The sequence below is a fragment of the Enterobacter bugandensis genome (assembly GCF_900324475.1).
Classification (GTDB): Bacteria; Pseudomonadota; Gammaproteobacteria; order Enterobacterales; family Enterobacteriaceae; genus Enterobacter; species Enterobacter bugandensis.
The window spans coordinates 3,324,912-3,440,254 of record NZ_LT992502.1; the positions used below are offsets into that span (position 1 = coordinate 3,324,912).

Here is a 115,343-nt window from a genome sequence, read left to right on the forward strand (position 1 = left end):
CTGCCGAACGAACCGGAAAGAGAAAAAGGGAAAAAGCGAATTAAATGTCGAGGATATGATCGCCGTTGCATAATTGCCCTGAAACAGGGCAACGTCTCTTTTCATGCACAGCATTTGTGCACAGAATCAGGCTCCCTGCCAGCGGGTGAAGAGGTCTTCGGGCAGGTCGATGTCAAACTGATCCAGCACGCGATTGACGGTCTGATTAATCACATCGTCCAGCGACTGCGGTCGGTGATAGAACGCCGGCACCGGCGGCATGATCACCGCGCCCAGTTCGGCGGCCTGGGTCATGAGGCGCAGATGGCCCAGGTGCAGCGGCGTTTCCCGCACGCAGAGCACCAGCGGGCGGCGCTCCTTCAGCACCACGTCCGCCGCGCGCGTTACCAGCGTGTCGGTATAGCTGTTCACAATCCCGGAGAGCGTTTTGATTGAACAGGGCAGGATCACCATACCGGCGGTTTTAAACGAGCCTGAGGAGATGCTGGCGGCGATATCGCGGGCATCGTGAACCACGTCCGCCATCGCCTGGACATCGCGCAGGGAGAGATCCGTTTCAAGGGAGAGGGTTTGCCGCGCCGCCTGGCTCGTCACCAGATGCGTTTCCACTTCTGCCACGTTACGCAAAACCTGTAGCAGGCGTACGCCGTAAATCGCGCCGCTGGCACCGCTGATGCCTATTATGAGTCGTTTCATGATTTCGCCCTTGCTGAATTCTGGGCTGACTGTGCAGGATTTTGCGGGGAGTTGCAAGTGAGGGCGAGCGCCCTCACCTGCGGAGACATTAACCTTCGTTGTGCATCTCTAAGCTTTCGAGATCGTTTTGCAGCTGAACGGCTTTCGCATCGTCGTTGCGCAGCGAATCAAGGTAGTCGAGGTACTGCTGGTCAACGTCTTTCGTCACGTAGACGCCATTGAACACGGAGCATTCGAACTGCTGAATCTCCGGGTTCTCGGCGCGCACCGCGTCGATGAGATCGTTCAGATCCTGGAAAATCAGGCCGTCGGCCCCGATGATCTGGCGAATCTCATCCACTTCACGGCCGTGAGCAATCAGCTCGTTGGCGGTTGGCATATCAATGCCGTACACGTTCGGGAAGCGAATCTCCGGCGCGGCAGACGCCAGGTAGACTTTCTTCGCACCCGCTTCGCGCGCCATCTCGATAATCTGCTCAGAGGTGGTGCCGCGAACGATGGAGTCATCCACCAGCAGAACGTTCTTGTCGCGGAATTCTGCGCGGTTGGCGTTCAGCTTACGGCGCACCGACTTACGGCGCAGGTGCTGGCCCGGCATGATAAACGTGCGGCCAACGTAGCGGTTCTTCACGAAGCCCTGACGGTACGGCTTGTCCAGAATGCGGGCGATCTCCAGGGCGATATCGCAGGAGGTTTCCGGGATAGGAATCACCACGTCAATGTCGAGATCGTCCCACTCGCGGGCAATCTTCTCGCCGAGCTTCGTGCCCATATTGACGCGCGCGCTGTAGACGGAAATCTTGTCGATGAACGAATCCGGACGGGCAAAATAGACGTATTCAAACAGGCACGGGTTGCTGACCGGGTTGTCGGCACACTGACGGGTGAACAGCTGGCCCTTCTCGGTGATATACACCGCTTCGCCCGGCGCAACGTCGCGCAGGAATTCGAAGCCCAGGGTATCCAGCGCCACGCTCTCAGAGGCAACCATATATTCGGTACGGCCATCGCCGAGGTCGCGCTTGCCCAGAACCAGCGGACGAATGCCGTTTGGATCGCGGAAGGCGACCATGCCGTGACCGATGATCATCGCCACGCAGGCGTACGCACCGCGGATCTGGCGGTTGGTCGCGGCAATGGCAGCGAAGATATTGTCTGCTTCCAGCGGGTAGTGACGGAAGTTATCCAGCTCGCTGGCGAACACATTGAGCAGGATTTCTGAATCAGAGGTGGTGTTAATGTGGCGACGTTTCTCTTCGAACAGCTTCTTACGCAGCTCATGAGCGTTGGTCAGGTTGCCGTTATGGGCAAGCGTGATGCCATACGGTGAGTTGACGTAGAAAGGCTGTGCCTCAGAGGCGCTGGAACTGCCAGCAGTAGGATAACGAACGTGACCGATCCCCATATTACCTTGCAGACGCTGCATATGGCGGGCTTCAAACACATCGTTTACCAGGCCATTGGCCTTACGTAAACGGAAGCAGTTGTTTGCATCAATGGTGATGATACCCGCAGCATCCTGCCCACGGTGCTGAAGCACCGTTAACGCGTCATAAATCGACTGGTTTACCGGCATGAAACCGGCGATACCGACAATACCGCACATTCGTCTTTTCCTCGTTAAGCCACATCTCAGGGTTTATGCCCTGGGCAAAAAACTCGACGAGCTTTGCAGATAGTCAAAGAACCATCTGATGATGAAGCTGAACTCTGGAATGAGCTGCGATTTTTGCCAGTCTTCGCTTTTGGAGAACCCGGTGAAGGTATCCAGGAAGAACAGGATCGCGGCCACAATCAGCACGCCTCGTAATGCCCCGAAACAGATCCCGAGTACCCTGTCCGTTCCTGACAGACCGGTTTTCTCGACCAGCTGACCTATCACGTAATTCACGATAGCGCCGACAATCAGCGTCGCGATAAACAGCACCGCGATGGCGATTCCATTTCGGACCAGTTCATCTTCAAAGCCCGTGAACCAGACAGACAGGTAAGTGTAGTAATGACTGGCAACAAAGAAAGCACAACCCCAGGTTACCAGCGATAACGCTTCACGAACAAAGCCACGGATCAGGCTAACCAGACAGGAAAAACCAATCACCGCAATGATGGCGTAATCAATCCAGACCATATGTGTCCCACGATTAAACGCCCTGTCATCCAGTTCGGGGCGAATTCTAACAGAAAAAGAAAACGTTTGCGTAGGGATTTCCTTCCCGCGCGTAAATAAAAAAGGCGCTGAAAAAATGTTCAACGCCGTGGCTTATCGCCTCTCTCTAAAGGAGCAGGTCGTACTTAGTTCGCGCTGTAGCTCATCACCACACCACTCAGCCCGGAGATCTGCTTCAGCTCGCCCAGCGACCCTTTCAGCTTGTCTTTCGACGCCTCCGGCCCCACGAGGATACGGGTGATTTTACCCTGCACCGGCGTGGAAGGTGAAGTGTAAACGCGATAGCCCGCGCTGCGCAGTTTACCCACAACCTCGTTGACTTTATCGGCGTTTTTCAGCGCCCCCAACTGCACAACGTAGGCTTTGCCGGTCGGCGCTGCGTCTTGCTTCGCCGGTGGTGGGGTTTCAGACGCTGCAGCCAGCTGCTCTGCTGCTTTATCTCGCTGTTGCTGAGGCTTCGGCTGCGGTTTCTCTACCGGCTTCGGTTTTTCAACAGGCTTAGGCTTCTCTACCGGTACCGGATCGATCTCGATGTTGTTATTCGCCGCCAGACGCGACGGGTCGAGTGACGGTGCAGCGGCATCGCCCGCGCGAACTTCTTCCGCCGCCCCTTCAGGCGGCTGAGCAGGCAGCGCCTGAGTCGCCGCAGGCAGCATATCCGGCTCATCGCGGTCGCCCGGCTTCGGCACCAGCGGAATGGCTGCAAACTCGTCCTGATAATGTTTTTTCTGCCCGTCGAGCAGCCCGGGAAGAATAATCACCCCGAGCGCGACCAGCACAATGGTTCCTGTTAAACGGTTCTGAAACTTACTCGCCACCGGTTCTCCCCGCGTCCATCACTTCCATGACATGTGCCACCGTGTGGAAAGAGCCACACACCAGCACGGTATCTTCTGGTTTAGCATCCGCCATCGCGGCATGCCAGGCCTGCGCCACGCTACTGTAGATTGCACCTTTGCCGAGATGTTCCATCAACTGCTCAGCAGTCGCACCGCGCGGCCCCTCCAGAGGAGCACAATACCAGCTATCGACCACACTCTCCATGCAGGCTAGCGTGCCGCCGATATCTTTATCATGAAGCATACCGATAACCGCCAGCACGCGCCCGGTTTTTGGTAACGATTTGAGACGTCCTGCGAGATACGCCGCCGCATGCGGGTTGTGCGCCACATCCAGAATCAGACGCGGTGACTCGCTGACTATCTGGAAACGACCCGGCAGCAGCGCATTCTGAATGCCGTCACGGATCGCCTGCTCACTTACAGCTAATCCGCTGGCGCGCAGTGCCGCCAGCGCGGTTGCCGCGTTCGGCTGCGGTACCTGCGGCAGCGGCAGATTCTCCAGCACGCCCTGCGCATCGCTGAAGCGCCAGCCGTTGCCCTGCACCTCATACTGCCAGTCAACGCCTCGGCGCAACAGATGTGCGCCCTTCTCTTTCGCCACGTCGGCAATGGTATGCGGCATGTCCGGCTCGCCCACCACGGCGGGCTTATTCGCCCGGAAAATACCGGCCTTTTCGCGGCCAATGCTTTCACGGTCCGGGCCCAGCCAGTCGGTATGATCCAGCGCGATGCTGGTGACCACCGCCACGTCCGCATCCACCATATTGGTGGCATCCAGACGCCCGCCCAGCCCCACTTCCAGGATCACCACGTCCAGCTGCGCCTGTTTGAACAGCCACAGCGCCGACAGGGTGCCGTATTCAAAATAGGTTAATGAGATTTCCCCGCGCGCCGCTTCGATAGCCGCGAACGACGCCGTATGGGCAGATTCCGCCAGCTCGGTGTTCTGCACCCGCACGCGCTCGGTATAGCGCACCAGATGCGGTGAGCTGTAAACGCCAACCTTGTACCCCGCCGCCATCAGGACTGACTCCAGCGTGCGGCAGGTCGTCCCTTTACCGTTAGTACCTGCAACGGTGAACACGAACGGAGCCGGTTTCAGCACGTCGAGACGCGCGGCAACCTGGCTTACGCGCTCAAGGCCCATATCGATGGTTTTACTGTGCAGGTTTTCCAGATAAGAAAGCCACGCGGCCAGGGGCGACGTGGCTTGGGGAATGCTTTTATTTTCCATAATGCCCGGTTGTCATTAACAGGTTATAAAGCAAAAGGGCAGCGCCATCTGGCCCTGCCCTTTTCAGTTATCAGGCCTCGGGTTCCTGATCCGGTACCACCACGCCTTCGCGCGGCTCATCCGGGTTAGGCGCTGGCAGATTCATCAGCTTCGCCAGAATGCTGGCCAGTTTCAGGCGCATTTCCGGACGGCGGACGATCATATCGATAGCGCCTTTCTCAATGAGGAACTCACTGCGCTGGAAGCCCGGCGGCAGTTTTTCACGAACGGTCTGCTCGATGACGCGAGGACCGGCAAAGCCGATCAGCGCTTTTGGCTCAGCGATGTTCAGGTCACCCAGCATCGCGAAGCTTGCGGAGACGCCACCCATGGTTGGGTCGGTCAGCACGGAGATGTACGGCAGACCGCGCTCCTGCATTTTCGCCAGCGCCGCAGAGGTTTTCGCCATCTGCATCAGAGACATCAGCGCTTCCTGCATACGCGCACCACCGGAGGCGGAGAAGCAGATCAGCGGACAGTTATCTTCCAGCGCCTGCTCAACGGCACGCACGAAACGCGCGCCGACCACGGAGCCCATTGAGCCGCCCATAAAGGAGAACTCAAACGCAGCGGCAACCACCGGCATCTCGTGCAGGGTGCCTTTCATGACGATCAGCGCGTCTTTCTCGCCGGTCTCTTTCTGTGCAGAGGCCAGACGATCTTTGTATTTTTTGGAATCGCGGAACTTCAGCACGTCTTTTGGCTCAAGCTCGCTGCCCAGTTCTACCAGAGAACCTTCGTCCAGCAGGCTATGCAGGCGGTTGCGCGCCGACATACGCATGTGGTGGTCACACTTCGGACACACCTCGAGATTGCGTTCCAGCTCTGCACGATACAGAACCTGGCCGCAGCTATCACACTTCGTCCATACCCCTTCAGGAATGCTCGCTTTGCGCGTCGGGGTAATGTTGCTTTTAATTCGTTCAATCCAGCTCATTGATAACCTTTCTGCCTGAACCTGGTCGTATGCCAGTTTTGCTATAAGAGGCGAATAATGCCATTTTTGCCTCCAACAGACCATGAATGTTGCACATTAAAACATAACAGCCCGAAACTTTGGATAAAAAAGTGGTCGAACCGCCAGCGTGCATTTACTTCGCTTGCTTTGCTGCCGCGCGTTTGTGACGAATGATTTCGATAACACCCGGCAGAACGGAAAGCACAATAATCGCTACAATCAGTAACTTAAGGTTTTCCTGAACCACCGGCAAGTCGCCAAACAGATAGCCTGCATAGGTAAAGAGCAACACCCAAAGCAGTGCGCCCACCACGTTATACATTGCAAAATGACGATAGGACATATGGCCCATTCCCGCCACAAACGGTGCAAATGTGCGCACAATAGGCACAAAACGCGCAAGGATAATGGTTTTTCCACCATGACGTTCATAGAAGGCATGGGTCTTGTCTAAATAGCTGCGGCGGAAAATTTTCGAGTCCGGATTACTGAACAACCGCTCACCGAATACCCGGCCAATCGTATAGTTGACCGCATCCCCGACAATCGCGGCAATCACCATCAACACCACCATCAGATGCACGTTCAAATCATTGGTGGGCAGCGCCGACAACGCTCCGGCCACAAACAGCAGCGAGTCTCCCGGCAGGAACGGGGTAACGACCAGACCGGTTTCACAGAACAGAATCAGGAACAGAATGGCGTAAACCCAGACGCCGTACTGCGCGACCAGCTCCGCCAGGTGAACATCAATATGCAGAATGAAATCAATCAGAAAACGTATTACGTCCATATTGTCTAAGCCTTAATTGCACCTTTGTTTAGTCCGCTAAAAACAGCGGGCCCATTGGCGGTTTTGGCAGGTCAAACCGATCCGGATAGTCTACCGAGACCAGATAAAGCCCTTCCGCTTTCGCCGTTGCTGCCGCAAGCGTTCTGTCCTTCGCTGCCAGCAGTTCTGCAATCCAGCTCTCCGGCTGGTGTCCGGCGCCCACTTCCATCAGGCTGCCTACAATATTCCGCACCATATGATGTACAAAGGCATTGGCTTTGATATCCACCACCACATACGCGCCAAAACGACTGACGTTAATGTGCATGACGTTACGCCACGGCGTACGGGACTGACACTGCACCGCACGAAACGACGTAAAGTCATTTTCACCAATCAGACACTGCGCCGCACGATGCATACGTTCTGCATCGAGCGGTTCATAAAAATGCGTCACACCCTGGCTTAACACCGCCGGGCGCAGACGCTGGTTGTAGATGACATAGCGATAGCGACGCGCCGTTGCGCTGAAGCGCGCGTGAAAATCATCCGGCACAGCTTTCACCCAACGCACCGCGATGTCACCAGGTAAATTCGCATTTACACCCAGCGTCCAGGCGGCATCCTTACGCACGGCGGTGGTTTCAAAGTGAACTACCTGCCCCGTGCCATGAACACCCGCGTCCGTACGCCCCGCGCACAGGACGTTAATCGGCTCGTTTGCCACCTGAGAGAGCGCTTTCTCCAGCTTTTCCTGAACGCTGCGCACCTCATTCTGACGCTGCCAGCCATAATATTTACTGCCATCGTACTCAATACCGAGGGCAATTTTATGAACCGGCTTTTGATCCACTTCGGACATCAGTACAGATACTCCTGCACCAGCTTCTCGGCGATCTTGACCGCCATCAGCGCGCCGCCAAAGCGAACGTTATCGGCAACGGACCAGAACTGGACCTGCTCCGGCATACCGTAGTCGTTACGCACGCAGCCAACGGAAAGATGCGCGCTGCCGGTGGCGTCGCCCACCTGGGTCGGGAACTCGCTCTCTTCGGAAAGGACGATATCTTCACCGCGGCCAAACGCGTCGCGCGCTTCCTCTGCCGCCAGCGGGCGCAGGGCTTCAAAACCGACCATCTGCGCGTGGCCGTAGAAGACCGGGGACTGTACGACGCTGGCGGAAATTATCAGCCCCTCGTCCTGCAGAATCTTGCGCGCTTCGTCGACGAGACGACGCTCTTCGCGCACGGAACCTTCACGATCCGGCAGCAGCGGCAGCATGTTGAACGCCAGCTGGCGGCCAAAGAAATCATCTTCGTCGATCGGGATGCCATTCAGCAGCTTCGCACTCTGCCCGGCCAGCGCGTCAACGGCCTTTTTACCGTTCGCCGACGCGGACAGCAGGCTGGTGACGGTAATGCGCGACAGGCCGCCGTCGTCAATCAGCGGTTTCAGGGCGGTCAGCAGCTGGCTGGTCAGGCTGTTCGGTACCGCGATAACGTTACGGTTGCGGTAGTCAGCCAGCACAAACGGATTGACGTCCGGGACCACCAGCGGCACGTCCGGCTCCAGGGAGAACAGACCGCTCAGGTCGATCACCAGGCAGCCCGAATTGGTCGCCTCTTCAATGTAAGACGCCGTGGCTTCAGCACCTGCGGCAAAAAACGCCAGCTGCGCCTGGGTCCAGTCAAACGCGGCCGCATCCTGAACCATCACGGATTTACCGCCAAAACGCAGATGTTCGCCCGCGCTGTCGGTGCGCGCCAGCGCATAGATATCTCCCACCGGGAACTGACGCTCGGCAAGAGTTTCGAGCAGGGCTTCGCCCACGGCACCCGTGGCACCTAAAATGGCAATATTCCAGCCTTCAGACATGGTGGTTTACTCCAGAAATAAAAAAGCGTCCCTGTCGGCGTATCCGACAGGGAGCATTAAGAAGACATTAATGCGCCGGGTGATGAACGGCGTTAAAACCCAGTTTCTTGAGCAACGTCGCAGCCGCTGCGTCGTCGCACATCACATACAGGGAAGACCACTCGCGGCGCTCAACGTAGTTCTTGCGCAGCTTATCAAATTCACCCGGGATCCCCGCCACCTTACGCAGCAGCGCATCGTCGCGGCGCACATCATACACCAAATGCACCAGCCTTTTCAGCGTTGCCTGATCGAGCGGGCCATGCAGGGTAATGCGGCCAAATTCAGGCGCGGGGAGTAAAGTATCAAGCGCCACCTGCTGCGGATGGCCGATAAAGGCGCTGTAGGCTTCAAACACCTGCGTCGTGCCGCGCGCTTTGCCTTCAAGCGTATAGCCCGCAATATGCGCGGTGGCAACGTCAACCTTGTTCAGCAGCTCAACGTTGAGATCCGGCTCCGGCTCCCAGACGTCCAGCACCACGCTGAGATCTTTTCCTTCATTCAGACATTTCAGCAGCGCGGCATTATCCACCACCGGGCCACGGCAGGCATTAATCAGAATAGTGCCAGCCTTCAGACGGCGAATCAGCGCCTCGTCCGCCAGATGCAGGGACTTATACGGCCCCTCTTTAAACAGCGGCGTGTGGAACGTCAGCACATCGCACTGTTCAACCAGCTCATCCAGCGCGCGGAAATCCTCGTCGTCACCGTTGTCTTTACGCGGCGGATCGCACAGCAGCGTGCGGATACCTAACGCTTCAAGGCGCTTTTGCAGACGCCCGCCGACGTTACCCACGCCGACAATCCCCACGGTGCGGTCTTTCAGCGCAAAACCATCGCGCTCGGCCAGCATCAGCAGCGAGGAGAAAACGTATTCCACGACGGCAATGGCGTTACAGCCCGGCGCGGCGGAAAAACCGATTCCGGCCTGCTTCAGCCACTGATCATCCACATGATCGGTCCCTGCCGTTGCGGTTCCGACAAACTTAATCGCTTTACCGGCAAGCAACGCCTCATTTACTTTGGTCACCGAGCGCACCATCAGCGCGTCTGCGTCATCCAGTTCGTTAACCGGGATCGGGCGACCAGGGACAGCCTTAACGTCGCCGAGGCGGCTAAACAGCTCGCGGGCGTAAGGCATATTTTCATCAACGAGGATTTTCACGTCTGAGTACCTGTTTGAGAGGAAGAAAACCTGCCAAGTGTGCCATAATCTGGCCGCCAGGCATATACGTATGCCGGGTTTACGCTGAGTTTTGACTTTAAGGATTTTTGACGATGCAGCCCATTTCAGGTACGCCGCCACGCCCTCCGGGTGAAGGCCCTGTCACGCCAAACGTTGCCGGTGAACAGCCACTATCCACGCAACAGCGCACCGTGCTGGAGCGACTGATCACGCGCCTGATAGCGCTGACTTCGCAGCAAAACGCGGAAGTCTGGGCCGGGGTAAAGCATGATTTAGGCGTGAGGAACGACGCACCGCTGCAGTCGCGCCATTTCCCTGCCGCCGAGCAAAATCTCAACCAGCGTATTACGACCGCGCAGCAGAACCACACCACGCGTCAGATTGTCACGCAGTTGACCGAGCTGCTGGGCCAGGGAAATAACCGTCAGGCTGTCAGTGACTTTATCCGTCAGCAGTATGGCCAGACCGCCCTGAGCCAGCTGACGCCAGACCAGCTTAAAACCGTGCTGACGCTGTTGCAGAACAATCAGTTGTCTATTCCGCAGCCTCAGGTGCGCCCCTCAACCGAGCGCCCGCTGCAGCCTGCCGAGCACAACACGCTGAACCAGATGGTGACCAAACTGGCCGCCGCCACCGGCGAGTCGACGAAGCTTATCTGGCAATCCATGCTGGAACTGTCCGGCGTGAAGGCGGGCGAGCTGATTCCGGCCAAACAGTTTACCCATCTGGTGACCTGGCTCCAGGCGCGCCAGACGCTCAGCACCCAGAGCGCCCCTACCCTGCATACCGTTCAGGCGGCGCTTAAACAGCCGCTGGAACCGCACGAGTTCGAGGTGATTCGGGATTACGCCCAGCAGAACTGGCAGGCCACGCCGCAAACGGTACTGACCACCGCGCAGGTGCAGGATGTGCTGAATCAGATCTTTGTTCGCCGCGCCGAGCGGGAAGGCGGCGTGCCGGAGGTAAGAAACGTTCAGCCGATCTACAGCCCGCTGTTTGCGCCCGTTGTGGAGACGTTCAGAACGCTCTCTGCCCGCCCGGGATTAATGTTGATTGCATTATTGATTGCGCTGGCGATTTTCTGGCTGGTTGCCTGAGGATTTGCCCGGTGGCGCTACGCTTACCGGGCCTACAACGGCTCGAACCGTAGGCCGGGTAAGGCGCAGCCGCCACCCGGCGACAACAGTTAATTTCTGCGAAACGCCACCAGCGTCACCACGATCCCCACCACCGCAGAAACCGCGCCGGCCAGGAAGACGGACGGGTAGCCAAACGAGGTGGCTAACAGACCCGCCAGCGGCCCGGTTACGCCGTATGAGATATCCTGAAACGCCGCATAGCCGCCCAGCGCCGTACCGCGGACCTGCGGCGCCACGCGCTTCACCACCTCAACGCCCAGCGCCGGGAAGATCAGCGAGCAGCCGCAGCCGGTTAACGCCGCACCAAGCAGCGCAACGGAGGCGACCGGCGCCTGCCAGAGCAGCACCAGCCCAACGGTTTCAATCACCAGCGATGCCACCGCCACCTTCACGCCGCCAAAGCGATCCGGCATCCAGCCGAACAGGACACGCATCAGGACAAACGCGCCGCCAAAGGCCGTCAGCGTAAAGCCCGCCATTGCCCAGCCGCGGCTCATGAAATAGAGGGAGACGAAGGTGCCAATCACCGCGAAGCCTACTCCCTGAAGCGCCAGCCCCAGCCCTGGCTGCCAGATTTGCCCCACCACACTCCACAGCGAAGGACGTTCGCCTTTATGGGCGGGTACCTTGCGTACCGAACCGTTAAAAGCCCACGCCAGCAGCGGTAATACCATGGTGGTTGCTGCCAGTACCGCAAAACCAAACTGGCTGTGGATCAGCAAACCCAGCGGCGCGCCTGCAGCCAGTGCGCCATAAATCGCCATCCCGTTCCATGACATCACTTTGCCGGAGCGCGCAGGCCCCACCAGCCCCATCCCCCAGGTCAGGGTACCGGTCAGCAGCTGGCTTTCACCGAAGCCAAGGATTAAACGGCCCACCACCAGCAGCGCAAATTTATACGCGGCGTCGACCGGCAGGAGAGCGGCCAGCAGCCACGCGCCCCCCGCCAGACCGCAGGCAAACATGCCCTGCAGCGCCGAGCGTTTTGCACCGTGCTGATCGGCCAGCCGTCCTGCGTAGCCGCGGGTTAATACCGTGGCTAAAAACTGAATGCCCACAGCAATGCCGACCATGGTGTTGCCATAGCCGAGTTCCTGATGAACGAACAGTGGGATCACCGGCAGCGGCAGGCCAACGGTCATGTAGGTCAGGAATACCGCAAAGGCGATGCGGAAAAGAGAAAGGTTCCCGGAAGGAGTGCCCTTCTCGGGGGTAACAGCCTTCATGCATAACTCCGTGTTCAGGCATAAAAAAAGGGAGCCTTCCGGCTCCCTTCTATTATACATTCAAACGCTTATGCTTTCAGCTTGCGCATAACCAGCGTGGCGTTGGTGCCGCCGAAGCCGAAGCTGTTGGACATGACGGTGGTCAGCGTCGCTTCCGTTGGTTTGGTCACGATGTTCAGGCCAGCCGCCTGCTCGTCCATCTCGTCGATGTTGATGCTTGGGGCGATAAAGCCGTTTTCCAGCATCAGCAGAGAGTAGATCGCTTCCTGCACGCCCGCCGCACCCAGAGAGTGACCGGTCATGGCTTTGGTGGCAGAGATAGCCGGGCTGTTGTCGCCGAACACTTCGCGGATCGCACCCAGCTCTTTCACGTCACCTACCGGAGTAGAGGTACCGTGGGAGTTCAGGTAGTCGATTGGGGTATCAACACCGTGCATCGCCATCTTCATGCAGCGCACCGCGCCTTCGCCGGACGGAGCAACCATGTCGGCGCCGTCGGACGTTGCGCCGTAGCCCACGATCTCAGCGTAGATGTGCGCGCCGCGCGCCAGCGCGTGCTCAAGCTCTTCAACCACAACCATACCGCCGCCGCCCGCGATGACGAAACCGTCACGGTGCGCATCGTAGGTACGGGAGGCTTTGTCTGGGGTTTCGTTGTACTTGGTGGACAGTGCGCCCATCGCGTCGAACTCACAGGCCATTTCCCAGCCCAGCTCTTCGCCGCCGCCAGCAAATACGATGTCCTGTTTGCCCAGCTGGATCTGCTCAACCGCGTTGCCGATACAGTGTGCGGAAGTCGCACACGCGGAGCTGATGGAGTAGTTCACACCGTGAATTTTGAACGGGGTCGCCAGGCACGCGGAAACCGCAGAACCCATGGCTTTAGTCACCACGTACGGACCTACCGCTTTCAGACCACGCGGGCTACGCATTGCGTCAGCACCGAATACCTGCGCTTTAGAGGAACCGCCGGAACCGGCAATCAGGCCCACGCGCGGGTTGTTCTGATAAACCTCTTCGCTCAGGCCGGAATCTTTGATCGCTTCCTGCATGGAGAGATAAGCATAAATAGAGGCATCGTTCATGAAACGAACCACTTTGCGGTCAATCAAACCGGTGGTGTCCAGTTTGACGTTACCCCATACGTGGCTACGCATACCTGAATCTTTAAACTCTTCAGAGAAAGTGATCCCGGAGCGTCCTTCACGCAGAGATGCCAGGACTTCCTGCTGGTTATTACCGATGCTGGAAACAATGCCCAGGCCAGTAATCACTGCACGTTTCATTCAATACCTCTGTAAGTCGCACTATAAAAAGTTTCGAGTCGCACAATAGCGTACACTTGTACGCCGAACAAGTCCGATCAGACATTTTCTGCGGAAATTTGCACCGATGGACTCACATCGTTAAGATCGTGCCACTGCCTGTCAGACGAGTAACTTACGTGAAACAAAACGCTATACAACCCGCCAACCTCGAATTCAACGCTGAGGGTACACCTGTTTCCCGAGATTTTGATGACGTCTACTTTTCTAATGATAACGGACTCGAAGAAACCCGCTATGTTTTCCTCGAGGGAAACCAGCTCAGCGCCCGCTTCCCTGCGCACCCGCGCAGTCTGTTCGTTGTTGCGGAAAGCGGCTTCGGAACCGGGCTGAATTTTCTGACTCTCTGGCAGGCGTTCGATCGATTTCGCGCTGCACACCCCGAGGCTACGCTACAAAGATTACATTTCATCAGTTTTGAAAAATTTCCGCTTACCGCGCACGATCTGCGGCTCGCCCACCAGCGCTGGCCGGAGCTTGCAGCCTGGGCGGAGCAGCTTCAGGCGCAGTGGCCGCCGCATATCGGCGGCTGCCACCGTCTGATTCTGGACGGCGGGCGGGTGACGCTGGATTTATGGCTGGGCGACATTAACGACCTGACCGATACGCTCGACGACGCGATGAACCAGACGGTGGACGCGTGGTTCCTTGACGGCTTTGCGCCCGCCAAGAACCCGGACATGTGGAGCCAGCATCTGTTTAGCGCGATGGCCCGGCTGGCGCGTCCCGGCGCAACGCTCGCCACCTTTACCTCGGCCGGCTTTGTTCGCCGCGGCCTGCAGGACGCGGGCTTTACCATGCAGAAGACCAAAGGCTTTGGCCGCAAGCGCGACATGCTGGTCGGCACGATGGAACGGACGCTGGACATTCCCGCTCGGGCTCCCTGGTTTGCGCGCAGCGCCAGCGCATCGCGCGAAGTGGCGATCGTTGGCGGAGGGATCGCCAGCGCCCTGCTCTCTCTCGCGCTGCTGCACCGGGGCTGGCAGGTGACACTCTACTGCGCTGACGAGGCACCAGCCAGCGGCGCGTCCGGTAACCGCCAGGGCGCGCTTTACCCGCTTTTAAGCGCGCACGACCCGGCCCTGTTCCAGTTTTTCCCCGCGGCCTTTACCTTCGCCCGTCGCCTGTACGACGCGCTGCCAGTGGCATTCCACCATGACTGGTGCGGCGTGACGCAGCTCGGCTGGGATGAAAAGAGCCAGCAAAAAATCGCCCAGATGCTGTCGCTGGGTCTGCCGGAGGAGATTGCCCGCGCGGTCAGTGCGCAAGAGGTGGCAGACACCGCGGGCGTGGAAACCGGCTGTGGCGGCATTCAATATCCGCTCGGCGGCTGGCTGTGCCCGGCTGAACTGACCGCGGCGGCGATTAGCCTGGCGCAGTCACGCGGGCTGAGGGTGCATTATGCTCATAAGGTTGAATCGTTTAGCCGGTCAGAACGGTGGACTCTGCATTTTGCTGATGGCAAAGCGGCACACCATGCCAGCGTTGTGCTAGCAAACGGACATAACATCAGCCAGTTTATCCAGACCGAGACGTTGCCGGTTTATCCGGTCGGCGGCCAGGTAAGCCATATCCCGACCGCGCCCGAACTGAGCAAGCTGCTCCAGGTGCTGTGCTATGACGGCTATCTGACGCCACAAAATCCGTCTAACGGACATCACTGCATCGGCGCCAGCTACCATCGTGGCGAAGCGGATATGCGCTACAGCGAAGCGGATCAGCAGCAAAACCGCCAGCGCCTGATTGACTGCTTCCCGGACGCGGCGTGGGCGAAAGAGGTTGACGTGAGCGAGGGCGAAGCGCGCTGCGGCGTGCGCTGCGCGACCCGCGATCATCTGCCGATGGCGGGAAACGTGCCGGACTATGACGCGACGCTTGCGGCCTATCAGGATCTGGCTGAAAACAAGGAAACGGCGGTAAGTGCCCCGGTTTATCCGGAACTGTTCATGCTGGGCGGATTAGGATCGCGAGGATTGTGCTCCGCGCCGCTGCTGGCTGAAACGTTAGCCGCGCAAATGAGTAATGAGCCTGTTCCGCTGGACAGAACTACGCTTGCGGGGCTGAACCCGAATCGACTGTGGGTACGGAAACTGCTGAAGGGGAAAATGGTTAAGTAGGGTGCGGTCTGGTGCCCTCACCCCGGCCCTCTCCCTGTGGGAGAGGGAGATGACGCACTTACTTAGCGTTTAGCCTGCTGGAATAAATTGTCCCACATCCCCAGCACCAGAGACTGGTCGCGCGGAGAGAGCTCCCCGGCCAGAATGGCTTTTTCCAGGCTGCGCGTGACTTCAGCGTGAACGGCGTCGGCAGAGTGATCGTCACCTGCTTCCAGCTCGGCTACCGCCAGCGTCAGGTGACCACGCAGATAACCGCTGGCGAACAGCTCATCATCACTGGCGTGTTCCACCATGTCATCAATTAACGCCAGAATGCGTGATTCAAATTCTGCGATCATCTTCTTTCCTCTGTTAAAGATCTTCCGGCCAAGGGAAGCATTCCGCCGTGATCTCCGGCGTGTGGTAATAATTCTGTAAAGCCTCGATCAGGCGCGCCGGACGTTCCGGGATGCCTTTCTCAAGATACTCCATCACCTGCGCATGCACGCGGCGCTGGAAGACGATACGGTCTGGCTCAAAGTCACCTTCAAGGTTGTCACAACTCACGTTGAACGGGAAACCCGCGGCCACGCAGAACAGCCATTCCAGCGCCTGCGGCTTCACTTCCACGTCTTCAAACTGGCCCTGGGTGGCGGCGTCGCGCCCGTCCGGACAGTACCAGTAACCGAAGTCCACCAGCTCGCGACGCGCTTTCCCCGCGATGCACCAGTGCGAGATCTCGTGCAAACCGCTGGCGTAAAAGCCGTGGGCAAACACAATGCGGTTATACGGAACCTCTGCATCAGCAGGAAGATAGATCGGTTCGTCGTCGCCTTTAATCAGACGGGTATTAAAATCATCAGCAAAACAGCTATCGAAGATCTCAATCAGCTGTTCGTATTTATGCGTACTGTTCATTAGTTCATCCCCAACCAGGTGAGGATCTCCTGTCCATGGCTGTCATAAAGAAGTTTGGCGCTCATCACCGCCGAGACGACAACAATCATCGGGCGGATCAGCTTTTGCCCTTTGCTTAATACCAGACGCGAGCCTGCGCGCGCGCCCAAAAACTGCCCTGCCATCATCACAAACCCGGTTGCCCAGATAACCTTGCCGCCAATGATAAACAGCAGCAGGCCGCCGACGTTCGAGGTCGCATTCAGCACCTTGGCGTGGGCGGTGGATTTGGCGAGGTTAAAGCCGGCCAGCGTCACGAACGCCAGCGCGTAAAACGAGCCTGCCCCCGGGCCAAAGAAGCCGTCGTAAAAGCCGACGCAGCCACCGGCAATCAGCGCAAACGGCAGGCCGTGCAGCCGCCGCGCCCGGTCTTCCTCACCGAGCTTAGGCATCAGCAGGAAATAGAGACCGATGCAGATAACCAGAATCGGCAGGATCTGGCGCAAAATATCCGACTGCACGTGCTGCACCAGCAGCGCGCCCGACGTTGAGCCGATAAAGGTCATCAGGATATTGAGCTTCTGGTCGGCGAGATTCACCACCTTGCGGCGGATAAAATAGAGCGACGCCGAAAGCGAGCCGCCGCAGGCCTGCAGCTTATTGGTGGCAAGCGCCTGCGCCGGGCTCATGCCCGCCGCCAGCAGCGCGGGCACGGTTAACAGCCCGCCGCCGCCCGCGAGCGCATCAATAAAACCGGCCAGCATGGCCACGAAGAACAGCACCACCAGCAGCAGCGGTGACACCATAAACAGATCGACGAAATTATCCATTAAAGTACATGCTCATCCAGTAGCGCCTGGCAGGAAGGCGGCAACGGAGGCGGTGTCTTCTTCTCAGGCTTAGAGGTTCCAGGTTTTGCCGGCTCAAACCAGCTTTGCAGTTCGTAACCACAGCCATCGCCTGGCGGCGGTAGCGGCTGATCTTCACATTCCAGGCTGTTCGCCGGGCAGCGCAGACGAACGTGCATATGCGCACGATGCTGGAACCACGGGCGCACTTTGCGCAGCCAGTCGCGATCCGTCCCCGCATCCAGGCAAAGCTGCTGCTTGATCGCCGGGTTGACGAAAATCCGCATGACGTCGTTATCTTTCGCCGCCAGCTTGATCAGGCTCGAAATATCCCGTGACCACAGTGATGGCACCACGCTTTTGCCGTCGCGCGACACCAGATCCAGCGCCTGCGGCTTCAGCAGCTGCGCAGACGTCCAGCGCGTTTTCGGCAGCTGCAGGAAGATGTCGACATCCAGTCCGGTCTGGTGGCTGGCGTGCCCGCCGTTAAAGCGGCCACCGGCAGGCATCCCCATATCGCCAATCAGCATCGTCCCCAGCCCCAGGTTATGCACCTGGTTCCCCAGTCGCTGAATGAACAGCACCAGATCAGGGTGGCCGAAGTAACGACGCTGGTCGGTACGCATCACCTGATAGGTATCTGATTGCAGCGGCAGCTCCTGCGCGCCCACGATACAGCCGTTAGAGAAGGCGCCGATGGACTGCGCGCTTCCCGCCACCGGATGGGTGATTTTTTGCCACGGCGTGGCGGCCAGACTGGCTCCACTGGCCAGCAGCGCCAGCAGAGCAATTGCGGTTTTTTTCATGTTTACCAGCGTGGAATGGTGGTCGTCACGTCCGCGTTCTGCGCGCGCTGGCGCAGGAAGTGATCCATCAGCACGATCGCCAGCATCGCTTCCGCGATCGGCACCGCACGGATCCCCACGCACGGATCGTGACGACCTTTGGTGATCATCTCAACTTCTTCGCCTGAGCGGTTAATCGTGTGGCCCGGCACGGTGATGCTTGAGGTCGGTTTCAGCGCGATGTTGGCAATAATCTGCTGTCCACTGCTGATACCGCCGAGAATGCCGCCCGCATGGTTGCTCTGGAAGCCCGCTTTCGTGATTTCGTCGCGGTTCTGGCTGCCGCGAAGCGCCACCACGTCGAAGCCGTCGCCAATCTCGACGCCCTTCACCGCGTTGATGCTCATCAGCGCGTGGGCGATATCGGCGTCGAGACGGTCAAATACCGGCTCGCCCCAGCCAGCCGGGACGCCATCTGCCACCACGGTGACTTTCGCGCCAATGGAGTCGCCCTCTTTTTTCAGGCCGCGCATCAGTTCGTCCAGCGCGTCAAGCTTATCCGCATCGGCGCAGAAGAACGGGTTTTGCTCGACCTGATCCCAGTCTTTGATCGCCAGCGGAATGTCGCCCATCTGGGTCAGACAGCCGCGAATGACGATGCCAAATTTCTGCTGCAAATACTTTTTAGCAATCGCGCCAGCGGCCACGCGCATCGCGGTTTCACGCGCGGAAGAGCGTCCGCCGCCGCGATAGTCGCGAAAGCCGTACTTTTGCTCGTAGGTGTAGTCGGCATGGCCCGGGCGGAACACGTCCTTGATAGCACCGTAGTCCTGAGAGCGCTGATCGGTGTTTTCAATCAGCAGACCAATGCTGGTGCCGGTGGTGCGGCCTTCAAAAACGCCGGAGAGAATTTTGACCTGGTCCGGCTCGCGACGCTGCGTGGTGTAGCGAGAGGTGCCCGGACGACGGCGGTCAAGGTCGTGCTGTAAATCTGCTTCGGTCAGTTCGATGCCTGGCGGTACGCCATCAACGATACAGCCCAGCGCCAGCCCGTGCGACTCGCCAAAGGTGGTCACGCGGAATAACTGTCCAATACTGTTTCCTGCCATCACGGCTCCGATGTTGTTGTTTGTGTTTGAGCGTTGTGAAACGGGCCGAAGCCCGCTGGATTAATCTTTATAGATGCTGAAGTGTTCGCGCGCGTCGAGCAACTGCGCTTTGGTCAGCATAAAGACGCCGTCACCGCCGTTGTCGAACTCAAGCCAGGTGAAAGGCACATCCGGGTACTGCTCTATCAGATGTACCATGCTGTTGCCCACTTCACAAATCAGAACGCCGTCATCGGTCAGGTAATCCGGCGCGCAGGCCAGAATGCGGCGGGTCAGCTTCAGGCCGTCAGAGCCTGACGCCAGGCCCAGCTCCGGCTCGTGACGATATTCGTTCGGCAGATCGGACATGTCTTCTGCATCGACGTACGGCGGGTTAGTGACGATCAGATCGTATTGCAGCGTCGGCAGGTCGCGGAACAGGTCAGAGCGGATTGGCGTGACGTGATGGATCAGGCCGTGCTCTTCGATGTTGTGTTCGGTCACGGCCAGCGCGTCGGTGGAGATATCGACGGCGTCCACTTCCGCTTCAGGGAAAGCGTAGGCGCAGGCAATAGCGATGCAGCCACTGCCGGTGCACATATCGAGAATGTGCTGCGGCTGATGGTTAATCAGGCCTTCAAAGTGATTGTTGATCAGCTCACCAATCGGCGAGCGCGGTACCAGCACGCGTTCATCGACGTAAAACTCGTGGCCGCAGAACCAGGCTTTGTTGGTCAGATAGGCGACCGGAATGCGCTCGTTTACGCGACGGATCACGCGCTCAACGATGCGATGTTTTTCGCTGGAGGTCAGGCGCGCGGTGCGCATGTCTTCCGGAATGTCCAGCGGCAGGTAAAGAGACGGCAGCACCAGCTGAACGGCCTCGTCCCACGGGTTATCGGTACCGTGACCGTACCAGATATTAGCGGCGCTGAAGCGGCTAACCGACCAGCGCAACATGTCCTGTATGGTATGCAGCTCGTTTACTGCTTCATCGACAAATATTTTATCCACTCTTTCCTCCAGGGCATGCTCGCATAATTTTCGGCGGCTAGTTTGCCATGAAGACGGCGATAAATCAGCAATGACGCGTACCGCTTGAGGTTAAAAAATGCGTTTAGTCGGGTACACTATCGGAAATACGAGATGAGAATGACGAATGAAAAAGAAAACATCGCTCAGCGAGGAGGATCAGGCTCTCTTCCGCCAGCTGATGACCGGGACGCGTAAAATCGCGCAGGACACGATTGTCCACCGTCCGCAGCGTAAAAAAATCAGCGAAGTTCCGGTCAAACGGCTGCTCCAGGAGCAGGCGGATAACAGCCACTATTTTTCAGATGAATTTCAGCCGCTGCTCAATACGCAAGGGGCTGTGAAGTACGTGCGCGAAGACGTCAGCCATTTTGAGCTGAAAAAGTTACGACGCGGAGATTATTCGCCGGAGCTGTTTCTCGATCTGCACGGCTTAACGCAGATGCAGGCGAAACAGGAGCTGGGGGCGTTGATTGCCGCCTGTCGCCGCGAACACGTTTTTTGCGCCTGCGTGATGCACGGCCACGGTAAACACATTCTGAAACAACAGACGCCGCTGTGGCTGGCTCAGCACCCGCACGTGATGGCGTTTCATCAGGCACCGAAAGAGTACGGCGGCGATGCCGCATTGCTGGTGTTGATTGAAGTTGAGGAGTGGCAGCCGCCAGAGTTGCCCTGACAGAAGGGCGGGAAACACGTAGTACCCCGCCCTGTCACACGTCACGTCAGATGGCTTTTGCCATCTTCAGGTTGCACGGGCTCATTTGCCAGTTGAAGACCCCTTTGCCGGTTTCGTCGAGAGTGACGTTGGCAATGGCGGAAGTGGTGAACATTGGCGGCGTTTCGCCCGGGCACAGCTCAGATACCAGATAGCCGACCAGCGGCAGGTGGGAAATGACCAGTGCGGAAGCGACACCTTCATTGCACAGCGCCTGAAGGTAAGCGCTGACAAGACCGACATCGCCGCATGGCGTCAGCTCAGGGAGAACGTCCACGCTGGATGGCAGGTTCATACACTCCCCTACCACGTCCAGCGTCTGTTCTGCACGCAGGAACGGACTCACCAGAACGCGTTCAATGTCCACTTTTTGACCTTTAAGCCACGTCGCCATTTGACGGGATTCGTCACAGCCACAGACTGTTAAAGGACGTACTGAGTCACTGGCGGCATCGAGTGCCGCGTCGCCGTGACGCATGATAAAAACTTGCATATTGCACCGCTTTTGTTAACCAGAATCACCGGCGTTAACTACCCGCGATTAATGCTCTGAGGTAGAAAACCCGATGGCCGGGCATTGTGCCTGATCCATTCGGTGAATGAAACGCTGTTTTTTACCTCAATGGCGTAAGTATAGTCAATCTCTGTTTACAAAATCGCCAGAACAGGTTCATTCACCTCAGGATTTACCCTTCTTTGACTTCAGTTTACGAAATCAGTTTCCCTTGCAGGCCAGAATGTCTGGCCCCGCTCCGCCATCTGCAATAATTCGTCACACGGTGTAAACCGCGGACCGTATTGCGAGGCCAGACGTTGCAAAATGACAACCACTTCACCCGCACCGAGCGTATCCATGTAACGGAACGGGCCGCCAAGGAACGGCGGGAAACCAATACCAAATACCGCGCCGATGTCGCCATCGCGTGCGCTCTTGATCACCTGTTCACCAAAGCAGCGCGCCGCTTCATTGAGCATCATCATGACGCAACGTTCTGCGCACTGAACGGCAGACAGTCTTCCCTGACCGGTGGCCGAAATAAGCCCATAAACCGAAGGGTCGACCTGTTTCTTGCTTTTACGCCCTTTCGCGCCGTAAAGATAGAAACCGCGTTCATTTTTTCTGCCTTTGCGATCGTCCTTCAAAATTGCAGAAACAATGTTTGCAGGCGGGGTAAAACGATCGCCATAAGCCGCTTCCAGCACAGGTATAATTTTAGTGCCGGTGTCTATTCCCACCTCATCCAAAAGTTGGATTGGACCGACGGGGAAGCCAAACTTTACGAGCGCCTCGTCGACGTGCTCGATTTTCTCCCCTTCCGTCAGCAGCCGCATCGCTTCGTTGATATAGGGTGCCAGAATACGGTTGACGTAGAAGCCAGCCTTGTCCGCGACCACAATCGGGGTTTTACCCTGTTTTTTCGCCAGCTTCACCACGGTGGCGATGGTCTGCGGGCTGGTCGTGGCGTGCGGGATCACCTCCACCAGCGGCATTTTTTCGACCGGACTGAAAAAGTGTAGACCAATGACCTGCTCCGGACGAGCAGCTTTCGCCGCGATATCGCCAATCGGTAAAGACGAGGTGTTTGAGGCGAAAATAGTGTGCGGCGCGCAGTGCTGCTCCACGTCAGCCACCATCTGCTGCTTAAGCGCCAGGTCTTCAAATACGGCTTCAATCACCAGGTCCCGGTGCGCAAAACCGCTGTAATCCGTCGTGCCGGAGATCGTCGCCAGGGTTTTATCACGTTCGCTTGCCTTGATATGGCGGCGTTTGACCTTCCTATCAAGGTTCTGCCAGCTGTACTGCAGCGCGTGGTTGATGCCCTTTGCGCTGATGTCTTTGATGCGCACGGGCAATTTGCCTTTGCTGGCGGTAACAAACGCGATTCCGCCGCCCATGAGCCCACCGCCCAGCACGCCAACGGCACGCAGCGGAGCAGGCTCTGCCTCGCTGCCCGGATCTTTTTTCACCTCAGTACTGGCGAAGAAGATGCTGCGCAGCGCCTGCGACTGCGGCGTCATCGCCAGTTCGCCAAAGGCTTTGGCTTCAGCGGCATAGCCGCTGCTGTTGCCCTGCGACAACCCGGTTTCCATCACTTCCAGAATGCGCTTTGCCGCCGGATAGTTGCCTTTGGTTTTTTGCTCGGTTTTTTTGCCTACCATGTTGAACAGAAGCGCGCGCCCCAGTGGCCCTGCCAGCACGCGCTCGCGTACAGGGAGAGGACGTTTTGTCTGACGTCCCTTCAGCGCCAGCTCAACGGCAGCGTCCAGTAAAATGGTGTGCGGAACGACGTCGTCAACCAACCCCACTTTCAGTGCCTGACGGGGGCGTAGCTGCTTGCCGGTTAAGATCATCTCCAGGGCGGTGCTAACCCCAACCAGACGCGGCAGACGCTGTGTTCCACCCGATCCCGGCAGCAGGCCTAACTGCACTTCTGGCAACCCTAAAACGGTTTTCGGATCGTCAGTGCAGATACGGCTGTGACAGGCCAGCGCCAGCTCCAGCCCGCCGCCAAGGCAGGCACCGTGGATCGCGGCAATAACCGGAATCGGCAGAGCGTTGATTTCAGCCATCACCTGCTGCCCCTGACGCGCCAGATCTTCAGCTTCCTGCGCGCTTTTCGCTCGGGCGATCATGTTGATATCGGCCCCGGCAATAAAGTTATCCGGCTTAGCCGAGATAAAGACCAGACCACGAATCGCTTTATTTTCGCGGATCTGCTTGAGCATGGCGCGAACCTGAGTGCCGAATTCAGCCTTCAGGGTATTCATCTTTTCATCAGGCACATCAATAGTGATAACCGCGACGTTATCGAGGCGAACCGTCAGATTAAATGCAGATGGCATATCCATTATTCAGCCTCCAGAACCATTGCTGCACCAAGGCCGCCCGCCGCGCAGGCGGTGACGAGACCAAACCCGCCGCCGCGGCGACGGAGTTCGTGTAGTGTCTGGGTGATCATTCGCGCGCCCGTGGCCGCAAACGGATGGCCGTAGGCGATCGACCCACCCAGCACGTTGAATTTGCTCTGATCCACTTCGCCGGTGGCATGGGCGCGGCCCAGCACGTCGCGTGCAAAACGCTCGCTTGCCAGCAGCTGCACGTTTGCCAGGGTTTGCGCGGCAAAGGCTTCGTGCATATCAATCAGGGTTAAATCCGCCAGGGTTAGCCCCGCGCGATCCAGCGCCAGCGGCGTGGACCACGCCGGACCTAACAGCATGTCCTGCCAGACATCAATGGCGGTAAAGGCATAGCTGCGCAAATAGCCCAGCGGCGTGATGCCCAGCTCTTTTGCACGCGACTCCGTCATCAGGATCACCGCAGCAGCACCATCGGTCAGCGGCGTACTGTTGGCCGCCGTCACGGTGCCGTGCTTGCGGTCAAACGCCGGACGCAGTTTGGCGTAATCCGCCAGCGTCGAGGTACCACGAATATTGTTATCTTCAGTAAGAGGCTCTCGATAGGGAGGCGTGTAGGCGGTCATGACCTCATCGGTGAGTTTGCCCTCCGACCAGGCTTTCGCTGCCAGCTGATGCGAGCGATGCGCCAGCGCATCCTGCTGCTCGCGGGTGATGCCGTAGGTTTTGGCCATCTGCTCGGCGGTATCGCCCATTCGCAGGCCGGTAGAGTATTCCGCGACGGCAGGTGGCACGGGCATGAGATCGCGCAGGCGTAAACGCGAGAAGAGTTTGAGCTTCGCACCGGTGGTGCGGGCTTTATTGGCATCCACCAGAATGCGGGCCAGCTTTTTACTGACGCCAATCGGCAGTACGGAGGAAGAATCGGCGCCACCTGCGATCCCGGCGCGAATGGTGCCCGCCATCAGACTTTCCGCCACGTTTGCTACCGCCTGGAAGCTGGTCGCGCACGCGCGGCTGACGCTGTAGGCATCGGTATGAACGTTCATGCCGGTACCGAGAACAATCTCCCGCGCAATGTTAGGGGCTTCAGGCATCTGCACCACCTGGCCGAAGACCAGCTGTTCGATGACCTCAGGCGGAATTTCGCTGCGAGCCAGCATCTCCCCCACTACCATTTTCCCCAGATCGACAGCCGGTATACCGTGAAACGCCGTCGCCTGACGTGCAAACGGCGTACGCAGACCGCTGACAATGGCAATGCGGTCACCTTGTCGGGTGATTAGCGGTAATGCCTGACTCATAACCTTCCCCTGTGAAAAATTTTACATGATTATAAAGTGGTCTGACCTGATAACAGTCTTAACCATTTTTTTACATTCAGCCAATCGGGGAAGCTTAAAAATGCGAGGTAAAACACAGAGAAGAAAAAGAAAATGCCCCTGCATGGCAGAGGCAATTGTGCGGTTTGTTGCCGGGTGGCGACGGTGCCTTACCCGGCCTACACGATCCTAGGCCCGTGCAAGCGAAGCGCCGCCGGGCAAAAAGGATTAACGCAGACCGAGCTGGAAAATCAGCGTTTCAGCTTCGCAGGCAAACACAAAGTCGATATCCAGCTTCACGCCGCCGTCCACTTCCGTGAAGGTAGATTTGATTTCACACGGATCGGACTCCACATCACGCGCGCGCTTGCTCAGCGCGGCCAGCGTTTCTTCAGCTTCGGCGCGGTTGGTGAACACACGGCTGTAAGACGCGGTGCAATCGGTGTTGTCCATGATGGTGCCAACATCCATACAGCAGCAAACCGGGGTTTCATCAGCACTGCATTTACTCATAGCTCAATTTCCTCTGTATTCGCGCAGCGCGCGAGATAAACACGATGCTGATATTTTACGCCCCAGCGCTGGCTCTCTCCAGCCGTTAATGGCGCAAAATCGGATAAGTGACCGATATCACACTAAAAAATGATCTAAAACAAAAACCACCCTTTTGGGTTAGCCGCGATGGTCACAATTTTGCCAACCAGATCTCGTTTCAAGAAACATGTTTGAAAATATTAATAAACAAACTTGCAACATTCAGGCTGGTCGGACCTATACTCTGGCCACTGGTCTGATTTGTCTGTCATACCTCAGACCCTACACTTCGCGCTCCTGTTACGGTATGTAACAATTATTGAATAAAAATAACTCAATGAGGTTATGGTCATGAGCCAGAAAACCCTGTTCAACAAGACTGCGCTGGCAGTCGCAGTGGCAATCGTCTCTACTTCCGCCTGGTCAGCGGGCTTTCAGCTAAACGAATTTTCGTCCTCTGGCCTTGGCCGCGCGTATTCAGGGGAAGGTGCAATCGCTGATGATGCGGGTAACGCAAGCCGTAACCCTGCATTAATCATGATGTTCGATCGCCCGACCTTCTCTGCTGGTGCGGTGTATATCGATCCTGATGTCAACATTTCCGGCACGTCACCTTCTGGTGCGAGCCTGAAAGCAGATAACATTGCGCCAACGGCGTGGGTACCTAACCTGCACTTCGTTGCACCAATCAATGAACAATTTGGCTGGGGCGCATCCGTCACGTCTAACTATGGCCTTGCTACCGAGTTCAATAACAACTACCCGGCAGGCGAATACGGCGGTAAAACAGACCTGACAACGCTAAACCTGAACCTGAGCGGTGCTTATCGTCTGAACGACAGCTGGAGCTTCGGTCTGGGCTTTGATGCCGTCTACGCCGATGCAAAAATTGAGCGTTACGCCGGTGAACAAACGGCTCGCCTGCCGAAAAACAGCAACAAAATTGCCAGCCTGAAGGGCGATGAGTGGGGCTATGGCTGGAACGCCGGTATTCTGTACGAGCTGGACAAAAACAACCGCTGGGGCCTGACCTATCGTTCCGAAGTAAAAATTGACTTCGACGGCGATTACAAGAGCGGCATCCTGACGCCGGTCAACAGCCTGGTCCCTGGTGCGGGTACCACTATCCCGTGGGGGACTTCCGGTCAAACTGTCCCTGGCTCACTGTCACTGCATCTGCCAGAAATGTGGGAAGTATCGGGTTACAACCGCGTGGCGCCACAGTGGGCTATTCACTATAGCCTGGCCTATACCAGCTGGAGCCAGTTCCAGGAGCTGAAAGCGACCGGCACCAACGGTCAAACGCTGTTCTATAAGGACGAGAGCTTCCACGACGCCTATCGCATTGCGTTGGGTACCACCTATTATATGGATGATAACTGGACATTCCGTACCGGTATCGCATTCGATGACAGCCCGGTACCGGCTGATAAGCGCTCCATCTCCATTCCGGATCAGGACCGCTTCTGGGTGAGTGCTGGTGCAACCTACGCGTTCAACGAGAATGCTTCTGTCGATGCGGGCGTATCTTATATGCATGGCCAGAAAGTGACCTTCAAGGAAGGCCCGTACGAATTTACCTCTGAAGGTAAAGCCTGGCTGTTCGGTACTAACTTCAACTACGCGTTCTAATCGCGCAGGGATCAAAAAAGGTGAGCGTTGCTCACCTTTTTTATTTATTCCGAATCAATATCTTTGAGTTCGTTTTCAATAGCCTTCGCGTTTGGATTATCTTCCGGCTTCAGCTTGCCGCCGTTGGCGATAAAGTCATGATTCTGGAAGTACGCTTCACGCACCATAATGTACGGATCGGACGACTGGCGCAGCAGACCGTCTGAATCAAGCAGTTGCGCACGGGTTTCAATCCCTTCCACCGTCCATTTACCCACCGACAGCGGCCAGGTCAGCCACGACAGAACCGGATACAGCGTATCGACCATATCGCCGCCATCATCACGCACGGTGAAGCTGCCATAGAACGGCAGATGGACGTAAGGACCGTAACCGACACCATAATGCCCCAGCGTACTGCCGAAACGGTGCGGCTGTTCACGCTGCAGTTTCGGGTTTGCCATACCTGCAACATCGATAAAACCACCCATCCCCAGCAGGGAGTTCAGGAAGAAGCGCGTAAAGTGCACCATCCCCTGATACGGATCGCCCTGCAGGAAATAGTTGACCATCACCGCAGGCTCTTCGAGGTTGCTGGTAAAATTGCTTAACCCGTTACGCGCGGGCTGTGGAACGTAATCGCGCCATGCTACTGCCACCGGGCGAACCACATACGGGTCCAGCACGTTGTAGTTGAAGCTATACATAGAGCGGTTAAATCCTTCGAGAGGATCGGAGCGTCCCGTTTGCTCCCCGGAGCTGGCGCAGCCCACAAGCATCGTCGCGCCCAGCGCAAGCGCCGACAGCCGAAGTTTCATAAATATCTCCCTGTTCAGTATGGCTATCGTTGATTGCCATCCGTAACGGAGCATCTGGCGCTCCGTCTGAAAACGTGCAAGTGATTGTAACAGCACGTTTACCGATGTCTATGAGTACAGTTACGGGCAGTAATCACCGTGACTCTGATCTCAGCATAGCCTGACTTTTGGAATTCGTTTCGCTGGCAATTTTATAATGTCTTTGAACAAGATGTATCACCTTTGTTGTCATTCCCGCCAATTTAAGAGCATCCCCACAGGCATCCCGATAAAAGCCGCTACGCTTAAAAGAAAGATCAACCTCCGGGAGCAGATATGAAAGAAGTGGGTGAAGACAAAATTGGCGAAAGTAATGAGGAACATGAAATTGAAAGCGAGGAGAAAGCGCGTGGTGAGGAGATAGAGATTGATGAGGATCGCCTCCCCTCCCGCGCGATGGCAATCCACGAGCATATACGCCAGGACGGCGAAAAGGAGATGGAGCGCGATGCCATGGCCCTCTTCTGGTCAGCTATCGCGGCTGGACTGTCAATGGGCGCCTCGCTGCTTGCTAAAGGGATATTTCATGTGCAGCTGGAGGGCGTGCCCGGCGGATTTTTACTGGAGAACCTCGGCTACACCTTCGGCTTTATTATCGTCATCATGGCCCGCCAGCAGCTATTTACTGAGAACACGGTGACCGCCGTACTGCCGGTGATGCAAAACCCTACCCTCGGCAATTTTGGTTTATTGATGAGGCTCTGGAGCGTGGTTCTGCTGGGAAATATCATCGGCACGGGCATCGCGGCCTGGGCATTTGAATATATGCCGATATTTGATGAACCCACCCGGGACGCATTTGTGAAGATCGGTATGGATGTGATGAAAAACACGCCAGTCGAAATGTTTTCAAATGCCATTATCTCTGGGTGGATTATCGCCACAATGGTGTGGATGTTCCCTTCTGCCGGTAGCGCTAAAATCGTGGTGATCATACTGATGACCTGGCTAATTGCGCTGGGGGATACCACGCATATCGTGGTCGGTACCGTTGAGATACTTTACCTGGTCTTTAACGGTACGCTTCACTGGAGCGATTTTTTCTGGCCGTTCGCCATTCCGACGCTGGCGGGGAATATCTGCGGTGGAACGTTTATCTTCGCGCTGTTAAGCCATGCCCAAATCCGTAACGACATGTCGAATAAACGCAAAGCCGAGCTTAAGGCGCAGGCAGAAAAGGATAAAGCAGCAAAAAAATCAACCTGAATGGTGACTCTTTGAGCAGTCAGGCGGCAACGCGCTTAACGCAAAGTGTAAATAACGCTATACTCGTGCCGCCTCGTCCCCTTAGTTAAATGGATATAACGAGCCCCTCCTAAGGGTAGTTGCAGGTTCGATTCCTGCAGGGGACACCATAACCACTTTTCTCTATCTCCAATAAATCCCACAAAACCCGCTAAATACAAGGCCTGGAGTGATTTTTATGGTTCAGCCATTTCCAGTGCAACAGCTTCGAAACCAGAATTTCCCCAGGCTCGCGCACCCAGCATAAAGGGGCTCTGTCGCGATAATGGCTTTCAGATGAAAGAGTTCGACAACCAACGAAAAATATCATGCAAGGGAGACACGCATAAGCAAGTCAACGATATTAAAGCGGTGCTATAAAGCGCTCAAAAATTGATAAAAAGATCATTGCGAATTATAACCCTCCCTGGTTATATTCACGAAATGGATATGCTGTTAATAACCGATCGGTTTTTATGATAGTTAAATCATTTTTTAAGACCTTCATCACATTCTAAGACAATTCCAACGAGCATATTATCACTCGAAGGCAAATATTTTAAATAAAGCGGATCTTAGTGGATTTATTAAAGGCCACGCCTTCACTCTACCTAATCGTATATAAGGATATATTTATGAACATCGTAGAAAAAACCGTTAATAGTATAAATAAGATGCATGACGGCGACACCTTACCTATCTCGGCTTATAAATTTCAGTCGCATGAGCTAGCCCAAAAGCAAGCTCAAATGGTATTTTCCAACGACCGTGGTGATGTCGAAAAAGATGCCCAATTCCGTATGAACCAGACGGGAAATATTTTCTATGTTTCAACTTCTCCTGAGCTTACCGAGAAAACCAAGAAACTATTTGATAGCGTAACGGTTTTATTCGCTGCTATGACCGCTGCACTGAATGAATGTAACAAATCACTATTTGACTACGATGCATGGCGCTCAGTCATTGGCAGATCAGGTTTCTTTGTAGAAGTTCAGAAAACAAGAAACATGATGACGATTAAGAATAGCGGGATAACTGTTAATACGCAGATCATTCAGCAGTTACTGCCCGGACTGACATCGGGCAGTGCAATGGAGATTGCCAAGGGCGTTCTCAGTGCAGTGAATGGTGAGTTCATGGCATCCGAGCGTTCTGAAGATGCTAAACTCGGGCACATCCTGTTCATCTGCGAAGAACTCTTTGGCGCTCCAAGCGTTACAGTGCGCCTCTTCTTTGCATCTAAAAAATCGCACAGCGCCATAACCCAGTCTCCATGCCATAAGTCTGTATCAACTACATTTGAGCAGTTGCAAGAAGCCAATACCTTCTTGTTCGTATCGCCGGAAAACATCGCTGAATATGCAAAACTATTCACTGAGCAGCCGGAAGAGTATTTAAATCTCATTGAGCGCTTCAAACAAATGATTAATCCGAAATCTTAATCATCACCTCTATTTGAAAGGCTGCATTTTGCGGCCTTTGTTAATTTAACCCATAAATACTCATCACTTAAATTATGTTGTCTATTCTGAAGGAAGGCTGACATGAAAAATATATCTAACCACTTACTACTTGTAGTCTTTTTTAATGTGTTTTTAGTAAGCCAGACAAATGCGGCTGTATATGTTTGCACTGATAATAACTGTGAGAGTCATACGGCAATCACAAACTCTCAACTAGCCATTAAGTCAAGAGATAGCAGCAACACAACAATTGACCAGGCATTAAATAATCCCGACGACAAAAGAATTACTAATTGCATGATCAATGATGAGTGGAACCTGTATTTAAAGCCTGGTTTGTGGCATCTGGGAGGAAGTGGACCTAAGTTTGAAGAACATCTTACAGCTTATGTATATAAAGATGGTAAACATCAAACAACGTGCCATGTATTTTCATATAAGACAAAACTATTCGGTCCTTATAAAACAACCTGCGACTAAATACTAAAGTACAGATGAATATAATTTGGCAAGCACAGCGACGCAAACAGTACGCATGACGGCGTTGCTATCTCGACACGGCCCAGGTTTACCACCAACCTCATGGGGGTTATATGCGTATGCGATCCGGTCTCCTGCGGTTCGGTGGTTTCGTCCGGCGATCCGCTTATCTTCATTATCTGAGGTCTTCATGCTTGAACAACAATAGTACCAGATTGACGCCTTCAACGCGCTGCGCGCAACTGATGGGCTCTTCTTCTTATTAGCCTGACAATCACCACAACTCATTGCTCAGAAAAATTCTGTTTAATTTGAGCATATCGCATTGCCAGTTGTTTAAGATGCAGCTCCAGTTGCGTCTTTTCTGCTTCAGGGAGCGCACTTCCTGCAGGATACTGCGACAGACGCCTGAGCTGCTCTTCAGCGGGTATCGCATGGTTAAATGACTGCATAGTCGAAAAAACCACGGATTTAAGCTCACTCACGGTTATATATTTTCCTTTTTGCTCATCCAGACTACTTAGTCGATTATTCAGTTGCTGAAGCTTCATCATCCCCTGATACCAGCTATTCATTGCGTCGCCAGGCAACGCCGTCGCGTTAAACTTTTTTTGCCACTGTATTATCAGCGACTTAGCCTCTTCAGGTCGCAATGTCTGGAGTTGTTCTAACAGCTGAAGACTATAAACAATGCTCCAGTCAGGAGGCAGTTTATCCAGCCGTGCAAGCTGCTGCTGCGTATCTGCGATAAACGTGGACGGTAAAGTCCCTCGCTGTGCTAACGCGTCTTGCTGAACAGGTGTAAGCACTTCAGGTAACGGCGCCAGCGAGGCAATGGCCTGAGCCGCTAATGGATCGGGTCTGGACAGCAATCTCCCTCCCCACGCCACGGCGATGCAGACCACCAGCGCAGAACACACCCCAGCAACAAAAGGTTTCCATGGTCTGACAGCCCCTGGAGCCGCCATACGGCCCTCACTCTTCGGCTCGGTTTCCTGCTGCACAACATAGACCCATTTCACCGCTTCGATCGGCTCTGTCCTCTCCGGAGGCGATTCACTGCCGGGCCCGCTACCATTCAAGTCTGTCATGCCTGTACTGGTTTCCAGCCTGGCTGCGCTTGAATGTATCACCATTCGTAACGCATCAAACTGGCTAAGGTGTTTGAGCTCAAGGCGCTGAAGCGCCTCGCCCAGGCGTGTAAGCAACGCTTCAGCGCTATAAAGTTCGCGAAGATTACCGTTATTTAATGGAAGCATACGCATGCGCTGCTGCAGTCGCTGGCTCAGGCTGCTAAGGATTTCCATACGAACCTGCAGCGACTGCGGCCAGAGAACATCCCACTGACGACTAATCAGCGCCTCCAGGATAGCGAGCCCTTCATTCAGACCAGCTAATCCAGACAGGTGCGTACGGGCAAGGGTGTACCAGGCTGCGGTCTGCAACTCAACGCCGTTTTGCTCGAATAATGAAAGACAGCGTTTTTCAACGTATACCCAATTCACATCCGGGCGCGCTGGATGGCTTAGTTTATTCAATTCATTACGAAGGGAGGTATATTCCGGAAGCGTGCGCGGGTCGCCGCCGGTTTTTATTTTACGCGGGGTGATGTCATTCATGACCAGGTATTCCTTTTACTTGAGGAACTATGGCGAATTATCGTTTATGCTGCTTCGCTTTCTGCATATTCAAGACTTTGCAGATACTGTAGGGCCACAGGGTCTGCAATATATTCAACCTGACCATGGTGACGTTCTACCTCATCGATAATTTTGCTGAGCTCGACACGGAAAAACTCCTTACGCAGATTAATTCTGTTAATCCGGTAGCTTTCCAGATGGTCATGCAGCGTCTTTTCAAGCGCGGGGGCGTCATCGCAGGAAATCATGGCGTGAACGTCAAAATCAAAAGGCACGGCGGCACCACTCAGTTCTTTTACGCGCTCCATGGGCTCCAGTCGTCGGGTCATACCGATTTTGAAGACGTTTTCACCGAAAGAGCCGATATTCGAAATCACATACACATGTCCCTGTTTTGTAAGCTGGGCCATGGATTTGGCGCGTTCATACTGCTGGTGGACGTCCTGAATTTTCTGCTCCAACTCCAGGCGCTGTCTTTCCAGTTCTTCCCTATGAGCACCTTCAGCGGCAAGTAGAGCTTCCTCCAGTAAACGCTGTTGTTCAGCAAGGCGTTGCTCTTCCTCTTCCGCTTCGTGCTGCTGCCTGTCCAGTTCGTCCTGACGCTGCTTTTCTTCTCGCATCTGACGGTTGAGCTCGGCCTGAAATTCTTTTTCTTCCTGCGCTTTTTCCAGCAGGGCGACCTTATCCAGAAATTGCTGTTTTACGCTTTCCCAGTCGGCGTTATCCTCAAGCTCGAGAAAATTGATTTTTTCACTGATAGCTGAGTAAGCCTCTCTCTCCTTCCTGAGCTGGTCGTACTTGCTTTGCCAGTTATTTACCGTGGTGCCGGAGAGCAGTGTTTTGACTTTGAATTTATATGCTGTGTCCACAATACGCTGCAGTGCCCGAGAGGCTTTTTTTCTGGCATTGTGAAATTCCTCCCACTGACCCGAAAGCTGTTTCTTTTCCTGATACAGGCCGCGAGCCACTTCAGTACTGACCGTTTCTTCAAAGGCTTTCTCTTTCTGTGCCAGGTCAAACACGGCCCGTTCAAGCTCCGCTGTTCTATTACGGAAGCCCCGGTAAATGAAAATCCGTATTATCAATGCAACGGCTATCAGCAAGCCAAAGAACAGAGCGATTATCCCTGCTGGATTCGACACAGATTCAATAAATCGCTCATTCAAATTAATTAATGCTCTTACTGCGACATAAATACCCCACGCAATTACACCAATAATAACCAGAATAATTCCCGCGGCATTGTTATCTTTTTTTCTTCGTGCCATTTTTATTTATTTCCTTTCTTCTTGCAATCCAGTTTATTCAATCCACACCGTGGCAAAGAATCTCTTTCACATGGATTAATACTGATTCCCTGAACAAATCGGTAAATGGGTGAAGCCGGGCTTGTTTGCCATATAGAGAGGAGCGCATGTGGGCTGACGGGGTTGCGTACTGACCGGCTCGTCGCTTTCTGCCAGGGCCTGTTGCTCCTTCTTTTTCTGAGTTACCGTCTTTTTCGTCCGTGTTTTACTGGCGGGAAGGGAAGGCTTTTCCTGCTGGTGAGTTATGGCGTTACCGTACCCGGAGCAGAATCGCTTCGACTGGCTAAAACTGCCGTCGTTACAGACAAAACGACCATCCGAGGTGCAATGTGCAATTCCTCCTTTTGAACCTGAACAGGGCTGTCTTCCTCGTGCAGCCTCAGCCTGTAAGGTAAAAAACACACTCAACATTAGAAAGAGGCTGAGTTTTTTCATTATTGCTTCCATGATTGTTTCGCGGTCCAGTGCTGAGTAACTAATAAAGGGGATGAATATTAACGCTATGGCAACAGCGCTAAAATCAGACCGAAAAAAATAGCTTCATCAAATCGTTGTCCAGACTCAGGCGATGTATCAAGGGGACTATAAGTCCAGTTACTCACTCCCCTAACCCGCATGAACAGGCGGCCTTGAGGAATAACATTTTTCCCGGAACAGAATGTTATCTCGACACAGCCAGCCACGCCCTGACCATACAAAAATACCGGCATAAATTTTACTGCCCGGTTGTCATAACGCAGAACGATACCGGAAATCTTGAAAGCCCCTCCCTCAACCATCAGATCCGAAACGGATGCCGCCAGCGGCTCCACGTTCAGTCCGGTACCTGTCAGCCACTCATCCATCTGCGTCTGAAGTCGCTCCATTCGCTGGCGAAACTCAGCTATGTCTATCTGACTCTTGCTGCAAGGCAAAGCCGGCGCAGGTTGTCTGGCCTGCAATTTTTTCAGGAACTGTGATTTTATTGACATTGTGCTAACTGACCTCATATACGCGTTGACGTGTCGAGATACTGCTGCTGCCTGAGGTGCCTCAACAGAACCCGTCCTTCGGGCATAAACTCGGTGCCGTAGCGCACCAGCCCAACCCCTTTAAGTTCAGCGTCAATGGCATAGCGCAGTTCGCCGGGTACGTCCTGCTCCAGCAGAACCACATCTATTTTTTTCAGTCGGGGTTCATATTTGAGCAGGACGGCAGACAATGTGCCCATAAGCTCATGGGCCGTTCCAGGCATACCCTGCAGAATTTTCGTCATATCAGGCAGCCCGTAGTCGGGCAGATGCGCCAGCGTGCCGGCGCGACAGTTGAGAACGCGCTGCATGTTATCAAGTACCGATAAAATCACCTGGTTCTGCTCACTGACCTGGTTAAGCTCGAGGCCGCCGGTAAAATTTCCGGTTAGCATTTCATAGAGCGAAGGTGTGTTATGTTCCTGGGGCATCAGTCGTCCTTAAGCGGTTGCAGCGTCAGATGGTTATCGCCGGCTTCCAGAATGCGCGGTTTATCCGGATCCAGATCGCTGCGCTTGATAACCTGCTTCCAGGTGTCGTTAGTCATGTCCGGATGGCGGAACAGTCCCACTACCGCAACAAACTGCGCTTCTTCTTCCATCGGCATATCAAGGCTTGCATCCCCGCCCGGCTTCACCACGACGTCACGACTGGCCAGCATGTCGTCTTTCAGAATGCTGGCATCATCCTGTAGCAGTTGCTGGTAAACCGTCTTATCAAAGTTTTTGCGGTCTTTAAGCTGATAAACCCGCACCACAACAGGCTCAGACAGTGAGTTATTTTCGCGGGAGTCGGTGTTCAGCGCCTCACGCGCGGTGAAATCCAGATGCAGGATTTTAATTTTTTTATAGAACACGGAAGTAAACGCCGATTTGGTGCAGTCGGTGACGCTTTGGGTCACCCCGCAGCCTGTCAAAGTGAGCGCCATCAGAGGCATTAGCCAGCGCGTGGCTTTATTTAAACTTGTACGTAACACGTCGGTTTCCTTGTTGCGGTTTCGCAGGCTCCAGCCCGCTGTAATAACCCAGCCCTGTCGTAAAGGTTTCAGGTATATCATCCGGAAGGCTCTGCCCCTCTGCACCCAGCACCCCGTTCATACCCAGCCAGAAAGGTCCTTCGCCGAGCGGAGGAGCGGCCAGCAGGCGGGTAAGAGTGGTGAGGGTGATCTTTGCCTTAAAACGCCAGCCGAGGTAGACACGCAGCATCACCAGAAAGTCCTGATACAGCAGACCGTCCGGTTTCCAGCCCTGCGATTCCTTTTCGTTTTCAGTGGACAGGGCAATCAGCAGTTGGCTGCTGGCATCCATCGCTTCATCGCCAAGTGGGGTGTTGCCATCCAGAAGAAAATCGTCATCACCGCAAAAACCCAGTGGCTGACAGACCTCCACCGGACGCAGGCAGTACGGGCTGACCTTCACGGTGGTATCCGGGGCCAGCAGGCTCACCAGTGCCTGCATCCCTTCCTGGGTTTTCCCCGGTTGCTGCAGCACACCCAGCAGCGCCAGAAAGCGTGACACCGGTGTGGCAATGTGGTTTGCGGTGCCGGGAATACCGAGCCCCACCAGACCCAGCAGCGACTGCGAAATGCTGTCGGTTCCACCAGGCTCAAACGTGGCCGGATAAGAGTATTTGCGCCAGATGCGATAGAACTGCGTCAGGATGCGATGACTGAAGATATCCAGAAAGCCCTGCAGCGCCTCATGCCCTTCCCGGCGCTGGGTAATGTCATCGAGATAGGCCGTCGGTAAGGGTGAATCGACGCCGTACATGCCCATAAATGTCGTGCGGATGCGCGGTGGCCTGCTGTCATCCTCTTCGTCATATTCGACAGCCCTCAGTTCGCTAACCGGAAACCCCATCCCCGGATGCGGCACAAAGCGTACCGGATCATCGGCGGGGTGACTGGTTGAGCCCATCAGCGGCCGGTCCGGTTGGCGCTTCTCCAGCAGCTGGCATAAACGATAAAAGTTGATGCGTTGAAGATCGGCCTCCAGCCGCGGGGTCAGCCGGGAATACGGCGGTTGTGCTTCTCTTCCCATTCCAGGCGTTCTCCGGTAGGTTGCAGGATAATAATCAGGCGGTTAAACAGATAGATATCGGTGTAGAGCGCGAAGAAGCGGCTCAGCATCTCGCCGAACAGGCAGATGTCGCCGCGCCCGGCAAAACCGTGGCTGTCCAGCGTCACCTCAATCTGCACCCCGCGCACCAGGTACCCCTGCTCAAAGCGTTCCGTTTCACTGTGCTTCACGTCGATAATCGCCTCCAGACGACGGCGGTTCATCTCGCTGTCAGTCCACTCGTACAGCGCCAGCGTGCCGCGCAGCACGTCGGCGTTATCCATCATTGACAGGAACCCGCTGCCGAGGTGGCTCAGCACACGCCAGTGAAAACGGTCCTGTGCTGGGGGATAACAGGGCAGCGTTGGCGCACACAGGTTGCGCACGGCAATACTGGCTGAAGTCGTTTTCATCACTGTATCGAGCACGGTGCTCTGCAGCGCTCGCCGCGGGAGCTGGCCGTTTGTGCCCGTGAGCGTCAGGGACAGACTTTCATCTACTGGTACCGTGTGGTTATCAAAGGCTTCACCGCCCAGAATAAGCCAGGTGTTGTACAGGCCTGACGGGCCGCGCCGCACACGAGTGTGATAATAATATTCCGGGGCTTCATGACGCATCATGCCGCCTTTGTGACGGAAGCTCGAGAACGGCACGTAGGTATGCTGGCTGGATGACATTACCGAGTCCACAGAGTAAATCTCAGTATGGCCGTCCTGCACCCGCATCGGTCGCAGCATGTATTCGGTCTGCAGGGAGTTGAGCGTCAGCGGGTCAGATTCCAGCGGGAACAGGTTGATCACCGGTACACAGTTCAGGCGCAGATGCTTTTCGGTAAAGCTGAAATCATGCTCCCAGCGTTCTGCCAGCACCACGTCGATTTCAAACCAGGGGAGTTCAGCCGGAAAGACTACGGTCTCCAGCCCACGCAAGCCGGTAAACATGAATTTCTCGCGGAAGGTGAAGTACTCCAGCAGCAGCTGATAGCCGCTAAAACTACTGCTCCCCTTCGGCCAAAGGTCGTCATCATCGTCAAATCCCAGCACGGCGAAATAGCCGTCAAACGGTCTTCTGTCTATATCACCCGGCATCCGCAGCCACAGGCGCGCCGTGTTCATAGTAAAGGCTTCATGCATGGCGCAGGCTAGTGGTGCATCTGCGTTGAAGTAGAACGGGAGCTGGCTGAGATCGATACGGCTCCAGTCGGCGAGATGGCTGCAGTTAAACCGCAGACTAATAACCGAACGTCCGTCAGGGTCAGTCGACAGGCGGACGTGCTCAAGCGACAACGGCTGGAGAGTAATCTCTTTGGTTGTGGTATACCGGCAGCGCGCGCCCTTCTCACCAATCGGCCTTGAGTTCACCTCAAAGCCTTTGACGATGCGCATCTGCTCTTTCATCTCGCGCCAGTCAGGGGTGAACTCCACCACCGACATCGACGGAATGGTGCGCAGGTAATGCGGCCAGAGCAGGCTGACCAGCCCTTCTGTCAGTTCAGGCAGGTCGTCATCAAGCTTTTCACGCAATCGCCCCATCAGGAAGGCAAAGCCCTCGAACAGGCGTTCCACGTACGGGTCGCGCGCGCCCGCTTTATCGAGGTTGAGCATTGCTGCCTGCTCGGGGTGCGCGCGGGCAAACTCTTCGCCGGCTTCAAGCAGGTAGCGCATTTCAGCGTCGTAGTAACGCAGGGTTAAATCGTCCATAAAAACCTGAATAGATGAATTTTAAAGGTAGGCCAGGCGTTTTACCCGCAGAGCACCGCGCTGCTTGCCGGATCGAGCGCAATCAGACCGGCCAGAAGCTGATCCATCTCGGGCTGAAGCCGAGATTTATCGGTTTCGCTGCGGGTGGCTTTCATACGCAGCAGTCTGAGGCGGCGCGATTTCACTTCAAATAACAGCGCTGGGGTCCACTGCGTAAGAGTGATTGACTGTGCAGCGCCATCGAGTTCCCCCAGCAGATGCAGGGCCAGTTCGTTCTTACCCTTTTGTTCCGCCACGCGGGCCATTAGCAGGCGCAGCAGCCATTTGTCTTTCGTGGAGTCGTTGCCCGGGAGAGTCTGCAGCCAGTGAAGCGTGGCATCCAGGCCATCCGTGTCCGCCTTCTCAAGCGCTTCCTGTTCGAGGGTCAGAATATCGTTGTCCGCCTCACTGGCAGTACTGACTCGCTCATCACGCCAGCAGGACATATCGTCCAGCACGCTCTGATTTATCCAGTTCAGCGTGACCTCATCAGCAAATGGCGTACCGTCATTAAAGGCCAGCGTTTCAAGCCCGGTGAGGCGACGCAGTAGCCCTTTCAGGTCGGCGGCGATGATGTCGGCCAGCACATTCTGACCCAATTTCACCAGGGCCTGATGGATATACCACTGCAAATCCAGCCAGAGGTGGTTGGCGCCACGCGAGAAGGTGCTGTCCGCGTGCTCCAGTATCTCCAGCCAACTCTGCTGCAAGTAAAGGCGTTTGAGCATGGCCCGCTGGTCAGCCCGCGGCGGTTCGATGCGCGTTTTCCCTTCGGCATCCGGCGCCGGAATAGCACTCAGCGTGTCATGTCGCAGGCTTTTCATCAGCCGGTGTGCGGGAAGCCATCCATCCGGTTGTTCACGCAAATACCCTGCCAGGGTACGGGCCTGAGCCAATAAATCCTGACCGGACGAAATGCGGCTCAGGACGGGCGCATCATGTTCTGTCACGTGCGATAAGATCTGTGGCTGAGACGAGTCACTGGCGTTCTGAGGAACCAAAGCATCTACGCCACCAGCCTTCATCAAGCGGGATTCCAGCGCGCTGAACAGCGCATTCAGTTCTGGCCGTGACGTTTCCGGCTCTGTCTCCAGACTGTCGCGGATGAGCAACAGCGCACCGGCAGTGCGCTGAGCATCGCTGCGCACTACTTCCGGCCAGAGGGAGAGGCTATCGAGCAGACGAGAGCCTGCGAGCCACTCCAGCGCCGGTTTACGGCTTCGCTCCCGCTGCGGATGAAGCTGCACTCCGTAGCGCTGCAGCAATCCTGCCAGCAGTTCAAGCCCTTCGGCAAAGCCGGTTTCCCCGTCCTGGTGCAGACGCGCCCAGCAGTAATAGGTGGCAATCCGGATATCTTTGGCGGTGGTGGTCAGCAGTTTTTCGGCAAGCGTACAAATCAGCCCGGTATCGATGCCGGAGAGTTTACTCACCTCCTCTCTGATACGCTGGAAATCATCGTCATAACCCGGATCTTCCCCTGTAGGATTGGTGTCGCTGACAGGGGCAAGCCAGGGCCGCCAGCTTTCTGTTCGTACCTGCGCCTGCTGTCGTAGTTCAATTTCGTCCGCCTGACAGGCGGCAACCAGATTCTGAAGAGTGCTCATTATTCGATTCCATCCATGTCACTATTTTCCGTGTTGGCCATCAGCGCCTGAGCCGTGGCCGCGCTGTCAACGCTGAAGATCTGATCCGGCAGCGTGAAGCCGTGCAGTGCCAGTAATGCCAGCGGCCCGCTGCCCAGCTGTGAACGCAGTACCCATTGCAGAGTACGACCATCCGGGGCGGTGAAACTTACCATCCACTGGCTGCGGTCAAGCTGCTGCCGCTTGCCCTGATCCAGCCAGCGAATAAAGCCCCAGGTCCCGCTGTAATCCCCAAACAGACGCGCTCCGGCGTTGACCGAGGTCCAGGTCAGCATTGTTCCTGGTTTGTATGTGTCTCCCGGCCAGCGGAAGGACTGCCAGTCGGCCATCTGGTTAAAGTAGTGCAGCTTTTGACCATCAATGGTCAACTGAGTTTCCACTACCTGCGGTGCCGGGCGCGCCTGCAGCTCGAAGCTAATGCCCTGACTGCCATCGGTAAACAGAATGTCTGACAGCTCGCTCAGTTGATTAATCGCCCGCAGGAACGTTGGGTTAAAGTTCAGCCCCTGGCTGTTAACCTTATCCGGTACCCACTGACTGCCCTCTTTATGCAGCACACCGCTGAGTTCCGTCGTCAGGAAGCGTTCAATACGCCCGCTGTCCTTACGTATAAATTCGGCCAGCATGGGCAAAGAGGCATCACTCTTGCTCGCGGCGAACGGGAAGCGCCCGTCAAATGCCGTATGCCAGTTAGCCACAACTGAGCGACTCCATTTGTCATTCAGACTTGCTGCCGACGGCTGAAGCACGGTCTCCCAGGCCTGGGTCAAAGGCTGCACAAACATCGTGCTGCCAAAACCGCTCCACTCTTCGCCAAGGCTTGCCGAAATGAGGCTGCCGTACTGCTGGGTGTCGGTCAGATCCACGCTTTTGCCCTGGAATACGGTTTGCGCCAGGGTCTGCATCATCTCCTGCGGGTCTGAGGCGCTGGCCACCTGCTGCAGGCGCAGGCGCACGCGGGTAATACGGGTCAGATAGGTCTGCAGGCTCAGAGAGTTGTCAGCCGACATGACGTTACTGCCGTTGTTTTTACCCAGAAGCTGAAGCAGCGGGCCGAAGGTTTCATCCAGAGGTCCCTGTGGGCCTGACGCTGACTGGTCAATCGCCGGTTTGTCTTTCCCGCCGACGAGGTCTTTAGCCGATTTGATGATGGAGTCCGAAAGGCCTTCGCTTTTCTGGCCGGTCTGCCCCTGCCAGGCGACGGTATTCATCAGGGCAATCAGCGGCGACTGGCGGACATCACTCATCAGCGTCAGCTGATCGGTAACGTCCGCAATATTGTTTGTTGGATTTAATCGTAAGCTGTTGAGGAAGTTCAGCCAGCTGCCGGCAAAGTCAGTAAAGTAACGCTCTGTCAGGCGCGCTTTGAGCGCTTCCGGAGAGAGATCCGCCGATACGGCTTTGCGGGAATCGCTCAATACCCAGTCAATTTCATCCTTGCGCGAGCTTGCCGCTTTCTCAATGGCCTGCTGAATCCCCCCCTCCCATGCCTGGCGGGTGAACATGCCCGGTACGACTTCATCGGTGGTAAACAGGCGACGGGCATCGGTACCGCCGGTCATGTCCTCCAGAGACACATCGGCAAAGTTACGGCGTACAGATTTGAGCATGTTTTCGTACAGCGTGCTTTCTGCGTTGCGGCGGCCAATCTGCTGCAATAGCACCTGACGGCTCTGGCTGACCAGCTGCGCCTCAGGGGTGATTTTCCACTGTGGCTGCTTTGGCAGTTCAGAGATGTAGAAGGCCCATAAATCCGGCGACAGACTCTGCCATAGCCCGGTTGAGATGCCCATACGCGTCGGCTGCACGGTTTTCATCGCTTGCGCGTAAAATGCACCGTCGGCTTTATCCGGATGAGCCATCATCAGCCAGGCTTTCAGCTGGTCATAACCCGGTTTCGCCAGCTGCGCCCGCTGGTCGCTGTTTGGCGCTGAACTGACCAGCGCTGTGAGCTTTTGCGCCAGGGCAGCATTTGCCGGGTCGCGTATGAGCCGGTTGTTCGCCACGCCGTACCAGGGCAGCATCGCGTTTAGCAGTTGCTGATTATGGTCAAGACCGAAGCGCTGATACCAGGACGTGCCTTCCTGAATATTGTGCAACATGCGCCCGGCGTCGTTTCGCAGTGCATGCAGCGCCGTCAGCTGATAGTCGGATACCGAAGGATGTTCAACCAGATTGCGGGCTTTTCCTGCTACTGAGGTAATTTGTCCATAGTTCAGCATAAACGAGACCAACAGCCCCGCCCCCCAGAGACCTATGATGGCCGCCAGCATCCAGGCGAGCGTCTGTTCCCATGCCATACCGACCCGGCGGCCGCGGATACGGGTGCAGTCGTCAACAATCCCCTGCCATGTCACCGGCAGAGTCAGGGCATGGCGTTGTGACTCTGGAACATATTTCTCAGCGTCGGCTTTTCCTCCTGACGTATCAGCAGATTTATTCTCCGGCAGGCTGAACATCAGGCCGCGCAGCGGAACGCGCTGCTGAACGTCGGAGAGCCATGGCAGCAGTTGCTGAGCCCAGCGGGCGATACCGCCGTCTTTGAGATGCTGGCCAAGACGCAGCAGGAAATCGTGGTTGTTATTCTCCAGTATCTGGTTCACGCCCTGCGCCCGTAGTTCGGGCAGCATCATTTCAAGCTGTCGGGTAATGTCGTCGGCTCTGGCACGGATCGGGAAACTGGCCCCGACCGGCTGTTCAGTGCGTTTAGCCTGTGACCATTTACTGTCGCACAGTTGCCATAACCAGACCGGCGCGGAATAGCGCAGCAGTTCGCTGATTTTTTCAAGCCCGCGTAAATCGTTATCGCTGATTTGTGGAGTCAGATTAAGCGATTGCGGCATCACCCTAACAATCCCGTCCAGCGGGCGTCCGCGGCGCAGTTTACGTAGCGCGGTGTATTTCTCTCGGTCAGGCTCAGAGGTCAGACTTCCGCCGTAAATCAGCACGGTACGGTTGCCTTCAAGCCACTGCTGCTGTTGCAGGCCTGGAATAAGCTGTTCGATCGCGGCATCATCACCGGCAACGAGCAGCAGGCGGACGTTATGGCGCCAGAAAAGGGTGTAGCGCTTGCGCAAAGAGCGCGCTATTTCAGCTTTTAATCCCTGCTGTTTTACTTTTTGCTTACGGTGGTTCTCTCTCCCTCCTCGCGTCGAGAGCGTCTTGACATAACATATCTGCCAAAGCTGAACGCCGAGAAAGCCCAGCACAATCAGGCAAACTAACGCAATCCAGGCAATACCGCAGACAATAAGCAGGGGCCGAACTGATTCCCAGCCCAGCGAGACATCAACAGCGAAATACCAGTAGAGAAGCCCCCCACAAAGTATCACCAAAGTGACAACAGCAAGGGCGATAATCACCGTTACGGCAGTCGAGATACTTGCGTCTGGTTTAAGGGCGTTTTCCTTTTCCATGTGGCTTTACAATTCCAAGAGCGAGGGTATGTTGAGGATCGGTACTAATCCAGCCGCAAGGCTGTGCTTCGTTTTGAGCAAAAAGAGCGGCAAGAGAAATAACAATAAGAGGTTCCATGCTTCCCGGCACTCCCCAATAGCTATCCTGAAGATTATGGGTGGTGTTCCAGCCACACTCGTTCATCTGGGGAATTTGAGGATGCGAAAACAAAATGCAGGCGGCTGGCTCCTCCTTAAGTTCACATTGAGTGACCGCGCGTTCGCAGACGATGCTCAATTTGTCTGGATCTGAGGCGTCATAATATTCCCCCCGAGGCATCACCACTGGTGCGTCAGTGCCTATCAGCCACAGTACTGCAGACTCCCCTGCGGGCAACAGGCTATCAGGTGAAGCGGGGCATGAAACGCATCCAACCACAAGATACTGGCTTTTCGCATCCTCCCGAAGCAGGGCCGTCAATCTCGCAAGCGTCGCCTCTCCCTCCCAGCTTTCTGGCTGGTCTGGCAATGCAACCCCTGGAAAAGAGTCCTTCATTTGTGCATAAAAAGCTGACCATACGAGGGCATCTCCCAGAAAAAAGCACTGCGAGATCGACCGCGGCATACCGCGTGGGCTCGTCTTCCACTGCATCACCAGTGCGCGAACCAGCTGCTGCTCACGTTCCTGGCTCTCTGCGGAGAAGGTTCGGGCAATACGCAGCGTTTTCCCACCAGACTCGAGCCGTTCATCAGGGGGGCGCTGAATACGACGAAGCACCCTTTGCCAGTCCACCGTTTCCGCACCTGCCGGGCCAAGCAGCAGGACGTCTTGCAGCCCAAGCAGGCTCTGATGTTCTTCCCACCACAGACTCTGCTCGTGCCTGACGTTGCGTTGCCAGGCCATTGCATGGTGCAAAGATAAACGGTAATAAAGCAGTCGGCACAGCCAGAGAAAACCGATGGAGAACAGAGAAAAGCCCATTACCGCAAAAGCCGCAGCGCTGCGATTTGCCTCGCCAGTCAACGCCCCAGCGCCTCCGGCAAGTAAAATAATAAATGACCCTGCCTGCAGCCAGCGACGGGTTATGGGTGCTCTGGCTGTTTCCCAGACAGGATACTCCGGCACGCTCCTCACTGTTCGATACCAAAATCAGGGAAGGAACTCACCAGCGTGCAGCCGCACGCGCAGCGATGTCCATGCAGGGCGACAGGCTGACCATCGACCTCTGAAAGTGAACTGCCTTCCGCGATGATCGTCATACCGTGCTTGTTACATTTAACCGCATCCCCTTTAGCGGCTATCCCTTTACCAAAACAGAGATAGTGGCCACCCAGAACCTTACCGCCATACTCCTTCAGGGTATCTCCCTCTCGAATGACCTGTTTCATTCACTGCCTCCTGCTCAGGTTGTCACCAGCGATTGTGCTTTTTCCAGCCATCCGGACTGAATAATTGATTTCGCCATTTCCAGGCGCTTTTCACCTATTGCTGCGGTCTGTTGCGCCGTGACCACGCCAGGCTCTGTGGTAAAGGCTTTTAACGCATCAGCGTTGTCGACCATTGGGATAGCCAGTCCGGTCAGGTAATCCACTGCCTGCGATTCCAGCGTGAATAGCCCGGCCGTTGCGGCAAGGCCAGCCAGTTTTGCCGACGTGCCTTTCTGCCTGAAGCTGAATATCACCCCACCCACCACCGTGGCGGCCCCAACGACGTCACCGGCAATGGTCAACGGAGAGAGCGATTTATTGCAGTTATCACCGAAGTAGATCATCCGGTAGAGGAAGTAGCTCCCCCAGGGCTCACGCGTTCCCAGCGCGTAATGCATAAACCACGCGCGGGAATCATGTACCTGATCGTCAAAAAGCGCTCTGACCAGCCCGGCCGGGGTGTCAGCGTTTGAGGCCTCTCCGAGCGGCGGGAACAATGTCGCAACCTTCGTGTCGGCTGAAGCTTTGATCAGGCCATATTCTCGCGGCCTGTCATCGATATTAAGCAAAAATATGCTGTTGTGCGGGATGGCCGCCAGCACCAGTTGCCCAATGCTGGTCGGGCTGCGGAGCTGTTGTCGATAATCTTCGCCGAACTCCACCGCGGCCTGCTTCAGCTGGGTTTGAGCGATATCCGGGTCAAAGTCCTTTATCCCGGCTTCCAACACTAACTCATCCATTTTATCTGCAGGCTGGCTGGCGATTTTTTCTTTCCGTCGGGCCTCAACCGCCCCCTGCTTCAGATCCCGTTTAGCTTTGGACGTTTCCTGCGCCCCAGGGGTGCCATCTTTATCCGATGCCCGAAGGTAAAACGGCGTAGTAAGCATGGTGCCTTTGGCATAGCGGTCGATTCGCCACGCGGTGATCCAGGCTATCTGATTTTCAAAGGCTTTTTCGAGACTGACTGTCGCCCGAGGAGGATCATATTCTGCAGCCTCTTCGTCAGCTATTTTTTTGCCTGAGGAAGGAAGGTTAAGTGTGAGTTCTCGCCAGGCGTTGAAGCGGTTAACGAGTTCCGGTGATATTGCAAATTCATTCATCTGCTCTATATCAAAAATTCGCCAGACATCTTTTTTAAGTTCCGAATTTAAGGTGTTACCAGGTACTTTTAACGGAGCTCCTGCTGAAAAGGAAGCAGCATAGAGTTCGTGCAAAGCTATTTGAGATAATAAATTGCCATCATGCGTAGCATTTGCTTTCCCCTGATCGCCTGGTGGGTACCCACCCCCAATATCTGAATGCATCCCCGGATAAACTATTTCCTTACTGTTTGCCGGATATTGACCGTCAGCGCGACGAATAGAGTCCAGCGGGAAACAAAGACGCTGCTCGTGCGAAGATACCAGGTGCACGCAATTCTTAATCAGTCCGCCGTAAGTTTTTTCATTTGGCAACTCCTGGGTGTTGTCGGCCCAGGACATATGCCCTTCCGCCACCGGGGCTACATGCGCAACCCCCACGGACGCCACGGTATCCAGCAGCCCCAGAAATTCCACGCTGACGGGAATTTTCAATTCATCAACCATCAGGCACTGCTCGGGCTTTTCGCCTTTGCCTGTTGGTACGGGTAGCAGCTCGCTCAGCCAGTTGACAAAGGCACGCGCTGCGGCCGCCCCGCGAGAGAAACCGTACACATACAGCTTAATCCCCAACAGCTTTGGCTGCGTGGGGCTCGGTTGCTGCAACGCAGGACCCAGCAAAGGCTTCAGCTTTTTTAGCTCATCGGTAAACGTTTCGTAACGATTATGGCTCCCGGTTAAACCAAAGGAGGCCCACGACGTTGCCATTGCTTCAATGGCAGCACGTGTTGCACTATCCGAAAGTTTACTGCTATCGTCATTTTTAGCAGCTAAAGAACGTTTTAATGCGTCAATTATTCTCAGCAACGCCCAGTTAATTCTGTCCTCCCCCATTTTGGCAAAGGCCAGCCCCGAGGACGAATAATCAAGATCGTTTATTTCTGGGAAAGGTGTCCCGACGCCAGGGATATAATATTTATAATAGCTCCCCTTGAGACCAGAATCAGAATCGAGTAACCCGGCAGTGGAAGACACCCCACCAACAGTCCCATTGCCGATCGTGGCACGAAAAAGACGAGCGATATTGGTTGGATGTTTTGGGTCAGACAAATAGAGATCGTTGTTCAGGTTATTGCCGGTGCCATCAAAGAACAAACTAATATGAAGAGTTTTGCAGCAAGGCATATCTACCAGCTTGTTTTTAGCCTGACAGAGTTCATTGCGATAAGCACGCTCCAGACTTTCCTGCTGCCTGCAGTTTTTTCCAACCAGCACAGAATGCGACGGCAGACGTCCCTGTGCAGGAAACTCAGGCGGGTACCAGACCAGATCCGTGGTTACTTCGGACATACTTTCGGCTCCTTCATTTCCAGCGGTAGTTTGATCGGGTAGGACGGACTACCGTAGGTGAAACAACTGGTCGTTACCTTTACGTCATCGCAGGGTAAAAAATGCACCGTAATACCGCAGGTCTCCTGTCCTGTATAATCTGGCAGTGGTACTGTTTTGCTGTGTTGGCGTTTAAATGAATCCATTTTTTTCTGCCATTTTAAGTATTCATCCCAGTGGTCATAACCAGGAAAACCTTCTGTTCCTCCAACTCCTGTTTCCCAGTCGATTCTGACTGTCATTCCCGGTTTCCAGGCTGAAGGTACACCGTAACAGCATCCCCCGCCGCCCCCCTGAAATGGACCAATAATATCAATACCCGATTGACCGTTTACGCTGAAATGATTGATGGCCCATTTGGTATGGTTAATCGCTTCTATTGTTCCCGTACCACCGCTTTGCGTTTGCGCCTCAGCCTTTGGCTGACTGCATCCGGCCAGTAAGAAAACGCTCAGTAATACGCCTGAAATTGTTATCTTCATCCTTATTTCCCTTGTTTTGCGTCGTCCACTCTTACAGGTAAAATCATTTAGTTGTGCCGTCGGCTGACATAATTAAATCATTTCTGGTCCGGGATAGATTTCTGTTCAGGTTATGGTCGACAGGCTTTAAGCCTGCTGCCACGAGCAGGAAACTCAGGCGGGTACCAGACCAGATCCGTGGTTACTTCGGACATACTTTCGGCTCCTTCATTTCCAGCGGTAGTTTGATTGGATAATTAGCATTAGCAGGTGACCAGCAGCTGGTTGTTACCTTTACGTCATCACAGGGTAAAAAATGTACCGTAATACCGCAGGTCTCCTGTCCTGTATAATCGGGCAGTGGTACTGTTTTGCTGTGTTGGCGATGCTGATCCTTTATTTTTTTTGCCCATTCCAAAAAATTCTTTTCATCCTCATATCCGGGAAAATCATCTGAACTCCCGACTCCTGTTTCCCAGTCAATTCTGACCGTCATTCCTGGTTTCCAGACTGCCGGCACGCCGTAGCAGCAACCACCTCCGCCACCGTCAAAAGGCCCGATAGCATCTATGCCCGACTGACCGTTTACGCTGAAATGATTGATGGCCCATTTGGTATGGTTGATGGCTTTTATTGTTCCCGTACCACCGCTCTGCGTTTGCGCCTCAGCCTTTGGCTGACTGCATCCGGCCAGTAAGAAAACACCCAGTAATACGCCTGATATTGTTATCTTCATCCTTATTTTCCTTGTATTGCGTCGTCCACTCTTACACCTGCCGGACCTGAGCCGGAAATTCAGGCAGGTACCAGACCAAATCCGTGGTTACTTAGAACATACTTCCAGCACCTTCATTATCAAATTCCGGCATGCAATCGGGTCAAATAGTCGATCACCCAGGCATCACGTTCATCGTCGAACAATACGCCGGACTGGGTAGCGCTCACCATTCCCTCAAAGCACGCCCTGAATTCAGCCTCCTTTGAGGCAAACATCGTTGTCATTAGTAACTTCTGGTCAATAAAACGTTTTGCATCACATAAGCACATAAATTTTTCATATTGCTTATCACTGAAATCTACTTGCTTAGCGCGCTCGTCGCGCTTCGGGATTTTCCCGCTTCCTGTAAGCCATACCGACTGTCCATCACGATCCTGCCATCCCCAGCCTATTACGGGTCTTTTAAGTTGCTCCTGCTGTTCAGCGCCCAAAATATCCGTAAAAAGATAAGAAAAAATACGAGTATCCCAGAACCGAAAAACACCTTCTCTGCCTTCCTGGCGGGCATTAACAATTTCAGTAAGCCACTTACCTAATCCAGACAATGTCCATGGCGAACATATAATCAGTAAAGGTGACGTTGAGGATATTTCTTTTGCAAGCGCCTGGAGCCAGTTCCATTGTTGCAGATCGTCAAACATAACCCGCACCAGCAGAGGCGCATCTTCGGGATAAATATCCTCCGGTAAACCCTTATACAGCGACTGCCATTTTATCTCCGGAGAAAAGCCTAATAACGCCGGAATGACTGAATAATCCACACTACACTGATCAACAATGACATCGATATAGGTGTGTCCAATCTGCTGGCAAAGCCGTCGAGCGCTCTCCAGCAGGTTTTCAGAATATTCATTCAGCACTTATTAACTCTCCCTCGGCACAAACCCTTTAGCCATTTCCTGTGCCCGTTTCAGACACTCCTTGCAGACTGAGGAAGGAAGTTCCGGTAGCGGAAAATCTTCACTCTGCGGCCCTAGCATCTTGTGCTGACCTTTCAGACTCAGAAGCCCTGGCCCGTGAATATGAATCTCTCCCTGCGGCGAAAGCCGTATATACGCGCCGCCACAGCCAATAGTGATACCGTTTTTCGCCGTAATCTGCAGGTGCCCCTGCGTTGACTGCACGGTAATGTCCTTAAGCGAGGTCAGCGATAAGGTGTCAGCGTGGGATTCCAGGGTCATCGGGCCCTTTCCAGAAACCAGCCGCATTCCCTCCTTCTGTGCCAGCATAGAAATTGCTTTTTCGGCGTTGACCGAATGACGTTGTGCTGATGTTATATTGACCTCGCCCAAGCTCTGCAGGTAAAGACCGTTCCCGCTGTGCATTAGTGTGGTTTCAGGCGTAACGGCGGCTATACCATTCGGGGCAGACATCAGCAGCGCAGGGGCTTTAAGCCCCTCAGCTCCGTTAACGAACTCTCTCAGTGGATCGGTATCAGGCGAAAAGTTGTGATGAGTCTGCGTGATGCTTCCCCATTCTGTGACCTGGTTCAGCGCCCCTTTCAGGAGGCTGATTGCTGATGCCATATCCAGCACCTGGCCCTGCGCCTTCGTCTGACCGTCCGCCGAGATAAAAATCCCTTTCTGCGCACGGATGGCACCCCAACTGTCCGTCCTGAGCTCAAACCCCTCACCGCGCTGCTGCTTCGCAGCATCCACTAAATGTCCGAGATTCAGCTGGCTCTTGCCGCCGTATTCGGTGCTGACCTTGATATGCTCTTTTCCGCGCTCGTCATCAAGGCGGATTTTATTGTTCGCCGGGGTGCGCAGGACGTTGCGTTTGTAATTCTGGATAGTGACGTGGTCGCCGTGCGCCGAGTCATGCAGCACGCCGGCAATGTACGGCCGGTCCGGGTTACCGTCCTCAAAGCCAATCGCCACCTCGGTGCCCGCCAGCAGCGGCAGGTGCAGGCCGTAAGTGTCCCCGGCATACGGGCGTGACTGGCGCACCCACAGGCTTTCGAATCCCGTCTCCCAGCTGTCACGATCAAACAGCATGTTGACGCGGTAGCGCCCGTCCTTATCGATATGACCGTAGGTGTCATTTTCAGTGGTACTGGTGACGCGGGCCGGCAGTGTGCCCGCCATCACCGGGCGTGAGCCTGGCTCCGGGCGGAAACCAAAATCGGTACTGTCCGGAATACCGTCAAAATCAACCGCAAAGTCCTTATCCCGGCTGGCATCCGTGTGCATCGCCGTGATGACCACGCCCTGCGCAAACACGTCCGCCACTTCATACCCGCCGGTCACTTTCAGTACCTGCCCCGGAAAAAGCGTCGGGCAGCTGGTGATGCCCCGTGCCCGTGTCTGGCCATTCAGGTAGCGTTCATGACGAAGGCGGGCATAAAACGCCCCGGACTCGGGCGCCGGGTTGCGGTCATGCGCGCTGCCCGGCGTCAGGTAGTTATCCGCCCAGTGGTAGGCATCCCCGTACGTGGTGACATCTCCGCGGGTCGCATCCACCACGGTGTTCATGTCCTGCGTGGCCTGACGGTAGTTGTAGTCCCGGGTGCTGACCTGCTTCTGCACCACGCTGTAATGGCTCTCCATCCCCCACACCGAATCCACGCCCTGCGAGTGCTGGCCCGATGGCGGTACCGACGGCAGGGTCAGGCCTTTCTCGTACCCCTGCTGGCTGTCGTAAAACTCCACCACGTCGATGTACAGTCGCGTGTCGGTGGTGAAGCGGAACCAGATACCGACCTCACCCAGCAGGCGGGTGATGAAGTGCAGGTCATTCTCGCCGTACTGCATCACCTGCTCACGGCGCGGATACTCTTTAGTGAGCGAGAACAGAAAATCCTGACCGCGCATACCGTGCCGCTCGCGCAGGATTTTTTCCACGATTTGCGGGACCGACATGTCCTGGTAAATCGTGTTCTGGTGCGAACGGTCAAGCAGTGCCAGTCGTGGGCGGAGCATCAGGGCATAACGGGTTTCGTCTTTTGATGTGCCGAGGCGTTCAAAGCCGGTCACCACCCCCTGAAGGGTGCGCACGGCCTGCTGCACTCTGATGCCGTAACCCTGGTCTACCGGGGCCTGCAGCGTCAGGGAAGCCCCTTTCATCAGCATCATCTCTTTACTGATGGCGTGGTTACCACTGGTGAATTCAATACGGTAGCGGAACGGTGTGCTCAGGGCTTCATCGCCTTCAAACGCCAGCACGTCGAGCGCGGACTCACAGCCTTTCACCGCCAGCAGGTGGTGGTTATGGCTGAACCTTAACGGAGGATTATTGCTCATGCGTCCACTCCCTCCTGAACGTCAAATTCCAGGCCAATGCCCTCTTCTTCGCTCCAGCTCAGGTGTAACGACCGTGGTTTTTGTCTGTCGGCCATACGGGTCAGCAACTGCTGGCTCAGCACCGGCAGAATTTGTTGATTCAGCAGGCTGTCGATATTGCGCGCCCCGGTATCCGGCAGCAGGCAGGCGGCGGTCAGGGCGTCATACAGGCTCTCATTAATCTGCGTGGTTAGGCCGTAGTGGCGATGCAGGCGCTTGCTGACCTGTAACAGCTTCATTTCCACGATGGTACGCATGGCCGCTTCCGCCAGCGGACGGTAAATCACGGTCTGGAAGCGGGCCAGCAACGCGGGCTGGAAGTGGTCACGCAGGATCGGACGCAGCAGTTCGTGCAGATCGCCTTCGGTGGCTTCAGGTTGTTCGCCCAGCAGCTGCATCAGGTGGTCGCTGCCGAGGTTGGAGGTCATCAGAATAACGGTGTTGCGGAAGTCGATTTCACGACCTTCACCGTCGCGCATAAAGCCACGGTCGAACACCTGGTAGAACAGGTTCATCACGTCGCGGTGCGCTTTTTCGACTTCATCGAGCAGCACCACGCTGTACGGTCGCTTACGCACGGCTTCGGTGAGAATACCGCCCTGACCGTAGCCAACGTAACCCGGAGGGGAGCCCTTCAGCTGGGAAACAGTATGAGGCTCCTGGTACTCGGACAAGTTGATGGTAATCAGTGATTTTTCACCGCCGTACATCACGTCCGCCAGAGCCAGGGCGGTTTCGGTTTTCCCCACCCCACTCGGGCCCACCAGCAGAAATACGCCCTGAGGGCCATTCTCAGATGTAAGACCCGTTTTTGCCGCACGCAGGCGCTGCGCGATGGCCGCGAGCGCCACATCCTGCCCGACCACACGTTTGCCAATTTCATCTTCCAGGGTAAGCAGTTCGGTCTGCTCATCTTTCATCAGCGATGACAGCGGAACGCCTGTCCAGTCAGCAATCACATTGGCAACGGTGCGCACATCCACATCTAGCGAGAGCAGCGGGTTGCTGTGCTGCATGCCGTGCAGTTCCTGCTGCAGCGCGTGCGTCTCGCTCTGACGGGAGATGTCCTGGCGGCTTTCCAGCAGTTGTTCGGTGAGTTTCAGTTCCTGCCCGTATTGTGTTTCAAGCTCGTCGAGAGCAACGATAAGATCGTTCTCTTCCTGCTCAATGACGGTCAGGCGTTCACCATGGCTCTGATTGCCTACAGCAATATCTTCCAGCAGTGCCTGCTTCTCCATTTCAAGAGAGGTGATCTGCGAGCGAATGCAGGTCAGCTGCTCCGGCACGGTGTCGAGGCTCATGCGGACACGCGCTGCGGCGGTGTCGAGCAGGTCAACCGCCTTGTCCGGCAGCTGGCGGCCCGTCAGATAGCGGCGAGAAAGCGTAACTGCCGCGCGTACCGCATCGTCGGTAATGTGCACGTTATGGTGCTCGGCGTAGCGGGACTTCAGACCACGGAGCATCAGACAGGCGCTGTCGTCATCAGGCTCATCTACTTTTACCATCTGGAAACGACGCTCCAGGGCCGCGTCGCGCTCGAAATATTGTTTGTATTCAGACCAGGTGGTGGCCGCAATGGTACGCAGTTCGCCACGCGCCAGCGCCGGTTTTAGCAGGTTCGCTGCATCGGCGCCGCCCGCCTGATTGCCCGCGCCGATGATGGTATGCGCTTCATCAATAAATAGCAGGACCGGGGACGGTGATTGCTGCACCGCATCGATGACGTTTTTTAGCCGCTGTTCGAACTCGCCTTTCACGCCCGCGCCGGCCTGTAGCAGGCCCAGGTCGAGGGTACGCAGAGTGACCGTTTTCAGGGATTCCGGCACATTACCCTCGGCAATACGCAATGCCAGACCTTCAACCAGTGCGGTTTTCCCCACGCCCGGCTCGCCGACCAGAATCGGGTTGTTTTTGCGGCGACGAGAAAGGATGTCCACCATCTGCCGGATTTCTGTGTCACGGCCAAACACAGGATCGATCTTCCCTTCCTTCGCTTTGGCGGTGACATCGAGGGTGAATTTGTCCAGCGCGTTCTGCAGTGCAGGACTCAGTTCCCCCTCTTCCATCTCCTCACCAGCCGGACGCCCGACAAACTCCACTTCACCGCCGTGGTTCTGTGCCAGCTCAGCTTCGCGCTGTATTTCCGGACGCTCATCCGATTGCGCATCCAGCAACGGTCTCAGGCGCTCCAGCTGGCTCTGGCCAAGCGTTAACAACGGCCAGAGGCCGTCACAACGCGCCAGTTTTGGTTTTTCCACCAGCGCCATCAGCAGATGGACGCTGCGAATGTGCTCTTCACCATTGAGTGAGGCCAGTAGCCAGGCTTGCTGCATCAGAGTCTGGATGTCTTCTGAGAGCTGGGGCCGATGGCGCACGGAGCGAGGTTGTTTATCCAGCCAGCCGAGCAGATCCTGCCAGATGCCATCCATATCCCACTCGTAGCGGCGTGCCAGCACAGTGAGATCCCCCTCGCCTTGCTCCAGCAGCTTCAGCAGCCAGTGCTCCGGCAGAATTTCGGCATGGGCACGGGTCTGGCAGAGCGATGCCGCCCCTTCCATCGCGCGGGCGCAGTAAGGGTTCAGACGACGTAACAGGATGGCTGGATTTTCCATGAGATTCTCTCTTTGTCGGTTCCTGGACACGCTACCGCCCCTCGCTGTTCACCAAAGCGCATAAGGTCAGGCAGGCAGGTTGTGTTTTCTTTGCTGAGCACCCGCGTCTCAGGCGCTCAGCAAAAAACTGCGGGCAGGAAAAAACTGCCCGCATCAGGATTACGCGGTGGCGCGTTCGTTCCAGGAATCGGAATGAATGATGTTGCCGTCTTTGTAGGTCCAGGTGATTTTTTCGTAACGCAGCTCGATCTGCTCAAGGTGGTTATGCTTCTCGAAAGAAGGATCCTTGATGTCGTGCATTACCGGGTTCACTTTCACCACCTTGACGTTTTCAAGTTTGGTGTTGAAGTACTCCACTTCCTGGCCCGCATCGTTGATTTTGTACCACTTGAACTCAGCGGATTTCAGGGTCTGACCCGTGGTCACCGCCTTGTACAGGTACGGGCTGGAGGAGTCGATTTCCTTAGTGAACAGGAACGGCGTGTGGATACGGGTCCCGGTCAGCTTGCCGGTGTTGTTATCGGTAGGGATGTACAGGTTGTGCTGCTGTGCCACCACTTCGATGCTGCCTTCACGATCCTGAACGTCCACAGACCCTTTAATGTCCGCGCCGCCGTCGTCCTTCAGCCAAAGATAAACAGGAATTGCCATGTTAATTACTCCGTTTTATTTTCTGAGACGCCATCATCCTGCGATGACGCCGGGTGTTTGCCGGGTATCTGACAGGCATTGGCCTGCGGTACCAGACTGATTTCGACACGACGGTTGAGCGCCCGCCCTTCCGGAGTGTCGTTGGTTGCGGCAGGACGGCTTTCGCCATAGCCCTGTACCGCAAAACAGCTTTCCGGCACGTCGCCGGTGTCACGCATCCAGTTGCGTACCGCTTCGGCACGTTTCAGGGACAGCGTCTGGTTCAGTTGTGGATTGCCGGTGTTATCGGTATGCCCTGACACAACAATCAGCCAGCCCGGTTTTGCTTTGATACCGACCAGGGAATTGACCAGCAGCTTCGTCGAACCGGGTTTAAGGTCGTATCTGCCGGTATCGAACAGCGACATGCTGTCGAGGCGCACAATTTTCGGTACTGGTTTGGGCTGCGGCTGAGGTTTGGGGGGCGGAGGAACATACGAACGGATGGCCTCCAGCACCGGCATCCGGAGTCGCTCCCCCTGATAAAGCCCCAGGCCTAATCGGGCCGGTACGCCGTTACGCGCCTGGTCATCCAGCAATGCCGCATCCTTGTGCAGGACGGCAACGGCGTCGGCTTTCGGACCGTAGTCATCCATAGAAATGCGATCGTAACGGACAATATCGAAGCTCACGCGATGCAATAGCTGGCGATTATTCCAGCCACTACAAAGCAGCGCGGTAATAGCAGCCAGGGTGAAAATGCCAAGGACGCAGCGCCAGGTCCGGGCACGGGGAGTGAGTCCTCCCCCTTCCGGTAGCTGTGGCAGGATGAAATCCGGAAGTGGGGAGATCACCGTACTGTCCGTTCCCACCGGGTGCCAGCCAGACACCTGCTGCATGGCGGTATGACGCGACAACCACGCCGTCCAGGCCGATGACGCAAGGCTTCCGGCAAGAATCGGCCCCATTCCCCCCAGCATTGCTGCAGGTGCAATGGCCGGAACATCAGGATTATCATCGATGAATACCGCCTGGACATGCTGATGGAACCAACTCATCAGGCTATTCATCAGCACCTGCTGCTGCATCACAGGCGCACCGCCGGTGGTGACCCATGCGGCAATTGAACAAGGCGCATTCGACTCACGCCAGACAGTCCACCCTTCACCCGGAATAGCGGCCTGCCAGAGCATGTCATCCGTCATCGCACTGCCTATCTGACCATTCAGAATCAATGGCACAGAATGTCCCGTTTCTTTACGCAACTGACTAATTTGCCAGCGCAAAGCCAACAGACGACTTGTCAGGGCTTCGCTGTCGACGTGTTTCTGCGGACAGACACTGACCATCACCGACAGCTGACGCCCCCAGTCCGGGCGCTGCAACAGTACCTGACGGGCAACCTGCTCCAGATCCTGATGATCCTCAACGCGGATCCAGCATCCCTGCGTGACGGTCAGTACCGGTGACTGTTGCGGCCAGGTCAGAGGCATATCACCACAAACCAGCACCACAGGTTGACGGTAAGTGGTTTCAGGAAGGTCATCCAGACGCAGGCTGGCGTCATGCTCCGCACGAGGTCTGGCGATATACCAGAACGCGACGATAACCCCGATCATCGCCAGCAGAACGAGCACTGAAGCCAGCCGGGATAACGGCAAAAAAGCCAGGCATACCACAGCACTCAGCAGGGCGGCCCACAGCGCAAGCCCGCGCTGTTGTACAGGACTCATTTTATGACTCCCGGCAACAGGGTCAGCAGCATCTGATCGAGCCATTGATCCAGTCCCCACCAGAGCGCGGCAAGAACAATCACGCTCAGGCCGATACGAGCGGGCCATGACGCCAGCCAGCCTCCCGTCCCGCGTCCGGTGCGACTCTCTGCCAGAACAGGGTGAGTCTGCGGATAGCTGAACGGCGTAACACGTTCATTGAGGGCGCTGACCAGCTTCTGACGCTCAGGATCGCTTAGCGAGCGGTAACTACCCAGAAAACCGAGCATCATTACCCGCTGAAAGCAGGTCAGTACGGCATTGTCTGGTGCAGGTTCACGCAGCACATCGCGCATCCTGTCACACAAGGTGTCACCGGCGTCCATCGTGCCGAGGAAGTGTCCCTGCAAAGGAATGTCATACCACTGCACACAGGCATCATCCTCTACACCGCGGCCTTTTACCGCTTCATCAAGCAATGCACATTGTGCAGTGAGGATATGCCTACAGCTGGCTTCATCGAGTTCACTCGCTTTTAGTTCACGCTGAACGCGCTCTACATCAGCGATACAGCGTTCCCATAAGACCCGACCTTCACCTTCCTGAAACAGCGGGCCATGGCGAAGGCTGATGACCTGAAGCCAGGTATCCTGCAGCAGTGCGTCAATATCAACAGGCACGGCAATGCCGCGTTTACGCTCACTCATGTTCTCAGTACCGCAAAGAGTTCAAGTTCAGGCTCACCAAGCATGCCCGGGACGTAAAACATGCATGTCCCGCTCTGGAGCATTTCGGCTGCCAAAGGATGCGAGAGGTCGAGACTGAAATACTGATTTTCCAGGCGCAGCGGAATGGCGGCTGGCACATGACGCAGCGGCATCAGCGGTACACCCACGCGGGATGAGTTGACGATCCCACGCACATGGTCAGGACTGCCGACCTTACACTGGCGCGGGAACTGTTCCTGCAACTGCGCCACCGGTATCGGCGACCGTACAGAAAGATAGTAATCCGCTCCTTCGCGCAGACGCGGGTCATGCAGGCGAGCCTGCCAGAAGTGCAGTCGTGGGTCATAGTCGAGCGTCAGAGCCACCACGCGGGACGGCAGACTGGCTTCAAGCAGATCGCTAAGTAAATCAAACAACGGCGGAAATACCGCGTTGAGTTGCTCATGATGCCAGACCGGAATAGCGTTCACCTGGTGCTCCAGAGAAAATGTCAGCAAGCTCCCCGCCAGGCGAGAAAGCTCCGGATACAGACGTTCCGGCGGGCTTTGCAGATTACGCTGGAACTGATCCAGTACGGGCTCAGCGCTATTCAGGGCGTTGAGCAGCCAGAACAGAGAGACATCAGCCACGGCAAAGTCAGCCATACGCTCATTGCTTTCGCGCCGCATTGCCATCAAACGACAGAGACGAGCCCGCAGTTGGGTCATCAACTGTTCCAGTTGCGTCACCAGCCAGCGGCTGCCTTGAATGGTCAACAGCGGAGGAAGAAACGTCTCATCTAATTGCCATGCACCCTGCGAATCTTGCTCCAGCCGGGCGACTGGACAAGTCAGGTAATCGCTGTTGTTCTGATGCGCAAAACGCAGGGTCAGTTCCGGCTGCATTACCGCAATCTGACGGGTGTCTTCTCCATACGCATTGCGTACATCTCGCCAGCGCTGACGATATCGCACCGGGCGCTCGGCCACTTCATCGGGTTTAAGGCAGTTACCGCCATTCGCCCGCAGTAGCGGAAGCGCCAGCATCACCGTCACCTCCTGCGATTCACTTTCAAGCGACAACACAGGCGGCAGAGAATCTGCATTGTCTGTATCAATCAGCGTTCCGTCCTGAAAACGGACATGCAGATGACGGGCCTGGAGACGTCCAAGCTTGAGAGATTCCGGTTCGAAAGTGGCGTCAATGACCCCCCAGGGTGAGATGAGTCCCAGCCGGGCAATACATTCGGCAGACCAGGCCGCATACGCGACCTGTTGCTGAAAATGCTGGGGAGAGACCATAATGCCCCTACCCCATAACGGTTGTTCCGTTTTCATCGGCTTCCTGCCTGTTTTTACGCTTTTGCTTTCGGCATCTGGGAAACCAGCGACAGGTTGACGTCCATACCTTCCACCTGGAAGTGCGGAATCGCATACAATTTCACGCGGAAGAAGCCCGGGTTATCCTCAATATCTTCCACCACCACTTTCGCATCACGCAGTGGATGAGACGCCTGCAGTTCATCGCCCGGATCGGTCATTTCGGTCACCAGACTGCGGACCCAGGTGTTCAGCTCCAGCTCCAGAAGTCGGCGATCCTTAGTGGTGCCAATGTTTTCGCGCTGAATCAGCTTCAGGTAGTGGGCGATACGCGACAGCAGGAAGATGTACGGAAGACGCGCATTGATGCGGCTGTTCGCCGTTGCATCTGCGGTGTCATACAGCGCCGGTTTCTGTGTGGAGTTAGCCGAGAAGAAGCAGGCGTAGTCGCGGTTTTTGTAATAGGACAAAGGAATGAAGCCCAGATTCGCGAATTCGAATTCACGGGTTTCAGGAATCATCACTTCGCTCGGGATTTTTACCTGATTGCCAGTACCGAGATCGTACAGATGGATAGGCAGGTCCTGAACCGCACCACCAGCCTGTGGCCCACGGATCTGTACACACCAGCCATTATTGATAAAGCTGCGCACCATGTTGGACGCAAAAGCAAACGATGCGTTGGTCCATAGGTATTTGTCGTGATCCGGACCTTTGACCTCTTCGACATAATTGAAGCTGCGAACCGGAACGGTATCCGGGCCATACGGCAAACGTCCCAGTACGCGGGGCATCACCAGACCGATGTAGCGCGCGTCGTCGGTATCACGGAACGATTTCCACTTGATGTACTCGGCGCGGTCGAAATAGTTACCAATATCTTTAATCGCCGCAACGTCTTCCATTGACTCCTTGAGGAAGAATTTCGGGCCTGCCGAGCCAATAAACGGCATATGTGCCGCAGCAGAGACTTTAGAGATATTGCGCAGCAGAGCGACATCCTGCGCTGAAGCGTCGAACTCGTAAGCGGAAATCAGCGCCGCAATCGGCTCGCCGCCCGGGGTATCATATTCGTCGATGTAGGTGTGTTTATACAGACCACTCTGGATCACCTCCGGACAGTCTTCAAAGTCCTGGCGCAGGTCTTCTTTAGACATACTCAGAAGCTCAATTTTCACGTTCTGGCGAAAATCGGTTTTATCCACCAGCGACTTCACCCCACGCCACAGGCTCTCAACCGCCTGAAATTCATCATGGTGCATTACAGCGTCCAACTGGCGGCTGATCTGAAAATCAAGCTCAGCGATATGGTGATCAATCAGGCTTTTATCCAGTTTTTCGACTTTCGAGCCTGCTTTGGTCAGACACTCCAGAAAGACCTGCATACCTGCAGTCAGACGTTCATCGGCGGTGGCATCCGACATCGCCTGCGCATCTTGCCAGATATCCAGCGCGCTCAGCTCAGAGACCGGGCTCAGATTGATTTTCTCAAACAGGGAAGCGTAAACCCCACCCGCTGCTGGGCGCTCCAGCACCACGCTTTCACCGCCAGTAATATTATTTTGTACAGACATGAGCATTCCTTGATTAATCCGTTAAAACAGCCTGATGGTTACGATTTTTTTGACGCCAGTGCGGATAATTCATTTCGCAACTCAGCGCTAAGCGACTGGTCAAGAACGATTTTTTCCAGCTCTTTTCGGAAAGTCTGGTTGTCCAAAAGGTTGGCTTTCAAATCACGGAGCAAGTTGCGCATCGCCAGCATCGCCTTCAGTTGCGGTATCTGAGCTGCCACCTGCTCTGGCGTGAAATCTTTCATGCTCTGGAAAGTCAGCTGAATGTTGTCCTCACCGCCATCATCAGCCAGCGTATTTTTAACGGTCAGATTAACTTTTGGGGAATATTCGGAAAGAACGCTATCAAAATTGTTCTTCGTGATATTAACCTTTTCGCGCTCAAATATTGGCGCTGTGTCCTGCCCATTACTAAAATCACCCGCAACAAGCAATTTCAATGGTAATTCCATTTTCTTGCTTGCTCCGCCAGTATGCAGGTCAAGCTTTAGGTTAATACGTGCCTTAGGCACTTCATTCTGAAAACTGTCAGCCATCTCATCTTCCCTCTTTGGTTTTGCTATGCCAACTTCACGGTATCGCGTTGATGCGCAATCATAGAATAATGATCGACACAAAATCAAATACGCAGATCATTAACCCGCAATGAGAAATTTCTTAAGAATTTTCTGCTAAACTATTATTGTGTAATGCCCTACCAAGGCAGAAAAAGAAACTACTCTTTTCGCGCAAACCAAATATTTATATCGTTAAAAGGATCGCAACCAGTGAGATACTAATAAAAACAACTTATTTTGATTTGCATCACGACACTTTGTCAAAAAAGCATGAATTAACTGAAAGAAGCTATTGAGGAACGTAAAAAAAGAAGAAACGAAAAAGTATGAAAAGTGAATATTTTATTGATGGCATGAATAATATATAAGATTTTTCCTTATGAAAATTCTTATTTATTATATGTAGTAAAAAATTCATTTCCGGATACTTAACGAGTCGTCAATCATTAATACCGTGCTTGCTCGTGAATTGACTTTATCCTTGCACAGAGGCTTCTGGTCGCCGCGCAAGAAGGAGGGATGCTCTCAATGCGGCTGTTTATAAAATCTGTAAAATCAAACACCTCCTGGATCGTCGCTTTTTTAATCAAAAACGAGTAATAGCACATATCGTATAACGGTGTTACATTATACCGCCCACCCAACGTCAGCTATGGCCAGGTAACGCCGTAAAGATCGGTAAAGCCTGCAACCATGACCTTGTACTACGGTCTAATAGGCACGTGGTATCGCACTAAGCGTTACTTTCACCGGCTCTACATAGGTTTCTCTATTTTGTCTCAATCCAAATTTCAACGCGCGTTTTTACACCCGCGTTACTGGTTTACATGGTTTGGTCTTGGCGTTCTCTGGCTGCTGGTACAGCTCCCCTACCCTGTGCTGCGTATGCTGGGGTCGAAACTGGGCAGCGCATCCCGCTATTTCCTGAAGCGTCGCGAATCTATCGCGCGTAAAAACATCGAGCTTTGCTTTCCTCAGTACAATGCTGAAGAGCGCGAAAAACTGATCTCTGAAAACTTTAAATCCATCGGCATGGCGCTGCTTGAAACCGGCATGGCCTGGTTCTGGCCGGATGAACGCGTCCGCAAATGGTTTGATGTAGAAGGACTGGACAACCTTAAACGCGCTCAGCTGCAAAAACGCGGCGTGATGGTTGTTGGCGTGCACTTTATGTCCCTGGAGCTTGGCGGGCGCGTGATGGGCCTTTGTCAGCCAATGATGGCAACCTACAGACCGCACAACAGTGCACTGATGGAGTGGGTTCAGACGCGAGGCCGCATGCGCTCCAATAAAGCGATGATCAGCCGTAACAACCTGCGCGGTATGGTTGGCGCCCTGAAGAAAGGTGAGGCCGTCTGGTTCGCTCCTGACCAGGATTACGGACGCAAAGGCAGCAGCTTTGCCCCCTTCTTTGCCGTGAAGGATGTAGCGACGACCAACGGGACTTTCGTCATTTCGCGTTTGTCAGGTGCCTCCATGCTGACCGTGACGATGGTGAGAAAAGCGGATAAGTCAGGCTACCGTCTGCACATCTCTCCGGAAATGGCTAACTATCCGGAAAACGAGTGTGAAGCGGCAGCGTTTATCAATAAGGTCATCGAAACTGAAATCATGCGCGCACCGGAGCAATACCTCTGGATGCATCGCCGTTTCAAAACGCGTCCTCTTGGCGAAGCCTCCCTCTATATTTAAGCCCTGCATGAAGGTTAGTTTCGCTAAGAAACTAGCCTTTTCAATCACCTGTCATCTCACTGCAAAACCGTCTTTGATGGCGTCGCCCAAAGTGAATTTATTGCGCTGTGAAATCAAACTGTCGCCGTTCCACGACACTCGTAAGTGGCGGAAATTATTTAAAAAAATCCCTCTTGTCACCCCTCATTTTTAAGCGTACATTAGCGCCGTCTGGCACCAGGAAAGCACAGAATTCTGAGCGGGAGTCATCGGCGTAACGGGAAAATTCTCATTTCTGTTTAGCCGGGATTTCAGTTCTCTATAATCAGTTGGACTCTGTTTTTAAATGCGTACCACAAGATACGCGGAGCGATGAAACGTGAAATATTTCTTTATGGGCATTTCGGTGATCGTTTTAGTCTGGGCCGGAACCTTTGCCCTGATGATCTAGTGAGAACATGCGGTCAAAAAAACAGGAGCCATTTGGCTCCTGTTTTTTTTGTCATGAGGACACGGGGTTTTCAGCAACGCTCTTTGCTGAGAGCAGGCCATCGGTCCGGAACATACTCTTGATGCCCCTCACCGCCTGACGAATACGGTCGCTGTTTTCGATTAAAGCAAAGCGCACGTGGGTGTCGCCATAATCACCAAAGCCGATGCCCGGGGACACACACACCTTCGCGTCCTGCAGCAGCTTTTTAGCAAACTCCAGCGAACCCATCGCTGCGTACGGTTCCGGAATTTTCGCCCAGACGTACATGGACGCTTTCGGCATCTCCACCATCCAGCCAGCCTCATGTAACCCTTTTACGAGTACGTCGCGGCGACGTTTATACTGAGCAGCAATGTCGTGAACGCACTGCTGATCGCCCTCCAGAGCGGCAATAGCGGCAACCTGCAGCGGCGTGAAGGTACCGTAATCGTGGTAACTCTTGATGCGCGCCAGTGCACTTACCAGCGTTTTGTTACCCACCATAAAGCCAATACGCCAGCCCGCCATGTTGTAGCTTTTCGACAGGGTAAAGAACTCCACCGCCACGTCACGTGCGCCCGGAACCTGCATTATCGACGGGGCTTTCCAGCCGTCATAGACGATATCGGCGTAGGCTAAATCATGAACCACCAGCACGTCATAACGCTTGGCCAGAGCGACAACTTTCTCGAAGAAATCAAGCTCCACGCACTGCGCCGTTGGGTTCGACGGGAAACCGAGGATCATCATCTTGGGTTTCGGGTAGCTTTCGCGAATGGCACGTTCCAGTTCATTAAAGAAATCGACACCTTCCACTAGCGGAACAGAGCGCACCTGCGCCCCGGCAATCACCGCGCCGTAGATATGGATTGGGTAACTAGGATTGGGTACCAGCACCGTATCACCGTGATCCAGCGTGGCCAGCATGAGATGTGCCAACCCTTCTTTCGAGCCGATGGTGACAATCGCCTCACTTTCAGGATCGATATCAACCTGATAACGATCCTGATACCAGCGCGAGATCGCGCGACGTAACCTGGGAATACCGCGCGAGGTTGAGTAGCCGTGCGTATCCGGGCGCTGGGCAACCGTGCAGAGCTTTTCAACGATATGCGGTGGCGTTGGGCCGTCAGGGTTACCCATGCTGAAATCGATAATATCTTCGCCGCGCCGACGCGCAGCCATCTTCAGTTCAGCAGTGATATTGAAAACATAAGGGGGGAGACGATCGATACGTGTAAAACGGCGTTCAGGACTGAATTCAGCCATAGATTCCTCAGATTAACGTTAGCGCCCGGACCGTCCGAGCGACGCTGCCACCGATGTGGCGTGCTTAGAAAATAACCTGAAAAAAATCACCCTGTCGAGAGGGAAATGAAAAAAAAGCGCCCCCGTGAAAACCGGAACACTGCAATGCCTGAAAATGGAAACAGGGTTCTGATATTGGCTTTCCGTTAGCCGTTATTTAACACAATGATATCAAAACAGTTACCTGGTGATTTGGCGCTGAGAAAAAATCGGGCAGCATCAATCCTCACCTGACAATCCCCTTTGTAAAATATGGTTTTTCCTCATTTGATAAACCCGACGGATAGCTGGTCAATACGCCCCAGGTTTTTTATCATGGTTCTTTCCCGTTTGCCCAGGTCTGCTCCGTGCACGAGATATTCACTATGCTGCTGGCGGTTTTTGACCGTGCGGCATTAATGCTGATTTGCCTGTTCTTCCTGATTCGCATTCGCCTGTTTCGCGAGCTTTTGCATAAATCCGCACACTCGCCGAAAGAGCTGCTGGCCGTTACCGCCATCTTTTCTCTGTTCGCACTGTTTAGCACCTGGTCCGGGGTGCCGGTAGAGGGTTCGCTGGTTAACGTGCGCATTATCGCCGTCATGTCCGGCGGAATTTTGTTTGGCCCGTGGGTGGGTGTCATCACCGGCGTGATTGCCGGGACCCATCGCTACCTGATTGATATCGGTGGCGTAACGGCAGTGCCATGCTTTATCACCAGCATTATCGCCGGGGTGCTTTCCGGCTGGATCGGCCGTAAGATCCCAAAAAAACAGCGCTGGCGCGCCGGGATTGCTGCGGGCATGGTGTGCGAAACGCTGACCATGGTCCTTGTCGTCGTCTGGGCCCCCACCACCGCGCTGGGGCTGGATATCGTCTCGAAAATCGGTATTCCTATGATCCTGGGCAGCGTCTGCATCGGTTTTATCGTGCTGCTGGTACAGAGCGTTGAAGGGGAAAAAGAGGCCAGCGCCGCCCGTCAGGCCAAGCTGGCGCTGGATATTGCCAACAAAACGCTGCCGCTCTTTCGCCACGTTAACGCGGAGTCGCTGCGCCAGGTCTGCGAGATCATCCGCCACGACATTCACGCTGACGCCGTCGCCATCACCAATATCGACCACGTGCTGGCCTACGTAGGCGTTGGAGAACACAACTATCGCGACAGTGATGACACCATTAGTCCGACCACCAGACAGGCGATTAACTACGGAAAAATCATCATTAAAAACAATGATGAAGCTCACCGAACGCCGGAAATTCACTCGATGCTGGTGATCCCGCTATGGGAAAAAGGCGTTGTGACGGGCACGCTGAAAATTTATTACTGCCACGCGCATCAGATCACCTCCACGCTGCAGGAGATGGCCATTGGCCTGTCGCAGATTATCTCTACTCAGCTTGAGGTCTCCCGGGCAGAACAGCTGCGTGAGATGGCAAATAAGGCAGAGCTGCGCGCGCTGCAGAGCAAAATTAATCCCCATTTCCTGTTTAACGCGCTCAACGCTATCTCCTCTTCCATTCGTTTGAATCCGGACACCGCGCGCCAGCTGATTTTTAACCTGTCGCGCTATCTGCGCTACAACATCGAACTGAAAGATGACGAGCAGATAGACATTAAAAAAGAGCTTTATCAGATCAAAGACTATATCGCGATTGAGCAGGCGCGCTTTGGCGACAAGCTCACGGTGATTTACGATATTGATGAAGAGGTCAATTGCGTGATCCCGAGCCTGCTGATCCAGCCGCTGGTTGAAAACGCGATTGTTCACGGTATTCAGCCCTGTAAAGGCAAAGGGGTGGTCACCATCAGCATCACCGAAAGCGGCAACCGGGTGCGAATTGCGGTGCGCGATACCGGCCACGGGATTGACCCAAAAGTCATTGAGCGCGTGGAGTCTAACGAGATGCCCGGGAATAAAATCGGGCTGCTGAACGTGCACCACAGAGTCAAGCTTCTCTACGGCGACGGGCTGCATATTCATCGTCTTGAACCAGGCACTGAAATCGCTTTTTACGTCCCGAATGAGCGCTCCCCTGTTCATGCGGCGACATCTTTATTACCTCAGGGTGAGTAATATGAAAGTCATCATCGTTGAAGATGAATTCCTGGCTCAACAGGAACTAACCTGGCTTATCAAAACCCACAGCCAGATGGAGATTGTGGGTACGTTTGATGATGGTCTGGACGTGCTGAAGTTTCTGCAGCATAACCGGGTTGACGCGATTTTTCTGGATATCAATATTCCCTCGCTGGACGGCGTGCTGCTGGCGCAAAATATCAATCAGTTTGCCCATAAGCCGTTTATTGTGTTCGTTACCGCATGGAAAGAGCATGCCGTAGAAGCCTTCGAGCTGGAGGCATTTGACTATATTCTGAAGCCTTACCAGGAGTCGCGAATTGTCAGCATGCTGCAAAAGCTGGAGGCCGCATGGCAGCAACAGAGCGCTCCGGCTACCGCCAGCCCGACGATACGGGAAAACGACACCATTAATCTGGTCAAAGATGAGCGCATCATCGTGACCCCGGTCAACGATATCTACTACGCCGAAGCGCACGAAAAGATGACGTTTGTCTATACGCGGCGGGAATCGTATGTCATGGCGATGAACATTACCGAATTCTGCAGCAAGCTTCCGGCAGCCCACTTTTTCCGCTGCCACCGTTCGTTTTGCGTCAATTTAAACAAGATCCGCGAGATTGAACCGTGGTTTAACAACACCTATATTTTGCGCCTTAAGGATTTGGATTTTCAGGTGCCGGTGAGCCGCAGCAAAGTGAAAGAATTCCGCCAGCTGATGCACCTGTAACGAAAGAGCCCTCTCCCGCGGGAGAGGGTAATGATACATCAGAGAATTTGACCGAGAACCTGACGCAGATGGGCACCCGAACCCAGCAGGCCTGGGTTATCATGCACGATGAGATAAACGGGAATGTCCTGTACGTAGCTTCTGAAACGCCCTTTATCTTCAAACCCGCCGCGGAAACCGGAGGCTTTAAAGAAGTCGAGGAAGCGCGGCACGATCCCGCCCGCAATATAGACCCCGCCAAAGGTGCCCAGCGTTAGCGCCAGGTTGCCGCCGAACCGTCCCATAATAACGCAGAACAGCGAAAGAGCGCGACGGCAGTCGATGCAGCTGTCCGCCAGCGCGCGTTCAGTGACGTCTTTCGGCTGCAGGTTTTCCGGCAGACGACCGTCCGATTTCACAATCGCACGATACAGGTTCACCAGCCCCGGCCCTGACAGGACGCGCTCGGCGGAAACGTGGCCGATCTCCGCGCGTAACTCTTCGAGGATAATGCCCTCTTCTTCGCTGTTTGGCGCAAAGTCCACATGGCCGCCTTCACCCGGCAGGCTCACCCAGCGCTGAGCAACATGCACCAGGTGCGACACGCCCAGGCCGGTACCGGCGCCGTAAACCGCAATCGGCTTGCCTTCGACCGGTTCAGCGCCGCCAAACTGAATCAGGTGCTCCGGCTTCAGCATCGGGATCGCCATGGACACCGCGGTGAAGTCATTGATGATTTCCAGATGCGCAAAACCGAGATTCTTTTTCATCTCTGCGATGGAGAATGCCCAGGTATGGTTGGTCATTGCGACCCAGTCGCCGGTTATCGGGCAGGCAATGGCGATGCAGCCGTCTTCGACGCTCACCTGATGCTCTTCCAGATAGACGCGAACAACGGCCTCAAGGCTTGGGTAATCCAGCCCTGAGTAGGTCTTCGCCCGAGAAATTTCACCGCTACTTACATCGCATAATGCGAGACGCGCGTTCGTGCCGCCCACATCGCCTACCAAAGCATACTTTGTCATTCTTCTACTGCTCCGCTAAAGTCAGAATAAATCTTTCGGACACTGTAAATTCAAGGCGTGATAACAACAACGACCGGAAGGTGAATGCCCGTGGATTATCGATCTTCGTCACAGAATAACTTTACCGTTTCAGCACCTTTTGCACTATTGCCATAAGGCTTAATATGCAAAGTAACGTCATTGCATTTTGTACAAGGAAATCATCATGCTCCACCCGCGAGCCAGAACCATGCTGTTGCTGGCAATTCCGGCGCTGATCATTGGCGTGGCCTCAAGCCTGGTCCTTATCGTCGTGATGAAAATCGCGTCGGTGCTGCAAACTCTCTTATGGACAGCGCTTCCGGCAAAACTGGGGGTCACCGCGGATTCTTCGGCGTGGATCATCCTGATGCTGACGTTAACCGGTATTGCGGTGGGTCTGGCGATCCGTTTCAGTCCCGGCCACGCCGGACCGGACCCGGCGCTGGAACCTCTTATTGGCGCCCCGGTTCCCCCCTCTGCACTGCCGGGGCTGATCGTCGCGTTGATCGTGGGCCTGGCGGGCGGCGTCAGCCTGGGTCCCGAGCATCCGATTATGGCGGTGAATATTGGCCTGGCGGTGTTCCTCGGCGCACGCATTCTGCCTCGCGTCGGCGCGCTGGACTGGACCATCCTCGCCTCCGCAGGCACCATCGGGGCGCTTTTTGGCACGCCTGTCGCTGCTGCCCTGATCTTTTCTCAGACGTTGGCCAGTGATAACGACGTCCCGCTCTGGGATAAACTGTTCGCTCCACTGATGGCCGCGGCTGCCGGCGCGCTGACGACAAGCCTGTTTTTCCATCCCCATTTTTCCCTCTCTCTGCCGCACTACGGAGAGATGCGGATTGCAGATATATTCAGCGGCGCCATCGTCGTCGCGATCGCCATCGCGCTGGGCATGGTGGCGGTATGGTGTCTTCCGCGCCTGCACCGGCTGGTGCATAAACTCAAACATCCGGTATTGATTCTGGGAACAGGGGGGTTAATCCTCGGTGTTTTAGGCGCAATTGGCGGAACGGTGACCCTGTTCAAAGGTCTGGACGAGATGCAGCAGCTGGCCTTCAGCCAAGTATTTAGCGTGTCCGATTACCTGTTGTTTGCCGTCATCAAGCTGGCGGCGCTTGTCGTTGCTGCAGCGTGCGGTTTCCGCGGCGGGCGTATCTTCCCGGCGGTGTTTGTCGGCGTGGCGCTGGGGCTGATGCTGCACGAGCATGTCGACGCGGTTCCGGCGGCGATTACCGTATCCTGCTCTATTCTGGGGCTGGTACTGGTGGTGACGCGCGATGCATGGCTGAGCCTGTTTATGGCGGCGGTGGTGGTGCCGGATTCGACGCTGTTCCCGCTGCTCTGCATCGTGATGTTGCCCGCCTGGCTCCTGCTGGCGGGCAAACCGATGATGATGGCCTGGCGAAACGACAAATAATCAGGCGCTATTGCGCGCTTCCAGCGCTTTGGTAATCGCCCCCAGCAGCGGCGGGATATCCGCTTTTGGCAGCATCACCTCAATTAGCGAGAGCCGCTCGTGGTGCGCCACTTTTTCCAGCACGTCCGCCAGCTGCTCCGCTTCACTGACTTGCCAGCACTGGGCCTGAGGATCGAGGCTCAGGGCCTGCGGGATTTGCGTCCAGTTCCATAGCGCAATGTCATTGTAACGCTGTTCCGGCCCGTGAATTGCCCTTTCAACCGTGTATCCTTCGTTGTTGAGCACCAGAATGATGGGATGTTGTTTATCACGCAACATTGACCCGAGCTCCTGAATGGTCAACTGTGCCGCACCATCCCCCGTTAGCACAATCACCCGCCGGTTCGGGCATGCCGTTTGCGCACCGAACGCCGCGGCCAGGGTGTAGCCGATCGAGCCCCACAGCGGCTGGACGATAAAATTCACGTCGGCAGGCAAACGCAGGTCAATCGCGCCGAAGGCCGAGGTGCCCTGATCGGCCAGGATGATGTCTCCCGGGCGAATAAACGTTTGCAGCGTTTGCCAGAAATTCTCCTGAGTAAGTGAGCCGTCCGGCTGAGGGAAATTCATCGCGCTGTGCGATGCCGGAACAGGCTTATCGTGAATATGCTGTTTGCACAGCTCCAGCAGCGCTTCAATGGCCTGGGCCATCGGGATGCCGGTAAACCAGATATCGCCGACGCGGGCGGCATGAGGCTGGACTTCTATCGTCTGTGCAGGCGTTAACTGATGGGTAAACCCGGCCGTCAGAGTATCGGTAAAACGCGTGCCGATGCACAGCACCGTATCCGCCCCCTCTATCGCCTCTTTTACCGGACCGGCACTGGCCGAACCGCTGTAGGTGCCGTAAAAACCGGCGTTACGTTCGTCGAATATGCCTTTGCCCATCAGCATCGTGGCATGCGCCATCGGCACATCCTTCACCCACTTCTGCAGCGCGTGCTTCAGCCCATGGCGCAGGACAAGAAAATCCGCTAACAGCGCGGTACGCTTACTCGCTGCCAGTTGACGCTCCGCAGCATCCCGGAACGCTTTCAGGCAGGCGCTATCGGCATGGGCATGCCGAAGCGTGAGAGCGTTTACAGGCGGCGTAGCGGCTTTTTTTGCCACATCAGCAGGTAACATCAAATAGCCGGGGCGACGTTCTCGGAGCATCGTCGTCAGTACCCGGTCGATTTCATAACAGGCGTTTTGTTCGGTCAGGATCGCCTGTGCAACGGTGATCGGCTCGCTCATATGGTAAAAATGACGGAACTCACCATCGCCCAGCGTATGGTGCAGCAGTTCCCCTCTTTGCTGAGACGCCATCCCCGGCGCGCCAACAATATGCAGCACCGGAACGTGCTCGGCATAGCTGCCCGCAATGCCGTTCATGGCACTTAATTCGCCGACGCCAAACGTCGTCAGCAGCGCGGCGAAGCCCTTACATCGGGCATATCCGTCAGCGGCATAAGAGGCGTTTAACTCGTTGGCACAGCCCACCCAGCAGATATCCGGGCTGTCTATTACGTGGTCGAGAAACTGCAGGTTATAGTCGCCCGGCACGCCAAACAGATGATCGGCTCCACAATCTGTAAGACGGTCCAGCAGGTAATCGGCGACGCAGTACGGGGTACGCATAAACAGGTATCCTTCTGATGTTGACCTCACTTTGAGTATTAAATAAGCGTGATGGCTGTCCAGAATTGGCGATAAGAAGGCTATGGAAAGAATGCTTTACAAAAAATGCTGGGTTATGCTGCTTTTTTTCACGTTAATGTAAACGTATACACTGATTTTTCTCTTCAGCACGAGAGGTCATACGAATGGGTTATCAGCCGGACAAAAATCGTTATCAGACAATGGAGTATCGCCGCTGTGGGCGAAGCGGACTCAGGTTGCCCGCGGTCTCGCTGGGGCTGTGGCATAACTTTGGTGACGCTACGCTTATCGAAAATAGCCGTCAACTTTTACAGCGCGCGTTCGATCTGGGTATTACACATTTCGACCTTGCCAATAACTATGGTCCCCCGCCGGGGTCCGCCGAGCGTAATTTCGGCCGTATTTTGCAGGAGGATTTCCTGCCCTGGCGCGATGAGCTGATCGTCTCCACGAAAGCGGGATATACCATGTGGGACGGCCCTTATGGCGACTGGGGATCGCGTAAATATCTGCTGGCAAGCCTCGATCAAAGCCTGAAGCGCATGGGGCTGGAATATGTCGATATCTTCTATCATCACCGTCCGGACCCGGAAACACCGCTGCAGGAAACCATGAAAGCGCTTGACCATCTGGTGCGCCAGGGCAAAGCCCTGTATGTCGGGTTATCCAACTATCCTGCCGAGCTGGCGCGAAAAGCGATTGATATCCTGAATGACCTGGGCACGCCCTGCCTGATCCACCAGCCGAAATACTCAATGTTCGAACGTGCGCCGGAAGAGGGTTTGCTGGATGTTCTGCAGGAAAAAGGGGTCGGCTGTATTCCCTTCTCGCCGCTGGCAGGGGGACAGTTGACCAACCGGTATCTTAACGGTATTCCCGCCGATTCCCGTGCGGCAAGCGGCAGTCAATTCCTTAACCCGGAACAGATCACCGAAGAGAAGCTTGAGAAGGTGCGCCAGCTAAACGCCCTGGCAGAAAGCCGCGGCCAGAAGCTCTCGCAGATGGCGCTTGCCTGGGTATTACGCCATGAGGAGGTCACGTCGGTGCTGATCGGAGCCAGCAAAACGGCTCAGATTGATGATGCCGTGGGTATGCTGGAAAACCGCCAGTTTACCGCAGAAGAACTTTCTCTAATCGACCAGATCCTGAGTAGTTCAAAATAAAACCACTTTTAGCAAAAAGTGCTCTCCCTCGGGAATTCGGAGTTGAGGCGATGAAACGAGCCTTTACCAACTCGTAATATTGCGTTAACAGGCCCCACGAAGGCCCCGATCGTGAAGGAGAAAGAGTATGTTCAGGTCACTGATTCTTGCAGCGGTATTACTGGCTTCTGCCCCGCTGGTCGCCACTGCTGGCGAAATCACCCTGTTGCCATCAGTAAAATTACAAATTGGCGATCGTGACGACTACGGCAGATACTGGGACGGTGGCTACTGGCGCGACCGTGATTACTGGCACCGTCATTATGAATGGCGGGGTGACCGCTGGCGCAGGCACGATAACGGCCTGCATCGCGGCTGGTATAAAAACAACGCCTATGAGCGCGGCTACCGCGAAGGCTGGAAAGATCGTGACGACCGCCGCGGCGGCTGGGGTCACGGCGGAAAAGGACGCGGTGGTCACGGTCACGGTCATCATTAATGCAAAAAGGAGCCTCCCGGCTCCTTTTTCTTTTATAGCCCCAGCGCGGTGCCAATCAACAGCCACAGGTTTAGCGCTACGACGACCACCACGATGGCCCACCCGGCCCGTTTCACCAGCGTCGTATTAACCAGTTCGCCCATCAGAGTTTTATTGCTGGTGAAAATCAGCAGCGGCACCAGCGCCAGCGCAATACCAAAGCTCAGCAGCACCTGGCTCATCACCAGAATTCGCGTTGGATCGAGCCCCATCAGAATCACGATAAACGACGGAAGCATGGTGATAAAACGACGCACCCACAATGGAATATGGAAGCGAACAAATCCCTGCATCACCACCTGCCCTGCCAGCGTCCCCACCACCGTGGAGGAGAGACCGGCGGCAACCAGGCTCAGACCAAATATCGTGGCAGCAGCATGGCTCAGTAACGGCTCAAGCGTGAGGTAAGCCTGGTCGAGATCGGCGACACCAGTATGACCGTTAAAGTGGAAAGCGGCGGCTGCGGTGGCCATCATCGCCAGATTCACAAAACCCGCGATGGTCATGGCGATTGCCACATCCCATTTGGTTGCCGAGTAGCGTTCTTTACGCGTCCCGCCGTGCAGATGCTGGGTCAAAGAGGAGTGCAAATAAATGACATGCGGCATAATGGTCGCCCCAAGTACCCCGGCGGCCAGGAAAACCGCTTCCGAGGTTGGCAGGCTTGGGATCACCATGCCTTTCGCGAGCTGCGCCAGATTCGGCTGTGAGAAAATCAGCTCGACGATGTACGCCGCAGCAACAAACAGCAGCAGGCCACCAATGACCTTCTCCAGCGGTTTTTGACCCCGACGTTGCAGCATCAGGATCAGGAATGTGGCAATCCCGGTCAGCACCGCCCCCTGTAACAGCGACACGCCCAGAATCAGCTTAAAGCCGATCGCTGCCCCGATAAATTCAGCGAGATCGGTTGCCATGGCGATAATTTCCGCCTGAACCCAGTAGAGCCACACCGCCGGACGGGGATAATGGTCGCGAATTTGCTCCGCCAGGTTTTTACCCGTGGCAATCCCCAGTTTTGCAGAGAGCATCTGAATCAGCATCGCCATCAGGTTTGCCCAGACGACCACCCACAGCAGCTTATAGCCGAAACTGGCCCCGGCCTGAATATTGGTCGCAAAATTACCCGGATCGATATAGCCGATGGCAGCAATAAAAGCAGGTCCCATTAATGCGAACCGCAACTTGCGCGCGGCTCTACCACTGCTACCCTCTACGCGACTGTTTGTCATTATCTGCCTCTGGAAATATAGCCTTTGCTATGTTTAATGCTATCAAAATGAGAATGATTATCAAGATCATTTAGAGAGTTTAAAATGATTTCTCTGATAGCTAAGAACAATAGATGGGCAGGTGGTGCGACATCACAGAATGTGAAAATGCGCGGTCATTTGTGAAGCGTAGCACACAAACTTAACTTTTCACTCATTTACCTAACATAACAAAAATGTATTGTGGATCACTAATTTTGAGACTCGTCACAGGATGTAACTATAGTGTGTCCCTGATCTCGTTTTCTTTTCGGTTGTTACATAGAATGTGCACGAAAATTAAACCTGCCTCATATTTGGAGCAAATATGGACCGCGTCCTTCATTTTGTCCTGGCACTTGTTGTCGTTACTGCACTCGCATTGCTGGTCAGCACAGACCGCAAAAAAATTCGTATTCGTTATGTTGTCCAGCTGCTGGTCATTGAAGTTTTACTTGCGTGGTTCTTCCTGAACTCCAACGTAGGCCTCGGCTTCGTGAAAGGCTTCTCCGAAATGTTCGAAAAACTGCTCGGATTCGCCAACGAAGGGACAAACTTTGTCTTCGGTAAAATGAACGACGAAGGTCTGGCATTCTTCTTCCTGAAGGTACTGTGCCCAATCGTCTTCATCTCCGCGCTGATCGGTATTCTGCAGCACATCCGCGTTCTGCCGTTCGTTATTCGTGGCATTGGTTTCCTGTTATCCAAAGTAAACGGCATGGGCAAGCTGGAATCTTTCAACGCCGTAAGTTCCCTGATCCTCGGTCAGTCTGAGAACTTCATCGCGTATAAAGATATCCTCGGCAAAATGTCTCGTAACCGCATGTACACCATGGCGGCAACCGCGATGTCTACCGTTTCCATGTCTATCGTGGGCGCGTACATGACCATGCTGGAGCCAAAATATGTGGTTGCAGCGCTGGTTCTGAATATGTTCAGCACCTTTATCGTTCTGTCGCTGATCAACCCGTATCGTGTTGACGCCAGCGAAGAGAACATCCAGATGTCTAACCTGCACGAAGGTCAGAGCTTCTTCGAAATGCTGGGTGAGTACATCCTGGCCGGTTTCAAAGTGGCGATTATTGTTGCCGCGATGCTGATCGGCTTTATCGCCCTGATCTCCGCACTGAACGCCCTGTTCGCCGCTGTGCTGGGCATCTCCTTCCAGGGCATCCTGGGCTACATCTTCTACCCTGTCGCATGGGTGATGGGTGTTCCAGCTCACGAAGCGCTGCAGGTGGGAAGTATCATGGCGACCAAACTGGTTTCTAACGAATTCGTTGCGATGATGGATCTGCAGAAAATCGCCAGCACGCTCTCTCCACGTGCGGAAGGCATTCTGTCCGTATTCCTGGTCTCCTTCGCGAACTTCTCGTCCATCGGTATTATCGCCGGTGCGATTAAAGGCCTGAACGAAGAACAGGGTAACGTGGTTTCTCGCTTTGGCCTGAAACTGGTTTACGGCTCCACCCTGGTGAGCGTCCTGTCTGCTTCTATCGCTGCGCTGGTTCTGTAACGTTTACCGTAAAAAAAAACCGGGAGACTTGCTCCCGGTTTTTTTATGCCCGCAATTCTTCCAGCGGTTTGGGTTTGCCTATCAGGTAGCCCTGGAGATAGTCCACGCCGAAGCGTAGCAGCATCTCCCGCTGCGCTGGCGTCTCAACATATTCGGCCACCACGCACAGTGATTTCGTCTTCGCCAGATTACATATTGACTGGACGATCATTGCGTCCATATCATCAGTACAAATATCTTTCACGAAACAGCCGTCAATTTTAATGATGTCTGCCTGCAGGCGTCTCAGACGCTCGTAGTTGGCGTAGCCGGTACCAAAATCATCGATGGCAATCCTGAAACCGTAGTTCCGCAGCTGCTGAATGTTGTGGATGCTGCAGCCGGAATTGGAGAAGGCCTGCTCTTCGGTGATCTCAATCACGACAGCCTGAGGCGCAACGCCGTACCGTTCAAAGAGCGCACAAATCTCAGTCGCCACCTCATTTTGCATCAGCGTAAGCGGCATCAGATTGACAGAGAAACGGGCGCCAGCCTGCGTGGCTGGGTGATCGCGCAGCCACAGCAGTAATTTTTCCATGACGCACATATCAAACCGGTGGCTGAGGTTGAACTGGGCAATCAGGGGAATAAAGCGGTCAGGGGTGATGATCTCGCCCTCGCTCTCCATACGCGCCAGAATTTCGTAGTACCCGCTACCGTCCGCCTTCTGGATCGGCTGCGCATACAAATGGAACTGCCCCGCCTCCAGGGCGTGCTTAATCCGCGCCAGCATCAGGACACGCTCCGTTGTTTGTCCTGATGCAGCTTCCAGGCTATTCGTCAGCGCAAGAACGTTGTGCGCTCCGCAGGATTGCTCGGCCAGCCAGCTCAGTTGCCCCAGCGTGTGGTGCAGTTTCTCACCGTTTTCGACCATTCCCCAGGACGCGCCAAATTCGATATCCAGCCCGGTATTGTTCCAGAAAATCTTACGGCTGTTCAGCCGATCAACCATATGCTGGAGGCGCTCGGCCGTTCCCTGCCCAAGCAATACCAGCACCAGCTCGCTTCCCGGCAGCTGGAAAAGCGTCTCATCTTTTTGCAACAGCGGCTGGAGAGAGGACGTGATCATTCGTTTGCAGTGCACCCGCATGAGAATGCCGTAATGGCGGCTTAAAAACTCCAGATTATCCATTCTCAGGCAACACACTTTGGCATCCGGGTGGTCGAGGAGAAAATCTTCCAGCGCACGAATGTTGGGTAATCCGGTCAGCGGATCGGTGAGCGCTCTGTCCTGCCAGCCCTGCTTCAACCATTCGCTTCGCTGATAGATACGCGACATATAAAGCAGGCAGATAGCAAATGAGATCAGTACCGACAGGATAAAGGAGAGCGAATGGCCCGACTCCACTCCGTTTAGAAAGTTGTAGTTGTAGGTCAACAGCAGAAGCGCAGAGGTGGCCCACAGCAGAGAGATAAGCGCGTAGCTCAGACGGCTAATCGCTAACGTAAAGAGAATGAAAATAATCGGCATCAAATAGCCTGCAATAACAGGCGACTCAAAAGGCGCACATAAAATTGCGATGATGGCGATTAACAGCATCAGCCAGACGAATATATATAATGATTTCTTGTGTAAAAACACGGGCTTCACACTTCGCCGCCAGAACTTGATGGCATAACGAGGATTAATAATCATTCTTAACGGATAATAGAACATCATGGTAAAAATCATCGCCGCGCATATCAGGCTTTGAATATCAACAACGTTATAAATTACCGTTCCTTCGCCGAAGAAAGTTGAGATTGTGACCGGAAAATCAAAGAAATAGCCAGCGAGATACATCGACATTTTAATGCCTATCGGCACCATAAAGCCGAGCCAAAATATGCGTAACCCAATGTGCCTGTTGGGCATACAGTAGCGCCAGCGCCGGCCCAGCAGAAGGCGCAGAACACCGCAGGCAGCGAATACGGAGAAAGTCTGACAGAACAGTAATACTGAATATTGTAGTGGTGCTAAATTAACGTTAAATATATTAGCAACCATAAAACTTATCAGAATAGGCAGAATACCGCGGCGCCCCAATAACAGCATAATCGCCAGCATAACGCTTAACGGGAGCCACGCTAAATAAACGTCGTGTTCATTAACAATTGCACGCGGGGAGAGATAACGGGAAACGGGAACCGCAATCAGACAGATCGCCAGAGCAATTATAAATATCTTTACATTATTATACGATTTTCTATTCATTAAGCTGGGGGAGATTATTATCCATTCATATCATTGACCGCATGGATAATAGGTTTATTAATTACGCGAATCAAGTTGAAGTCTATTTATAGACTGATTTATTGATTTCGGTTGAGGTGGGATATGGAAAAAAACCATTTTGGCAACAAAATATGTTTAGGGGTGTTACAAAAACATAAAAAAAAACCTCGTCTTTTGACGAGGGTTTAAAATTTTGGTGGAGCTAAGCGGGATCGAACCGCTGACCTCTTGCATGCCATGCAAGCGCTCTCCCAGCTGAGCTATAGCCCCACATGTTACTTTACTAACCACACTCTGTTGGGTTCAGAGTTTGGTGGAGCTATGCGGGATCGAACCGCAGACCTCCTGCGTGCAAAGCAGGCGCTCTCCCAGCTGAGCTATAGCCCCATCGTAAAGCTGTCATGTTGACGGGCGGCATAATATGAATTCCGCCGCGGAGTGTCAACGGCAAAATCAATAGCCGCGGTTCAATCGCCGAAAAATCATGCAAATGAATCACTTTGCGAGCCTGCTCGCAGTCATGAGTTAAGCCTGTCACGTTTTCACGTAAAACGGTGCTATAAAATGAGCCGTTAATTAACCCCACGAATATTCAGGAAATTGCATGATCAAGGAACGAATGACGCCGGAAGAGTTAGCCCTGCTCACTGGCTATAGCCGACAGACCATCAATAAATGGGTACGCAAAGAGGGTTGGATAACGTCGCCTAAGCCCGGTGTCCAGGGGGGTAAAGCGCGTCTGGTGCATGTGAACGAAAAGGTGCGTGACTTTATCCGCAGCGCACGCCGGGCAACGGAAACATCCGCTATGCCTGAGGGCATTAGCACTGACGGTTCGCTGCATACCCTACTCCTGACGCTGGCCAATGAAATGACGCCGGAAGAGCAGAAGCAGATGACATCGCTGCTATTGCGGGAAGGGATTACCGGTTTGTTGCAACGTTTAGGGATTCGCGACCAGAATTAATATGAAAAGACTACGTAGCAAAATGACCACGGAAGAGCTGGCGGAGAATTTGGGTGTTGCCAGACAAACGGTAAATCGCTGGATACGGCAGCAGGGGTGGAAAACCGAAGGACTCAATGGCGTAAAAGGCGGTCGGGCGCGGCTCATTCACGTTGATGCACGCGTGAAGGAGCATATTATGAGCCTCCCGGCTATCCGTAACCGTCAGGCGGTTTATCATCTGGCTGAGGTGGCCTCATCCTACAATGGACAGCCTTCACGTCTGCGTCCGGGCATTATCGAAACGCTGGAGAGTATGACTGAGCTTGAACAGCAGCGTCTGGATACCTTACTGAAGCGCGAAGGAATACGCGGTTTTCTTGCTCGTCTGGGTATTGCCGAATAAAAGGCAAAAAAAAACGGCAGGATACCCTGCCGTTTTTCTTATAGATGGCTTAATTACTGCTGATTTTCACGTTCTGCAATAAAATCCAGCGCCTTGTTGATGCGCGCCACGCTGCGTGACTTGCCGATGGCATGGACAGTCACGTCCAGCGCCGGAGACTGACCCGCGCCGGTCACCGCAACGCGCAGCGGCATACCGACTTTGCCCATGCCCACTTCCAGTTCGTCTGCGGTCGCCTGAATGGCGTGATGCACATTTTCAGCGGTCCACTCGGTGAGCGCAGCCAGCTTGTCGCGCACCACTTCCAGCGGCTGACGCGCAACCGGGCGGAGGTGCTTCTTCGCGGCGTCAGCGTCGAACTCATCAAACTCTTCATAGAAGTAGCGGCAGCTTTCGGCAATTTCTTTCAGCGTTTTGCAGCGCTCGCCGAGCAGTTTTACCAGGTCCGCCAGCTCAGGGCCAGTGCGGGTATCAATGTTTGCCTGCTCAATGTGCCACTGCAGGTAAGTCGCCACATATTCCGGCGGCATGGTATTGATGTAGTGATGGTTGAGCCACAGCAGCTTGTCGGTGTTAAATGCGCTGGCAGATTTGCTCACAGAGCTCAGAGAGAACAGTTCGATCATCTCTTCGCGGCTGAAGATCTCCTGGTCGCCGTGAGCCCAGCCCAGACGCACCAGATAGTTCAGCAGCGCTTCCGGCAGATAGCCGTCGTCGCGATACTGCATGACGCTGACCGCACCGTGACGTTTAGACAGCTTTTTACCGTCGTCGCCGTTGATCATGGAGACGTGCGCATAGACCGGAACAGGTGCATTCAGCGCTTTCAGGATGTTGATCTGGCGTGGGGTATTGTTGATATGGTCTTCACCACGGATAACGTGGGTAATTTCCATATCCCAGTCATCAACCACGACGCAGAAGTTATAGGTTGGGGAACCGTCGGTACGGCGTATGATCAGATCGTCCAGCTCCTGGTTGCTGAATTCGATCGGGCCACGGATCTGGTCGTCGAAAATCACCGAGCCATCCTGCGGGTTAGCAAAACGCACCACGCATGGCTCATCAGCGGCATGCTCGCTGTGGTCGTGGCGGCAGCGGCCGTCATAGCGCGGTTTCTCACCGTTCGCCATCTGCTCTTCACGCAGCGCATCCAGACGCTCTTTGGAGCAGTAGCACTTATACGCCGTGCCCGCGACCAGCATCTCATCAATAACAGCGTTATAGCGGTCAAAACGTTTGGTCTGGAAATACGGGCCTTCATCCCACTGCAGGTTCAGCCAGTTCATACCATCCATAATGGCTTCAATTGCTTCCGGCGTGGAGCGCTCAAGATCGGTATCTTCTATACGCAGCACGAACTCACCTTGGTTGTGGCGTGCAAAAAGCCAGGAATAGAGAGCAGTACGAGCACCACCGACGTGCAGATAGCCTGTCGGGCTCGGCGCGAAGCGAGTTTTGATTTTCATGAAATGGCCTTACGTTATAAAGATGCCGGCAATCGGCAAATCCCGGGGAAAAAACGATGGGCAATATTCTATCACTGTGGGGGGATTCCTCAATGTCGATCCCTTTATCGTGGCGGAGTTTGCTGTTTTTGTTTAGAAATCATGCGCCACCGCCCGTTTTGCGATCGTTTTGTTTAATTTTACGACGAACGAATAAAAACTTTAGAAAATGCGTTGACTCATTTTCAACTCTCCCTATAATGCGGACTCCACACAGCGGGGGTGATTAGCTCAGTTGGTAGAGCATCTCCTTTACACGGAGGGGGTCGGCGGTTCGAGCCCGTCATCACCCACCATCTACTTCGGTAGACTCGCAGTGTAGATAAGAATTGAGATTGGGCGATTAGCTCAGTTGGTAGAGCATCTCCTTTACACGGAGGGGGTCGGCGGTTCGAGCCCGTCATCGCCCACCATTCTCACCTTATCAAAGCAGTTCCGAAATGGGCGATTAGCTCAGTTGGTAGAGCATCTCCTTTACACGGAGGGGGTCGGCGGTTCGAGCCCGTCATCGCCCACCATTTTGGGTCGTTAGCTCAGTTGGTAGAGCAGTTGACTTTTAATCAATTGGTCGCAGGTTCGAATCCTGCACGACCCACCAATGTAAAAAAGCGCCCTAAAGGCGCTTTTTTGCTATCTGCGATCTGGATGATTCGAACCTGCAGCAGGTTCGAGCCGAACGCAGTGAGGCACCGGAGCCGTTTACGGCGACGGCCCGAAGGGCGAGCGAAGCGAGTCATCCTGCACGACCCACCAATGTAAAAAAGCGCCCTAAAGGCGCTTTTTTGCTATCTGCGATATAAAAATGTGAACCTGCCGCATTTTCCTCAAGCTAATCCCGTCGGTGCCGATACCTCTGTTTTATAACGCGAGGAAAAAGTATGACGACCATTCAGGCTTCAACCCAACAGATTCAAACCAGCGGCGCGAGTGGCTCTTCGAGCAGTAACGATATCTTCTGCGCAAATCACCCGCATTCTCGACAAGATCAAAAAGCTGACCCAGCAGTTAAAAGAGCTGGCAAACAGCCCCGGCAGTGCAGATGAGAAGAAGAAGCAGCAGGAACTGATTCAGACCCAGATCAAAGTGCTGCAGGCGCAGCTCGCCGCACTGCAGCGCCAGCAGGCCGAAGAAGCTCAGAAGAAGCAGGATCAAAAACTGGGCAAAGTAGAAGGCGTGAATAGCCCGTCAGACACTAATCAGATTGATATCTACATCTAATCGTCTGATGCGTTAAACAGTGGATCGCGTATGCGGGCCTCGGTTAATCGTTGTGCCTGGATACGCACCACTTCCCAGATGGCCTGCGCCGCACCCGAGAGCGAACGATTTTTTCGCCGCACCAGCATCAGCTTTCGTTCGACAACGGGCGTCAGCCGCTTCACCGCCAGCTGGCTTCCCTGCGGCAGGGGAAGCGCCAGAGCGGGCAACACGCTGATGCCAATTCCGGCTTCCACCATCGGAAACAGCGTGGCCGGATGACCAATCTCCTGCACGATCGTTGCCTTAACGCCCTGATTCACCAGCGCGGAATCAATCAGCGGGCGGCTGCCTGAGGCATAATCCTGTAAAACCAGGTTCGCCCCCTGCAGGGACTGCCAGCTGACCTCAAGCAACGCTGCCAGCGGGTCGTCGTCACGGCAGAGCAGCAAAAAAGGCTCAGAAAGAACGCTTTCGCATTCCAGATCGCTCACCTGGCCAGGATCGATCACAATACCAAAATCCACATCCCCCTGGCGGATGCTCTCCAGCACCCACTGCTGCGGTCTGTCATGCAGGACAAAATCAATATCAGGATAGCGATGGTTTCCCTCGGCAATACATTGCGGGATAAGGTGCGCGGATATCGTCTGGCTGGCCGCAACCCGCACGGTGCCCGACAGCTGCTGCCCCAGCCTCCCCACGTCTCTGAGCGTGCTGTTCAGCTCATCAAGCAGCCGTTCAAGACGCAGGGCCAGCTGCTGCCCGGCTTCGGTCAGGACCACTTCGCGCGTGGTGCGATCAAGCAACCTAACGCCGGTCTGGTTTTCCAGCTCTTTCACGCTGTGGCTGACCGCCGACTGGCTCAGGCCGATCATCTCCCCTGCCCGGCTAAAGCTGCGGGCATGAGCGACGGTGACGAAAATGCGAAGCTGGCGTAGGGAATAATTCATCTGTTTAATTCATGAATGGATGCAATAAATCAATTTTATTTCTCAAATGGAAAAAAGCACAATAGCGACATCTGTTTTCAGGAGTCATTATGAAACTATTTCGTATTCTTGATCCGTTTACGCTCACCCTGGTGGCTACCGTTTTACTGGCCTCGTTCTTCCCTGCTCGCGGCGGTTTCGTCCCTTTTTTTGAGGGACTGACGACAGCCGCCATCGCACTGCTGTTCTTTATGCACGGCGCAAAGCTCTCCCGCGAAGCGATTATCGCTGGCGGTAGCCACTGGCGACTGCACCTCTGGGTGATGTGCAGCACGTTTATTTTGTTCCCGATCCTCGGGGTGCTGTTTGCCTGGTGGGCACCGGTTAACGTCGATCCGGCGCTCTACACCGGTTTCCTGTATCTCTGTATTCTCCCGGCCACCGTGCAGTCTGCCATTGCCTTTACCTCTCTTGCCGGAGGGAACGTTGCAGCCGCGGTCTGCTCCGCATCGGCATCCAGCCTGTTAGGGATTTTCGTCTCCCCGCTGCTGGTGGGCCTGCTGATGAACATGCACGGCGCGGAAGGTAACCTTGAGCAAGTCGGCAAAATCTGCCTGCAACTGCTGCTGCCGTTTGTCCTGGGCCATCTCTCACGTCCGTGGACCGGGGCGTTCGTGGCGAAGCATAAGAAATGGATCTCCAAAACCGACCAGTCTTCGATTCTGCTGGTGGTCTATTCCGCCTTCAGCGAAGCGGTCGTAAACGGGATCTGGCATAAGGTGGGTGCAGGCTCGCTGCTGTTTATCGTGGTGGTCAGCCTCGTTCTGCTGGCAATTGTCATTGCGGTGAACGTTTTTGTGGCGCGCAAATGCGGCTTCAGCAAAGCCGATGAGATCACCATCGTCTTCTGCGGCTCCAAAAAGAGCCTGGCGAACGGCATCCCGATGGCGAACATTCTGTTCCCCACCTCGGTGATCGGGATGATGGTGCTGCCGCTGATGATTTTCCATCAGATCCAGCTGATGGTCTGCGCGGTGCTGGCGCGTCGCTACAAGCGCCAGACGGAAAAGCTGGCGCAGGAAGAAACCCGCGCCGCGAAGGCTTAAGGACGCTTCAGGGGCTGCACCAGTTGGGTCAGCCCCTCGGTTTTGATCAGTAACGTGATAGCCATCAGCTCGCCCAGGCGCCCGGCGGGGAACTCGTCCTTGCGGGCGAACCACAGCAGGTACTCCTCCGGCAAATCGATCAGCCTGCGGCCCTTATATTTACCGAACGGCATTTCCGTATTGGCGATCTCAACGAGCTGCTCTTTCTCCACGTTACTCTCCTAACAGGCGCATCATTTCCGCTTCGTCGATAACCTCAATGCCGAGCTCCTGGGCTTTCGCCAGCTTCGAACCCGCAGCTTCGCCGGCAATCACCAGGTCGGTTTTCTTCGACACGCTGCCCGCCACTTTGGCCCCCAGCGCCACCAGACGCGCTTTTGCATCGTCGCGTGAAAGCTGGCTAAGGCTACCGGTTAGCACCACGGTTTTACCGGCAAATGGACTATCAATTTCTTCGGCGTTGACCACCACCGGCGCGGGCCATTTAATGCCCTCTTCCAGCAGCTTGCCGATGACCTCGCGGTTGCTCTCTTCGGCAAAGAAGTTAAAGACGTGCGTGGCGACGACGATGCCGACGTCCGGCACTTTCTGCAGCTCCTCGATGCTTGCCTTTTCCAGCGCCTCCAGCGTACCAAAGTACGCGGCTAAACCTGCCGCCGTCGCTTCGCCGACTTCACGAATGCCCAGCGCGTACAGGAAGCGGGCGAAGGTCGTCTCTTTCGCTGCTTCCAGCGCGTTAACCACGTTCTGAGCTGACTTCGGCCCCATGCGATCCAGACCGGTCAGTTTGCCCGCCGTGAGCCTGAACAGATCCGCTGGCGTATGGACATACTCTTTCTCAACCAGCTGATCGATAATCTTGTCGCCCATGCCGTCAACGTCCATTGCGCGACGGGAAACAAAGTGCTTAAGCGACTCTTTACGCTGTGCGCCGCAGATCAGGCCGCCCGTACAGCGGGCCACCGCTTCGCCTTCCACACGCTCTACGTCAGAGCCGCATACCGGGCAGTGGGTCGGGAAAACGACCTCGCGCGTATCATCAGGACGTTCTGACTCAACAACGTTCACCACCTGCGGGATAACATCGCCCGCGCGGCGAATCACCACTTTGTCACCGATGCGCAGGCCGAGGCGTTCGATTTCATCGGCGTTGTGCAGCGTAGCGTTACTCACCAGCACGCCTGCGACCTGCACCGGCTCCAGTCGAGCGACCGGGGTAATAGCGCCCGTACGTCCCACCTGAAACTCCACGTCGCGAACGAAGGTCATCTGCTCCTGAGCAGGGAATTTAAACGCCACCGCCCAGCGCGGCGCACGCGCCACAAAGCCCAGCTGCTCCTGCAGCGCCAGCGAATTGACCTTGATGACAACGCCATCGATATCAAAGCCGAGCGTCGGACGGTCCTCTTCCACTTTGTGGTAGAACGCCAGCACCGCTTCCGGCGAGTCGCAGAGCTGAACGCGGTTGCTCACCGGCAGGCCCCAGGCTTTAAACTGCAGTAGACGCCCGAGGTGCGTATCCGGTAACTCACCACCTTCCAGAATACCGACGCCGTAGCAGAAGAAAGTAAGCGGTCGCTTCGCGGTGATGCGCGGGTCAAGCTGGCGCAGAGAGCCTGCCGCCGCGTTACGGGGGTTAGCAAACACTTTCCCGCCGGTGCGACGCGCCTCTTCGTTAATTTTCTCGAATCCCGCCTGCGGCAGGAACACCTCGCCGCGCACTTCCAGACGCGCGGGAATGTTGTCTCCCTGCAGCTTCAGCGGGATCGCGCGGATGGTTCGCACGTTAGTGGTGATGTCTTCACCCGTCGTACCGTCGCCACGCGTGGCGGCACGAACCAGCACGCCGTTTTCATAGAGAAGGCTGACCGCCAGGCCGTCGAGCTTCAGCTCGCAGCACCAGGTGAGGGAATCGCTGCTTTTCAGACGGTCCTGCACGCGCTTGTTAAACGCGAGGAAGCTCTCTTCATCAAAGACGTTGTCCAGCGACAGCATCGGCACTTCGTGACGCACCTGGCTGAAAGCCCCCAGCGGCTCGGCGCCGACGCGCTGGGTCGGAGAATCTGGCGTAATCAGTTCCGGGTGCTGCGCCTCCAGCTCGCGCAGCTCGCGCATCAGCCGGTCATACTCCGCATCAGGCACTTCCGGTGCGTCCATAACATGATAGAGATATTCATGATGGCGAAGCGTGGTTCGCAGTTCAGTGAGTTGTTGTTCGATTGAGTCCATATCGCACCATCAATGAGAAAAAACCCCCGACAGGCGGGGGTTGAGGAGGAGTTGAAGTAAACGCGACAATTACGCGTTGGCTTCCTTCACTTCGCGGATGCGGTCCTGATACTCGCGCAGCTTCTGCGGGGTCATCATTCGACGCTGATCGTCAAGCACCACACCACCCACTTCATCAGCGATGTGCTGAGCGGACTGCAGCATCAGCTTGAAGTTTTGCAACTCGTCGCCGTAGGACGGCACCTGCATAAAGATAGTGACACCCGGCGTCACGAAATCACCGGTCATTTCCGGGTCAAAGGTGCCTGGGTTGACCATATTGGCCAGGCTAAACAGCGCCGGACCACTACCGTCAGGGCTCAGATGGCGATGGAAAATGTTCATATCGCCAAACTTGAAACCTGCCTGTTGAATACTGTTGAGCAACACGTCACCGTTGAGATGGCTGCCGTGATGCGCGGCCACGTTCATGATGATCACCGCTTCTTTACGCTGCGGCTTTTCAACAACCGGTTCAGGCTCAGCGACCGGCTCTGGCTCAACGTGCGGAGCCGGAGCGGGCTGCGGCGCAGGCTGTACATGAACAGGCTGCTGCGGCTGGTGCACAGGTTGCTGTTGCACGGGCTGCTGCACAGGTTGCTGTTGAACCGGCTGTGGCGCAGCGGGCTGCTGTTGGACAGGCGGTTGCGGCGGCTGACGTACAGGTTCTTCCACTGGCTGCGGCGCTGGCTGGCGCGGCTGGGCAGAGGCATACGGCGGTTGATACTGGTGCTGCGGAGCGCGGGGGGCTTCATGCTCCCCATGAGCCGCGCCGGGCGCAGTATTGACCCGATGAACACGAACTTCACCCACGCCGTCGTCGTCGCTACCGGTGATGTCATCTTCAGTGTCATCATCATCACGACTGGACTTCATGCGCTTCAGTGGGCGATCGCGAAACATCGAGGAACGCTCTTTACGGCTGGTCCAGAAACCATGTACCAGTAAAGCGATTATGGCGATCGCGCCAACAATGATTAATATCAGACGCAAATCCTGCATCATTATATTCTCTGTTGTTCTAACACCTTGCCACCACGGCAAACATTTATTCACTAAGAGTATTTGCCGTTTACGTCAAGTGCAAGTGTGTGCAGAGCATTCGCAGCATAAAGATGAAGTAAATCGTGCTTTTTGCTGGTTTTTCGAACATTTCCGAACTGGTCATTGGTCCGCAAGTGGATAATATAGGCGGGCAATTCCACTGGTTGTGAAAAAAGGAGTACAGCCTGGTTATGGTTTCAACATCGTCTTCTCCCCCGCGCAGCGGCGTCTGGTATTTTTCTCAGGGCTGGAAGCTGGTTTCACTGCCAGGTATCCGTCGCTTCGTCATTCTGCCGCTGCTGATCAACATTATTCTGATGGGCGGCGCGTTCTGGTGGCTGTTCACAAAGCTCGAAAGCTGGATCCCGTCGCTGATGAGCTACGTGCCGGACTGGCTGCAGTGGCTTAACTACCTGCTCTGGCCGGTGGCGGTCATCTCCGTGCTGCTGGTATTCGGCTATTTATTCTCAACGATCGCGAACTGGATAGCCGCGCCGTTTAACGGCCTGCTGGCGGAACAGCTGGAGGCGCGGCTTACCGGCGCGACGCCACCGGACACGGGCGTGCTGGGGATCGTGAAAGATATCCCGCGCATTATGAAGCGCGAGTGGCAGAAGTTTGCCTGGTACCTCCCCCGCGCGGTTGTACTGCTTGCCCTCTACTTTGTCCCCGGCATTGGCCAGACGGTTGCGCCGGTGCTGTGGTTTCTGTTCAGCGCCTGGATGCTGGCCATCCAGTACTGCGACTATCCGTTCGATAACCACAAGGTGCCGTTTAAAGCGATGCGCACCGCTCTGCGCACCCGGAAGGTCGCCAATATGCAGTTCGGCGCGCTGACCAGCCTGTTCACCATGATTCCCTTCCTTAATTTGTTCATCATGCCGGTTGCGGTTTGCGGCGCGACGGCGATGTGGGTGGACTGTTATCGTGCTAAGCACGCGTTATGGAAATAATGCAAAAATGTGTAAAGCAGGGGTGGCTTATGCCGCCCCTTATTCCATACTGATCCCCATTATTTCCTTGCAGTATATAGATATGCGAATTCCTTACTTCCCCCTACCTGCTTAGCAGGTATGCTGGGTCGGTATCCCAATTTCATACAGTTAAGGACAGGCCATGAGTAAGATTTATGAAGACAACTCGCTGACTATCGGTCATACGCCCCTGGTTCGACTGAACCGTATCGGTAATGGACGCATTCTGGCGAAGGTCGAATCACGCAACCCGAGCTTCAGCGTAAAATGCCGCATCGGTGCAAACATGATTTGGGATGCTGAAAAACGCGGCGTGCTGAAGCCAGGCGTTGAGCTGGTGGAACCGACCAGCGGTAACACCGGTATCGCTCTGGCCTATGTTGCTGCCGCACGCGGCTACAAGCTGACCCTGACCATGCCGGAAACCATGAGCATCGAACGTCGCAAACTGCTCAAAGCGCTGGGGGCGAACCTGGTCCTGACCGAAGGCGCGAAGGGCATGAAAGGTGCCATTCAGAAAGCGGAAGAGATCGTGGCCAGCGATCCGGCGAAATATCTTCTGCTGCAGCAGTTCAGCAACCCGGCTAACCCTGAAATTCACGAGAAGACCACCGGCCCGGAAATCTGGGAAGATACTGACGGCCAGGTTGACGTATTTATCTCCGGCGTCGGCACCGGCGGCACGCTGACCGGCGTGTCTCGCTATATTAAAGGCACAAAAGGTAAAAAAGAGCTGATTACCGTTGCCGTTGAACCTACCGACTCCCCGGTTATCGCTCAGGCGCTGGCGGGCGAAGAGCTCAAGCCTGGCCCGCATAAAATTCAGGGCATCGGCGCGGGCTTCATTCCGGGTAACCTGGATCTGAAGCTGATCGATAAAGTCGTTGCCATCACGAACGAAGAGGCCATCTCTACCGCGCGTCGTCTGATGGATGAAGAAGGCATTCTGGCGGGTATCTCTTCCGGTGCGGCCGTTGCGGCAGCGCTCAAACTTCAGGAAGATGAAGCCTTTACCAATAAGAATATTGTGGTTATCCTTCCTTCCTCGGGTGAGCGTTACTTGAGCACCGCACTGTTTGCCGATCTGTTCACGGAAAAAGAGCTGCAACAGTAGTGCCAGTATGTTAATAACGCGTAAAAAAGCACCTTTTCGGGTGCTTTTTTGTGGCCTGCTTCAAACTTTTGACCCTCCTGGCATTGCTTCACCCCGATGTGTCTGGTATTTAAACCAGCAATTATTTTGAAGCGTGAAATTAATCAGTGAACGAAATACCCTTGCTGAATCGATTTTATGATTTGGTTCAAGTCTTCCTTTCGCTGCATAATGTTTAATGACGATTGAAACGTCAGCGCTAACAATACAGGCTAAAGTTAAGCCGCCAGGCTAGACTTTAGTTCCACAACACTAAACCTATAAGTTGGGGAAATACAATGTTCCAGCAAGAAGTTACCATTACCGCTCCGAACGGTCTGCACACCCGCCCTGCTGCTCAGTTTGTTAAAGAAGCGAAAGGCTTCACTTCTGAAATCACTGTAACTTCCAACGGCAAAAGCGCTAGCGCAAAAAGCCTGTTCAAACTGCAGACTCTGGGCCTGACTCAGGGCACCGTTGTTACCATCTCTGCTGAAGGTGAAGACGAGCAGAAAGCAGTTGAGCATCTGGTTAAACTGATGGCTGAGCTCGAGTAAGTTTCCGGGTTCTTTTAAATATCAGTCACAAGTAAGGTAGGGTTATGATTTCAGGCATTTTAGCATCCCCGGGTATCGCTTTCGGCAAAGCACTGCTGCTGAAAGAAGACGAGATCGTCATCGACCGGAAAAAAATTTCTGCCGACAAGGTTGATCAGGAAGTTGAACGTTTTCTGAGCGGTCGTGCCAAGGCATCTGCGCAACTGGAAGCGATCAAAACTAAAGCTGGCGAAACTTTCGGTGAAGAAAAAGAAGCCATCTTCGAAGGGCACATCATGCTGCTCGAAGATGAGGAGCTGGAGCAGGAAATCATAGCCCTGATTAAAGATAAAGGCATGACGGCCGACGCGGCTGCGCATGAAGTTATCGAAGGTCAGGCAACTGCCCTGGAAGAGCTGGATGATGAATACCTGAAAGAGCGTGCGGCTGACGTACGTGACATCGGTAAGCGCCTGCTGCGCAACATCCTGGGCCTGGCCATTATCGACCTGAGCGCGATTCAGGATGAAGTGATCCTGGTTGCCGCTGACCTCACCCCGTCTGAAACCGCACAGCTGAACCTGAAAAAGGTCCTTGGTTTCATCACCGACGCGGGTGGCCGTACCTCCCACACCTCAATCATGGCGCGTTCTCTGGAACTGCCTGCGATCGTGGGCACCGGTAGCGTCACCTCTCAGGTGAAAAACGGCGACTATCTGATTCTGGATGCCGTAAACAATCTGGTTTACGTCAACCCAACTAACGAAGAGATCGAAAAACTGCGCGCGGTTCAGGAGCAGGTTGCGACTGAAAAAGCGGAACTCGCTAAGCTGAAAGACCTGCCAGCCATCACCCTGGACGGCCATCAGGTAGAAGTGTGCGCAAACATCGGTACCGTACGCGACGTTGATGGCGCTGAGCGCAACGGTGCGGAAGGTGTTGGTCTCTATCGTACAGAATTCCTGTTCATGGACCGCGACGCGCTGCCAACGGAAGAAGAGCAGTTTGCTGCGTATAAAGCCGTCGCAGAAGCGTGTGGCTCACAGGCGGTTATCGTCCGTACCATGGACATCGGTGGCGACAAAGAGCTGCCGTACATGAACTTCCCGAAAGAAGAGAACCCGTTCCTGGGCTGGCGTGCCGTGCGTATCGCGATGGATCGTAAAGAGATCCTGCGTGACCAGGTTCGCGCTATCCTGCGTGCCTCCGCTTTCGGTAAGCTGCGCATCATGTTCCCGATGATCATCTCTGTTGAAGAAGTGCGTGCACTGAAGAAAGAGATCGAAATCTACAAACAGGAACTGCGCGACGAAGGTAAAGCATTTGACGAGTCAATTGAGATCGGCGTGATGGTGGAAACACCAGCGGCGGCGACCATTGCGCGTCATTTAGCCAAAGAAGTTGATTTCTTTAGTATCGGCACCAATGATTTAACGCAGTACACCCTGGCAGTTGACCGTGGTAATGATATGATTTCACATCTCTACCAGCCAATGTCACCGTCCGTACTGAACTTGATCAAGCAAGTTATTGATGCTTCTCATGCAGAAGGTAAATGGACTGGCATGTGTGGTGAGCTTGCAGGCGACGAACGTGCTACACTTCTGTTGCTGGGTATGGGTCTGGACGAATTCTCTATGAGCGCCATTTCCATCCCGCGCATTAAGAAGATTATCCGTAACACGAACTTCGAAGATGCGAAGGTGTTAGCAGAGCAGGCTCTTGCTCAACCGACAACGGACGAGTTAATGACGCTGGTTAACAAGTTCATTGAAGAAAAAACAATCTGCTAATCCACGAGATGCGGCCCAAATTACTGCTTAGGAGAAGATCATGGGTTTGTTCGATAAACTGAAATCTCTGGTTTCTGATGATAAGAAAGACTCCGGAACTATTGAGATTGTTGCTCCGCTCTCCGGCGAGATCGTCAACATCGAAGACGTGCCGGATGTAGTGTTTGCTGAGAAAATCGTTGGTGATGGCATTGCTATCAAACCAACTGGCAACAAAATGGTTGCTCCAGTTGACGGCACCATCGGTAAAATTTTTGAAACCAACCATGCGTTCTCTATCGAATCTGATAGCGGTATCGAACTGTTCGTTCACTTCGGTATCGACACCGTTGAACTGAAAGGCGAAGGCTTCAAGCGTATCGCGGAAGAAGGCCAGCGTGTTAAAGTTGGCGACCCGGTGATTGAATTCGATCTGCCACTGCTGGAAGAAAAAGCCAAGTCTACCCTGACGCCGGTTGTTATCTCCAACATGGACGAAATCAAAGAACTGATCAAACTGTCTGGCAGCGTCACCGTGGGCGAAACCCCGGTTATCCGCATCAAGAAGTAATTCTTGCCGCACAGAAAAATGGCGCCTTCGGGCGCCATTTTTGTTTATGCAGGGAGGATAAGCTCGTCGTAGCCTTTCGACTGGGTATAAAGCATCACATCAGTCACCCGATCCCCGGCCATGCGAATGGCATCAGCAACGGTTTTCCCCTCAACAATTCCGCTCACCAGTTCTGAACAGAACAGATCCCCCGTCCCTTTCAGATCGGTTTCTACGCGGGGATGAGCGCTGACGGTCACGCCCTCACGCGTCACCAGCACCACGTGGATGTTTTGCGGGTCGTCGGCGACCGGCGCGCTGGTGATCGCCACCCATTTCAGAGTGTCAGAAAGCAACCCCTGCGCGGCGGCAATAGCGCTTTCCGGCGTCCGGCACGGCTTACCGCTTAACACTTCCAGTTCATAGACGTTTGGCGTAATCCCCTGCGCCAGCGGCAGCAGGTGTTCCCGGTACGCTTCCGGGATATCCGGCTTCACGTACATTCCGCTGTCGATATCGCCGATAACCGGGTCGACCAGCACCAGCAGCTCAGGATGCTGCGCTTTGACCGCCCTCAGCCACTGCGCCAGCAGCGCGATCTGGCTGGCGCTGCCCATATAGCCGGTAGTGACCGCTTTAAGCTCGCGCAGGATCTCGCGCTCTTCCAGCGCCTTCAGGTAGCCGCTGAACCACTCGTCGGGGATCACCCCGCCGTAGAAGGTGTCGTAATGCGGCGTGTTGCTAAACAGCACCGTCGGCACGGCGGTCACGTTCAGCCTGTGGGTTCGAATGTTCGGCACAGCAATGCTGTTCCCCACGCTGCCGTAAACCACCTGCGACTGCACCGCGACAATGTCGGTTTGCTGCGCCCGGGTGTTATCCCGGAATAGAATCATCTCCATGACGCTTAAATCCCCGCCCCCTGCGAATAACTCTCTTCACCAAAGACGCCGGTAGACAAATAGCGATCGCCGCGATCGCAGATAATCGCCACCACGACCGCACCGGGGTTTGCCTGCGCCACGCGCAACGCCCCCGCTACCGCGCCCCCCGAGCTGACCCCGCAGAAGATGCCTTCACGCACGGCCAGTTCACGCATGGTATTCTCCGCCTCGCGCTGATGAATATCCAGCACCCGATCCACCAGCTGCGCATTAAAAATGCCCGGCATATACTCCGCAGGCCAGCGGCGAATGCCCGGAATGCTGCTCCCCTCTTCCGGCTGCAGACCAACAATGGTGACCGGTTTCTCCTGCTCGCGCAAAAAACGGGACACGCCGATAATGGTGCCGGTGGTGCCCATGCTGGAGACAAAATGGGTGATGCGCCCGCCGGTTTGCTGCCAGATTTCCGGCCCGGTGGTGGTGTAGTGCGCGTACGGGTTGTCCGGGTTATTGAACTGATCGAGCAGTTTACCTTCTCCGCGCTCGGCCATCGCTAACGCTAAGTCTCGCGCCCCTTCCATCCCCTGCTCTTTGGTTACCAGAATCAGCTCGGCCCCGTAGGCGCGCATCGCGGCGCGGCGCTCCTGGCTCATGTTGTCCGGCATCAGCAGCTTCATGCGGTAGCCTTTCAGCGCCGCAATCATTGCCAGCGCGATACCGGTGTTGCCGCTGGTGGCTTCAATCAGCACATCGCCTGGCTTAATTTCACCGCGTTTCTCGGCCTGGACAATCATCGACAGCGCCGCGCGGTCTTTCACCGACCCTGCCGGGTTATTGCCTTCGAGTTTGACCCAGATTTCGCTGCCGTTGGCACATCCCATGCGCTGAAGCTTGACCAGAGGGGTGTTGCCGATGGTGTGTTCGAGTGTATTCACGATTTTTACTCAATAAAAAGCCCGGTAAGCATCACGCCACCGGGCGAAAAACATACTCAATAACCTATCAGGCTGACTCCGCCAGAGCAATATCCTCGCGCGTCTCAATGCGCTCCTTATCGTGATAGATGCGCGCATGCTGCAGCCCGACAAACAGGCGCTCTCCCCGGTGCGGCGGGACGTCGTCGCGCATGACCACGGTCAGCGGCTCGGTATACCAGCCCAGCGGCTGTACCACCAATTGGGTGTAGTGTCCTTTAGGGCTAGCTTCCAGCACCTGCACCGGCAGTGGGGAATCCAGGCTGGTGCGGCGGCTGACGTCCACTTCCCACGGGCGCAGGAACAGATCGACCGGCCCCTGATGTGCGGAGGTGTAGCCCAGCGGCCAGCGGTGCGCGCCCACGTGGAACTGACCGCCGCGAATGGTGCCCTGCAGTCGGTTCACCTCGCCCATAAACTCCAGCACGAAGCGGGTCGCCGGCTCGCGCCAGAGCTGTTCCGGCTCGTCAACCTGCTCGATGTTGCCCTGGCTCATGACCACCACGCGGTCCGCGACTTCCATCGCCTCTTCCTGATCGTGGGTCACGAAGACGCTGGTGAATTTCAGCTCTTCATGCAGCTGGCGCAGCCAGCGACGCAGCTCTTTGCGCACCTGCGCATCCAGCGCGCCGAAGGGTTCATCCAGCAGCAGTATTTGCGGCTCAACGGCCAGCGCACGTGCCAGCGCCACGCGCTGCTTCTGCCCGCCGGAAAGCTGCGCCGGGAAACGGTCCGCCAGATGCGCCAGCTGCACCATCTCCAGCAGTTTGGTTACTTTCGCCTTAATAGTTGCTGCATCCGGGCGTTCACGACGCGGCAGCACCGTCAGGCCAAAGGCGATATTGTCGAAGACGGTCATGTGGCGGAACAGCGCATAATGCTGGAAGACAAAGCCGACTTTACGATCGCGGGCGTGCAGGCGGCTCACGTCGGTGCCGTGGAAGCGGATGTGCCCGCTGGTCTGATGCTCAAGCCCGGCGATGATCCGCAGCAGCGTCGTTTTACCCGAGCCAGACGGCCCCAGCAGCGCCACCATTTGTCCGGAAGGGATATCCAGTGAGATATCATTCAGCACCTGGGTGCGACCAAAAGACTTCTTAATATTGGCAATCTCAATGCTCATGATTTCCCTCCTGATGCTGACGTTTTTCCTGATTCTCTAAACGCCACTGCACCACACTCTTCAAAAACAGGGTCAAAATCGCCATCAGCGTCAGCAACGCTGCGGCAGTAAACGAGCCGATGGTGTTGTAGTCCTGCTGCAGGAGTTCAATCTGCAGCGGCAGCGACAGCGTTTCACCGCGAATCGAGCCGGAAACCACCGACACCGCACCAAACTCACCGATGGCGCGGGCGTTGGTCAGCACCACGCCGTAAAGCAGCGCCCAGCGAATGTTCGGCAACGTCACGCGGCGGAACATCTGCCAGCCGGATGCGCCAAGCAGAACGGCCGCTTCGTCTTCATTGCTGCCCTGGCTTAACATCACCGGCACCAGCTCACGTACCACAAATGGGCAGGTCACGAAGATGGTCACCAGCACCATGCCCGGCCAGGCGAACATGATCTGCAGGTTATGTTCATCCAGCCAGCCGCCCAGCGGGCCGTTGGAGCCGTAAAAGAGCAGGTAAACCAGACCGGCAACAACAGGCGACACGGCAAACGGAATATCCAGCAGAGTCAGCAGCAGCTGACGTCCCGGGAAGTTAAAGCGCGTCACCAGCCAGGCCAGCAGCGTACCGAAGACCAGGTTCACCGGCACGGTGATCAGCGCAATCAGCACCGTCAGCCAGATGGCGTGCAGCATGTCCGGGTTCGCCAGGTTCTCCAGCGCGGGTATCAGCCCCTTGCTGAACGCCTGGACGAAGATATAAACCGTCGGCACGACGAGAATGAGGGCGGAAACCAGCACGCCCACACCAATCAGAAACCATTTACCCCAGTTGATGCGGGGCGCATCGTATCGCTTCAATTGCGTAACTTCCGCCATCAGTGACCTACCACACGTCGACCAAAGCGACTTTGCAGAGTGTTTATCGAATACAGCAGCAGCAGCGAGGCCGCGAGGATCACCGAGGCAATCGCGCTCGCCGCCGGATAATCAAACTCCTGCAGGCGGATGAAAATCATCAGCGAGGTGACTTCCGTTTTCCAGGCGATGTTCCCGGCGATAAAAATCACCGCGCCGAACTCACCCAGACTGCGGGTAAACGACAGCGCGACGCCTGCCATCAGCGCCGGAGAGAGCTCCGGCAGAATCACTTTACGGAAGCTCTGCCAGCGCGTGGCGCCCAGCGTTTCCGCCGCTTCTTCGTATTCCGGACCCAGCTCTTCCAGTACCGGCTGCACGGTACGCACCACAAACGGGATGCTGGTAAAGGCCATCGCCACCGCGATCCCGAGCCAGGTATAGGTCACCTTGATGTCAAATTTCGCCAGCCACTCGCCGTACAGCCCGTTCACGGAGAAGAGCGACGCGAGGGTTAAGCCCGCAACCGCCGTCGGCAGCGCAAACGGCAGATCCATCAGGGCATCAAGCAGCGTACGGCCCGGGAAGCGATAGCGGGTTAAGATCCACGCCATCAGCAGGCCAAACACGCCGTTAAAAATGGAGGCAACAAACGCCGACAGCAGCGTCACCTTATAGGCCGCCACCACCTGCGGGTTGGTGACCACGTCCCAGTACTGCGCCCAGCTCATCTGAGCAAGCTGCATCACCAGCGCGCTGAGCGGCAACAGCAGGATCAGGCAGACGAACAGCAGGCTGGTCCCGAGGCTTAAGGTAAAGCCCGGCAGCACGCGTTTTGTCGAGACTGCAAACATTACTTACGCCCCGCCGCCAGCAGTTTGTCTAACTCACCGCCGCTGGCAAAGTGCGTTTTCATCACCTCAGGCCAGGAGCCGAAATGATCTTCCACGCGGAACAGCGCGGTCTGCGGGAATTTGTCCTTCAGTTTGTTCATTACGTCGGGGTTGTTCACGCGGTAGTAGTAATCGGTGATGATGGCCTGCGCCTGCGGGCTGTACAGGTAATTGAGATAGGCTTTTGCCGCTTTCTCGGTGCCGTTCGCCTGCACGTTTTTATCCACCCACGCCACCGGGAACTCGGCCAGGATGTTGGTTTTCGGAATAACCACCTCGAAGCCCTGCGCTTCGTACTGCTTGCGAATATTGTTCACTTCGGATTCAAAGCTGATCAGCACGTCGCCCAGACCACGCTCGGCGAAGGTCGTGGTCGCGCCGCGGCCGCCGGTATCAAACACTTCGACGTTTTTCAGGAACTGGGTCATGAACTGCTCGGTCTTCGCTTTATCATTACCGTCAGCCTTGTCTGCCGCGCCCCACGCGGCTAAATAGGTGTAGCGCGCGTTACCTGAGGTTTTTGGGTTCGGGAAAATCAGCTTCACGTCGGAACGCACCAGGTCGCTCCAGTCGTGGATGTTCTTCGGGTTGCCCTTACGCACCAGGAAGCCCATGGTGGAGTAGAACGGCGAGCTATTGTTTGGCAAGCGGCTCTGCCAGTCAGCCGGGAGCAGTTTGCCCTTGTCGTGCAGGATCTGCACGTCAGTCACCTGGTTGTAGGTCACGACATCTGCTTTCAGCCCCTGCAAGATCGCCAGCGCCTGCTTGGATGAACCGGCGTGGGACTGCTTGATGGTCAGCTTATCGCCATTGTTTTCTTTTGCCCACTGCTGCTCGAACGGTGGGTTAAGGGCGGCAAACAGCTCGCGGGAGACATCATACGAGCTGTTCAGCAGCTCGGTCGCCTGCGCCTGGGCCACCAGCAGTAAACCTGCCAGCGCCAGAGTTCCTTTTTTCAGTACAGTAACGGCCATTGCGCACCCTTATAAATGTGATGACTATCTTATAGTCATAATATTTATAACGGGGATGAAAGGAGTAACGGTTTTATATACCGTTTGGTGATTTACAAGCAGAAAAGGGAATAAGGGCACGGGGAAAATTGCCGGGTGGCGCTAACGCTTACCCGGCCTACGTATGGGGAGCGTTTTACAGCGCCAGCAGGCGCTCAACGGACGGCGCAAAATAGTAGCCGCCGGTTACCGGGCGGGTGAAGCGCAGCATGGCGTCGCGCTTGCCGTCAGTGTCACCGAACATGCTCAGCAGCTGCTGCTCAATATTGTGCAGCCGCGCGCAGTAGGCGCAGAAGTAGAGGCCGTGCGTGCCGCTTGCCGTGCCGTACGGCAGGCTCTGACGAACAATTTTGAGCCCCTTGCCGTCTTCCTTAAGGTCAACGCGGGACAGGTGCGAGGTCACCGGGCGCGCATCGCCGTCGATCTCTTCGTTGGCTTCTTTGGTGCGGCCAATCATCATCTCCTGGTCGTGCACGCTCATGCGGTTAAGCTGCTTGAGGTTGTGCTCCCAGCGCTGGACGAACACGTAGCTGCCGCCCGCGTCCACGCCGTCTTTGATGACCGCCACGTCGCGACGAACCTCTTCACCCGCCGGGTTTTCGGTGCCGTCAACGAAGCCGCTCAGATCGCGCTCTTCCACCCAGCGGAAGCCGTGAACCTCTTCCTGCACGTCGATGCTGTCGCCAAACGCTTCAACCGCCGCCTGAGCAACGGAGAAGTTCACGTCGTGGCGCAGAGAGAGGATGTGGATCAGCACGTCGTATTGGGTGGCTGGCGCCAGGCCTTTGCCATAAGGGATAAAATCCTTCAGCTCTTCCGCGCCTTCGCCGCCGCTCAGCTGACGCCAGACGTTATTGCCGAAAGCGACAACGGCACCCAGATGGGCGTCCGGGAATTTGGCCTGGAAGGTGGCCAGTTTATCAACGAAAACTTTGCTGGCCGCGCGCAGGGCATCCACGTCCCCTTTAACATTGGCTTCAATCCAAATCGCCGCGCGGCAATGTTCTGGCAAAATGCCACTCTGAACCTGAGACATCGCTCCTCCTGAAATAAAGATGCCACGTCAGCGTGGCATTGATGGCGGCTATTATACCCGGATTTCAGCGAGGCGGTTTGCTCAGGCGCAAATTACTGCTTCCAGAGTATTTTGCTCACTTTCCAGCTCTTCAGCGTGTCGTCAGAGGGCATCAATCCTTCCGGACCGCTCCAGGTTCCGGTGAAGACATAGCTGATGTGCTGGCTGCCTTCCGCCTTACATTCCACCGCCACGCCATCGTCTGAAGGGGCGCTGCTGCAGTTGCCAAAGGCCTGTTTATAAAGATCGCTAAACGGGGTGCCCACCTTTACGCCGCTGGCGGTCGGAATATCTTCGTCCAGCACGGCAATGCGGTTCACCGTCCCTTTATCACCGTTAATCACCAGCGCCAGCTTGTCACCCTTTAGCGCTTCAAAGTAACGCACAATGTTGCCATTCTCGGTTTTCATCCCGCTACGCAGGCGATAGTCACTGCTCAGGGCATCCTGAATGGCGTCCTGATCGAGCGCCGTTGACGCGGTAATTTTTCCCACGCCCTGCTCGGTCACTTCGGTGGAAGAGCCAAACCAGTTCCACGGATACGCGGCGGACCAGTTAATGGAGGAGAGCGTCGAACAGCCGGTTAACGCCAGCGGGAGAGCGCATAAAAGTAAACGCAGCGATTTCATTGAAACGTCCTTTCTAATTAAATCAACGCTTGTTGGAGTGCGGCATCGGCAAAAAGTGCCGCGCTAATCTGACTCTTGCGTAAAACAGGCACGTAAGCGGGGATTCGTCAGCAGCCACATCAGCGCCACAATATCCGCCACCACCAGCGCGATGCCGATACCGGAAAGCGGTTCACCCAGCCACCAGAGCACGGGTTGCCAGAACAGCAGCGCAATCTGGGCGAGGATCAGCAGCCAGCGAAGCGCACGCCACAGACGCGGGATTACATGCCGTCGACCGCTGCACAAAAAAGCCAACACCGCCGGTACGCCCGGCAGTAAGCCGAGCCAGAAGGCATCGTGGTCGGGATAAAAGAGATTCAGCAGCGTATCGCCCTGCCCGCGCGACGCGCCGGCCATCACAAACAGTACCCAGGTACGGGCCTGGAGGAGCAAAACGCACCAGAATAAAAACGGCAGCCTGACGCGGCCCTGCGCGTCATAGTCAGCCGGGTGGATCTCAGTACTCTTCATCTTCGATCAGGCGCTTACCCAGCGTCAGCACGTCGGCGTGCTCGTAGCCCAGACGCTCATACATGCCCAGCACCACGTCGTTATCTTCCCGCACCATGATCTGGATTTTCGGGCAGCCGCGGGCGATGAGTTTCTTTTCCAGACGATTGAGCAGCGCGTTGGCGATGCCGCGCGCCCGGTATTCCGGGTGGACGCCCAGATAATAGGCCGAGCCACGGTGGCCGTCGTAGCCGCCCATTACCGTCCCGACCACCTCGCCGTTCACTTCCGCGACCAGAAACAGGCTAACGTCGTGATTCACCTTACGTTCGATATCCATTTCCGGATCGTTCCACGGACGCAGCAGATCGCAGCGCTCCCAAAGGGTGATCACCTCTTCGAAATCTTCCTGGCGAAAAACGCGTATCTCCATGGTATTAACCGCCTTTTCGGGTTTAAAAACAGTGATTATGGCGTGAACGGGGCGTTTAGCCAATAACCGGGGAAAATCTCGCCAAAATTTGGCATAATGTCACTTTGTCACGTATTGAAATGAAAAGTAAAACAATTCTCAATAAGGACTGTCGTAACGGGAAACACGATACGATATAACACCAGGACCCCATTTTTCAGTATTCAGGCCGCATGAGCACATTCAAACCATTAAAAGCACTCACATCGCGTCGTCAGGTTCTCAAAGCGGGGCTGGCGGCCTTAACGTTAACGGGCATCGCTAAGCAGGCTCAGGCAAAAGACGAGAGCACGCTCAAAACCAGTAACGGACACAGCAAACCGAAAACCAAAAAGCCGGGCGCAAAGCGTCTGGTGATGCTCGATCCGGGCCACGGCGGTATTGATACCGGCGCCATCGGCAGAAACGGTTCGAAAGAAAAACACGTCGTGCTGGCAATTGCAAAAAATGTGCGATCGATTTTACGCAGCAACGGCATTGACGCCCGCCTGACGCGTACGGGCGACACGTTTATTCCGCTGTATGACCGCGTGGAAATTGCCCACAAGCACGGCGCCGACCTGTTTATGTCCATTCACGCGGATGGCTTCACAAACCCTTCCGCCGCGGGCGCGTCGGTGTTTGCCCTCTCCAACCGCGGCGCCAGTAGCGCCATGGCGAAATACCTTTCCGATCGCGAAAACCGGGCGGATGAAGTAGCCGGGAAGAAGGCCACGGATAAAGATCATCTGTTGCAGCAGGTGCTGTTCGATCTCGTGCAAACGGACACCATCAAAAACAGCCTGACGCTCGGCTCGCATATTCTCAAGCGGATTAAACCGGTGCACCGTCTGCACAGTAAAAGCACGGAACAGGCGGCGTTTGTGGTGCTGAAGTCACCATCCATCCCGTCCGTGCTGGTGGAAACGTCCTTTATTACCAATCCGGAAGAAGAGCGCCTGCTCGGCACCACGGCGTTTCGCCAGAAGATCGCCAACGCCATCGCCTCCGGCATTATCAGTTACTTCAACTGGTTCGATAACCAGAAAGCGCACTCCAGGAAACGCTGATGAAACCCAATGCACAGCTGGTCAAAACGTTCCTGCTGCAGTTGCAGGATGAGATTTGCCAGAAACTGGCCGCCGCAGACGGCGGTGAATTTCAGGAAGATAGCTGGCAGCGCGAGGCGGGCGGCGGCGGGCGCAGCCGCGTGCTGCGTAACGGCGGCATCTTCGAACAGGCGGGTGTGAATTTTTCCCACGTTCACGGCGACGCCATGCCCGCGTCCGCTACCGCGCACCGCCCTGAGCTGGCGGGCCGCAGCTTCGAAGCGATGGGCGTCTCGCTGGTGATCCACCCGCATAACCCGTTTGTTCCGACCAGCCACGCCAACGTCCGCTTTTTCATCGCGGAGAAGCCAGGAGCCGATCCGGTCTGGTGGTTTGGCGGCGGTTTCGACATGACGCCCTACTACGGCTTCGAAGAGGATGCCGTGCACTGGCACACCACCGCGCGGAACCTTTGCCTGCCGTTTGGCGAAGACGTTTACCCGAAATATAAAAAGTGGTGCGACGACTACTTTTATCTGAAGCACCGCGACGAGCAGCGCGGCATCGGCGGGCTGTTCTTTGACGATCTCAACACGCCGGATTTTGATACGGCATTTAGCTTTATGCGCGCGGTGGGCGAAGGGTTCACCGACGCGTACCTGCCGATTGTCGAACGCCGTAAAAACACCGACTACGGCGTGCGCGAGCGTGAGTTCCAGCTTTATCGTCGCGGGCGGTACGTAGAGTTCAACCTGGTGTGGGATCGCGGGACGCTGTTCGGCCTGCAGACCGGCGGACGCACGGAGTCGATTCTGATGTCGATGCCGCCGCTGGTGCGCTGGGAGTACAGCTACGAGCCAAAAGAAGGCAGCCCGGAGGCTGCCTTGAGTGAGTTCCTTAAAGTACGCGACTGGATTTAACTGCCGGATGGCGCTGCGCTTATCCGGCCTACTCAATCCCCAGGTCGGGTAAGCACACGCGCCCTTACAGCGGCTGCGTCTGCGCCTCAACCACCGCCAGCGCCACCATATTCACGATACGGCGCACGGAGGCAATCGGCGTTAACACATGCACCGGCTTCGCCACGCCCATCAGCACCGGTCCTACGGTCACCCCTTCAGAGCTGGAGACGCGCAGCAGGTTGTAGCTGATACGCGCCGCTTCCACGTTCGGCATAATCAGAATGTTCGCCGATCCCTTCAGCGGGCTGTCCGGCATACGTTCGTTGCGGATGCTCTCCACCAGCGCGGCATCACCGTGCATTTCCCCGTCAATCATCAGCTCCGGCGCACGCTCGCGCACCAGTTCCAGAGTCTGGCGCATTTTGCACGCCGCCGCGGATTTGGACGAACCAAAGTTTGAGTGCGACAGCAGCGCCACCTTAGGCTCGATACCAAAGCGACGCACGGTCTCGGCGGCCATCACGGTGATCTCCGCCAGCTCGTCCGGGGTTGGATCGTCGTTCACGTATGTATCGGCAATAAAGGTGTTGCCGCTCGGCAGCAGCAGCGCGTTCATCGCCCCGGCGGTGTGCACGCCGTCGCGATAGCCGAAGATCTCCTGCACCACGCTGAAATGCTCGTGGTAATCGCCGATGGTGCCGCAGATCAGCGCATCCGCCTCGCCGCGATGGACCATGATCGCGCCGATGACCGTAGTATTGCTGATCACCGCCCGCTGCGCCTGCTCCTGGGTGATCCCGCGACGCTTCATGATCGCGTAATATTCGTTCCAGTACTCCTTGAAGCGCGGATCGGATTCGTTGTTAACGATCTCGAAGTCCACGCCCGGCTTAATCTGCAGGCCCAGCTTCTGAATGCGCATCTCGATCACGCTCGGACGACCAATCAGGATCGGCTTCGCCAGCCCTAAGGTGATCAGTTCCTGCGTGGCGTGCAGCACGCGCGCCTCTTCCCCTTCCGCCAGCACCACACGCTTCGCGTCTGCGCGAGCCTGAGAGAAGATCGGCTTCATAAACAGGTTAGTTTTGTAGACGAACTCGGTGAGTTTATCGACGTACGCGTCGAAATCCTGAATCGGACGCGTCGCCACGCCGGAGTCCATCGCCGCTTTGGCAACGGCTGGCGCAATTTTGACAATCAGGCGCGGATCGAACGGTTTTGGAATGATGTAGTCCGGGCCAAAGCTCAGATCCTGATCCCCGTACGCGGAGGCGACCACTTCGCTCTGCTCAGCGTGCGCCAGCTCGGCGATGGCGTGAACGGCGGCAAGCTTCATCTCTTCGTTGATCGCCGTCGCGCCAACGTCCAGCGCCCCGCGGAAGATGAACGGGAAGCAGAGCACGTTGTTCACCTGGTTCGGGTAGTCCGAACGGCCGGTACAGATAATGGCGTCTTCGCGCACCGCTTTCGCCAGCGGCGGCAGAATTTCCGGTTCCGGGTTCGCCAGCGCCAGGATCATCGGCGCGCGCGCCATTTTCTGCACCATTTCCTGGGTCAGCACTTTCGGGCCTGAACAACCGAGGAAGATATCCGCGCCGTCAATCACGTCCTCAAGCGTGCGCTTGCCGTCATCTTCCACGGCATACGCCGCTTTGGTTTCCGCCATGTTCGGCTCGCGGTCTTTGTAGATAACGCCTTTAGAGTCGCAGACCACGATATTGTGTTTCTGCATACCCAACGCCACCAGCAGGTTCATACAGGCGATGGCCGCCGCGCCCGCACCGGAGACCACCATGCGCACGTCAGAGAGATTTTTCTCCACCACGCGCAGGCCGTTGAGAATGGCAGCGGTGCTGATAATCGCCGTGCCGTGCTGGTCGTCATGGAACACGGGAATGTTCATACGCTCGCGCAACTTCTGCTCGATATAGAAACATTCCGGCGCTTTGATGTCTTCCAGGTTGATCCCGCCGAAGGTCGGCTCCAGCGCGGCCACCACGTTGATGAACTTATCGGGATCGAGTTCGTCCACTTCGATATCGAACACGTCGATACCGGCAAATTTCTTAAACAGAACGCCCTTCCCTTCCATCACCGGTTTACCGGCCAGGGCACCAATGTTGCCCAGGCCCAGCACCGCCGTACCGTTAGAGATAACGGCGACAAGGTTGCCGCGCGCGGTGTATTTGTAGGCCGCCAGCGGATCTTTTTCGATCTCCAGACATGGCGCAGCCACGCCCGGCGAGTAGGCCAGCGCCAGATCGCGCTGGGTCGCCAGCGGCTTGGTTGGGGAGACCTGAATTTTACCGGGGACAGGGAACTCGTGAAAATCGAGGGCACTCTGTTTTAACTGATCGTCCATCTTGTTATTCCTTTTACGTATCGGTCAGATAGTATCGCCGCTGAGCAGCGCATAAACTTTGAAGGCTGCCAAACTCTCGCCATCACACATTAAAAATTGTTATCAATTTATAACAGCCATGTTACCCGTCTCAAAAGCAATGCCTGCCCCGTCTGCTATGCTTTTTTGTTAAGTCCATCATGATTTTCTCAGAAGTGTGAACTAACGCACTCATCTAACTCTTTTATTTCCAAGGAGTAATTATTTATGAACCAGCTAGACGGCATCAAACAATTCACCACCGTGGTTGCAGACAGCGGCGATATCGAGTCGATTCGCCACTATCAGCCAGAGGACGCGACCACCAACCCTTCGCTGCTTCTGAAAGCGGCGGGGCTTGCCCACTTTAGTCATCTGATTGACGACGCGATTACCTACGGTAAACAGCGCGGGAAAACGCAGGAGCAGCAGGTTGCTGAAGCCAGCGACAAGCTGGCGGTTAATTTTGGTGCGGAAATTCTGAAAAGCATTCCGGGGCGCGTGTCGACCGAAGTGGATGCCCGCCTCTCATTCGATCAGGAAAAGAGTATTAACAAAGCGCGCCGCCTGGTGGAGCTCTACCAGGAACAGGGGATCGATAAGTCACGCATTCTGATCAAGCTCGCGTCCACATGGGAAGGCATCCGCGCGGCAGAGGTTCTGGAAAAAGAGGGGATCCACTGCAACCTGACGCTGCTGTTCTCCTTTGCCCAGGCGCGCGCCTGTGCCGAAGCGGGCGTGTTCCTGATCTCGCCGTTTGTCGGGCGCATCTACGACTGGTATCAGGCGAAACAGCCGATGGACCCGTACGTGGTGGAAGAGGATCCGGGCGTGAAGTCGGTGCGTAATATCTACGATTATTACAAGCAACACCGCTACGAAACCATCGTGATGGGCGCCAGCTTCCGCCGCACCGAGCAGATCCTGGCGCTCGCAGGGTGTGACCGTCTGACCATCTCCCCTGACCTGCTGAAAAAGCTGCAGGAGAGCGACGAAACGGTGATCCGCAAGCTGGTGCCGACCTCTACCGTCCTGCCAAAACCGAAAGCCATGACCGAAGCGGAGTTCCGCTGGGAGCATAATCAGGACCCTATGGCCGTGGAAAAACTGGCGGACGGCATCCGCCAGTTCGCCGTCGACCAGCGAAAACTCGAAGATCTTCTCGCCGCCAAACTTTAACCTTGCCACGGAGTGAACTATGTCCCGTAAAGAGCTCGCTAACGCCATTCGCGCCCTCAGCATGGATGCCGTACAAAAAGCCAATTCCGGCCACCCTGGCGCCCCGATGGGGATGGCCGATATTGCCGAAGTGCTGTGGAACGACTTCCTGAAGCACAACCCCACTGACCCAACCTGGTACGACCGCGACCGTTTTATTCTCTCCAACGGCCACGCCTCGATGCTGCTCTACAGCCTGCTGCACCTTTCCGGCTACGACCTGCCGCTTGAGGAGTTAAAAAACTTCCGCCAGCTGCACTCCAAAACGCCGGGCCACCCGGAGATCGGCTATACGCCGGGCGTGGAAACGACCACCGGCCCGCTGGGCCAGGGGCTGGCGAATGCCGTCGGCCTGGCAATTGCCGAGCGTACGCTGGCCGCGCAGTTCAACCAGCCCGACCACGAGATTGTCGATCACTACACCTACGTCTTTATGGGTGACGGCTGCCTGATGGAGGGGATCTCCCACGAGGTTTGCTCGCTGGCGGGCACGCTGGGGCTCGGCAAGCTGATTGGCTTCTATGACCACAACGGCATCTCCATCGACGGGGAAACCGAGGGCTGGTTTACCGACGACACGGCAAAACGCTTTGAGGCCTATCACTGGCACGTGGTGCACGAGATTGACGGCCACGATCCGGAAGCGGTGAAAAAAGCGATTCAGGAAGCGCAGAGCGTGAAGGACAAACCGTCCCTGATTATCTGCCGTACCACCATTGGCTTCGGCTCGCCGAACAAAGCGGGCAAAGAAGAGGCGCACGGCGCGGCGCTGGGCGAAGAGGAAGTGGCGTTAACCCGCCAGAAACTGGGCTGGAAATATCCGCCGTTTGAGATCCCGAAAGAGATCTACAGAGCATGGGACGCGCGCGAAGCGGGTGAAAAAGCGCAGCAGGCCTGGAACGAAAAATTTGCCGCCTACAAAAAAGCGCACCCGGAGCTGGCCGCCGAGTTTTCCCGCCGCATGAGCGGCGGCCTGCCGGAAGACTGGGACGATAAAACCCAGGCGCTGATAGAAAATCTGCAGTCCAACCCGGCGAAAATCGCTACCCGTAAAGCGTCGCAAAACACCCTGAACGCGATTGGCCCACTCCTGCCTGAGCTGCTCGGCGGCTCGGCGGATCTGGCGCCAAGCAACCTGACCATCTGGTCAGGCTCTAAATCCCTGAAGGAAGACATTGCCGGGAACTACATCCACTACGGCGTGCGCGAGTTTGGGATGACCGCGATTGCTAACGGCATCGCCCATCACGGCGGCTTCGTGCCCTACACTGCCACCTTCCTGATGTTCGTCGAGTACGCCCGAAACGCGGCGCGTATGGCGGCGCTGATGAAGGCCCGGCAGATCATGGTCTACACCCACGACTCCATCGGGCTGGGGGAAGATGGCCCAACGCACCAGGCGGTAGAGCAGCTGGCAAGCCTGCGCTTAACGCCAAACTTCAGCACCTGGCGTCCGTGCGATCAGGTCGAAGCCGCGGTGGGCTGGAAGCTGGCCGTTGAGCGTCATAACGGGCCCACGGCGCTGATCCTGTCGCGCCAGAACCTGGCGCAGATCGAGCGCACGCCGGAGCAGGTAAAAAACATCGCCCGCGGCGGCTATATTCTCAAGGACAGCGGCGGTAAGCCGGACGTGATCCTAATTGCCACCGGTTCCGAGGTGGAAATCACGGTGAAAGCGGCGGAGAAGCTGACCGCCGAAGGTCACGCGGTGCGCGTGGTATCTCTGCCTTCAACGGATATTTTTGACGCCCAGGACGAGGCGTATCGGGAATCGGTGCTGCCTTCCAGCGTTGCGGCGCGCGTGGCGGTGGAAGCGGGTATTGCCGACTACTGGTATAAGTACGTGGGGCTGAAAGGGGCAATTGTGGGCATGCGGGGTTACGGTGAATCCGCTCCTGCCGACAAACTGTTCCCGTATTTCGGCTTTACCGTTGAGAACGTGGTGGAGAAAGCGCTGAGCGTGTTGTAGTGCGACAGCGCTATCCGGCAAAACTAGCGAGTGATCCACAGCGTGGGCCAGGCGTCTGGCCCATTCCAGCTATCGCAGCTTGGCTCTTCCGCGTAGCGTACCAGGCGAAAACGCTGGCCGTCAAAACGCCAGCGCGTCTGGATCCCGCAGTCTCCAATACCGCGTCCCAGCGCCAGCGTCGTCAACTCGCGCGTTTTCTCATCGAAGCGGGCGTTCATCAGCTCCATGTCGCTGCTCTGGCTGGAGGGGGTGAACGGCAGACGTAACCTGACGCTACGGGCGGCGAACGGTTTTTTACGTGAGACCTGCCACGCCAGATCGACCGTGTTATAGGCCCCCGCTTCACAGCTGACGATCAACAGCGCTTTGTCATCCGTTAATGCAGTGACGCGTACTTCACGACGGTTAGGATCCAGCGAGCACTGGCTGTTGTTCATCCGCCACGTCCCATAATCCAGCAGATCGTTCAGCTCGCTATGCGTCAGCGGCGTCGGCGTCGGGTTCACCACGGCCACCTTTTTTAATGCCGGTGCAGGAGGCACGCTCAGCGGCGGGCTATCTCCTTTTTTAATCCATGCCGTTTCGCTGCCAACGCGCTTCTGCTGGGCGTCGATAAACAGCAGCGCCGCCTTCAGACCGACCAGCGAGATCGTCTGCTTCCCCCCGCGCAGGGTCAGCGCCTGCCCTTCCTGAATGTTTTTCAGAAACGTGGTGATGGTACCCGCATCGTCAGTTTTGAGATGCCAGGGGGTTAACTGCCAGTGCTGCGAATTGAGCTTTAACGGAACGTTGTCGAGCAGCAGGCGCGGGGCAATGTCAGGCTCTTTAACCGGCGGGGCCGAAAGCCCGCCGAGATCGATGCGCAGGCTGGCGTCCGTTTTTGCGCCTGCGCTACGGCTCAGCGTCATGACCAGACCGCGATGCTCGCCGGTATTCCGGGCAACACAAAAATTCTGGTTATTGCAGGTAACCTGCCAGTCTGAAAAAGACTGCTGCGCGGGCGCAGCCCACACCAGAGGTGCGGGTAGCACGCAGAAAAAGAAGAAAAGCAAAACGCAGTAGCGCATGAATGGCACAGCCCCGGAAACGAAAAGGTCAATCTGGGGCGTATCTTCGTGCCCAGGGCGGGCGGGCTCAATCGGATTTATCGGATAGATTTATCTGAAATACACGTTATCACGGCATCGGTTTAGGATTCATTAAGCCGCTGGTTTGCAGATACTGTAACAGGATCACCGCTTTACCGTCGCGGATCTCGCCGCTTTTAACCATCTCAACGGCCTGGGTGAAAGGCATTTCCAGCACTTCAATGTCTTCATCCTCCACGCCGCCGCCGCGATGCGTGCGCTGGGCATCGGTGTATTCCGCAATGAAGAAATGGACCAGCTCGGTCACCCCGCCAGGGGACATGAAAAGCTCAAAGACTTTTTGCACCTCGCCCACTTCAAAACCGGTCTCCTCAACGGCCTCCTTGCGGATGCAGACTTCCGGCTCATCGTCATCAAGCAGGCCGGCGCAGGTTTCAATCAGGCGCCCGTCCGCGTTGCCGTTGACCCAGGTCGCGACCCGAAACTGGCGAATCAGCACCACGCTTTGCTTTTCACGGTTATACAGCAGAATGGTTGCGCCATTGCCCCGGTCGTAGACTTCGCGTTTGTGGCGAATCACGTCACCGTTCTTACGGGTTAAATCGTAAGTGATGTTACGCAGGACAAAGTAATTTTCAGAAAGGATTTTGTCTTTGATAACGGTAATGTTCAGGGACATACGGGCTCCACGGCTAAATGAGTCTGTTTATACTACCCCGTGAAGCCCGCTTTGTCCTCCGTCGGCTCAGGCGGCGCGTTACTTCTCGCCAGATTTCAGGTTAATGCCCACAGCGGCTTTTGGATCAATAACCTTATCTTTAGTATGAATAAGCTATTTGCTCGCCACCGCGTTATCAGGCAATGTACAACTGCCCATGACCTGTGGCTGAGCCATTTTATGCAGAGATCCGTTCCGTGACCGTTAAACGCCCCGTTTCCGGAAGCCTTGCCTGGGCTTTCTTTTCGATCATTGCCCTGTCCGTGCTGACCAGCACCGTCGCGCTGCTGACGCTTGCCAGCAGCCAGCGTGACGCCGAAGCTATCAACATTGCGGGATCGCTGCGCATGCAGAGCTACCGCCTCGGCTACGAGATGCAGCGCAACAGCCCCTCCCTTATGGCGCATCGTGAGAACTGGCAGCGAACGTTAAGCGCGCCTTCCCTGGAGAAGCTGAACCGCTGGTACGTCCCGGACAACGTCAAGGCGCGCTATCAGCAGCTGCATGTGGCCTGGCTGGACATGGACAAGCACATCGCCCGCGGCGACAGCGCATGGTATGACGCTCACATAGAGGATTTTGTCGGCCGCATTGATGCCTTTGTGCTCGCCCTCCAGCACTACACCGAAAATAAAATCCAGACGGTGACCCTCCTCTCTCTGGCTGGCGCGCTCGGGATCCTGCTGCTGACGCTGTTTACCCTGCGGCGCATCCGTCGCCAGGTGGTGTTGCCGCTGAACAACCTGGTGGCCGCCAGCGAACGCATTGAGCGAGGGGAATTTACCACCCCGGCGCCGGACACCGCGCTCCCCAACGAGCTGGGCCAGCTCTCCCGCGCGTTCAACCATATGTCGGGCGAGCTACATACTCTCTATCGGTCGCTCGAAGCCTCCGTCGCGGAAAAGACGCGGCATTTGCATGAAGCCCACCAGCAGCTCGACATGCTGTTCAAATGCTCCCAGGCGCTGAATACCGGGCAGATAGACAGCCTGTGCTTCCGGCATATTTTGCAGATTGTGCATGAATACACGCAGATGAATTACCTGGAGCTACGCACCAGCGACGACTGGCGGCTGTGTGAAGGAACAGAGGTGAGCGGCATTTCTCTGCAAACCCTGCCGGTGCTGATGCAGGATACCCTCTACGGCGAGCTGCGCTGGCAAAGCGAGACGGGCAGCGTTCCTCTTCCGCTGATGAGAAGCGTGGCGACCATGCTCGGACGTGGGCTGTACTTTAACCAGGCGCAGAAGCATTACCAGCAGCTGCTGCTGATGGAGGAGCGCGCCACCATCGCCCGCGAGCTGCATGATTCGCTGGCGCAGGTACTCTCCTATCTGCGGATTCAGCTCACGCTGCTTAAACACGCCGTGCCGGCGGAAAATGCCTCCGCGCAGACGATCATCACCGACTTCTCCCGCGAGCTGAACAACGCCTGGCAGCAGCTACGCGAGCTGCTGACCACCTTCCGCCTGACGCTAAACCATGCGAATTTACCCGCGGCGCTGCAGGAGTCCCTCGATGCCCTGCAGAGCCAGACGCAGGCGAAGCTGCACCTCGACTGCCGCCTCTCCACCCTGGCGCTTGACGCGCAGAAGCAGGTGCATTTGCTGCAGATCGTGCGGGAGGCCGTCCTGAATGCGATTAAGCACGCGCAGGCCAGCGAGATCACCGTCAGCTGCGTGACCGCCGTGGACGGCACGCACAGCGTCAGCATTCGCGACAACGGCATCGGGATTGGCGAGGCCAGCGAGCCGCCGGGACACTACGGGTTGAACATTATGCGAGAACGCGCGCAACGGCTCGGCGGAATGCTGCACTTCTCGCAGCCGCAAAACGGCGGCACGCAGGTCAGCGTGACGTTCCCCGCACCCGCGCCGTTAACAGGTAAATAACGGTAAAGGGGGAAGCGCCGGGAAAAGCGCATGATAATTTACATTATCTCCTTTATTTCTCCACGTTTGGCCTGGGCCTTACCGCTAAAGTGATGCGGGCAATAAACAATAATGACGTGCAGCAAAACGAGGTCACACTTTCATGGCGAATTTTTTCATCGATCGCCCCATTTTTGCCTGGGTGCTTGCCATCCTGTTGTGTCTGACAGGTGTCCTGGCGATTACTTCTCTTCCCGTTGAGCAATATCCCGATCTGGCACCGCCGAACGTGCGTGTCACAGCAAACTACCCCGGCGCGTCCGCACAAACGCTGGAAAATACCGTGACGCAGGTTATCGAGCAGAACATGACGGGTCTGGATAATCTGATGTACATGTCCTCCCAAAGCAGCGCCACGGGACAGGCGACTGTCACCCTGAGCTTTGAGGCGGGCACCGACCCGGACGAAGCGGTGCAGCAGGTACAAAACCAGCTGCAGTCGGCCATGCGTAAATTGCCCCAGGCCGTGCAGAACCAGGGCGTCACCGTGCGTAAAACCGGTGATACCAACATTCTGACCATCGCGTTTGTCTCCACCGATGGCTCAATGGATAAACAGGACATTGCGGACTACGTCGCCAGTAATATTCAGGACCCGCTCAGCCGTATTAACGGCGTGGGGGATATCGACGCCTATGGCTCACAGTACTCGATGCGTATCTGGCTCGATCCCAACAAGCTGAACAGCTATCAGATGACGGCGACCGACGTGACGGACGCCATCAAAGCACAGAACGCCCAAATTGCCGTGGGGCAACTGGGAGGCACGCCTTCCGTCGATAAACAGGCCCTGAACGCCACCATTAATTCGCAATCTCTGCTTCAGACCCCGGACCAGTTCCGCAACATCACCCTGCGCGTGAATCAGGATGGTTCAGAAGTGCGTCTGGGCGACGTTGCTAAGGTGGAAATGGGTGCGGAGAAATACGATTACCTGAGCCGCTTTAACGGCAACCCGGCCTCTGGACTGGGAATTAAGCTGGCCTCCGGCGCAAACGAAATGGCGACGGCGAAGCTGGTATTGGACCGTCTGGATGAGCTGTCGCAGTATTTCCCGCACGGGCTGGAGTACAAGGTCGCCTATGAAACCACCTCCTTCGTTAAAGCCTCGATTGAGGACGTAGTCAAAACCCTGCTGGAAGCGATCGCCCTGGTGTTCCTGGTCATGTACCTGTTCCTGCAAAACTTCCGCGCCACGCTGATCCCCACCATTGCCGTCCCGGTGGTGCTGCTGGGCACCTTTGCGGTGCTTTACGCGTTCGGCTACAGCATCAACACCCTGACGATGTTTGCCATGGTGCTGGCGATTGGCCTGCTGGTGGACGATGCCATCGTGGTGGTCGAAAACGTCGAGCGCATCATGAGCGAAGAGGGGCTTTCCCCGCGTCAGGCGACGCGTAAATCGATGGGACAAATTCAGGGGGCGTTGGTCGGTATCGCGATGGTGCTGTCGGCGGTCTTTATCCCGATGGCCTTCTTTGGCGGTACAACCGGGGCGATTTACCGTCAGTTCTCAATTACCATCGTCTCGGCGATGGTGCTCTCCGTGCTGGTGGCGCTGATCCTCACTCCCGCGCTCTGCGCCACCCTCCTTAAGCCGCTGCACAAAGGGGAACATCACGGCCAGAAAGGGTTCTTCGGCTGGTTTAACCGCATGTTCAACCGCAACGCCGAGCGGTATGAATCTGCCGTCGGCAAAGTGCTACACCGCAGCCTGCGCTGGATGATGATTTACGTTGTGCTGCTGGGCGGCATGGTGTGGCTGTTCCTGCATCTTCCCACCTCGTTCCTGCCGCAGGAAGACAGGGGGATGTTCATCACCTCGGTGCAGCTCCCGAGCGGATCCACCCAGCAGCAGACGCTGAAGGTGGTTCAGAACGTTGAGCAGTACTTCTTCACCAAAGAGAAAAATAACGTTGTTTCGGTCTTCTCTACCGTCGGCTCCGGCCCGGGCGGGAACGGGCAGAACGTCGCCCGCATGTTTGTCCGCCTGAAAGACTGGGACGAACGCGATGCCAGAACGGGAACCTCGTTCGCCATCATCGAACGCGCGACCAAAGCGTTTGCCCGCATTAAAGAGGCGCGCGTCTTTGCCAGCAGCCCGCCCGCGATCAGCGGCCTGGGCAGTTCCGCCGGGTTTGATATGGAGCTGCAGGATCACGCCGGCGCGGGCCACTCGGCCCTGATGGCCGCGCGCGATAAGCTGCTAGAACTAGCAGGGAAAGATCCCGGCCTGACCCGCGTTCGTCACAACGGTCTTGACGACAGCCCGCAGCTTCAGGTGGATATCGACCAGCGTAAGGCGCAGGCGCTGGGCGTGTCGATCGACGATATCAACGACACCCTGCAAACCGCATGGGGCTCAAGCTACGTAAATGACTTTATGGATCGCGGCCGCGTGAAAAAAGTGTATGTCCAGGCAGCCGCGCCGTTCCGCATGTTGCCGGATGATATTAACCGCTGGTTTGTACGCAATAATTCTGGCGGAATGGTCCCCTTCTCCGCCTTTGCCACGTCGCGCTGGGAGAGCGGTTCGCCGCGTCTGGAGCGCTATAACGGCTATTCGGCAGTTGAAATCGTCGGGGAAGCCGCGCCGGGCGTCAGCACCGGTACCGCCATGGACACGATGGAAAAACTGGTGCAGCAGTT

The 115,343-nt window shown here is 55.5% G+C and carries 99 protein-coding genes, 7 tRNA genes, 1 other RNA gene and 1 pseudogene (1 of these 108 only partly in view); 36 read left to right on the forward strand and 72 right to left on the reverse strand.

Annotated features, from left to right (window positions below; translation table 11 throughout):
• Window positions 1–126 precede the first annotated feature (126 nt).
• The 10 genes from DG357_RS16050 to pdxB form a co-directional block, all read right to left on the reverse strand.
• Window positions 127–696, reverse strand: a complete 570-nt coding sequence (locus tag DG357_RS16050) for a UbiX family flavin prenyltransferase (RefSeq protein ID WP_088204763.1) — start codon at window positions 694–696, stop codon at window positions 127–129.
• Between the two features lie 88 nt (window positions 697–784).
• The gene (purF, locus tag DG357_RS16055; RefSeq protein WP_014884664.1) at window positions 785–2,302 is read right to left on the reverse strand and encodes an amidophosphoribosyltransferase; all 1,518 of its coding nucleotides are present in this window, start codon (window positions 2,300–2,302) and stop codon (window positions 785–787) included.
• Between the two features lie 33 nt (window positions 2,303–2,335).
• A complete protein-coding gene (cvpA, locus tag DG357_RS16060; RefSeq protein ID WP_000262116.1) occupies window positions 2,336–2,824 on the reverse strand; it encodes a colicin V production protein in 489 nt (162 codons plus the stop codon).
• Between the two features lie 164 nt (window positions 2,825–2,988).
• The gene (dedD, locus tag DG357_RS16065; protein WP_045259684.1) at window positions 2,989–3,681 is read right to left on the reverse strand and encodes a cell division protein DedD; all 693 of its coding nucleotides are present in this window, start codon (window positions 3,679–3,681) and stop codon (window positions 2,989–2,991) included.
• Window positions 3,671–4,939 carry a bifunctional tetrahydrofolate synthase/dihydrofolate synthase gene (gene folC, locus DG357_RS16070; RefSeq protein ID WP_108780339.1) on the reverse strand — a complete coding sequence of 423 codons (1,269 nt, stop codon included), beginning with the start codon at window positions 4,937–4,939 and terminating at the stop codon, window positions 3,671–3,673. The genes dedD and folC overlap by 11 nt, the downstream gene beginning before the upstream one ends.
• Before the next feature lie 70 nt (window positions 4,940–5,009).
• Window positions 5,010–5,915 (reverse strand): acetyl-CoA carboxylase, carboxyltransferase subunit beta, encoded by a 906-nt coding sequence (accD, locus tag DG357_RS16075; protein WP_003861408.1) that lies wholly within the window; start codon window positions 5,913–5,915, stop codon window positions 5,010–5,012.
• A 154-nt stretch (window positions 5,916–6,069) separates the two neighbouring features.
• Window positions 6,070–6,729, reverse strand: coding sequence for a DedA family protein (locus DG357_RS16080; protein WP_008502599.1), 660 nt, complete (start codon window positions 6,727–6,729; stop codon window positions 6,070–6,072).
• A gap of 28 nt (window positions 6,730–6,757) precedes the next feature.
• Window positions 6,758–7,570 (reverse strand): tRNA pseudouridine(38-40) synthase TruA, encoded by an 813-nt coding sequence (gene truA / locus DG357_RS16085; protein ID WP_045259682.1) that lies wholly within the window; start codon window positions 7,568–7,570, stop codon window positions 6,758–6,760.
• Window positions 7,570–8,583 carry an aspartate-semialdehyde dehydrogenase gene (locus tag DG357_RS16090; protein WP_088204761.1) on the reverse strand — a complete coding sequence of 338 codons (1,014 nt, stop codon included), beginning with the start codon at window positions 8,581–8,583 and terminating at the stop codon, window positions 7,570–7,572. The genes truA and DG357_RS16090 overlap by 1 nt, the downstream gene beginning before the upstream one ends.
• 67 nt (window positions 8,584–8,650) lie before the next feature.
• Window positions 8,651–9,787, reverse strand: coding sequence for a 4-phosphoerythronate dehydrogenase PdxB (gene pdxB / locus DG357_RS16095; protein ID WP_088204760.1), 1,137 nt, complete (start codon window positions 9,785–9,787; stop codon window positions 8,651–8,653).
• Between the two features lie 113 nt (window positions 9,788–9,900).
• On the opposite strand from pdxB, the gene flk reads away from it, so the two are divergent.
• A complete protein-coding gene (flk, locus tag DG357_RS16100; RefSeq protein ID WP_028013964.1) occupies window positions 9,901–10,905 on the forward strand; it encodes a flagella biosynthesis regulator Flk in 1,005 nt (334 codons plus the stop codon).
• 89 nt (window positions 10,906–10,994) lie between these two features.
• Here flk and DG357_RS16105 read toward each other — a convergent pair whose 3' ends face one another.
• Both DG357_RS16105 and fabB read right to left on the reverse strand, forming a co-directional pair.
• A complete protein-coding gene (locus DG357_RS16105; RefSeq protein WP_045259679.1) occupies window positions 10,995–12,173 on the reverse strand; it encodes an MFS transporter in 1,179 nt (392 codons plus the stop codon).
• 68 nt (window positions 12,174–12,241) lie between these two features.
• A complete protein-coding gene (fabB, locus tag DG357_RS16110; protein ID WP_023336433.1) occupies window positions 12,242–13,459 on the reverse strand; it encodes a beta-ketoacyl-ACP synthase I in 1,218 nt (405 codons plus the stop codon).
• A gap of 158 nt (window positions 13,460–13,617) precedes the next feature.
• Between fabB and mnmC the strand changes: the two genes are divergently transcribed.
• A complete protein-coding gene (gene mnmC / locus DG357_RS16115) occupies window positions 13,618–15,615 on the forward strand; it encodes a bifunctional tRNA (5-methylaminomethyl-2-thiouridine)(34)-methyltransferase MnmD/FAD-dependent 5-carboxymethylaminomethyl-2-thiouridine(34) oxidoreductase MnmC (RefSeq protein WP_088204759.1) in 1,998 nt (665 codons plus the stop codon).
• A gap of 62 nt (window positions 15,616–15,677) precedes the next feature.
• Here mnmC and DG357_RS16120 read toward each other — a convergent pair whose 3' ends face one another.
• The 6 genes from DG357_RS16120 to prmB are packed head-to-tail and all read right to left on the reverse strand — an operon-like array spanning window position 15,678 to window position 20,226.
• Complete coding sequence (locus tag DG357_RS16120; protein WP_028013966.1) at window positions 15,678–15,953, reverse strand: YfcL family protein; 276 nt, start codon at window positions 15,951–15,953, stop codon at window positions 15,678–15,680.
• A gap of 13 nt (window positions 15,954–15,966) precedes the next feature.
• Entirely contained in the window at window positions 15,967–16,512 is a 546-nt protein-coding gene (locus DG357_RS16125) for an elongation factor P hydroxylase (RefSeq protein ID WP_045259677.1), read from the reverse strand.
• Window positions 16,512–17,321 (reverse strand): sulfite exporter TauE/SafE family protein, encoded by an 810-nt coding sequence (locus DG357_RS16130; protein ID WP_041908882.1) that lies wholly within the window; start codon window positions 17,319–17,321, stop codon window positions 16,512–16,514. The genes DG357_RS16125 and DG357_RS16130 overlap by 1 nt, the downstream gene beginning before the upstream one ends.
• Window positions 17,321–18,145 carry a penicillin-insensitive murein endopeptidase gene (gene mepA, locus DG357_RS16135; protein WP_088204758.1) on the reverse strand — a complete coding sequence of 275 codons (825 nt, stop codon included), beginning with the start codon at window positions 18,143–18,145 and terminating at the stop codon, window positions 17,321–17,323. Before mepA ends, DG357_RS16130 begins: the two co-directional genes overlap by 1 nt.
• A 2-nt stretch (window positions 18,146–18,147) precedes the next feature.
• Complete coding sequence (gene aroC, locus DG357_RS16140) at window positions 18,148–19,233, reverse strand: chorismate synthase (RefSeq protein WP_028013970.1); 1,086 nt, start codon at window positions 19,231–19,233, stop codon at window positions 18,148–18,150.
• Between the two features lie 60 nt (window positions 19,234–19,293).
• Window positions 19,294–20,226 carry a 50S ribosomal protein L3 N(5)-glutamine methyltransferase gene (gene prmB, locus DG357_RS16145; protein WP_023312578.1) on the reverse strand — a complete coding sequence of 311 codons (933 nt, stop codon included), beginning with the start codon at window positions 20,224–20,226 and terminating at the stop codon, window positions 19,294–19,296.
• Window positions 20,227–20,371: 145 nt separating this feature from the next.
• On the opposite strand from prmB, the gene smrB reads away from it, so the two are divergent.
• Window positions 20,372–20,923 (forward strand): endonuclease SmrB, encoded by a 552-nt coding sequence (gene smrB / locus DG357_RS16150; protein ID WP_008502613.1) that lies wholly within the window; start codon window positions 20,372–20,374, stop codon window positions 20,921–20,923.
• Between the two features lie 46 nt (window positions 20,924–20,969).
• Here smrB and sixA read toward each other — a convergent pair whose 3' ends face one another.
• The 4 genes from sixA to DG357_RS16170 all read right to left on the reverse strand — a co-directional run bounded on the left by sixA (window position 20,970) and on the right by DG357_RS16170 (window position 25,653).
• On the reverse strand, window positions 20,970–21,455 hold the full coding sequence (gene sixA, locus DG357_RS16155) for a phosphohistidine phosphatase SixA (protein WP_003861375.1): 486 nt from the start codon (window positions 21,453–21,455) through the stop codon (window positions 20,970–20,972).
• Between the two features lie 209 nt (window positions 21,456–21,664).
• A complete protein-coding gene (gene fadJ / locus DG357_RS16160) occupies window positions 21,665–23,812 on the reverse strand; it encodes a fatty acid oxidation complex subunit alpha FadJ (protein WP_028013971.1) in 2,148 nt (715 codons plus the stop codon).
• Complete coding sequence (gene fadI / locus DG357_RS16165) at window positions 23,812–25,122, reverse strand: acetyl-CoA C-acyltransferase FadI (protein WP_041908875.1); 1,311 nt, start codon at window positions 25,120–25,122, stop codon at window positions 23,812–23,814. Before fadI ends, fadJ begins: the two co-directional genes overlap by 1 nt.
• Before the next feature lie 246 nt (window positions 25,123–25,368).
• The gene (locus tag DG357_RS16170; RefSeq protein ID WP_028013973.1) at window positions 25,369–25,653 is read right to left on the reverse strand and encodes a YfcZ/YiiS family protein; all 285 of its coding nucleotides are present in this window, start codon (window positions 25,651–25,653) and stop codon (window positions 25,369–25,371) included.
• Window positions 25,654–26,025: 372 nt separating this feature from the next.
• Here DG357_RS16170 and fadL point away from each other — a divergent pair, with 372 nt between their 5' ends.
• Complete coding sequence (gene fadL, locus DG357_RS16175) at window positions 26,026–27,306, forward strand: long-chain fatty acid transporter FadL (protein ID WP_041908871.1); 1,281 nt, start codon at window positions 26,026–26,028, stop codon at window positions 27,304–27,306.
• Between the two features lie 44 nt (window positions 27,307–27,350).
• On the opposite strand, the gene mlaA is transcribed toward fadL, so the two are convergent.
• The gene (gene mlaA, locus DG357_RS16180; RefSeq protein WP_041908870.1) at window positions 27,351–28,103 is read right to left on the reverse strand and encodes a phospholipid-binding lipoprotein MlaA; all 753 of its coding nucleotides are present in this window, start codon (window positions 28,101–28,103) and stop codon (window positions 27,351–27,353) included.
• 315 nt (window positions 28,104–28,418) lie between these two features.
• Between mlaA and DG357_RS16185 the strand changes: the two genes are divergently transcribed.
• From DG357_RS16185 to DG357_RS22980, 4 genes are all read left to right on the forward strand, one after another.
• Window positions 28,419–29,348: a formate/nitrite transporter family protein gene (locus DG357_RS16185; protein WP_088204757.1), complete on the forward strand. Its 930-nt coding sequence runs from the start codon at window positions 28,419–28,421 to the stop codon at window positions 29,346–29,348.
• 75 nt (window positions 29,349–29,423) lie between these two features.
• A tRNA-Arg gene (locus DG357_RS16190) sits at window positions 29,424–29,497 on the forward strand.
• A 504-nt stretch (window positions 29,498–30,001) separates the two neighbouring features.
• Window positions 30,002–30,808 (forward strand): Zygote formation protein zyg1, encoded by an 807-nt coding sequence (locus DG357_RS16195; RefSeq protein ID WP_088204756.1) that lies wholly within the window; start codon window positions 30,002–30,004, stop codon window positions 30,806–30,808.
• Between the two features lie 102 nt (window positions 30,809–30,910).
• Window positions 30,911–31,309: a hypothetical protein gene (locus tag DG357_RS22980; protein WP_159087785.1), complete on the forward strand. Its 399-nt coding sequence runs from the start codon at window positions 30,911–30,913 to the stop codon at window positions 31,307–31,309.
• 284 nt (window positions 31,310–31,593) lie between these two features.
• On the opposite strand, the gene DG357_RS16200 is transcribed toward DG357_RS22980, so the two are convergent.
• The 24 genes from DG357_RS16200 to tssB form a co-directional block, all read right to left on the reverse strand.
• A complete protein-coding gene (locus tag DG357_RS16200) occupies window positions 31,594–32,928 on the reverse strand; it encodes a VasL domain-containing protein (protein ID WP_088204755.1) in 1,335 nt (444 codons plus the stop codon).
• A 44-nt stretch (window positions 32,929–32,972) separates the two neighbouring features.
• Entirely contained in the window at window positions 32,973–34,217 is a 1,245-nt protein-coding gene (locus tag DG357_RS16205) for a GIY-YIG nuclease family protein (protein WP_088204754.1), read from the reverse strand.
• Between the two features lie 75 nt (window positions 34,218–34,292).
• Entirely contained in the window at window positions 34,293–34,691 is a 399-nt protein-coding gene (locus tag DG357_RS23045) for a YdcA family protein (RefSeq protein WP_167401636.1), read from the reverse strand.
• Window positions 34,692–34,756: 65 nt separating this feature from the next.
• Complete coding sequence (locus DG357_RS16215; protein WP_088204848.1) at window positions 34,757–35,227, reverse strand: hypothetical protein; 471 nt, start codon at window positions 35,225–35,227, stop codon at window positions 34,757–34,759.
• A 14-nt stretch (window positions 35,228–35,241) separates the two neighbouring features.
• Window positions 35,242–35,697, reverse strand: a complete 456-nt coding sequence (gene tssE / locus DG357_RS16220; protein ID WP_049000899.1) for a type VI secretion system baseplate subunit TssE — start codon at window positions 35,695–35,697, stop codon at window positions 35,242–35,244.
• Window positions 35,697–36,242, reverse strand: a complete 546-nt coding sequence (tssJ, locus tag DG357_RS16225) for a type VI secretion system lipoprotein TssJ (RefSeq protein ID WP_088204753.1) — start codon at window positions 36,240–36,242, stop codon at window positions 35,697–35,699. Before tssJ ends, tssE begins: the two co-directional genes overlap by 1 nt.
• On the reverse strand, window positions 36,220–37,305 hold the full coding sequence (gene tssG / locus DG357_RS16230; RefSeq protein WP_088204752.1) for a type VI secretion system baseplate subunit TssG: 1,086 nt from the start codon (window positions 37,303–37,305) through the stop codon (window positions 36,220–36,222). Before tssG ends, tssJ begins: the two co-directional genes overlap by 23 nt.
• Window positions 37,269–39,023 carry a type VI secretion system baseplate subunit TssF gene (tssF, locus tag DG357_RS16235; RefSeq protein ID WP_088204751.1) on the reverse strand — a complete coding sequence of 585 codons (1,755 nt, stop codon included), beginning with the start codon at window positions 39,021–39,023 and terminating at the stop codon, window positions 37,269–37,271. Before tssF ends, tssG begins: the two co-directional genes overlap by 37 nt.
• 41 nt (window positions 39,024–39,064) lie before the next feature.
• Window positions 39,065–40,666, reverse strand: coding sequence for a type VI secretion system protein TssA (tssA, locus tag DG357_RS16240; RefSeq protein ID WP_088204750.1), 1,602 nt, complete (start codon window positions 40,664–40,666; stop codon window positions 39,065–39,067).
• A complete protein-coding gene (locus tag DG357_RS16245) occupies window positions 40,666–44,121 on the reverse strand; it encodes an ImcF-related family protein (RefSeq protein WP_088204749.1) in 3,456 nt (1,151 codons plus the stop codon). The genes tssA and DG357_RS16245 overlap by 1 nt, the downstream gene beginning before the upstream one ends.
• The gene (locus DG357_RS16250; RefSeq protein ID WP_224222659.1) at window positions 44,099–45,226 is read right to left on the reverse strand and encodes a hypothetical protein; all 1,128 of its coding nucleotides are present in this window, start codon (window positions 45,224–45,226) and stop codon (window positions 44,099–44,101) included. Before DG357_RS16250 ends, DG357_RS16245 begins: the two co-directional genes overlap by 23 nt.
• A 5-nt stretch (window positions 45,227–45,231) precedes the next feature.
• The gene (locus tag DG357_RS16255) at window positions 45,232–45,489 is read right to left on the reverse strand and encodes a PAAR domain-containing protein (RefSeq protein WP_025912756.1); all 258 of its coding nucleotides are present in this window, start codon (window positions 45,487–45,489) and stop codon (window positions 45,232–45,234) included.
• 14 nt (window positions 45,490–45,503) lie between these two features.
• Window positions 45,504–47,957 (reverse strand): T6SS phospholipase effector Tle1-like catalytic domain-containing protein, encoded by a 2,454-nt coding sequence (locus DG357_RS16260; protein ID WP_088204748.1) that lies wholly within the window; start codon window positions 47,955–47,957, stop codon window positions 45,504–45,506.
• Entirely contained in the window at window positions 47,945–48,478 is a 534-nt protein-coding gene (locus DG357_RS16265) for a DUF3304 domain-containing protein (RefSeq protein ID WP_088204747.1), read from the reverse strand. The genes DG357_RS16260 and DG357_RS16265 overlap by 13 nt, the downstream gene beginning before the upstream one ends.
• Before the next feature lie 181 nt (window positions 48,479–48,659).
• On the reverse strand, window positions 48,660–49,193 hold the full coding sequence (locus DG357_RS16270) for a DUF3304 domain-containing protein (protein WP_088204746.1): 534 nt from the start codon (window positions 49,191–49,193) through the stop codon (window positions 48,660–48,662).
• A gap of 119 nt (window positions 49,194–49,312) precedes the next feature.
• A complete protein-coding gene (locus DG357_RS16275) occupies window positions 49,313–50,095 on the reverse strand; it encodes a DUF4123 domain-containing protein (RefSeq protein WP_088204745.1) in 783 nt (260 codons plus the stop codon).
• Window positions 50,096–50,098: 3 nt separating this feature from the next.
• Window positions 50,099–52,477, reverse strand: a complete 2,379-nt coding sequence (locus DG357_RS16280; protein WP_088204744.1) for a type VI secretion system Vgr family protein — start codon at window positions 52,475–52,477, stop codon at window positions 50,099–50,101.
• Window positions 52,474–55,128 (reverse strand): type VI secretion system ATPase TssH, encoded by a 2,655-nt coding sequence (gene tssH / locus DG357_RS16285; protein ID WP_088204743.1) that lies wholly within the window; start codon window positions 55,126–55,128, stop codon window positions 52,474–52,476. The genes DG357_RS16280 and tssH overlap by 4 nt, the downstream gene beginning before the upstream one ends.
• 159 nt (window positions 55,129–55,287) lie before the next feature.
• Window positions 55,288–55,779, reverse strand: a complete 492-nt coding sequence (hcp, locus tag DG357_RS16290; protein ID WP_028019678.1) for a type VI secretion system effector Hcp — start codon at window positions 55,777–55,779, stop codon at window positions 55,288–55,290.
• 5 nt (window positions 55,780–55,784) lie between these two features.
• Window positions 55,785–57,491 (reverse strand): OmpA family protein, encoded by a 1,707-nt coding sequence (locus DG357_RS16295; RefSeq protein WP_049138773.1) that lies wholly within the window; start codon window positions 57,489–57,491, stop codon window positions 55,785–55,787.
• Window positions 57,488–58,177 carry a type VI secretion system protein TssL, short form gene (gene tssL / locus DG357_RS16300; RefSeq protein ID WP_041908837.1) on the reverse strand — a complete coding sequence of 230 codons (690 nt, stop codon included), beginning with the start codon at window positions 58,175–58,177 and terminating at the stop codon, window positions 57,488–57,490. Before tssL ends, DG357_RS16295 begins: the two co-directional genes overlap by 4 nt.
• Window positions 58,174–59,514 (reverse strand): type VI secretion system baseplate subunit TssK, encoded by a 1,341-nt coding sequence (gene tssK, locus DG357_RS16305; protein WP_049138774.1) that lies wholly within the window; start codon window positions 59,512–59,514, stop codon window positions 58,174–58,176. The genes tssL and tssK overlap by 4 nt, the downstream gene beginning before the upstream one ends.
• Window positions 59,515–59,531: 17 nt before the next feature.
• Window positions 59,532–61,076, reverse strand: a complete 1,545-nt coding sequence (gene tssC / locus DG357_RS16310) for a type VI secretion system contractile sheath large subunit (protein WP_047368046.1) — start codon at window positions 61,074–61,076, stop codon at window positions 59,532–59,534.
• A gap of 32 nt (window positions 61,077–61,108) precedes the next feature.
• Window positions 61,109–61,606 carry a type VI secretion system contractile sheath small subunit gene (gene tssB / locus DG357_RS16315; protein WP_041908834.1) on the reverse strand — a complete coding sequence of 166 codons (498 nt, stop codon included), beginning with the start codon at window positions 61,604–61,606 and terminating at the stop codon, window positions 61,109–61,111.
• Window positions 61,607–62,398: 792 nt separating this feature from the next.
• Here tssB and lpxP point away from each other — a divergent pair.
• Together lpxP and ypdK are read left to right on the forward strand one after the other, a co-directional pair.
• On the forward strand, window positions 62,399–63,319 hold the full coding sequence (gene lpxP, locus DG357_RS16320) for a kdo(2)-lipid IV(A) palmitoleoyltransferase (RefSeq protein ID WP_028013977.1): 921 nt from the start codon (window positions 62,399–62,401) through the stop codon (window positions 63,317–63,319).
• 358 nt (window positions 63,320–63,677) lie between these two features.
• Complete coding sequence (gene ypdK, locus DG357_RS16330; protein WP_099458937.1) at window positions 63,678–63,749, forward strand: membrane protein YpdK; 72 nt, start codon at window positions 63,678–63,680, stop codon at window positions 63,747–63,749.
• A 51-nt stretch (window positions 63,750–63,800) separates the two neighbouring features.
• Here ypdK and alaC read toward each other — a convergent pair whose 3' ends face one another.
• Window positions 63,801–65,039: an alanine transaminase gene (gene alaC / locus DG357_RS16335; RefSeq protein ID WP_088204742.1), complete on the reverse strand. Its 1,239-nt coding sequence runs from the start codon at window positions 65,037–65,039 to the stop codon at window positions 63,801–63,803.
• Between the two features lie 386 nt (window positions 65,040–65,425).
• On the opposite strand from alaC, the gene DG357_RS16340 reads away from it, so the two are divergent.
• Complete coding sequence (locus DG357_RS16340; RefSeq protein WP_088204741.1) at window positions 65,426–67,132, forward strand: sensor histidine kinase; 1,707 nt, start codon at window positions 65,426–65,428, stop codon at window positions 67,130–67,132.
• 1 nt (window position 67,133) lies between these two features.
• Window positions 67,134–67,865 carry a LytR/AlgR family response regulator transcription factor gene (locus DG357_RS16345; RefSeq protein ID WP_028013980.1) on the forward strand — a complete coding sequence of 244 codons (732 nt, stop codon included), beginning with the start codon at window positions 67,134–67,136 and terminating at the stop codon, window positions 67,863–67,865.
• A gap of 38 nt (window positions 67,866–67,903) precedes the next feature.
• Here DG357_RS16345 and glk read toward each other — a convergent pair whose 3' ends face one another.
• The gene (gene glk, locus DG357_RS16350) at window positions 67,904–68,869 is read right to left on the reverse strand and encodes a glucokinase (RefSeq protein WP_028013981.1); all 966 of its coding nucleotides are present in this window, start codon (window positions 68,867–68,869) and stop codon (window positions 67,904–67,906) included.
• A gap of 205 nt (window positions 68,870–69,074) precedes the next feature.
• On the opposite strand from glk, the gene DG357_RS16355 reads away from it, so the two are divergent.
• A complete protein-coding gene (locus tag DG357_RS16355; protein ID WP_041908826.1) occupies window positions 69,075–70,310 on the forward strand; it encodes an ion channel protein in 1,236 nt (411 codons plus the stop codon).
• On the opposite strand, the gene ipdC is transcribed toward DG357_RS16355, so the two are convergent.
• Complete coding sequence (gene ipdC / locus DG357_RS16360; RefSeq protein ID WP_028013983.1) at window positions 70,311–71,969, reverse strand: indolepyruvate decarboxylase; 1,659 nt, start codon at window positions 71,967–71,969, stop codon at window positions 70,311–70,313.
• A 185-nt stretch (window positions 71,970–72,154) separates the two neighbouring features.
• On the opposite strand from ipdC, the gene mgrA reads away from it, so the two are divergent.
• Together mgrA and DG357_RS16370 are read left to right on the forward strand one after the other, a co-directional pair.
• Window positions 72,155–73,153, forward strand: coding sequence for an L-glyceraldehyde 3-phosphate reductase (gene mgrA / locus DG357_RS16365; protein ID WP_088204740.1), 999 nt, complete (start codon window positions 72,155–72,157; stop codon window positions 73,151–73,153).
• Between the two features lie 127 nt (window positions 73,154–73,280).
• Window positions 73,281–73,631 (forward strand): DUF2502 domain-containing protein, encoded by a 351-nt coding sequence (locus tag DG357_RS16370; protein ID WP_028013985.1) that lies wholly within the window; start codon window positions 73,281–73,283, stop codon window positions 73,629–73,631.
• A 32-nt stretch (window positions 73,632–73,663) separates the two neighbouring features.
• Here DG357_RS16370 and DG357_RS16375 read toward each other — a convergent pair whose 3' ends face one another.
• The gene (locus DG357_RS16375) at window positions 73,664–74,902 is read right to left on the reverse strand and encodes an Nramp family divalent metal transporter (RefSeq protein WP_028013986.1); all 1,239 of its coding nucleotides are present in this window, start codon (window positions 74,900–74,902) and stop codon (window positions 73,664–73,666) included.
• 346 nt (window positions 74,903–75,248) lie between these two features.
• Between DG357_RS16375 and DG357_RS16380 the strand changes: the two genes are divergently transcribed.
• On the forward strand, window positions 75,249–76,436 hold the full coding sequence (locus tag DG357_RS16380) for a NupC/NupG family nucleoside CNT transporter (RefSeq protein ID WP_008501591.1): 1,188 nt from the start codon (window positions 75,249–75,251) through the stop codon (window positions 76,434–76,436).
• Between the two features lie 43 nt (window positions 76,437–76,479).
• Here the strand turns inward: DG357_RS16380 and DG357_RS16385 are convergent, their stop codons facing one another.
• From DG357_RS16385 to DG357_RS16395, 3 genes are all read right to left on the reverse strand, one after another.
• A complete protein-coding gene (locus DG357_RS16385; protein ID WP_088204739.1) occupies window positions 76,480–78,669 on the reverse strand; it encodes a sensor domain-containing phosphodiesterase in 2,190 nt (729 codons plus the stop codon).
• Between the two features lie 215 nt (window positions 78,670–78,884).
• A tRNA-Ala gene (locus DG357_RS16390) sits at window positions 78,885–78,960 on the reverse strand.
• A 41-nt stretch (window positions 78,961–79,001) separates the two neighbouring features.
• Window positions 79,002–79,077: transfer RNA gene (locus tag DG357_RS16395), tRNA-Ala, on the reverse strand.
• A 217-nt stretch (window positions 79,078–79,294) separates the two neighbouring features.
• Here DG357_RS16395 and DG357_RS16400 point away from each other — a divergent pair.
• Together DG357_RS16400 and DG357_RS16405 are read left to right on the forward strand one after the other, a co-directional pair.
• Entirely contained in the window at window positions 79,295–79,657 is a 363-nt protein-coding gene (locus DG357_RS16400; RefSeq protein ID WP_088204738.1) for a YfeC-like transcriptional regulator, read from the forward strand.
• 1 nt (window position 79,658) lies between these two features.
• A complete protein-coding gene (locus tag DG357_RS16405) occupies window positions 79,659–80,042 on the forward strand; it encodes a YfeC-like transcriptional regulator (RefSeq protein ID WP_088204737.1) in 384 nt (127 codons plus the stop codon).
• A 53-nt stretch (window positions 80,043–80,095) separates the two neighbouring features.
• Here the strand turns inward: DG357_RS16405 and gltX are convergent, their stop codons facing one another.
• On the reverse strand, window positions 80,096–81,511 hold the full coding sequence (gene gltX / locus DG357_RS16410; RefSeq protein WP_045631029.1) for a glutamate--tRNA ligase: 1,416 nt from the start codon (window positions 81,509–81,511) through the stop codon (window positions 80,096–80,098).
• A 259-nt stretch (window positions 81,512–81,770) separates the two neighbouring features.
• Here gltX and DG357_RS16415 point away from each other — a divergent pair.
• From DG357_RS16415 to DG357_RS16440, 6 genes and pseudogenes are all read left to right on the forward strand, one after another.
• Window positions 81,771–81,846, forward strand: a tRNA-Val gene (locus tag DG357_RS16415).
• A 41-nt stretch (window positions 81,847–81,887) separates the two neighbouring features.
• Window positions 81,888–81,963 (forward strand) — tRNA-Val (locus DG357_RS16420).
• Between the two features lie 29 nt (window positions 81,964–81,992).
• Window positions 81,993–82,068: transfer RNA gene (locus DG357_RS16425), tRNA-Val, on the forward strand.
• 4 nt (window positions 82,069–82,072) lie between these two features.
• A tRNA-Lys gene (locus DG357_RS16430) sits at window positions 82,073–82,148 on the forward strand.
• A gap of 26 nt (window positions 82,149–82,174) precedes the next feature.
• Window positions 82,175–82,303, forward strand: a non-coding RNA gene (locus DG357_RS16435) — RtT sRNA.
• Window positions 82,304–82,428: 125 nt separating this feature from the next.
• A pseudogene (locus DG357_RS16440) lies at window positions 82,429–82,768 on the forward strand (FlxA-like family protein).
• On the opposite strand, the gene DG357_RS16445 reads toward DG357_RS16440, so the two are convergent.
• Window positions 82,765–83,700, reverse strand: coding sequence for a LysR family transcriptional regulator (locus DG357_RS16445; protein ID WP_041908810.1), 936 nt, complete (start codon window positions 83,698–83,700; stop codon window positions 82,765–82,767). The pseudogene DG357_RS16440 and the gene DG357_RS16445 sit on opposite strands and share 4 nt — an antisense overlap.
• A gap of 89 nt (window positions 83,701–83,789) precedes the next feature.
• Here DG357_RS16445 and DG357_RS16450 point away from each other — a divergent pair, with 89 nt between their 5' ends.
• Entirely contained in the window at window positions 83,790–84,785 is a 996-nt protein-coding gene (locus DG357_RS16450; RefSeq protein ID WP_041908807.1) for a bile acid:sodium symporter family protein, read from the forward strand.
• Here the strand turns inward: DG357_RS16450 and DG357_RS16455 are convergent.
• The 3 genes from DG357_RS16455 to zipA all read right to left on the reverse strand — a co-directional run bounded on the left by DG357_RS16455 (window position 84,782) and on the right by zipA (window position 88,058).
• Complete coding sequence (locus DG357_RS16455) at window positions 84,782–84,997, reverse strand: DUF3820 family protein (RefSeq protein ID WP_003861328.1); 216 nt, start codon at window positions 84,995–84,997, stop codon at window positions 84,782–84,784. The two genes, DG357_RS16450 and DG357_RS16455, sit on opposite strands and share 4 nt — an antisense overlap.
• 1 nt (window position 84,998) lies before the next feature.
• Window positions 84,999–87,014 carry an NAD-dependent DNA ligase LigA gene (gene ligA / locus DG357_RS16460; RefSeq protein WP_063437031.1) on the reverse strand — a complete coding sequence of 672 codons (2,016 nt, stop codon included), beginning with the start codon at window positions 87,012–87,014 and terminating at the stop codon, window positions 84,999–85,001.
• A 69-nt stretch (window positions 87,015–87,083) separates the two neighbouring features.
• Window positions 87,084–88,058 carry a cell division protein ZipA gene (gene zipA / locus DG357_RS16465; protein ID WP_088205020.1) on the reverse strand — a complete coding sequence of 325 codons (975 nt, stop codon included), beginning with the start codon at window positions 88,056–88,058 and terminating at the stop codon, window positions 87,084–87,086.
• 230 nt (window positions 88,059–88,288) lie between these two features.
• Here zipA and cysZ point away from each other — a divergent pair, with 230 nt between their 5' ends.
• The 5 genes from cysZ (at window position 88,289) to crr (ending at window position 93,082) form a co-directional block, all read left to right on the forward strand.
• Window positions 88,289–89,050, forward strand: coding sequence for a sulfate transporter CysZ (cysZ, locus tag DG357_RS16470; RefSeq protein ID WP_028013995.1), 762 nt, complete (start codon window positions 88,289–88,291; stop codon window positions 89,048–89,050).
• Window positions 89,051–89,213: 163 nt separating this feature from the next.
• On the forward strand, window positions 89,214–90,185 hold the full coding sequence (cysK, locus tag DG357_RS16475; RefSeq protein ID WP_028013996.1) for a cysteine synthase A: 972 nt from the start codon (window positions 89,214–89,216) through the stop codon (window positions 90,183–90,185).
• A 317-nt stretch (window positions 90,186–90,502) separates the two neighbouring features.
• Window positions 90,503–90,760, forward strand: coding sequence for a phosphocarrier protein Hpr (ptsH, locus tag DG357_RS16490; RefSeq protein WP_000487600.1), 258 nt, complete (start codon window positions 90,503–90,505; stop codon window positions 90,758–90,760).
• Between the two features lie 44 nt (window positions 90,761–90,804).
• Window positions 90,805–92,532: a phosphoenolpyruvate-protein phosphotransferase PtsI gene (ptsI, locus tag DG357_RS16495; RefSeq protein WP_008501604.1), complete on the forward strand. Its 1,728-nt coding sequence runs from the start codon at window positions 90,805–90,807 to the stop codon at window positions 92,530–92,532.
• A 40-nt stretch (window positions 92,533–92,572) separates the two neighbouring features.
• Window positions 92,573–93,082, forward strand: a complete 510-nt coding sequence (crr, locus tag DG357_RS16500; protein WP_003861316.1) for a PTS glucose transporter subunit IIA — start codon at window positions 92,573–92,575, stop codon at window positions 93,080–93,082.
• A gap of 44 nt (window positions 93,083–93,126) precedes the next feature.
• Here the strand turns inward: crr and pdxK are convergent, their stop codons facing one another.
• The 10 genes from pdxK to DG357_RS16550 form a co-directional block, all read right to left on the reverse strand.
• Window positions 93,127–93,963 carry a pyridoxine/pyridoxal/pyridoxamine kinase gene (gene pdxK, locus DG357_RS16505; RefSeq protein WP_088205022.1) on the reverse strand — a complete coding sequence of 279 codons (837 nt, stop codon included), beginning with the start codon at window positions 93,961–93,963 and terminating at the stop codon, window positions 93,127–93,129.
• Window positions 93,964–93,968: 5 nt separating this feature from the next.
• A complete protein-coding gene (gene cysM / locus DG357_RS16510; protein ID WP_088205023.1) occupies window positions 93,969–94,880 on the reverse strand; it encodes a cysteine synthase CysM in 912 nt (303 codons plus the stop codon).
• A 67-nt stretch (window positions 94,881–94,947) separates the two neighbouring features.
• Window positions 94,948–96,042 carry a sulfate/thiosulfate ABC transporter ATP-binding protein CysA gene (gene cysA, locus DG357_RS16515; RefSeq protein ID WP_088205024.1) on the reverse strand — a complete coding sequence of 365 codons (1,095 nt, stop codon included), beginning with the start codon at window positions 96,040–96,042 and terminating at the stop codon, window positions 94,948–94,950.
• The gene (cysW, locus tag DG357_RS16520; RefSeq protein WP_088205025.1) at window positions 96,032–96,907 is read right to left on the reverse strand and encodes a sulfate/thiosulfate ABC transporter permease CysW; all 876 of its coding nucleotides are present in this window, start codon (window positions 96,905–96,907) and stop codon (window positions 96,032–96,034) included. The genes cysA and cysW overlap by 11 nt, the downstream gene beginning before the upstream one ends.
• Window positions 96,907–97,740 carry a sulfate/thiosulfate ABC transporter permease CysT gene (gene cysT, locus DG357_RS16525; RefSeq protein WP_088205026.1) on the reverse strand — a complete coding sequence of 278 codons (834 nt, stop codon included), beginning with the start codon at window positions 97,738–97,740 and terminating at the stop codon, window positions 96,907–96,909. Before cysT ends, cysW begins: the two co-directional genes overlap by 1 nt.
• The gene (locus DG357_RS16530) at window positions 97,740–98,753 is read right to left on the reverse strand and encodes a sulfate ABC transporter substrate-binding protein (protein ID WP_059358548.1); all 1,014 of its coding nucleotides are present in this window, start codon (window positions 98,751–98,753) and stop codon (window positions 97,740–97,742) included. The genes cysT and DG357_RS16530 overlap by 1 nt, the downstream gene beginning before the upstream one ends.
• A 175-nt stretch (window positions 98,754–98,928) precedes the next feature.
• Entirely contained in the window at window positions 98,929–99,828 is a 900-nt protein-coding gene (locus tag DG357_RS16535) for a Dyp-type peroxidase (RefSeq protein ID WP_047368060.1), read from the reverse strand.
• A 92-nt stretch (window positions 99,829–99,920) separates the two neighbouring features.
• A complete protein-coding gene (locus tag DG357_RS16540) occupies window positions 99,921–100,496 on the reverse strand; it encodes an RpoE-regulated lipoprotein (protein WP_048957147.1) in 576 nt (191 codons plus the stop codon).
• A gap of 63 nt (window positions 100,497–100,559) precedes the next feature.
• Complete coding sequence (locus DG357_RS16545; protein ID WP_047368062.1) at window positions 100,560–101,009, reverse strand: DUF2919 domain-containing protein; 450 nt, start codon at window positions 101,007–101,009, stop codon at window positions 100,560–100,562.
• The gene (locus DG357_RS16550) at window positions 100,996–101,421 is read right to left on the reverse strand and encodes a GNAT family acetyltransferase (RefSeq protein ID WP_003861292.1); all 426 of its coding nucleotides are present in this window, start codon (window positions 101,419–101,421) and stop codon (window positions 100,996–100,998) included. The genes DG357_RS16545 and DG357_RS16550 overlap by 14 nt, the downstream gene beginning before the upstream one ends.
• 212 nt (window positions 101,422–101,633) lie before the next feature.
• On the opposite strand from DG357_RS16550, the gene amiA reads away from it, so the two are divergent.
• Window positions 101,634–102,509: an N-acetylmuramoyl-L-alanine amidase AmiA gene (amiA, locus tag DG357_RS16560; RefSeq protein ID WP_028014006.1), complete on the forward strand. Its 876-nt coding sequence runs from the start codon at window positions 101,634–101,636 to the stop codon at window positions 102,507–102,509.
• Window positions 102,509–103,408: an oxygen-dependent coproporphyrinogen oxidase gene (gene hemF / locus DG357_RS16565; protein ID WP_041908789.1), complete on the forward strand. Its 900-nt coding sequence runs from the start codon at window positions 102,509–102,511 to the stop codon at window positions 103,406–103,408. The genes amiA and hemF overlap by 1 nt, the downstream gene beginning before the upstream one ends.
• Before the next feature lie 64 nt (window positions 103,409–103,472).
• Here hemF and maeB read toward each other — a convergent pair whose 3' ends face one another.
• Entirely contained in the window at window positions 103,473–105,752 is a 2,280-nt protein-coding gene (gene maeB, locus DG357_RS16570; RefSeq protein ID WP_028014008.1) for an NADP-dependent oxaloacetate-decarboxylating malate dehydrogenase, read from the reverse strand.
• Between the two features lie 246 nt (window positions 105,753–105,998).
• On the opposite strand from maeB, the gene tal reads away from it, so the two are divergent.
• Both tal and tkt read left to right on the forward strand, forming a co-directional pair.
• Window positions 105,999–106,949: a transaldolase gene (gene tal, locus DG357_RS16575; RefSeq protein WP_047368066.1), complete on the forward strand. Its 951-nt coding sequence runs from the start codon at window positions 105,999–106,001 to the stop codon at window positions 106,947–106,949.
• 19 nt (window positions 106,950–106,968) lie between these two features.
• Window positions 106,969–108,957 (forward strand): transketolase, encoded by a 1,989-nt coding sequence (gene tkt / locus DG357_RS16580; RefSeq protein WP_028014010.1) that lies wholly within the window; start codon window positions 106,969–106,971, stop codon window positions 108,955–108,957.
• A gap of 23 nt (window positions 108,958–108,980) precedes the next feature.
• On the opposite strand, the gene DG357_RS16585 is transcribed toward tkt, so the two are convergent.
• Together DG357_RS16585 and nudK are read right to left on the reverse strand one after the other, a co-directional pair.
• Window positions 108,981–110,024 (reverse strand): DUF1176 domain-containing protein, encoded by a 1,044-nt coding sequence (locus DG357_RS16585; protein ID WP_045631021.1) that lies wholly within the window; start codon window positions 110,022–110,024, stop codon window positions 108,981–108,983.
• 109 nt (window positions 110,025–110,133) lie between these two features.
• The gene (gene nudK, locus DG357_RS16590; RefSeq protein WP_047364146.1) at window positions 110,134–110,724 is read right to left on the reverse strand and encodes a GDP-mannose pyrophosphatase NudK; all 591 of its coding nucleotides are present in this window, start codon (window positions 110,722–110,724) and stop codon (window positions 110,134–110,136) included.
• A gap of 236 nt (window positions 110,725–110,960) precedes the next feature.
• On the opposite strand from nudK, the gene narQ reads away from it, so the two are divergent.
• Together narQ and acrD are read left to right on the forward strand one after the other, a co-directional pair.
• Complete coding sequence (narQ, locus tag DG357_RS16595) at window positions 110,961–112,655, forward strand: nitrate/nitrite two-component system sensor histidine kinase NarQ (protein ID WP_028014013.1); 1,695 nt, start codon at window positions 110,961–110,963, stop codon at window positions 112,653–112,655.
• A gap of 142 nt (window positions 112,656–112,797) precedes the next feature.
• A protein-coding gene (acrD, locus tag DG357_RS16600; protein ID WP_088205028.1) for a multidrug efflux RND transporter permease AcrD crosses the window boundary here: on the forward strand, window positions 112,798–115,343 show its 5' portion. Its footprint extends 568 nt past the window's final position; the window shows 2,546 of its 3,114 coding nt (coding positions 1–2,546); the start codon lies at window positions 112,798–112,800; the stop codon falls past the right edge of the window.

What these genes read in the sequence shown, in the direction of transcription:
- cvpA (WP_000262116.1), bottom strand. Translation starts at nt 2,824, where the DNA reads ATGGTCTGGATTGATTACGCCATCATTGCGGTGATTGGTTTTTCCTGT.
- DG357_RS16355 (WP_041908826.1), top strand. Translation starts at nt 69,075, where the DNA reads ATGCTCCACCCGCGAGCCAGAACCATGCTGTTGCTGGCAATTCCGGCG.
- ptsH (WP_000487600.1), top strand. Translation starts at nt 90,503, where the DNA reads ATGTTCCAGCAAGAAGTTACCATTACCGCTCCGAACGGTCTGCACACC.
- glk (WP_028013981.1), bottom strand. Translation starts at nt 68,869, where the DNA reads ATGACAAAGTATGCTTTGGTAGGCGATGTGGGCGGCACGAACGCGCGT.
- DG357_RS16215 (WP_088204848.1), bottom strand. Translation starts at nt 35,227, where the DNA reads ATGTCAATAAAATCACAGTTCCTGAAAAAATTGCAGGCCAGACAACCT.
- DG357_RS16080 (WP_008502599.1), bottom strand. Translation starts at nt 6,729, where the DNA reads ATGGACGTAATACGTTTTCTGATTGATTTCATTCTGCATATTGATGTT.
- DG357_RS16385 (WP_088204739.1), bottom strand. Translation starts at nt 78,669, where the DNA reads ATGAATAGAAAATCGTATAATAATGTAAAGATATTTATAATTGCTCTG.
- pdxK (WP_088205022.1), bottom strand. Translation starts at nt 93,963, where the DNA reads ATGGAGATGATTCTATTCCGGGATAACACCCGGGCGCAGCAAACCGAC.
- tssF (WP_088204751.1), bottom strand. Translation starts at nt 39,023, where the DNA reads ATGGACGATTTAACCCTGCGTTACTACGACGCTGAAATGCGCTACCTG.
- DG357_RS16050 (WP_088204763.1), bottom strand. Translation starts at nt 696, where the DNA reads ATGAAACGACTCATAATAGGCATCAGCGGTGCCAGCGGCGCGATTTAC.
- DG357_RS16345 (WP_028013980.1), top strand. Translation starts at nt 67,134, where the DNA reads ATGAAAGTCATCATCGTTGAAGATGAATTCCTGGCTCAACAGGAACTA.
- DG357_RS16450 (WP_041908807.1), top strand. Translation starts at nt 83,790, where the DNA reads ATGAAACTATTTCGTATTCTTGATCCGTTTACGCTCACCCTGGTGGCT.
- DG357_RS16380 (WP_008501591.1), top strand. Translation starts at nt 75,249, where the DNA reads ATGGACCGCGTCCTTCATTTTGTCCTGGCACTTGTTGTCGTTACTGCA.
- DG357_RS16400 (WP_088204738.1), top strand. Translation starts at nt 79,295, where the DNA reads ATGATCAAGGAACGAATGACGCCGGAAGAGTTAGCCCTGCTCACTGGC.
- tssB (WP_041908834.1), bottom strand. Translation starts at nt 61,606, where the DNA reads ATGGCTGACAGTTTTCAGAATGAAGTGCCTAAGGCACGTATTAACCTA.
- tssH (WP_088204743.1), bottom strand. Translation starts at nt 55,128, where the DNA reads ATGGAAAATCCAGCCATCCTGTTACGTCGTCTGAACCCTTACTGCGCC.
- tssA (WP_088204750.1), bottom strand. Translation starts at nt 40,666, where the DNA reads ATGAGCACTCTTCAGAATCTGGTTGCCGCCTGTCAGGCGGACGAAATT.
- hemF (WP_041908789.1), top strand. Translation starts at nt 102,509, where the DNA reads ATGAAACCCAATGCACAGCTGGTCAAAACGTTCCTGCTGCAGTTGCAG.
- DG357_RS16405 (WP_088204737.1), top strand. Translation starts at nt 79,659, where the DNA reads ATGAAAAGACTACGTAGCAAAATGACCACGGAAGAGCTGGCGGAGAAT.
- cysA (WP_088205024.1), bottom strand. Translation starts at nt 96,042, where the DNA reads ATGAGCATTGAGATTGCCAATATTAAGAAGTCTTTTGGTCGCACCCAG.
- cysT (WP_088205026.1), bottom strand. Translation starts at nt 97,740, where the DNA reads ATGTTTGCAGTCTCGACAAAACGCGTGCTGCCGGGCTTTACCTTAAGC.
- DG357_RS16125 (WP_045259677.1), bottom strand. Translation starts at nt 16,512, where the DNA reads ATGAACAGTACGCATAAATACGAACAGCTGATTGAGATCTTCGATAGC.
- truA (WP_045259682.1), bottom strand. Translation starts at nt 7,570, where the DNA reads ATGTCCGAAGTGGATCAAAAGCCGGTTCATAAAATTGCCCTCGGTATT.
- fadI (WP_041908875.1), bottom strand. Translation starts at nt 25,122, where the DNA reads ATGAGTCAGGCATTACCGCTAATCACCCGACAAGGTGACCGCATTGCC.
- DG357_RS16530 (WP_059358548.1), bottom strand. Translation starts at nt 98,753, where the DNA reads ATGGCCGTTACTGTACTGAAAAAAGGAACTCTGGCGCTGGCAGGTTTA.
- nudK (WP_047364146.1), bottom strand. Translation starts at nt 110,724, where the DNA reads ATGTCCCTGAACATTACCGTTATCAAAGACAAAATCCTTTCTGAAAAT.
- purF (WP_014884664.1), bottom strand. Translation starts at nt 2,302, where the DNA reads ATGTGCGGTATTGTCGGTATCGCCGGTTTCATGCCGGTAAACCAGTCG.
- DG357_RS16550 (WP_003861292.1), bottom strand. Translation starts at nt 101,421, where the DNA reads ATGGAGATACGCGTTTTTCGCCAGGAAGATTTCGAAGAGGTGATCACC.
- DG357_RS16295 (WP_049138773.1), bottom strand. Translation starts at nt 57,491, where the DNA reads ATGAGTCCTGTACAACAGCGCGGGCTTGCGCTGTGGGCCGCCCTGCTG.
- tssE (WP_049000899.1), bottom strand. Translation starts at nt 35,697, where the DNA reads ATGCCCCAGGAACATAACACACCTTCGCTCTATGAAATGCTAACCGGA.
- fabB (WP_023336433.1), bottom strand. Translation starts at nt 13,459, where the DNA reads ATGAAACGTGCAGTGATTACTGGCCTGGGCATTGTTTCCAGCATCGGT.
- DG357_RS16200 (WP_088204755.1), bottom strand. Translation starts at nt 32,928, where the DNA reads ATGAATGACATCACCCCGCGTAAAATAAAAACCGGCGGCGACCCGCGC.
- flk (WP_028013964.1), top strand. Translation starts at nt 9,901, where the DNA reads ATGCAGCCCATTTCAGGTACGCCGCCACGCCCTCCGGGTGAAGGCCCT.
- fadJ (WP_028013971.1), bottom strand. Translation starts at nt 23,812, where the DNA reads ATGGATATGCCATCTGCATTTAATCTGACGGTTCGCCTCGATAACGTC.
- tssC (WP_047368046.1), bottom strand. Translation starts at nt 61,076, where the DNA reads ATGCTCATGTCTGTACAAAATAATATTACTGGCGGTGAAAGCGTGGTG.
- DG357_RS16445 (WP_041908810.1), bottom strand. Translation starts at nt 83,700, where the DNA reads ATGAATTATTCCCTACGCCAGCTTCGCATTTTCGTCACCGTCGCTCAT.
- DG357_RS23045 (WP_167401636.1), bottom strand. Translation starts at nt 34,691, where the DNA reads ATGAAAAAACTCAGCCTCTTTCTAATGTTGAGTGTGTTTTTTACCTTA.
- cysK (WP_028013996.1), top strand. Translation starts at nt 89,214, where the DNA reads ATGAGTAAGATTTATGAAGACAACTCGCTGACTATCGGTCATACGCCC.
- DG357_RS16130 (WP_041908882.1), bottom strand. Translation starts at nt 17,321, where the DNA reads ATGGATAATTTCGTCGATCTGTTTATGGTGTCACCGCTGCTGCTGGTG.
- DG357_RS16545 (WP_047368062.1), bottom strand. Translation starts at nt 101,009, where the DNA reads ATGAAGAGTACTGAGATCCACCCGGCTGACTATGACGCGCAGGGCCGC.
- crr (WP_003861316.1), top strand. Translation starts at nt 92,573, where the DNA reads ATGGGTTTGTTCGATAAACTGAAATCTCTGGTTTCTGATGATAAGAAA.
- DG357_RS16185 (WP_088204757.1), top strand. Translation starts at nt 28,419, where the DNA reads ATGAAAGAAGTGGGTGAAGACAAAATTGGCGAAAGTAATGAGGAACAT.
- smrB (WP_008502613.1), top strand. Translation starts at nt 20,372, where the DNA reads ATGAAAAAGAAAACATCGCTCAGCGAGGAGGATCAGGCTCTCTTCCGC.
- DG357_RS16280 (WP_088204744.1), bottom strand. Translation starts at nt 52,477, where the DNA reads ATGAGCAATAATCCTCCGTTAAGGTTCAGCCATAACCACCACCTGCTG.
- ligA (WP_063437031.1), bottom strand. Translation starts at nt 87,014, where the DNA reads ATGGACTCAATCGAACAACAACTCACTGAACTGCGAACCACGCTTCGC.
- DG357_RS16105 (WP_045259679.1), bottom strand. Translation starts at nt 12,173, where the DNA reads ATGAAGGCTGTTACCCCCGAGAAGGGCACTCCTTCCGGGAACCTTTCT.
- DG357_RS16375 (WP_028013986.1), bottom strand. Translation starts at nt 74,902, where the DNA reads ATGACAAACAGTCGCGTAGAGGGTAGCAGTGGTAGAGCCGCGCGCAAG.
- DG357_RS16195 (WP_088204756.1), top strand. Translation starts at nt 30,002, where the DNA reads ATGAACATCGTAGAAAAAACCGTTAATAGTATAAATAAGATGCATGAC.
- mgrA (WP_088204740.1), top strand. Translation starts at nt 72,155, where the DNA reads ATGGGTTATCAGCCGGACAAAAATCGTTATCAGACAATGGAGTATCGC.
- DG357_RS16205 (WP_088204754.1), bottom strand. Translation starts at nt 34,217, where the DNA reads ATGGCACGAAGAAAAAAAGATAACAATGCCGCGGGAATTATTCTGGTT.
- DG357_RS16585 (WP_045631021.1), bottom strand. Translation starts at nt 110,024, where the DNA reads ATGCGCTACTGCGTTTTGCTTTTCTTCTTTTTCTGCGTGCTACCCGCA.
- DG357_RS16535 (WP_047368060.1), bottom strand. Translation starts at nt 99,828, where the DNA reads ATGTCTCAGGTTCAGAGTGGCATTTTGCCAGAACATTGCCGCGCGGCG.
- ipdC (WP_028013983.1), bottom strand. Translation starts at nt 71,969, where the DNA reads ATGCGTACCCCGTACTGCGTCGCCGATTACCTGCTGGACCGTCTTACA.
- DG357_RS16120 (WP_028013966.1), bottom strand. Translation starts at nt 15,953, where the DNA reads ATGATCGCAGAATTTGAATCACGCATTCTGGCGTTAATTGATGACATG.
- tal (WP_047368066.1), top strand. Translation starts at nt 105,999, where the DNA reads ATGAACCAGCTAGACGGCATCAAACAATTCACCACCGTGGTTGCAGAC.
- cysZ (WP_028013995.1), top strand. Translation starts at nt 88,289, where the DNA reads ATGGTTTCAACATCGTCTTCTCCCCCGCGCAGCGGCGTCTGGTATTTT.
- maeB (WP_028014008.1), bottom strand. Translation starts at nt 105,752, where the DNA reads ATGGACGATCAGTTAAAACAGAGTGCCCTCGATTTTCACGAGTTCCCT.
- amiA (WP_028014006.1), top strand. Translation starts at nt 101,634, where the DNA reads ATGAGCACATTCAAACCATTAAAAGCACTCACATCGCGTCGTCAGGTT.
- sixA (WP_003861375.1), bottom strand. Translation starts at nt 21,455, where the DNA reads ATGCAAGTTTTTATCATGCGTCACGGCGACGCGGCACTCGATGCCGCC.
- hcp (WP_028019678.1), bottom strand. Translation starts at nt 55,779, where the DNA reads ATGGCAATTCCTGTTTATCTTTGGCTGAAGGACGACGGCGGCGCGGAC.
- DG357_RS16090 (WP_088204761.1), bottom strand. Translation starts at nt 8,583, where the DNA reads ATGTCTGAAGGCTGGAATATTGCCATTTTAGGTGCCACGGGTGCCGTG.
- tssL (WP_041908837.1), bottom strand. Translation starts at nt 58,177, where the DNA reads ATGAGTGAGCGTAAACGCGGCATTGCCGTGCCTGTTGATATTGACGCA.
- gltX (WP_045631029.1), bottom strand. Translation starts at nt 81,511, where the DNA reads ATGAAAATCAAAACTCGCTTCGCGCCGAGCCCGACAGGCTATCTGCAC.
- tssG (WP_088204752.1), bottom strand. Translation starts at nt 37,305, where the DNA reads ATGGGAAGAGAAGCACAACCGCCGTATTCCCGGCTGACCCCGCGGCTG.
- aroC (WP_028013970.1), bottom strand. Translation starts at nt 19,233, where the DNA reads ATGGCAGGAAACAGTATTGGACAGTTATTCCGCGTGACCACCTTTGGC.
- mlaA (WP_041908870.1), bottom strand. Translation starts at nt 28,103, where the DNA reads ATGAAACTTCGGCTGTCGGCGCTTGCGCTGGGCGCGACGATGCTTGTG.
- folC (WP_108780339.1), bottom strand. Translation starts at nt 4,939, where the DNA reads ATGGAAAATAAAAGCATTCCCCAAGCCACGTCGCCCCTGGCCGCGTGG.
- DG357_RS16540 (WP_048957147.1), bottom strand. Translation starts at nt 100,496, where the DNA reads ATGAAATCGCTGCGTTTACTTTTATGCGCTCTCCCGCTGGCGTTAACC.
- fadL (WP_041908871.1), top strand. Translation starts at nt 26,026, where the DNA reads ATGAGCCAGAAAACCCTGTTCAACAAGACTGCGCTGGCAGTCGCAGTG.
- cysW (WP_088205025.1), bottom strand. Translation starts at nt 96,907, where the DNA reads ATGGCGGAAGTTACGCAATTGAAGCGATACGATGCGCCCCGCATCAAC.
- ptsI (WP_008501604.1), top strand. Translation starts at nt 90,805, where the DNA reads ATGATTTCAGGCATTTTAGCATCCCCGGGTATCGCTTTCGGCAAAGCA.
- alaC (WP_088204742.1), bottom strand. Translation starts at nt 65,039, where the DNA reads ATGGCTGAATTCAGTCCTGAACGCCGTTTTACACGTATCGATCGTCTC.
- DG357_RS16265 (WP_088204747.1), bottom strand. Translation starts at nt 48,478, where the DNA reads ATGAAGATAACAATTTCAGGCGTATTACTGAGCGTTTTCTTACTGGCC.
- accD (WP_003861408.1), bottom strand. Translation starts at nt 5,915, where the DNA reads ATGAGCTGGATTGAACGAATTAAAAGCAACATTACCCCGACGCGCAAA.
- tkt (WP_028014010.1), top strand. Translation starts at nt 106,969, where the DNA reads ATGTCCCGTAAAGAGCTCGCTAACGCCATTCGCGCCCTCAGCATGGAT.
- DG357_RS16245 (WP_088204749.1), bottom strand. Translation starts at nt 44,121, where the DNA reads ATGGAAAAGGAAAACGCCCTTAAACCAGACGCAAGTATCTCGACTGCC.
- mepA (WP_088204758.1), bottom strand. Translation starts at nt 18,145, where the DNA reads ATGAAAAAAACCGCAATTGCTCTGCTGGCGCTGCTGGCCAGTGGAGCC.
- DG357_RS22980 (WP_159087785.1), top strand. Translation starts at nt 30,911, where the DNA reads ATGAAAAATATATCTAACCACTTACTACTTGTAGTCTTTTTTAATGTG.
- DG357_RS16255 (WP_025912756.1), bottom strand. Translation starts at nt 45,489, where the DNA reads ATGAAACAGGTCATTCGAGAGGGAGATACCCTGAAGGAGTATGGCGGT.
- tssK (WP_049138774.1), bottom strand. Translation starts at nt 59,514, where the DNA reads ATGAAAACGGAACAACCGTTATGGGGTAGGGGCATTATGGTCTCTCCC.
- zipA (WP_088205020.1), bottom strand. Translation starts at nt 88,058, where the DNA reads ATGATGCAGGATTTGCGTCTGATATTAATCATTGTTGGCGCGATCGCC.
- DG357_RS16370 (WP_028013985.1), top strand. Translation starts at nt 73,281, where the DNA reads ATGTTCAGGTCACTGATTCTTGCAGCGGTATTACTGGCTTCTGCCCCG.
- DG357_RS16170 (WP_028013973.1), bottom strand. Translation starts at nt 25,653, where the DNA reads ATGAGTAAATGCAGTGCTGATGAAACCCCGGTTTGCTGCTGTATGGAT.
- DG357_RS16260 (WP_088204748.1), bottom strand. Translation starts at nt 47,957, where the DNA reads ATGTCCGAAGTAACCACGGATCTGGTCTGGTACCCGCCTGAGTTTCCT.
- DG357_RS16270 (WP_088204746.1), bottom strand. Translation starts at nt 49,193, where the DNA reads ATGAAGATAACAATATCAGGCGTATTACTGGGTGTTTTCTTACTGGCC.